99 protein-coding genes, 3 tRNA genes and 1 pseudogene (2 of these 103 running past the window's edge) are annotated in these 112035 nt (G+C 64.9%); 51 read left to right on the forward strand and 52 right to left on the reverse strand.

The window, feature by feature from the left end; translation table 11 throughout:
• Positions 1 to 728 carry the 5' portion of a dienelactone hydrolase family protein gene (locus tag ACTWJ5_RS09910; RefSeq protein ID WP_074980370.1) on the reverse strand. The gene continues 67 nt to the left of window position 1, outside the view, so only the first 728 of its 795 coding nucleotides appear in the window; it begins with the start codon at positions 726 to 728; its stop codon lies beyond the left edge, outside the window.
• A 159-nt stretch (positions 729 to 887) separates the two neighbouring features.
• On the opposite strand from ACTWJ5_RS09910, the gene ACTWJ5_RS09915 reads away from it, so the two are divergent.
• The 5 genes from ACTWJ5_RS09915 to ACTWJ5_RS09935 all read left to right on the forward strand — a co-directional run bounded on the left by ACTWJ5_RS09915 (position 888) and on the right by ACTWJ5_RS09935 (position 5786).
• Entirely contained in the window at positions 888 to 1559 is a 672-nt protein-coding gene (locus ACTWJ5_RS09915) for a polysaccharide lyase family 7 protein (protein WP_074980371.1), read from the forward strand.
• Between the two features lie 11 nt (positions 1560 to 1570).
• On the forward strand, positions 1571 to 2770 hold the full coding sequence (locus tag ACTWJ5_RS09920) for a lytic murein transglycosylase (protein ID WP_116425991.1): 1200 nt from the start codon (positions 1571 to 1573) through the stop codon (positions 2768 to 2770).
• Positions 2771 to 3112: 342 nt separating this feature from the next.
• Positions 3113 to 3718 carry an outer membrane beta-barrel protein gene (locus ACTWJ5_RS09925; RefSeq protein WP_116425993.1) on the forward strand — a complete coding sequence of 202 codons (606 nt, stop codon included), beginning with the start codon at positions 3113 to 3115 and terminating at the stop codon, positions 3716 to 3718.
• 50 nt (positions 3719 to 3768) lie between these two features.
• Positions 3769 to 4446: a response regulator gene (locus ACTWJ5_RS09930; protein WP_009621787.1), complete on the forward strand. Its 678-nt coding sequence runs from the start codon at positions 3769 to 3771 to the stop codon at positions 4444 to 4446.
• Positions 4443 to 5786, forward strand: coding sequence for an ATP-binding protein (locus ACTWJ5_RS09935; protein WP_444438372.1), 1344 nt, complete (start codon positions 4443 to 4445; stop codon positions 5784 to 5786). Before ACTWJ5_RS09930 ends, ACTWJ5_RS09935 begins: the two co-directional genes overlap by 4 nt.
• 863 nt (positions 5787 to 6649) lie before the next feature.
• Here the strand turns inward: ACTWJ5_RS09935 and ACTWJ5_RS09940 are convergent.
• Entirely contained in the window at positions 6650 to 7651 is a 1002-nt protein-coding gene (locus tag ACTWJ5_RS09940; RefSeq protein WP_074980374.1) for an AraC family transcriptional regulator, read from the reverse strand.
• Between the two features lie 352 nt (positions 7652 to 8003).
• On the opposite strand from ACTWJ5_RS09940, the gene ACTWJ5_RS09945 reads away from it, so the two are divergent.
• The gene (locus ACTWJ5_RS09945) at positions 8004 to 9296 is read left to right on the forward strand and encodes a dicarboxylate/amino acid:cation symporter (protein WP_009616960.1); all 1293 of its coding nucleotides are present in this window, start codon (positions 8004 to 8006) and stop codon (positions 9294 to 9296) included.
• 291 nt (positions 9297 to 9587) lie between these two features.
• On the opposite strand, the gene ACTWJ5_RS09950 is transcribed toward ACTWJ5_RS09945, so the two are convergent.
• The 3 genes from ACTWJ5_RS09950 to ACTWJ5_RS09960 form a co-directional block, all read right to left on the reverse strand.
• The gene (locus ACTWJ5_RS09950) at positions 9588 to 10976 is read right to left on the reverse strand and encodes an adenylate/guanylate cyclase domain-containing protein (RefSeq protein WP_074980375.1); all 1389 of its coding nucleotides are present in this window, start codon (positions 10974 to 10976) and stop codon (positions 9588 to 9590) included.
• A 130-nt stretch (positions 10977 to 11106) separates the two neighbouring features.
• Positions 11107 to 11685, reverse strand: a complete 579-nt coding sequence (locus ACTWJ5_RS09955; RefSeq protein ID WP_444438375.1) for an HD domain-containing protein — start codon at positions 11683 to 11685, stop codon at positions 11107 to 11109.
• A 163-nt stretch (positions 11686 to 11848) separates the two neighbouring features.
• Positions 11849 to 12652 carry a LuxR family transcriptional regulator gene (locus tag ACTWJ5_RS09960; RefSeq protein ID WP_043317234.1) on the reverse strand — a complete coding sequence of 268 codons (804 nt, stop codon included), beginning with the start codon at positions 12650 to 12652 and terminating at the stop codon, positions 11849 to 11851.
• 196 nt (positions 12653 to 12848) lie between these two features.
• Between ACTWJ5_RS09960 and ACTWJ5_RS09965 the strand changes: the two genes are divergently transcribed.
• Together ACTWJ5_RS09965 and ACTWJ5_RS09970 are read left to right on the forward strand one after the other, a co-directional pair.
• A complete protein-coding gene (locus ACTWJ5_RS09965; RefSeq protein WP_256514779.1) occupies positions 12849 to 14213 on the forward strand; it encodes an APC family permease in 1365 nt (454 codons plus the stop codon).
• Positions 14214 to 14230: 17 nt separating this feature from the next.
• A complete protein-coding gene (locus ACTWJ5_RS09970) occupies positions 14231 to 15331 on the forward strand; it encodes a DmpA family aminopeptidase (protein WP_074980377.1) in 1101 nt (366 codons plus the stop codon).
• Positions 15332 to 15845: 514 nt separating this feature from the next.
• On the opposite strand, the gene ACTWJ5_RS09975 is transcribed toward ACTWJ5_RS09970, so the two are convergent.
• The 9 genes from ACTWJ5_RS09975 to gcl all read right to left on the reverse strand — a co-directional run bounded on the left by ACTWJ5_RS09975 (position 15846) and on the right by gcl (position 27606).
• Entirely contained in the window at positions 15846 to 16844 is a 999-nt protein-coding gene (locus ACTWJ5_RS09975) for a sulfate ABC transporter substrate-binding protein (RefSeq protein WP_074980378.1), read from the reverse strand.
• 120 nt (positions 16845 to 16964) lie between these two features.
• A complete protein-coding gene (gene sstT, locus ACTWJ5_RS09980) occupies positions 16965 to 18212 on the reverse strand; it encodes a serine/threonine transporter SstT (protein WP_074980379.1) in 1248 nt (415 codons plus the stop codon).
• Between the two features lie 204 nt (positions 18213 to 18416).
• Positions 18417 to 19247, reverse strand: a complete 831-nt coding sequence (gene dapF / locus ACTWJ5_RS09985; protein ID WP_074980380.1) for a diaminopimelate epimerase — start codon at positions 19245 to 19247, stop codon at positions 18417 to 18419.
• 70 nt (positions 19248 to 19317) lie between these two features.
• Positions 19318 to 20208 carry an urea transporter gene (locus tag ACTWJ5_RS09990; protein ID WP_444438379.1) on the reverse strand — a complete coding sequence of 297 codons (891 nt, stop codon included), beginning with the start codon at positions 20206 to 20208 and terminating at the stop codon, positions 19318 to 19320.
• A gap of 654 nt (positions 20209 to 20862) precedes the next feature.
• Positions 20863 to 22293 (reverse strand): pyruvate kinase, encoded by a 1431-nt coding sequence (pyk, locus tag ACTWJ5_RS09995; RefSeq protein ID WP_249919328.1) that lies wholly within the window; start codon positions 22291 to 22293, stop codon positions 20863 to 20865.
• Positions 22290 to 23567 carry a glycerate kinase type-2 family protein gene (locus ACTWJ5_RS10000; protein WP_249919329.1) on the reverse strand — a complete coding sequence of 426 codons (1278 nt, stop codon included), beginning with the start codon at positions 23565 to 23567 and terminating at the stop codon, positions 22290 to 22292. Before ACTWJ5_RS10000 ends, pyk begins: the two co-directional genes overlap by 4 nt.
• Before the next feature lie 340 nt (positions 23568 to 23907).
• Complete coding sequence (locus ACTWJ5_RS10005) at positions 23908 to 24798, reverse strand: 2-hydroxy-3-oxopropionate reductase (protein WP_074980383.1); 891 nt, start codon at positions 24796 to 24798, stop codon at positions 23908 to 23910.
• A 138-nt stretch (positions 24799 to 24936) separates the two neighbouring features.
• Entirely contained in the window at positions 24937 to 25719 is a 783-nt protein-coding gene (hyi, locus tag ACTWJ5_RS10010) for a hydroxypyruvate isomerase (RefSeq protein ID WP_444438382.1), read from the reverse strand.
• A gap of 111 nt (positions 25720 to 25830) precedes the next feature.
• On the reverse strand, positions 25831 to 27606 hold the full coding sequence (gene gcl / locus ACTWJ5_RS10015) for a glyoxylate carboligase (protein ID WP_444438383.1): 1776 nt from the start codon (positions 27604 to 27606) through the stop codon (positions 25831 to 25833).
• Between the two features lie 109 nt (positions 27607 to 27715).
• On the opposite strand from gcl, the gene ACTWJ5_RS10020 reads away from it, so the two are divergent.
• Together ACTWJ5_RS10020 and ACTWJ5_RS10025 are read left to right on the forward strand one after the other, a co-directional pair.
• Positions 27716 to 28630, forward strand: coding sequence for a LysR family transcriptional regulator (locus ACTWJ5_RS10020; RefSeq protein ID WP_116426006.1), 915 nt, complete (start codon positions 27716 to 27718; stop codon positions 28628 to 28630).
• A gap of 185 nt (positions 28631 to 28815) precedes the next feature.
• Positions 28816 to 29247 (forward strand): GlcG/HbpS family heme-binding protein, encoded by a 432-nt coding sequence (locus ACTWJ5_RS10025; protein ID WP_074980387.1) that lies wholly within the window; start codon positions 28816 to 28818, stop codon positions 29245 to 29247.
• A gap of 284 nt (positions 29248 to 29531) precedes the next feature.
• On the opposite strand, the gene ACTWJ5_RS10030 is transcribed toward ACTWJ5_RS10025, so the two are convergent.
• Positions 29532 to 30185: a TetR/AcrR family transcriptional regulator gene (locus ACTWJ5_RS10030; protein WP_249919331.1), complete on the reverse strand. Its 654-nt coding sequence runs from the start codon at positions 30183 to 30185 to the stop codon at positions 29532 to 29534.
• A gap of 181 nt (positions 30186 to 30366) precedes the next feature.
• Here ACTWJ5_RS10030 and moaA point away from each other — a divergent pair, with 181 nt between their 5' ends.
• The 6 genes from moaA to ACTWJ5_RS10060 all read left to right on the forward strand — a co-directional run bounded on the left by moaA (position 30367) and on the right by ACTWJ5_RS10060 (position 35250).
• Entirely contained in the window at positions 30367 to 31362 is a 996-nt protein-coding gene (moaA, locus tag ACTWJ5_RS10035; RefSeq protein WP_253410290.1) for a GTP 3',8-cyclase MoaA, read from the forward strand.
• 38 nt (positions 31363 to 31400) lie between these two features.
• Positions 31401 to 32225, forward strand: a complete 825-nt coding sequence (locus ACTWJ5_RS10040) for a substrate-binding periplasmic protein (protein WP_253410292.1) — start codon at positions 31401 to 31403, stop codon at positions 32223 to 32225.
• Between the two features lie 64 nt (positions 32226 to 32289).
• Positions 32290 to 32808 (forward strand): hypothetical protein, encoded by a 519-nt coding sequence (locus tag ACTWJ5_RS10045; RefSeq protein WP_147310780.1) that lies wholly within the window; start codon positions 32290 to 32292, stop codon positions 32806 to 32808.
• A gap of 134 nt (positions 32809 to 32942) precedes the next feature.
• A complete protein-coding gene (locus ACTWJ5_RS10050; protein WP_074980392.1) occupies positions 32943 to 33338 on the forward strand; it encodes a PA2779 family protein in 396 nt (131 codons plus the stop codon).
• Entirely contained in the window at positions 33335 to 34291 is a 957-nt protein-coding gene (locus tag ACTWJ5_RS10055; protein ID WP_444438387.1) for a PA2778 family cysteine peptidase, read from the forward strand. The genes ACTWJ5_RS10050 and ACTWJ5_RS10055 overlap by 4 nt, the downstream gene beginning before the upstream one ends.
• A gap of 77 nt (positions 34292 to 34368) precedes the next feature.
• Complete coding sequence (locus ACTWJ5_RS10060) at positions 34369 to 35250, forward strand: formate/nitrite transporter family protein (protein WP_135499824.1); 882 nt, start codon at positions 34369 to 34371, stop codon at positions 35248 to 35250.
• Positions 35251 to 35279: 29 nt separating this feature from the next.
• On the opposite strand, the gene ACTWJ5_RS10065 is transcribed toward ACTWJ5_RS10060, so the two are convergent.
• Positions 35280 to 36563, reverse strand: a complete 1284-nt coding sequence (locus ACTWJ5_RS10065; RefSeq protein WP_074980394.1) for an NAD(P)/FAD-dependent oxidoreductase — start codon at positions 36561 to 36563, stop codon at positions 35280 to 35282.
• A 184-nt stretch (positions 36564 to 36747) separates the two neighbouring features.
• Between ACTWJ5_RS10065 and ACTWJ5_RS10070 the strand changes: the two genes are divergently transcribed.
• Positions 36748 to 36824 (forward strand) — tRNA-Val (locus ACTWJ5_RS10070).
• A 55-nt stretch (positions 36825 to 36879) separates the two neighbouring features.
• Positions 36880 to 36956, forward strand: a tRNA-Val gene (locus tag ACTWJ5_RS10075).
• Positions 36957 to 37265: 309 nt separating this feature from the next.
• On the opposite strand, the gene ACTWJ5_RS10080 is transcribed toward ACTWJ5_RS10075, so the two are convergent.
• Both ACTWJ5_RS10080 and ACTWJ5_RS10085 read right to left on the reverse strand, forming a co-directional pair.
• Complete coding sequence (locus tag ACTWJ5_RS10080) at positions 37266 to 37415, reverse strand: hypothetical protein (RefSeq protein WP_444438390.1); 150 nt, start codon at positions 37413 to 37415, stop codon at positions 37266 to 37268.
• A 120-nt stretch (positions 37416 to 37535) separates the two neighbouring features.
• Positions 37536 to 39404: a putative bifunctional diguanylate cyclase/phosphodiesterase gene (locus ACTWJ5_RS10085; protein ID WP_249919337.1), complete on the reverse strand. Its 1869-nt coding sequence runs from the start codon at positions 39402 to 39404 to the stop codon at positions 37536 to 37538.
• A 271-nt stretch (positions 39405 to 39675) separates the two neighbouring features.
• On the opposite strand from ACTWJ5_RS10085, the gene ACTWJ5_RS10090 reads away from it, so the two are divergent.
• The gene (locus ACTWJ5_RS10090) at positions 39676 to 40101 is read left to right on the forward strand and encodes a DUF4946 domain-containing protein (protein ID WP_444438392.1); all 426 of its coding nucleotides are present in this window, start codon (positions 39676 to 39678) and stop codon (positions 40099 to 40101) included.
• A 54-nt stretch (positions 40102 to 40155) separates the two neighbouring features.
• Here ACTWJ5_RS10090 and ACTWJ5_RS10095 read toward each other — a convergent pair whose 3' ends face one another.
• Together ACTWJ5_RS10095 and ACTWJ5_RS10100 are read right to left on the reverse strand one after the other, a co-directional pair.
• On the reverse strand, positions 40156 to 40380 hold the full coding sequence (locus ACTWJ5_RS10095; protein ID WP_074980397.1) for a hypothetical protein: 225 nt from the start codon (positions 40378 to 40380) through the stop codon (positions 40156 to 40158).
• Positions 40381 to 40813: 433 nt separating this feature from the next.
• Positions 40814 to 41182 carry a histone-like nucleoid-structuring protein, MvaT/MvaU family gene (locus ACTWJ5_RS10100; protein ID WP_074980398.1) on the reverse strand — a complete coding sequence of 123 codons (369 nt, stop codon included), beginning with the start codon at positions 41180 to 41182 and terminating at the stop codon, positions 40814 to 40816.
• A gap of 287 nt (positions 41183 to 41469) precedes the next feature.
• Here ACTWJ5_RS10100 and ACTWJ5_RS10105 point away from each other — a divergent pair, with 287 nt between their 5' ends.
• The 12 genes from ACTWJ5_RS10105 to ACTWJ5_RS10160 all read left to right on the forward strand — a co-directional run bounded on the left by ACTWJ5_RS10105 (position 41470) and on the right by ACTWJ5_RS10160 (position 52033).
• The gene (locus ACTWJ5_RS10105; RefSeq protein WP_444438394.1) at positions 41470 to 42303 is read left to right on the forward strand and encodes an alpha/beta fold hydrolase; all 834 of its coding nucleotides are present in this window, start codon (positions 41470 to 41472) and stop codon (positions 42301 to 42303) included.
• Between the two features lie 223 nt (positions 42304 to 42526).
• Positions 42527 to 44449, forward strand: coding sequence for a threonine--tRNA ligase (thrS, locus tag ACTWJ5_RS10110; protein WP_074980400.1), 1923 nt, complete (start codon positions 42527 to 42529; stop codon positions 44447 to 44449).
• On the forward strand, positions 44449 to 45000 hold the full coding sequence (gene infC / locus ACTWJ5_RS10115; protein ID WP_174672460.1) for a translation initiation factor IF-3: 552 nt from the start codon (positions 44449 to 44451) through the stop codon (positions 44998 to 45000). Before thrS ends, infC begins: the two co-directional genes overlap by 1 nt.
• A 60-nt stretch (positions 45001 to 45060) precedes the next feature.
• Complete coding sequence (gene rpmI / locus ACTWJ5_RS10120; protein ID WP_009617012.1) at positions 45061 to 45255, forward strand: 50S ribosomal protein L35; 195 nt, start codon at positions 45061 to 45063, stop codon at positions 45253 to 45255.
• Positions 45256 to 45276: 21 nt separating this feature from the next.
• Positions 45277 to 45633 (forward strand): 50S ribosomal protein L20, encoded by a 357-nt coding sequence (rplT, locus tag ACTWJ5_RS10125; protein WP_003099086.1) that lies wholly within the window; start codon positions 45277 to 45279, stop codon positions 45631 to 45633.
• Between the two features lie 98 nt (positions 45634 to 45731).
• Positions 45732 to 46748, forward strand: a complete 1017-nt coding sequence (pheS, locus tag ACTWJ5_RS10130) for a phenylalanine--tRNA ligase subunit alpha (RefSeq protein ID WP_444438396.1) — start codon at positions 45732 to 45734, stop codon at positions 46746 to 46748.
• Positions 46749 to 46785: 37 nt separating this feature from the next.
• Positions 46786 to 49176 carry a phenylalanine--tRNA ligase subunit beta gene (gene pheT, locus ACTWJ5_RS10135; RefSeq protein ID WP_444438398.1) on the forward strand — a complete coding sequence of 797 codons (2391 nt, stop codon included), beginning with the start codon at positions 46786 to 46788 and terminating at the stop codon, positions 49174 to 49176.
• Positions 49177 to 49179: 3 nt separating this feature from the next.
• On the forward strand, positions 49180 to 49482 hold the full coding sequence (gene ihfA, locus ACTWJ5_RS10140) for an integration host factor subunit alpha (protein WP_003090661.1): 303 nt from the start codon (positions 49180 to 49182) through the stop codon (positions 49480 to 49482).
• Complete coding sequence (locus ACTWJ5_RS10145) at positions 49463 to 49819, forward strand: MerR family transcriptional regulator (protein ID WP_009617038.1); 357 nt, start codon at positions 49463 to 49465, stop codon at positions 49817 to 49819. Before ihfA ends, ACTWJ5_RS10145 begins: the two co-directional genes overlap by 20 nt.
• 85 nt (positions 49820 to 49904) lie before the next feature.
• Positions 49905 to 49981, forward strand: a tRNA-Pro gene (locus tag ACTWJ5_RS10150).
• 667 nt (positions 49982 to 50648) lie between these two features.
• Positions 50649 to 50984 carry a hypothetical protein gene (locus ACTWJ5_RS10155; RefSeq protein ID WP_043317260.1) on the forward strand — a complete coding sequence of 112 codons (336 nt, stop codon included), beginning with the start codon at positions 50649 to 50651 and terminating at the stop codon, positions 50982 to 50984.
• Between the two features lie 455 nt (positions 50985 to 51439).
• Positions 51440 to 52033, forward strand: a complete 594-nt coding sequence (locus ACTWJ5_RS10160; RefSeq protein WP_082033871.1) for an SDR family oxidoreductase — start codon at positions 51440 to 51442, stop codon at positions 52031 to 52033.
• Positions 52034 to 52083: 50 nt separating this feature from the next.
• Here ACTWJ5_RS10160 and ACTWJ5_RS10165 read toward each other — a convergent pair whose 3' ends face one another.
• A complete protein-coding gene (locus ACTWJ5_RS10165; RefSeq protein WP_043317265.1) occupies positions 52084 to 53061 on the reverse strand; it encodes an alpha/beta fold hydrolase in 978 nt (325 codons plus the stop codon).
• Between the two features lie 593 nt (positions 53062 to 53654).
• Positions 53655 to 53849 (reverse strand): hypothetical protein, encoded by a 195-nt coding sequence (locus ACTWJ5_RS10170; protein ID WP_135499831.1) that lies wholly within the window; start codon positions 53847 to 53849, stop codon positions 53655 to 53657.
• 661 nt (positions 53850 to 54510) lie between these two features.
• Here ACTWJ5_RS10170 and ACTWJ5_RS10175 point away from each other — a divergent pair.
• Entirely contained in the window at positions 54511 to 62859 is an 8349-nt protein-coding gene (locus ACTWJ5_RS10175; RefSeq protein ID WP_444438401.1) for a GH36-type glycosyl hydrolase domain-containing protein, read from the forward strand.
• Here ACTWJ5_RS10175 and ACTWJ5_RS10180 read toward each other — a convergent pair.
• The gene (locus tag ACTWJ5_RS10180) at positions 62842 to 63786 is read right to left on the reverse strand and encodes a slipin family protein (protein WP_082033872.1); all 945 of its coding nucleotides are present in this window, start codon (positions 63784 to 63786) and stop codon (positions 62842 to 62844) included. The genes ACTWJ5_RS10175 and ACTWJ5_RS10180 overlap by 18 nt on opposite strands.
• 72 nt (positions 63787 to 63858) lie before the next feature.
• Positions 63859 to 65766 (reverse strand): class I SAM-dependent methyltransferase, encoded by a 1908-nt coding sequence (locus ACTWJ5_RS10185; protein ID WP_236695220.1) that lies wholly within the window; start codon positions 65764 to 65766, stop codon positions 63859 to 63861.
• Positions 65767 to 66008: 242 nt separating this feature from the next.
• On the opposite strand from ACTWJ5_RS10185, the gene ACTWJ5_RS10190 reads away from it, so the two are divergent.
• The 5 genes from ACTWJ5_RS10190 (at position 66009) to ACTWJ5_RS10210 (ending at position 68970) form a co-directional block, all read left to right on the forward strand.
• Positions 66009 to 66155: a hypothetical protein gene (locus tag ACTWJ5_RS10190; protein WP_159458830.1), complete on the forward strand. Its 147-nt coding sequence runs from the start codon at positions 66009 to 66011 to the stop codon at positions 66153 to 66155.
• Between the two features lie 175 nt (positions 66156 to 66330).
• The gene (locus ACTWJ5_RS10195) at positions 66331 to 67167 is read left to right on the forward strand and encodes a BON domain-containing protein (RefSeq protein WP_043317268.1); all 837 of its coding nucleotides are present in this window, start codon (positions 66331 to 66333) and stop codon (positions 67165 to 67167) included.
• Positions 67168 to 67234: 67 nt separating this feature from the next.
• The gene (locus ACTWJ5_RS10200; protein ID WP_043317270.1) at positions 67235 to 67447 is read left to right on the forward strand and encodes a hypothetical protein; all 213 of its coding nucleotides are present in this window, start codon (positions 67235 to 67237) and stop codon (positions 67445 to 67447) included.
• A 93-nt stretch (positions 67448 to 67540) separates the two neighbouring features.
• A complete protein-coding gene (locus tag ACTWJ5_RS10205) occupies positions 67541 to 67687 on the forward strand; it encodes a lmo0937 family membrane protein (protein ID WP_135499832.1) in 147 nt (48 codons plus the stop codon).
• A gap of 77 nt (positions 67688 to 67764) precedes the next feature.
• The gene (locus tag ACTWJ5_RS10210; RefSeq protein ID WP_052267813.1) at positions 67765 to 68970 is read left to right on the forward strand and encodes a DesA family fatty acid desaturase; all 1206 of its coding nucleotides are present in this window, start codon (positions 67765 to 67767) and stop codon (positions 68968 to 68970) included.
• On the opposite strand, the gene ACTWJ5_RS10215 is transcribed toward ACTWJ5_RS10210, so the two are convergent.
• Positions 68916 to 69671, reverse strand: a complete 756-nt coding sequence (locus tag ACTWJ5_RS10215; protein ID WP_043317272.1) for a Crp/Fnr family transcriptional regulator — start codon at positions 69669 to 69671, stop codon at positions 68916 to 68918. The genes ACTWJ5_RS10210 and ACTWJ5_RS10215 overlap by 55 nt on opposite strands.
• 167 nt (positions 69672 to 69838) lie before the next feature.
• Here ACTWJ5_RS10215 and ACTWJ5_RS10220 point away from each other — a divergent pair, with 167 nt between their 5' ends.
• From ACTWJ5_RS10220 to gnd, 4 genes are read left to right on the forward strand one after another with little or no spacing between them, the layout of a single operon-like run.
• A complete protein-coding gene (locus tag ACTWJ5_RS10220) occupies positions 69839 to 69985 on the forward strand; it encodes a lmo0937 family membrane protein (protein ID WP_135499833.1) in 147 nt (48 codons plus the stop codon).
• Between the two features lie 8 nt (positions 69986 to 69993).
• Positions 69994 to 71328 carry a glucoamylase family protein gene (locus ACTWJ5_RS10225; RefSeq protein ID WP_052267814.1) on the forward strand — a complete coding sequence of 445 codons (1335 nt, stop codon included), beginning with the start codon at positions 69994 to 69996 and terminating at the stop codon, positions 71326 to 71328.
• Positions 71328 to 72839, forward strand: a complete 1512-nt coding sequence (locus ACTWJ5_RS10230) for a mercuric reductase (RefSeq protein ID WP_043317274.1) — start codon at positions 71328 to 71330, stop codon at positions 72837 to 72839. Before ACTWJ5_RS10225 ends, ACTWJ5_RS10230 begins: the two co-directional genes overlap by 1 nt.
• 33 nt (positions 72840 to 72872) lie before the next feature.
• Positions 72873 to 73778, forward strand: a complete 906-nt coding sequence (gene gnd / locus ACTWJ5_RS10235) for a phosphogluconate dehydrogenase (NAD(+)-dependent, decarboxylating) (RefSeq protein WP_043317276.1) — start codon at positions 72873 to 72875, stop codon at positions 73776 to 73778.
• Here the strand turns inward: gnd and tkt are convergent.
• The 4 genes from tkt to zwf form a co-directional block, all read right to left on the reverse strand.
• Positions 73765 to 75837 (reverse strand): transketolase, encoded by a 2073-nt coding sequence (tkt, locus tag ACTWJ5_RS10240; RefSeq protein ID WP_043317278.1) that lies wholly within the window; start codon positions 75835 to 75837, stop codon positions 73765 to 73767. The genes gnd and tkt overlap by 14 nt on opposite strands.
• A 21-nt stretch (positions 75838 to 75858) precedes the next feature.
• Positions 75859 to 77511, reverse strand: a complete 1653-nt coding sequence (pgm, locus tag ACTWJ5_RS10245) for a phosphoglucomutase (alpha-D-glucose-1,6-bisphosphate-dependent) (RefSeq protein WP_043317280.1) — start codon at positions 77509 to 77511, stop codon at positions 75859 to 75861.
• A gap of 106 nt (positions 77512 to 77617) precedes the next feature.
• Positions 77618 to 78328: an HAD family hydrolase gene (locus tag ACTWJ5_RS10250; RefSeq protein WP_043317282.1), complete on the reverse strand. Its 711-nt coding sequence runs from the start codon at positions 78326 to 78328 to the stop codon at positions 77618 to 77620.
• Positions 78322 to 79713 (reverse strand): glucose-6-phosphate dehydrogenase, encoded by a 1392-nt coding sequence (gene zwf, locus ACTWJ5_RS10255; RefSeq protein ID WP_043317284.1) that lies wholly within the window; start codon positions 79711 to 79713, stop codon positions 78322 to 78324. Before zwf ends, ACTWJ5_RS10250 begins: the two co-directional genes overlap by 7 nt.
• A 264-nt stretch (positions 79714 to 79977) precedes the next feature.
• On the opposite strand from zwf, the gene ACTWJ5_RS10260 reads away from it, so the two are divergent.
• Positions 79978 to 80265 (forward strand): hypothetical protein, encoded by a 288-nt coding sequence (locus ACTWJ5_RS10260; protein ID WP_135499834.1) that lies wholly within the window; start codon positions 79978 to 79980, stop codon positions 80263 to 80265.
• Between the two features lie 279 nt (positions 80266 to 80544).
• Here ACTWJ5_RS10260 and ACTWJ5_RS10265 read toward each other — a convergent pair whose 3' ends face one another.
• From ACTWJ5_RS10265 to ACTWJ5_RS10275, 3 genes are all read right to left on the reverse strand, one after another.
• On the reverse strand, positions 80545 to 80883 hold the full coding sequence (locus ACTWJ5_RS10265) for a hypothetical protein (protein WP_043317285.1): 339 nt from the start codon (positions 80881 to 80883) through the stop codon (positions 80545 to 80547).
• Positions 80880 to 81182 carry a hypothetical protein gene (locus ACTWJ5_RS10270; protein ID WP_052267815.1) on the reverse strand — a complete coding sequence of 101 codons (303 nt, stop codon included), beginning with the start codon at positions 81180 to 81182 and terminating at the stop codon, positions 80880 to 80882. Before ACTWJ5_RS10270 ends, ACTWJ5_RS10265 begins: the two co-directional genes overlap by 4 nt.
• A 439-nt stretch (positions 81183 to 81621) precedes the next feature.
• A complete protein-coding gene (locus ACTWJ5_RS10275) occupies positions 81622 to 81834 on the reverse strand; it encodes a hypothetical protein (RefSeq protein WP_043317287.1) in 213 nt (70 codons plus the stop codon).
• Between the two features lie 148 nt (positions 81835 to 81982).
• Here ACTWJ5_RS10275 and ACTWJ5_RS10280 point away from each other — a divergent pair, with 148 nt between their 5' ends.
• Together ACTWJ5_RS10280 and ACTWJ5_RS10285 are read left to right on the forward strand one after the other, a co-directional pair.
• The gene (locus ACTWJ5_RS10280) at positions 81983 to 82246 is read left to right on the forward strand and encodes a hypothetical protein (protein ID WP_043317289.1); all 264 of its coding nucleotides are present in this window, start codon (positions 81983 to 81985) and stop codon (positions 82244 to 82246) included.
• Positions 82247 to 82468: 222 nt separating this feature from the next.
• Complete coding sequence (locus ACTWJ5_RS10285; protein ID WP_043317291.1) at positions 82469 to 83029, forward strand: lipid-binding SYLF domain-containing protein; 561 nt, start codon at positions 82469 to 82471, stop codon at positions 83027 to 83029.
• Between the two features lie 176 nt (positions 83030 to 83205).
• On the opposite strand, the gene ACTWJ5_RS10290 is transcribed toward ACTWJ5_RS10285, so the two are convergent.
• From ACTWJ5_RS10290 to ACTWJ5_RS10305, 4 genes are all read right to left on the reverse strand, one after another.
• On the reverse strand, positions 83206 to 83490 hold the full coding sequence (locus ACTWJ5_RS10290) for a hypothetical protein (protein ID WP_043317293.1): 285 nt from the start codon (positions 83488 to 83490) through the stop codon (positions 83206 to 83208).
• 130 nt (positions 83491 to 83620) lie between these two features.
• Positions 83621 to 83797, reverse strand: coding sequence for a CsbD family protein (locus ACTWJ5_RS10295; RefSeq protein WP_074980468.1), 177 nt, complete (start codon positions 83795 to 83797; stop codon positions 83621 to 83623).
• 147 nt (positions 83798 to 83944) lie between these two features.
• Positions 83945 to 85042: a transaldolase gene (gene tal / locus ACTWJ5_RS10300; protein ID WP_043317294.1), complete on the reverse strand. Its 1098-nt coding sequence runs from the start codon at positions 85040 to 85042 to the stop codon at positions 83945 to 83947.
• 135 nt (positions 85043 to 85177) lie between these two features.
• A complete protein-coding gene (locus ACTWJ5_RS10305) occupies positions 85178 to 85681 on the reverse strand; it encodes a hypothetical protein (RefSeq protein WP_043317296.1) in 504 nt (167 codons plus the stop codon).
• 192 nt (positions 85682 to 85873) lie between these two features.
• Between ACTWJ5_RS10305 and ACTWJ5_RS10310 the strand changes: the two genes are divergently transcribed.
• Positions 85874 to 86614 (forward strand): BON domain-containing protein, encoded by a 741-nt coding sequence (locus ACTWJ5_RS10310; protein ID WP_052267816.1) that lies wholly within the window; start codon positions 85874 to 85876, stop codon positions 86612 to 86614.
• A gap of 12 nt (positions 86615 to 86626) precedes the next feature.
• Here the strand turns inward: ACTWJ5_RS10310 and ACTWJ5_RS10315 are convergent, their stop codons facing one another.
• From ACTWJ5_RS10315 to ACTWJ5_RS10325, 3 genes and pseudogenes are all read right to left on the reverse strand, one after another.
• Positions 86627 to 86773 carry a lmo0937 family membrane protein gene (locus ACTWJ5_RS10315; RefSeq protein WP_135499835.1) on the reverse strand — a complete coding sequence of 49 codons (147 nt, stop codon included), beginning with the start codon at positions 86771 to 86773 and terminating at the stop codon, positions 86627 to 86629.
• A gap of 266 nt (positions 86774 to 87039) precedes the next feature.
• A pseudogene (locus ACTWJ5_RS10320) lies at positions 87040 to 87606 on the reverse strand (ATP-binding protein); the annotation flags it as partial.
• Positions 87607 to 87628: 22 nt separating this feature from the next.
• Positions 87629 to 87991 (reverse strand): nucleotide pyrophosphohydrolase, encoded by a 363-nt coding sequence (locus ACTWJ5_RS10325; RefSeq protein WP_043317300.1) that lies wholly within the window; start codon positions 87989 to 87991, stop codon positions 87629 to 87631.
• A gap of 656 nt (positions 87992 to 88647) precedes the next feature.
• Between ACTWJ5_RS10325 and ACTWJ5_RS10330 the strand changes: the two genes are divergently transcribed.
• Positions 88648 to 89979 carry an IS4 family transposase gene (locus ACTWJ5_RS10330; RefSeq protein ID WP_109932575.1) on the forward strand — a complete coding sequence of 444 codons (1332 nt, stop codon included), beginning with the start codon at positions 88648 to 88650 and terminating at the stop codon, positions 89977 to 89979.
• A 717-nt stretch (positions 89980 to 90696) separates the two neighbouring features.
• On the opposite strand, the gene ACTWJ5_RS10335 is transcribed toward ACTWJ5_RS10330, so the two are convergent.
• On the reverse strand, positions 90697 to 91515 hold the full coding sequence (locus tag ACTWJ5_RS10335) for a hypothetical protein (RefSeq protein WP_177331074.1): 819 nt from the start codon (positions 91513 to 91515) through the stop codon (positions 90697 to 90699).
• Between the two features lie 102 nt (positions 91516 to 91617).
• Between ACTWJ5_RS10335 and ACTWJ5_RS10340 the strand changes: the two genes are divergently transcribed.
• From ACTWJ5_RS10340 to ACTWJ5_RS10355, 4 genes are all read left to right on the forward strand, one after another.
• Entirely contained in the window at positions 91618 to 92859 is a 1242-nt protein-coding gene (locus tag ACTWJ5_RS10340; RefSeq protein ID WP_169720934.1) for a hypothetical protein, read from the forward strand.
• 55 nt (positions 92860 to 92914) lie between these two features.
• A complete protein-coding gene (locus ACTWJ5_RS10345; protein ID WP_024128445.1) occupies positions 92915 to 93121 on the forward strand; it encodes a helix-turn-helix transcriptional regulator in 207 nt (68 codons plus the stop codon).
• Between the two features lie 392 nt (positions 93122 to 93513).
• The gene (locus tag ACTWJ5_RS10350) at positions 93514 to 94467 is read left to right on the forward strand and encodes a YagK/YfjJ domain-containing protein (protein ID WP_043317302.1); all 954 of its coding nucleotides are present in this window, start codon (positions 93514 to 93516) and stop codon (positions 94465 to 94467) included.
• 636 nt (positions 94468 to 95103) lie between these two features.
• Positions 95104 to 97257 (forward strand): NERD domain-containing protein, encoded by a 2154-nt coding sequence (locus tag ACTWJ5_RS10355; protein WP_245322952.1) that lies wholly within the window; start codon positions 95104 to 95106, stop codon positions 97255 to 97257.
• Positions 97258 to 97390: 133 nt separating this feature from the next.
• On the opposite strand, the gene ACTWJ5_RS10360 is transcribed toward ACTWJ5_RS10355, so the two are convergent.
• The 6 genes from ACTWJ5_RS10360 to ACTWJ5_RS10385 all read right to left on the reverse strand — a co-directional run bounded on the left by ACTWJ5_RS10360 (position 97391) and on the right by ACTWJ5_RS10385 (position 107834).
• Entirely contained in the window at positions 97391 to 100594 is a 3204-nt protein-coding gene (locus ACTWJ5_RS10360; RefSeq protein WP_043317305.1) for a hypothetical protein, read from the reverse strand.
• Positions 100595 to 100606: 12 nt separating this feature from the next.
• Positions 100607 to 102022 carry a hypothetical protein gene (locus ACTWJ5_RS10365; RefSeq protein WP_023082725.1) on the reverse strand — a complete coding sequence of 472 codons (1416 nt, stop codon included), beginning with the start codon at positions 102020 to 102022 and terminating at the stop codon, positions 100607 to 100609.
• 42 nt (positions 102023 to 102064) lie between these two features.
• The gene (locus tag ACTWJ5_RS10370) at positions 102065 to 103093 is read right to left on the reverse strand and encodes a helix-turn-helix transcriptional regulator (RefSeq protein WP_043317308.1); all 1029 of its coding nucleotides are present in this window, start codon (positions 103091 to 103093) and stop codon (positions 102065 to 102067) included.
• A 639-nt stretch (positions 103094 to 103732) separates the two neighbouring features.
• Positions 103733 to 104629, reverse strand: a complete 897-nt coding sequence (locus ACTWJ5_RS10375; RefSeq protein ID WP_074980471.1) for an alpha/beta hydrolase — start codon at positions 104627 to 104629, stop codon at positions 103733 to 103735.
• The gene (locus ACTWJ5_RS10380) at positions 104629 to 107190 is read right to left on the reverse strand and encodes an autotransporter family protein (RefSeq protein ID WP_043317310.1); all 2562 of its coding nucleotides are present in this window, start codon (positions 107188 to 107190) and stop codon (positions 104629 to 104631) included. The genes ACTWJ5_RS10375 and ACTWJ5_RS10380 overlap by 1 nt, the downstream gene beginning before the upstream one ends.
• A 197-nt stretch (positions 107191 to 107387) precedes the next feature.
• A complete protein-coding gene (locus ACTWJ5_RS10385; RefSeq protein ID WP_043317312.1) occupies positions 107388 to 107834 on the reverse strand; it encodes a hypothetical protein in 447 nt (148 codons plus the stop codon).
• A gap of 138 nt (positions 107835 to 107972) precedes the next feature.
• Here ACTWJ5_RS10385 and ACTWJ5_RS10390 point away from each other — a divergent pair, with 138 nt between their 5' ends.
• The gene (locus ACTWJ5_RS10390; RefSeq protein WP_034040888.1) at positions 107973 to 108320 is read left to right on the forward strand and encodes a helix-turn-helix domain-containing protein; all 348 of its coding nucleotides are present in this window, start codon (positions 107973 to 107975) and stop codon (positions 108318 to 108320) included.
• Positions 108321 to 108349: 29 nt separating this feature from the next.
• Here the strand turns inward: ACTWJ5_RS10390 and ACTWJ5_RS10395 are convergent, their stop codons facing one another.
• The 6 genes from ACTWJ5_RS10395 to ACTWJ5_RS10420 all read right to left on the reverse strand — a co-directional run.
• The gene (locus ACTWJ5_RS10395; protein WP_043317315.1) at positions 108350 to 108685 is read right to left on the reverse strand and encodes a hypothetical protein; all 336 of its coding nucleotides are present in this window, start codon (positions 108683 to 108685) and stop codon (positions 108350 to 108352) included.
• Between the two features lie 84 nt (positions 108686 to 108769).
• Positions 108770 to 108952, reverse strand: coding sequence for a hypothetical protein (locus ACTWJ5_RS10400; RefSeq protein WP_043317317.1), 183 nt, complete (start codon positions 108950 to 108952; stop codon positions 108770 to 108772).
• Between the two features lie 46 nt (positions 108953 to 108998).
• A complete protein-coding gene (locus ACTWJ5_RS10405) occupies positions 108999 to 109919 on the reverse strand; it encodes a recombination directionality factor (protein ID WP_043317319.1) in 921 nt (306 codons plus the stop codon).
• 79 nt (positions 109920 to 109998) lie between these two features.
• Positions 109999 to 111003, reverse strand: coding sequence for a YqaJ viral recombinase family nuclease (locus ACTWJ5_RS10410; protein WP_043317321.1), 1005 nt, complete (start codon positions 111001 to 111003; stop codon positions 109999 to 110001).
• Positions 111004 to 111129: 126 nt separating this feature from the next.
• Positions 111130 to 111531 carry a hypothetical protein gene (locus ACTWJ5_RS10415; RefSeq protein WP_074980472.1) on the reverse strand — a complete coding sequence of 134 codons (402 nt, stop codon included), beginning with the start codon at positions 111529 to 111531 and terminating at the stop codon, positions 111130 to 111132.
• A 155-nt stretch (positions 111532 to 111686) separates the two neighbouring features.
• A protein-coding gene (locus ACTWJ5_RS10420; RefSeq protein ID WP_043317323.1) for a DUF932 domain-containing protein crosses the window boundary here: on the reverse strand, positions 111687 to 112035 show its 3' portion. 620 nt of this gene lie beyond the right edge of the window; the window shows 349 of its 969 coding nt (coding positions 621-969); the start codon falls outside the window, past its right edge — the gene reads right to left on this strand; the stop codon is at positions 111687 to 111689.

The raw sequence follows: 112035 nt of genomic DNA on the forward strand, positions 1-112035 counted from the left end.
GCGGTCTTGTCGTAGCCCACGTCCAGGCCGTGGCCCTTGTGCTTGTCGGCGTCGGGGTTGGTGAAGCTGTGCTTGGCGTTGGGCTGGACGACGAACCTGTAGTCCACTTTGGCGGCGTCCATCTCCTGCTTGAAGGCGGCCACGCTGTCGGCCGGCACCAGGGTGTCGGCGCCGCCGTGCTCGACCAGCACCTTGGCGCTGACCGCGCCCGGCTGCGCCGGGGTGGCGGTGGCCAGCACCCCGTGGAAGCTGGCCACGCCCAGCAGCGGCAGGCCCTGGCGGGCCATGTCCAGCACCACCTTGCCGCCGAAGCAGTAGCCGATGGCGGCGATCTTCGCCGGGTCGGTCTGCGGCTGTTTCTTCAGCAGGTCCAGGCCGGCCTGGAAGCGCGCCTTGGCGGCGTCGGCATTCTTCAATGCTTCCTGCATGAAGGCCTGGGCCTGCTCGGGGTGCTCGGTGGCCTTGCCCTCGCCGTACATGTCGATGGACAGCGCCGCGTAGCCCAGCGCGGCGAGGTCGCGGGCGCGGCGCTTGGCGTAGTCGTTCAGGCCCCACCATTCGTGGACCACGATGATCCCCGGGCGGATGCCGGCCTGGGCGTCGTCGTAGGCGAAGTAGCCGACCAGCTTGGTGCCGTCGGTGGCCTGGTAGGGGATTTCCTGGGTCTTGACCTCCGCCTGGGCGGCGAAGCCCAGGCCGAGCAGCAGCAGGGTGGCGAGCAGGCGCATGGGCGTTTTCTCCAGAGGGTGGACTGAAAAAGATAGCCGGTTGTGCGGCGGCGGTCGGATTTCCCCCGCGCAACCGCTCAAGCCCGCGGCATGGCGTGAAAGCCGCGGCGCCATCGGCTACCCTTGCCGGGCCAGTCAGCCGTGCGGGACCCACAACGGATGTTCGACCTCAGTACCTGGAACCTCACCCTTCCCGAAGGCCGCCCGGCCAGGACCATTTCCACCCCGGCGCTGCAGCGCGACTACCAGAGCCCGTATTTCCACCGCAGCGCCGACGGCGTGGAGTTCTGGGTGCCGGTGAACGGCAGCCACACGCGCAACAGCGAGTTCCCGCGCACCGAACTGCGCGAGACGCGCAGCGACGGCTCGCCCTACACCTGGCGCTATCCCAACGTCGACAGCCTGCTGCGCGCCACCCTGCACGTGGACGCGGTGCCCTCCATGCGGCGCATGGTGATCGGCCAGATCCACAGCGATGGCGCCGGCAGCGGCGATGCCGCGCCGCTGCTGAAGCTGGTCTACCAGCTGCGCCTGGACCAGGGCCGGGTGCTGGCGCAGATCCGCGAGCGCCCGGGCGACGCCACCGCCATCACCTACACGGTGCTGGACGGCATCCCCCTGGGGCGCAGCTTCGACTACCGCATCGGCGTGTCGCGCTCGGGCGTGCTGAGCATCGAGGTCAACGACCAGCGCCTGGTCCGCCAACTCGACCCGCAGTGGGCGCGCCAGGGCCTGTACTTCAAGGCGGGGCTGTACCTGCAGGATAATCGCGGCCCCGCCAGCGAAGGCGGGCGGGCGACCTTCAGCGCCCTGTCGATCATGCACCGTTGAGGAACTGCCCCATGCTGCCTTCCCGAATCCTCCCGGCCCTGCTGCTCGCCGCCGGCCTGTCCCAGGCCCCGGGCGCCGTGGCCGACGAGTTCTCCGCCTGCCTCGCGCGCCTGCAGCCGCAGGCCGCCGCCAAGGGCGTGAGCGCCGCGGCCTACCAGCGCTACACCGGCGGCCTTGCGGCCGACCTCAGCGTGCTCGACCTGCTCAACGCCCAGCCGGAATTCGTCACCCCGCTGTGGGACTACCTGGCCGGGCTGGTGGACGAACAGCGCGTCGCCGACGGCAAGGCCATGCTGGCGCAGCATGCCGAGCTGTTCGAGCGCGTCGCCCGCCAGTACCGGGTGGACAAGTACACGGTGGCGGCAGTGTGGGGCGTGGAGAGCGACTTCGGCCGCATCACCGGCAAGCGTCCGCTGCTGGTCTCGCTGGGCACGCTGTCGTGCTACGGGCGGCGCCAGGCGTTCTTCCAGGGCGAGTTCTTCGCCACCCTCAAGCTGCTGCAGCAGGGCGACCTGCGCGATCCGGCCATCACCGGTTCCTGGGCCGGCGCCTTCGGCCAGACGCAGTTCATGCCCAGCACCTACGCGCGCATCGCCGAGGACTTCGATGGCGACGGCCACCGCGACCTGGTGGGCAGCGTGCCCGATGCCCTGGCCTCCACCGCCAACTACCTGCGCAAGGCCGGCTGGGTGCCGGGCGCGGCCTGGGGCTACGAGGTGAAGCTGCCGGCGAACTTCGCCGAGTCCCAGGCCGGGCGCACCAAGCGGCGTACAGTGGCGGACTGGCAGGCCCTGGGCGTGAAGCGCATCGACGGCGGGCCGCTGCCGGCCGGCGACGCCCGCGCCGCCATCCTGCTGCCCACCGGCAAGGCCGGCCCGGCCTTCCTGGTGCTGCGCAACTACGACGCGATCTATTCGTACAACGCGGCGGAAAGCTACGCGCTGGCCATCGCCCTGCTGTCCGACCGCCTGCGCGGCGAGCCGGGCCTGCGCACCCCCTGGCCGACCGACGACCCCGGCCTGAGCCGCGCCCAGCGCAAGGAGTTGCAGCGACTGCTGCTGGCCCGCGGCCACGCCATCGGCGAGCCGGACGGGCTGATCGGCGACAACACCCGCCGCGCCATCCAGGCCGAGCAGCAGCGCCTGGGCCTGCAGCCGGCGGATGGCCGTGCCGGGCAGAAGATCCTCAAGGCCCTGCAAGCCGCGCACTGAAGCGCTGTCGTAGGAACAACGGTCTATTTGGGTTCCCGCGTTCGCGGGAATGACGGGGGGAGAGTGGTGTTTTCCGACGTCATTCCCGCGAACGCGGGAACCCAGAAAACAGCCCCGTAGGATGGGTTGAGCGAAGCGATACCCATCACCACGGCAGCATGGGTTTCGCTTCGCTCAACCCATCCTACGAAGAGCGCTTCGGCACAGCCGGCAAGACGGGATCGAGGCACCGCGGGCCTTCCGTTCAGGCCAGGTTCAGCGGCGCGTCAGGCTGCGTTCAGTGGCCGCCCCTTAACCTGCACTCCGTCAACCACTTACCCACATCCTTGACGGAGAAACACCATGAACCTGCTGCAGAAGCTCACCCTCGCCACCGCCATCCTCGGCGCCTCCGCAGGTATCGCCCAGGCCTCGGAAAACTTCGCCGGCCTGACCTGGGGCGAAACCAGCAACAACATCCAGAAGTCCGACGCGCTGAACCGCAACCTCAACGATCCCAAGCTCGACAGCGTGATCAACAACAGCAGCACCTGGGGCGTGCGCGCCGGCCAGCAGAATGAGCAGGGCCGCTACTACGCCACCTACGAGAACACCTCCGACACCTACCGCGGCCTGAAGCTGCGCCAGCAGAACCTGCTCGGCAGCTACGACGCCTTCCTGCCGCTCAACGACCAGGGCACCAAGCTGTTCGGCGGCGGCACCCTGGGCCTGACCAAGCTGGAACAGGACTCCCGCGGCTACAGCCGTGACAGCGACATCGGCTACGCCATCGGCGCCCAGGCCGGTATCCTCCAGGACATCGGCCGGAACGCCTCGCTGGAAGGCGGCTATCGTTACCTGCGTACCAATGCCAGCACGGAGATGAGCCCGCACGGCGGCGACAAGGTCGGCTCGCTGGACCTGCACAGCAGCGCGCAGCTCTACCTGGGCGCCAACTACCGGTTCTGACTGGCAGGGGGCCGGGCTCGCGGCCCGGCCCCGCATAAGGAGGAAGTCCCATGAAACTACTGGTGGTGGAGGACGAGGCGCTGTTGCGTCATCACCTGTACACCCGCCTCGGCGAACAGGGCCACGTGGTCGACGCCGTGGGCAACGCCGAAGAGGCCCTGTACCGGGCCCACGAATACCATCACGACCTGGCGATCATCGACCTCGGCCTGCCGGGCATGAGCGGCCTGGACCTGATCCGCGAGTTCCGCAGCCAGGGCAAGGCCTTCCCGATCCTCATCCTCACCGCCCGCGGCAACTGGCAGGACAAGGTCGAAGGCCTCGCCGCCGGCGCCGACGACTACGTGGTCAAGCCGTTCCAGTTCGAGGAGCTGGAAGCGCGCCTGAACGCCCTGCTGCGCCGCTCCAGCGGCTTCGTCCAGGCCACCATCGAGGCCGGCCCGCTGCTGCTCGACCTGAACCGCAAGCAGGCCACGGTGGCCGGCGAGACCCTGGGCCTGACCGCCTTCGAGTACCGCATCCTCGAATACCTCATGCGCCACCACCAGCAGGTGGTGAGCAAGGAGCGGCTGATCGAGCAGCTCTACCCGGACGACGACGAGCGCGACCCCAACGTCATCGAGGTGCTGGTCGGCCGCCTGCGGCGCAAGCTGGAGTCGCACGAGGGCTTCCGCCCGATCGACACCGTGCGCGGCCAGGGCTACCTGTTCACCGAGCGTTGCCGTTGATGCGCTCGTTGCGCCTGCGCCTGATGCTGGGGGCCGCGGCCCTGGCGATCCTGTTCATGCTGGCCCTGCTGCCGGCGCTGCAGCGGGCGTTCAGCATCGCCCTGGTGAACGCCATCCAGCAGCGCCTGGCCTCGGACGTCGCCACCCTGGTGTCGTCCGCGCGCATCGACGGCGACCGCCTGAACATGCCCGAGCACCTGGCGGTGGAGGACTTCAACCTGCCGGAGTCCAAGCTGCTGGGCTACATCTACGACCGCGAGGGGCGGATGGTCTGGCGCTCCACCTCGACCCAGGACGAGAGCGTGCAGTACGTGCCGCTCTACGACGGCGAGCCCGACGTGTTCACCCGCGCCCGCGACGACCACGGCAACGAATTCTTCGTCTACGACGTGGAGATCGACCTGGTGGGCGGCAAGCAGGCCGCCTACAGCATCGTCACCATGCAGCCGGTGAGCGCCTTTCGCGAGCTGGTGCACGGCTTCCGCGAGCAGTTGTACATCTGGCTCGGCGGCGCGCTGCTGCTGTTGCTCGGGCTGCTCTGGCTCGGCCTGGGCTGGGGCTTCCGCTCCATGCGCGGCATACGCGAGGAGCTGGACCAGATCGAGGCTGGCGAGCGCGAACGCCTGAGCGGCGAACACCCCAGCGAGATGCTGCGCCTGACCGACTCGCTGAACCGCCTGCTGGACGGCGAGCGCAGCCAGCGCGAGCGCTACCGCAACTCCCTGGCGGACCTCGCGCACAGCCTGAAGACGCCGCTGGCAGTGCTGCAGGGGGTGAGCGAAAACCTCGCCGACGAGCCGCGCAACCGCGAGCAGGTGCAGGTGCTGCAGAGCCAGATCGAGCGCATGAGCCAGCAGATCGGCTACCAGCTGCAGCGCGCCAGCCTGCGCAAGAGCGGCCTGGTGCGCCACCGCGTGCAGCTCGGCCCGCTGCTGGACACCCTGGCCGGCGCGCTGGACAAGGTCTACCGCGACAAGCGGGTGATCCTCGAACGCGACTTTCCCGGCCACCTGAGCCTGCCGCTGGAACAGGGCGCGCTGCTGGAGCTGCTCGGCAACCTGCTGGAGAACGCCTACCGCCTGTGCCTGGCCCGGGTGCGCATCAGCGCCCGCCAGCAGGACGGCGGCTACGAACTGCGGGTGGAAGACGACGGCCCGGGCATCCCCCCGGACCAGCGCCAGCGCATCCTCCAGCGCGGCGAGCGGCTGGACACCCAGCACCCGGGGCAGGGCATAGGTACGGCGGTGGTGATGGACATCCTCGACAGCTACGGCGGCAGCCTGGCGCTGGATGACTCCGAGCTGGGCGGCGCCTGTTTCCGCATCCGTTTGCCGGGGTAGGTGCGTCGGAGCGCTCCTACGAGAAGCCGTGCCTGCCCGTACCGTAGGAGCGGATCTTATCCGCGAACCGCGCCTGGACCTCCGGCTATCGCGGACAAGGTCCGCTCCGGGGGAGGAATACCGTGTTTCCCGGCAACCTGTAGGAGCGGGCCCTGCCCGCGAAATCGCGCGCAGGGCGCGCTCCTACATGGGAATGGTGTGGGTGGGGCGGCGTAGGAGCGGATCTCATCCGCGAATCGCGCCTGGACCTCCGGCTATCGCGGACAAGGTCCGCTCCTACGGGGGAGGAATACCGTGTTTCCCGGCAACCTGTAGGAGCGGGCCCTGCCCGCGAAATCGCGCGCAGGGCGCGCTCCTACAGGGGAATGGTGTGGGTGGGGCAGCGTAGGAGCGGATCTCATCCGCGAATCGCGCCGGGATGTCCGGCTATCGCGGACAAGGTCCGCTCCTACGGGGGAGGAATACCGTGTTTCCCGGCAACCTGTAGGAGCGGGCCCTGCCCGCGATTTCGCGCGCAGGGCGCGCTCCTACATGGGAATGGCGTAGGTGGGGCCGCGTAGGAGCGGATCTCATCCGCGAACCGCGCCTGGACCTCCGGCTATCGCGGACAAGGTCCGCTCCTACGGGGGAGGAATACCGTGTTTCCCGGCAACCTGTAGGAGCGGGCCCTGCCCGCGAAATCGCGCGCAGGGCGCGCTCCTACATGGGAATGGCGTAGGTGGGGCAGCATAGGAGCGGATCTTATCCGCGAACCGCGCCTGGACGGCCGGCTATCGCGGACAAGGTCCGCTCCTACGGGGGTAGGAAAAACGCTGTCGTAGGATGGCGTTGAGCGCAGCGATACCCATCGCCCGCAAAGCCCGTCACTCCCCCTGCTGCGCCCGGTACGCCCCCGGCGTCAGCCCGGTCCACTTCTTGAACGCGCGGTGGAACGCCGAGGGCTCGGAGAAGCCGAGCTGGTCGGCGATGTCCTGGATCGACAATTCGTCGCGGCCCAGGTGGTAGATGGCCAGGTCGCGGCGCAGCTGGTCCTTGAGTTCCTGGAAGTTCGGGCCTTCCTCGCGCAGGTGGCGGCGCAGCGTCTGCGGGCTCATGTGCAGCTGCTGCGCCACGCTTTCCAGGTCCGGCCAGCGCCGGCAGTCGCGGCCGAGCAGGCGGCGGATCTGGCTGGTCAGGCTGTCGCCGCCGTCCGGGCGGGCCAGCAGGTCGGCCGGGGAGTCCTTGAGGAAGTGCTTGAGGCTGCGCTCGTCCTGCAGCAGCGGCATGTCCAGGTATCGCGCGTGGAAGCTCAGCCCGGTGCTGTCGGCGGCGAAGCGCCGCGGGCAGGGGAACAGCAGGTCGTACTCGGCGGCGTGGGCCGGCTCGGGGTAGGCGAAGCGGGCCTCTTCCAGGCGGATGCGCTGGCCGATCAGCCAACTGCCCAGGCGGTGCCAGATCACCAGCAGGCTCTCGGTGAGGAAGTGTTCCGGGTCCTGCAGCGCGCTGTGGTCGATGACCAGTTCGGCGCGCTCGCCGTCGCGGCGCAGCTCGATGCGCGGCGCGGCGGGGAACAGGTCGTAGAAGAGCGCGCCGCGGCCCAGGGCCTTCTCCAGGGTGCGGCACTGGATGATGGCGTGGCACATCATGGCGAAGGTGCCGCGCTTGCTGCGCACCTCGCCGAAGCCCATGTACTCGTCGTCGAGGTCTTCCCAGACCAGTTGGATCAGCCGGCCGAACTGCTCGGGCGAGACCCGCGCCCGCGGCTCTTCGAGCAAGGCCGGCTGGATGCCGGCGGCGCGCAGCAGGGGCAGGGGGTCGTGGCCCTGCTGGCGGGCGCCGCGCAGGGCGGCGCGGACGAAATGGCTGGCGATGGTGCGTTCACGCATGGGTTTTCCTTGTTCTGCTGCGTGTGTGCCGGGCGCCGGTTCGCGGCGGCCGTGGGGCAAATCTAAGGCACCCGGGGCCCTGGCGGATACCCGCCAAGTGGCGGGAAACCCGCCGCGGGCTTGGCGGGTTTCCGCCATCGATCAGCCCGCATGTTGCTTTAGTGATTTATTAAGCTGTTGAAATTAAAGTGAAAATTAAAGGATGGCGATTTGGCACAGGGCTTGCCAATAGGGTTCAAGGCCTGCCGACGGGCAGGACGAAAACAAATTCTCCCACTGAAGGGAGATAACGCTTCGGGCAACGCGCCGCCGCCAGGAAGGCGGGCCGCCAGCTCAAGAGGACCCTGCCGCAATGACCAAGCAACCCTTCTACAAGAGCCTGTACGTGCAGGTGCTGATCGCCATCGCCATCGGCATCGCCCTGGGCCACTACTATCCGCAGACCGCCGTGCTGATGAAGCCCCTGGGCGACGGCTTCGTCAAACTGATCAAGATGGCCATCGCGCCGATCATCTTCTGCACCGTGGTCACCGGCATCGCCGGCATGCAGAGCATGAAGGCTGTAGGCAAGACCGGCGGCATGGCCCTGCTGTATTTCGAGATCGTCTCGACCATCGCGCTGATCATCGGCCTGGTGGTGGTCAACGTGGTCCAGCCCGGCGCCGGCATGCACGTCGACCCGGCCAGCCTGGACACCAGCAAGATCGCCGCCTACGCGGCCGCCGGCGCGAAGCAGAGCACCGTCGACTTCCTGATGAACATCATCCCCAACACCGTGGTCGGCGCCTTCGCCAACGGTGACATCCTGCAGGTGCTGTTCTTCTCCGTGCTGTTCGGCTACGCCCTGCACCGCCTGGGCAGCTACGGCCAGCCGATCTTCCAGTTCATCGAGCGCTTCACCCAGGTGATGTTCAACATCATCAACGTGATCATGAAGGTCGCTCCCATCGGTGCCTTCGGCGCCATGGCCTTCACCATCGGCGCCTACGGCGTGGGCTCGCTGGTGCAGCTGGGCCAGCTGATGGCCTGCTTCTACATCACCTGCCTGCTGTTCGTGCTCATCGTCCTGGGCGGCATCGCCCGCGCCCACGGCTTCAACATCCTGAAGTTCATCAAGTACATCCGCGAGGAGCTGCTGATCGTCCTCGGCACCTCGTCCTCGGAATCGGCGCTGCCGCGCATGATCGCCAAGATGGAGAAGCTGGGCTGCGACAAGAGCGTGGTCGGCCTGGTGATCCCCACCGGCTACTCGTTCAACCTCGACGGCACCTCGATCTACCTGACCATGGCCGCGGTATTCATCGCCCAGGCCACCGACACCCCGATGGACATCACCCACCAGCTGACCCTGCTGCTGGTGCTGCTGATCGCCTCCAAGGGCGCGGCGGGCGTCACCGGTTCGGGCTTCATCGTCCTGGCCGCCACCCTGTCCGCCGTGGGCCACCTGCCGGTCGCCGGCCTGGCGCTGATCCTCGGCATCGACCGCTTCATGTCCGAGGCCCGCGCGCTGACCAACCTGGTGGGCAACGGCGTGGCTACCGTGGTGGTCGCCAAGTGGTGCAAGCAGCTGGACTCCGCGCAACTGGAGCGCGAACTGGCCGCCGGCCCGTCGGCGCTGGAAGCCAAGGAGGCCCAGGCCGCCTGATACCTCCCGGTTCTCCGGTTGGGCGTGGCGACGTGAAGCGCCGCGCCTCCTTCAAGCCCGCCCCCGCAGCGGGCTTTTTTATGGGCGGTCCGGCGCGAACGGCGAGCCCAATCGCGGACGAAGTCCGCTCCTACAGTTCCAGGAAGCACGGCTTTTCGTAGGATGGCGTTGAGCGAAGCGATACCCATCACCATGGCCGATGGGTATCGCAGGCTCAACCCATCCTACGAAAAGCCCCCCGGTGCGCTGGGCACGACCGCTGCTCCTACGAAGGCAGCCAGCGGCACAAGCTCAAAGAATGATCTTGTCCTTGAGCTTCTCCACCGCCTGCTGCAGCGCCTGGATCACCCGGTCCTTGTCGAAGTTCTGCACGTTGTTGGTGTCCAGGTACATGGAGAACCCCGGCAACTCGTGCTCGATGAAGCTGGGGTTGGCGCCCAGGTCGCGGCGGAAGTCCACCGCCTGGTAGATCTGCACCGGCTTGCTGAAGCCCTTGACGCTGATCTGGCCCTTGTCGCGGCACATGATCACGTCCTTCACCAGCGAGTAGCTCTCATGGCTGAGGAGGATCTCGCCGGCCTCGGCGGCGCTTTCCAGGCGGCTGGCGAGGTTCACCTCGCGGCCGATGATGGTGTAGTCCATGCGCGTGTCGGCGCCGAAGTTGCCCACCGTGCAGTAGCCGGTGTTGATGCCCATGCGCACCTCCAGCGGCTTGGTGATGCCCTGGGCGCGCCACTGCTGGCGCATCACTTTCATGTGCTTGCGCATGGCCACGGCCATGGACACCGCGGCCACGGCGTCCTTCTTCGCGCCCTGGGTGGCGGGGTCGCCGAAGAACACCATCACGCAGTCGCCGACGAACTTGTCGATGGTGCCGCCGTACTTGAGGGCGATCTTCGACATTTCGTTGAGGTAGTTGTTGAGCATGTCGGTCAGGGTTTCGGCCTCCAGCTCCTCGGACAGCTCGGTGAAGCCCTTGATGTCGGAGAAGAACACCGTGAGCTTCTTGCGCTGGGTCTCCAGGCGCACGCTGCGCCTGCCGCTGAAGATGGATTCCCAGACCTGCGGCGACAGGTACTTGGCCAGGTTGTGCGCCAGCCTCGCGGCCTTTTCCTGCTCGCGGGCGATCTCGCCGCGCACCTGGGCCAGGCGCAGGCCCTGCTGGTGGGTGAAGTAGGCGGTGACGCAGATGTAGAAGGCGCAGAACAGCACGCTGACCAGGTTCACCAGCAGCGGCGCGTTGCCCTTGAAGCCCGGGCCGGCCAGCGCGCCGGTGAGCACCGCGGCGCTCAGCGCCATCAGCAGGGCCAGGCCGAGGGTGCGCAGGCCGCCGACGACCAGCGAGGAGAAGGCCAGGATCAGCACCAGCATCAGCGCCGGCACCACCGAGAAGCCCAGCAGGGCGGCGCCGGCGCCGGTGTGCAGGGCGTCCAGGGCCTGCAGGACCAGGCGTGTCTGCTGCGGGTGGCTGTGCTTGTAGCGGCGGCTCAGGTTCTGCGCCAGGTGCGGGTAGAGCAGGGCGTAGGGGACCATCCAGAGCGCGTCGTAGCCGAAGTACTGGCTGAAGGTGCCGGCGCTGACGGTGGCGGCCACGGCGAGGTAGGCCAGGACGCGCGAATGGTACTCGCGCAGAGGGGCGGCGCCAGGTCGGGACGGCGTTTCGGAACGGTTGGGCTTCATGCGCTCGGATTATCCCTGATCGGTGATGGCGCATTCTGACGTGCGCCTTCCACAAGTACGACCTGGGGATCTTAACCAAGCGCCCATCCGCCGGCCAGTGACGATTCATCGCCCCGGCCGGCGGCCGGTTTCAGTCGGCGTCCCGCGCCATGTAGATGGACTGCCGCGGCTTGGCGAAGACGCGCCGCAGCATCGGCTCGAAGAACTCCAGCGGCAGCGTCTCGCCCTCGGGGTCGAAGGCCGCGGCGTCGTAGCGCGCGCAGAACTCGATGGTCTGCTCGAACTGCGGGTGGTCCTTGAACTGCTCGCGCAGGTGGCGGTCCAGGCCCAGGTGGTGGAAGAAGTAGTAGCCCTGGAAGATCGCGTGCTTCTCGATCATCCAGAGGTTCTCCGGGCTGACGAAGGGCTTGAGGATGGCGGCGGCGATGTCGGCGTGGTTGTAGGAACCGAGGGTGTCGCCGATGTCGTGGAGCAGGGCGCAGACCACGTATTCCTCGTCGCGGCCGTCGCGGTGGGCCAGGGTGGCGGTCTGCAGCGAGTGGCTCAGGCGGTCCACCGGGAAGCCGCCGAAGTCGCCGTCGAGCAGGCGCAGGTGGGTGAGGATGCGGTCGGGCAACTGGGTGGCGTAGGCGGCGAAATCCTGGGCGATGATCGACCAGTCCTCGACGCTGCCGTCTTCCATGTGGGTGAACTTGGCGCGGGCATTCATCGGGCTGTCCTCTTGTGATTGTCGTTTGGACGGCCTTCAGTCTAGGGGCCCGGCCGTAGCCGGCCAGTGGCCGCGGCGGACAGGCTGCTGTCTCTCCGGACACGCCCATTCAGGCCGCGAAGCTCCCCGCTCGGGCGCATTCGCCGGGTCGATGGAGCCTGCCTCAGGGGTTCTCCGGGTCGTGTCCGAGGGACTGCAGGAACAGTGAGAACAGCTCCGGCTGCGAGGAGATGTCCAGCTTGGCGTAGAGGTGCCGGCGGTGCACCTTGATGGTCTCCGGGGAGATGGCCAGGCGCTCGGCCATGGCCTTGGAGGAGTAGCCGCGCAGGATCAGCCGGGCGATCTCCAGCTCGCGCTCGGAGAGCACCCCGGCGCCGAAGTGGCTGAGGGCGTCGCGCACCTGGGTGGCCACGCCCTCCGGGTTCGCCGGCAGCAGGCGCTGGCTGCGCTGCTGCCAGTGCTGCTGCATCAGCGCCAGCACCCAGGGGCAGAGCATCGCCAGCAGGCCGCACTGTGCGGCGTCGAACGGCTTGCGCATGCCCAGGGACAGCGACAGCGCGCCCTGGCCGGGCAACTGCAGGATGAACTGCACCTCGTCTTCCAGCACGTTGTCGTGGAAGTAGTTGAGGAAGTACTCGCTCTGGCGGAACTGGTCCGGGGCGACTTCCTCCAGGCGGTACAGGCCGCTGGGCAGGCCTTCGCGGCAGGCCTGGTAGAAGGGGTCGAGCTGGTACAGGCCGCTGAGGTAGGCGGGCATGGCCGCCGAGACGGCCTGTGGATCGGCGTCGTATTCCTCCAGCGCCACCGGGATGGCGTTGGCGGGGTAGAAGGCCGCCAGGGCGTTGTCGAACGGCAGCCACTGGTGCAGCAGCAGGATCAACTGCTTCCAGAAGCGCGGCTGGCCGATCTGCTCGATGGCGCGGCCGAGGTTGGCGTGCATGCCGACTTCGCGAAACAGGTTGTGCATCCCCGGGGCTCCGGCGCGAAAGGTCACCCGGTTTCCTCTTTTTCAGGCCCCGCCGTCAAGGGGCGTAACCCCAAATGGTGATTGGCCGCCAGGGCCCGGCCGCCCAGACTGCGGGCCATGCAGCGCCCCGCGCAGAGGGCGCCACAAGGGTTTTCGTTCCTGCCTCAACCGCCAATAACAATTCGAGGAAAACGACATGAGCTCTCCCGCAGCGCCGGACGGCGCGCTCAAGCCCAGCCTGGGCGTGTTCGACGTGGTCGCCATCACCGTCTCGGCGGTCACCCCCGCCAGCAGCGTATTCGTCATCGCTCCCTTCGCCATCCAGCAGGCCGGCAGCGGCGCCTTCCTGGCCTTCGTCATGGCCGCGGCGCTGGCGCTGATGTTCGCCTGGTGCTACGCCGAGCTGGGCCGCGCGCACAGCTCGGCCGGCGGCGAGTACGTCTACGCCAAGCGGGTGTTCGGCGGCATGGCCGGCTACGCCACCTTCCTCGCCGTGCTGGTCTCGCTGCTGTTCATCCCGCCGGTGCTGGCCACGGGCGCGGCCACCTACCTCAACGGCGCGCTGGGCACGCAGTTCGACACCCAGACCGTGGCCCTGGTCATAGTCGCCGCCAGCTACGTGCTGGGCATCCTCAACATCCGCGTCAACGCCTGGGTCACCGGGGTCTTCCTGCTCTGCGAAGTGGCCGCGCTGCTGGTGATAGTGGTGCTCGGCTTCGGCCACGCCAGCCAGCCGCTGAGCGTGCTGCTGCAGCCGCAGACGCTGAGCGGCGGCGTGCTGGCGGCGGCGCCCTGGGCGCTGGTGATAGGCGCGGTGGGCACAGCGGTGTTCTCCTACAACGGCTTCGGCGGCGCGGTGCTCCTGGCCGAGGACATGAAGGACGGCGGCCGCAGCGTGCACCGCGCGGTGCTCTGGTCGCTGGTGCTGGTGGTGGTGATCGAACTGGTGCCGCTGACCGCGCTGCTGATCGGCGCGCCCTCGCTCAAGGACATGCTCGCCAGCCCCGACCCCATCGGCTACCTGCTCACTGCCCACGGCAACGCCACGCTGTCGCGGCTGGTCAGCGCCGGCATCTTCCTCTCGGTGTTCAACGCCATAGTCGCGATCGTCATCCAGGTCGGCCGGGTGATCTTCAGCAGCGGCCGCGACGCCCTCTGGACGCCAACGCTGAACCGCGCCTTCACCCGCATCCACCCGCGCTGGGAGTCGCCCTGGCTGGCCACGCTGTTCCTCGGCGTGCCCTCGGCGGCGCTGAGCTTCAGCTCCAACCTGGAGGAACTGACCTCCTTCACCGTGTTGCTGCTGGTGCTGATCTACCTGGTGGTGGCCCTGTGCGCGCTGTTCAGCCGCGTGCTGCGCCGCGACCGCGAGCACCCCTACCGCATGCCGCTGTGGCCGCTGCCGGCGCTGCTGGCGGTGGTCGGCGCCGGCTATCTGCTGCTCAACCTGCTGCTGGACGCCTCGGCGCGGGATGTGATGACCATTATCGGGATACTGGCCGTGTCGGTGATTCTCTACGGCACCTACGGCAAGTTGAGCCCGGCTTTCCAGAAACTCTGAAGACCACAGGAGTCCCCATGCGCGCTCGTCAACTCGGCATCACCCTGGGCCTGGGCACGCCCGGCGCATTCAATGCCATCACCGATGTCCCCGGCGTCCGCGTCGGCCACAGCACGCTGATCGCCGAGCGCGATGGCAAGCAGGTGTGCACCGGCGTCACCATTGTCCAGCCCCGCGCCGGCGAGGCCCGCCTGCAACCCTGCTTCGCCGGCGTCCATGTGCTCAACGGCAACGGCGATGCCACGGGCCTGGAGTGGATCCGCGAGGCCGGCCTGCTGACCACGCCGATCGCCATCACCAACACCCACAGCGTCGGCGTGGTGCGCGACGCCCTGGTGGCCGCCGAGCGCGACGCCCTGGGCGACCCGGCAGTGTACTGGTGCATGCCGGTGGTGATGGAGACCTACGACGGCCTGCTCAACGACATCTGGGGTCAGCACGTCGGCCCCGAGCAGGTGCGCCAGGCCCTGGCCGGCGCCGAGTCCGGGCCCGTGGCCGAAGGCCCGGTGGGCGGCGGCACCGGGATGATCTGCCACGAGTTCAAGGGCGGCATCGGCAGCGCCTCGCGCAAGCTGCCGGCGGAGCAGGGCGGCTGGACTGTCGGTGTGCTGGTCCAGGCCAACCACGGCCAGCGCCGCGAACTGCGCGTCGACGGCTACCCGGTGGGCCGGGTGCTGGGCGACATTCCCTCGCCCTTCGCGGAAAAGGGCGAGCCGGGCATGGGCTCGATCGTGGTCATCATCGCCACCGACGCGCCGCTGCTGCCGCACCAGTGCCAGCGCCTGGCGCAGCGCGCCTCCATCGGCATCGCCCGCACCGGCGGCGGCACCGAGGACAGCAGCGGCGACATCTTCCTGGCCTTCGCCACCGGCAACCGGGACCTGCCGCCGGCCGACTACGGTCGCAAGGGCCTGCCGCAGAGCACGCCGCTGCAGATGCTCAACAACGAGCACATCTCGCCGCTGTTCGCCGCGGCGGCGGAAGCGGTGGAGGAAGCCATCGTCAACGCCATCCTGGCCGGCCGCGAGATGAGCACGGCGGACGGCACGCTGGTGCCGGCATTGGGCGGGGAGCGCCTGCTGGAGGCGTTGCGCGAGGTGGGGTGGCGGCAGCGCTGAGGAGGCGGGGGTTCCGTCCGCGATTCATGCGTAGGTCGCGCTCCTACCTGGGAATGACATCGGCGCGCGGGTTTTCCCTCACCCCAGCCCTCTCTCGGAGGGAGAGGGGGCTGGTCCGTGCCGAGAGGCGGCCTGGTTTCAGCCGGCAATCCCTGTGCTGGCCGGCTAACGCCGAAATACCAACGCACTCCGAACGGTCCCCTCTCCCTCTGGGAGAGGGTTAGGGTGAGGGGGCCGCAGGCCTGCCCAGGCCATGAGGCACGGCATTTCCCCTGCCCGCGAATCGCGCGCAGGGCGCGCTCCTACAGGGGAATGGAGTGGTGGGGCCGCGTAGGAGCGGATCTCATCCGCGAATCGCGCCGGGACGTCCGGCCATCGCGGACAAGGTCCGCTCCTACGGTACGGGCAGGCCCGGCTTCTCGTAGGAGCGAGCTTGCTCGCGAACAAACGCTGTGCCATGCGGTTCGCGAGCAAGCTCGCTCCTACGAAGAGCGCCTCGGCGCAGCGGGCGCTATCAGTTACCGCTGTAGATCTGGTCGAACACCCCGCCATCGGCGAAGTGGGTCTTCTGCACCGTGCGCCAGTCGCCGAAGGTCTTCTCCACCGAGAAGAAGTCCACCTTCGGGAAGCGGTCCGAGTATTTCGCCAGGATCGCCGGGTTGCGCGGGCGCAGGTAGTTGTCGGCGGCGATGGTCTGGCCCTCGTCGGACCACAGGTACTTCAGGTAGGCCTCGGCCTGTTCGCGGGTGCCTTTCTTCTCGACCACCTTGTCGACCACCGCCACCGGCGGCTCGGCCTCGGCGGAGACGCTCGGGTAGACCACCTCGAAGCCGCCGCGGCCGAATTCGCGGGCGATCATCTCGGCCTCGTTCTCGAAGGTCACCAGCACGTCGCCGATCTGGTTCTGCATGAAGGTGGTGGTCGCCGCGCGGCCGCCGGTGTCCAGCACCGGCACGTGCTTGAACAGCTGGCCGACGAATTCCTTGGCCTTGGCTTCATCGCCGCCGTGCTTGAGCGAGTAGCCCCAGGCGGAAAGGTAGGTGTAGCGGCCGTTGCCCGAGGTCTTCGGGTTGGGCACCACCACCTGCACGCCGTCCTTGAGCAGGTCCGGCCAGTCGTGCAGGCCCTTGGGGTTGCCCTTGCGCACGATGAACACGGTGGCCGAGGTGAAGGGCGCGCTGTTGTTCGGCAGGCGGGTGGCCCAGTCCTTCGGCACCAGGCCGCCGTTGTCGGCCAGGGCGTCGATGTCGGTGGCCTGGTTCATGGTGATGACGTCGGCCGGCAGGCCGTCGATCACCGAGCGCGCCTGCTTGCTGGAGCCGCCGTGGGACATCTGGATGGTGATCTTCTCGCCTTTCTCCGCTTCCCAGTGCTTCTGGAAGGCGGGGTTGTACTCCTTGTAGAAGTCGCGCATCACGTCGTAGGAGACGTTGAGCAGCGGCGGCGCGGCCTGGGCGGCGCCGGCCAGGGCCATTCCGGCGGCCAGCAGGGAGGCGGCGAAGAGTCGTTTCACGGGCGGTTCCTTCTCGGCAGTGTTGGATCGCCCGATTATGCCCATGGGTTATATGGCGCTTAAATACCCAAAGGCTATTTGCTTATGCAGGGACGCGCCCCGCGGGGCGCGTCGCCTGGCTCAGCGCTTCTCGCCCAGGCCCGCCTCGCCGGCTGCCGGCTCCTCGGCCAGGCAGGCCGCGGCGGTGAAGATCACGTCGGTGGAGGAGTTCAGCGCGGTTTCCGCCGAGTCCTGCAGGATGCTGATGACGAAGCCCACCGCCACCACCTGCATGGCCACCTCGCCGGAGATGCCGAACAGCCCGCAGGCCAGCGGGATCATCAGCAGCGAGCCGCCGGCCACGCCGGAGGCGCCGCAGGCGCACACCGCCGAGACCACGCACAGCAGCAGGGCGCTGGGCAGGTCGATGGCGATGCCCAGGGTGTGGGCCGCGGCCAGGCTCAACACGCTGATGGTCACGGCGGCGCCGGCCATGTTGATGGTGGCGCCCAGCGGGATCGACACCGAGTAGGTGTCCTCGTGCAGGCCCAGGCGTTCGCACAACTGCAGGTTGACCGGGATGTTGGCCGCCGAGCTGCGGGTGAAGAAGGCGGTCACGCCGCTCTCGCGCAGGCAGGTGAAGACCAGCGGGTAGGGGTTGCGGCGCAGCTTCCAGAACACGATCGCCGGGTTCACCACCAGCGCCACGAAGAGCATGCAGCCCAGCAGCACGGCGAGCAGCTGCAGGTAGCCGAGCAGGGCATCGAGGCCGGATTCGGCGAAGGTGCTGGCCACCAGGCCGAAGATGCCCAGCGGGGCGAAGGCGATCACCACGCGGACGATCAGCGTCACCCCGCCGGCCAGGTCGTCGAGCAGGTCGCGGGTGCTCTGCCGGGCATGGCGCAGGGCCAGGCCGAGGCCCACGGCCCAGGCCAGGATGCCGATGAAGTTGGCCTCCAGCAGCGCCTTCACCGGGTTGCTGGCGACGCTGAACAGCAGGCCATTGAGCACGTCGCCGATGCCGCCGGGCGGAGCGTTGCCGCTGGCCGGGGCGTCGAGCACCAGGGTGGAGGGGAAGGCGAAGCTGGCCGCCACCGCCACCACCGCGGCGGCGAAGGTGCCCAGCAGGTACAGCGCCAGGATCGGTCGGATGTGGGTGCGCTGCCCGGCCTTGTGGTTGGCGATGGAGGCGCACACCAGGACCAGGACCAGCACCGGCGCCACGGCCTTGAGCGCCGCGATGAACAGTTTGCCGAGCAGGCCGACGGCCAGGGCGGCGTCGGGGGCGACCAGCGCCAGGGCGATGCCGGCCAGCATGCCGACGAAGATGCGCATCACCAGGCTGCTGCGCTGGATGCGTTGGAACAGGGTGGGGGAGGGAAGCGTCATGACCTTACCGCTGCTTGCAAATGGAAACGCGAACCCGGCGGGCCGCGGAAGGGCGCGGATTATGCCGTCACGGGCGGGAAAATGCGCGGCGGTCGTCGGAAACCAGGCCCACGCCTCGCCAGCATGGCGGCGTGGAGCCGGGCCGGCCTTGACCTATGCCGGCCTGGATGGGATTGCCATGTGACATGGCGTCACGGTTGGCGGTCAGCGCAGGCATTCCGCGTGCAGGCGCATCTCGCCGATGCGTTGCACGGCGCCGCGCATGTGCACGCGGAAGTCGTCCTCGACACGGATGCGCAGCTGGCCGCCGGCCAGGTGCACGCGAACCTCGCCGTCGCAGTAGCCCTTGCGCCGTGCCATGGCGGCGGCCGCGCAGCTGCTGGTGCCCGAGGCCAGGGTGTAGCCGGCGCCGCGCTCCCAGATTTCCACGCGCAGGTCGTTGCGCCCGAGCACCTCGACGAATTGCACGTTGCTGCGGTTGGGGAACAGGGGGTGGCGTTCCAGCAACGGGCCGAAGGTCTTCGCCAGTTCCGCCGAGGTGCGTTCGACGAACACCACGCAGTGCGGATTACCCATGGAGACCGCGTTGAGCCGGAAGGCCTGGCCTTCCAGCTCGACGGGCAGGTCCAGGGCCTCTGGCGTGGCGACCTGCACGGGAATGCGGGCGCTGGCGAATTCGGCGTGCCCCATGTCCACTTCGACTTCGCGGCCCTGGTCGAATACCTGGCTGACTACTGGCCCTGCGACTGTGACGATGCGGAAGGGGGCGTCGCCCACCAGGGCCTGGTCCCACAGGTAGCGCGAGAAGATGCGCAGGCCGTTGCCGCTGCGTTCGGCCAGGGAGCCGTCGGGGTTGAGGATGCGCAGGCCGAAGCCATCGTCGCCGTGCCCGTCGGGCACCAGGATGCCATCGGAGCCGAGGCCACGATGGCGGTCGCAGATGCGCACCACGGCCGCGTCGTCGAAGGGGAAGGGCGTGGTGTCGGCGTAGACCAGGTAGTCGTTGCCCAGGGCGTGGTACTTGTGGAAGCGCATCGCGGGTCGGGTTCCAGACGGCGGGGGCCTTGCACTATAGCCAGCCCCGCGCGCGCCTGGCCAATCCGCCTCAGCTACCGGCCAGCGGTGCGCGGCGCGAGGCCGGGCGCAGCAGGCGTTCGCCCAGCAGCACTAGCAGGCAGGCGAAGATGAAGGGCGCGGTCATGAAGGGGATGCCCAGGGCGACCATGGCCTGTCGCAGGATGAGCGCCAGCACGGCGCCGGCCAGCGGGGCGAAGGGGCCGGGGCCGCGCAGGGCCAGGGCGAGGGCGGCGAGGGCGCTGTTCATGCCGAGCAGGCCGCTGTGCACGTCGCCCTGGGGAATGCCGGCGAACACCGCCACCGGCAGCACCATCACTGCGCCGAACAGCGCCCAGGTGGCGGCGCGCGGCGCGCCCAGCAGCAGGCCGAGGAAGATCAGCGCGCCGGCCAGCGGGGCATCGAGGAAGATCACCTGGCCGAAGGCGCGGGACGTGGCTTCGAGCAGCGTCGGCAGCGGCAGCTCGACCAGCCCGGCCAGGGGCGCGGCAGTTGGCAGCGACAGCAGCGTGCCCAGCGCCGGCAGCGTCCAGCCGAGCAGGACGAAGGCCAGGGTGTAGGGCGGCAGGCCGTGGCGCTGGCGCGAGGCGCGCAGCAGCAGGCGCTGCAGCAACACGCTGGCGAGGCTGGCGAACAGCGCGAGCGCCACCAGCATGGGCGACCAGGCGAACTTCAGCGGCAGCAGCAGGCCGATCAGCACAGCATTGTAGCCGTACAGGCCGGCGTCTATGTCGCCCTGGCGGCAGCGCAGCAGGTGGGCGAAGGCCGGGCCGGCAGCGGCGCCGATCACGGCGCCGGGGAGCAGGCCGGGGGCGCAGGCGCCGATCAGGGCCAGGCAGAGCAGGCCGAACAGCGGCGAGGGTTGCAGGAACACCTGGCTGAAGCCGCGCAGCCAGAGGCTCAGTAACGGTAGTGGGCGCATCGAGGGTCTGGGCAGTTGAAGGGGATGTCCGGGGCGTCTCCGGTTCCGCATCGGCGGCCGTGCCCTCCATCGGGGGAGGGCATCGCGGGAAGCTCCGTGGGCTGTGTCAGCGGGCGCATTCTGCCATGGCACCATTTTGGGGCGTGAATAAAAAAGAGGCCGGTCCCCGGGATCGCCGGAGGGTGGCCTCGAATGTCCATAGCCTGCGTGGGAGGGTGCGAGGGTGGCTATGGCCGACAGAACTGCTGGCCGTTCAAGGCCAATCCCGGACGGACGGGGTCGCGGCCCCGTTTTCCCGGCCCCGTCCGTCCGGGAGTGACGCGGTGTGGAACCAGGCTTTGGCAGGGTTCCGGAACTCTGTTTTTTCTCTCTCCAGGTTTTTCCTGAAGAGGGGGGAGGGGGCCAGGCCTGGCTCCGGTGTTGGCGGTGGGCCTGGTTCCCTCACCCTAGCCCTCTCCCGGAGGGAGAGGGGACTTGCGTGGCAGAAGGTGGGGCGCCGGAGTTACCGGTGGCGCCTGGTTCCCTCACCCCAGCCCTCTCCCGGAGGGAGAGGGGGCAGTCCGGCGTGGCCGGTGACTCCGGCGTTACGCCTTCTGCCGTTCAGCTCCCTCTCCCGCTTGCGGGAGAGGGTTGGGGAGAGGGGCTCTTTGCTCTTCAGGCCGACAACGCCGGCGCCACCGTCTCGATCCTCAACATATTGGTACTCCCCGGCTGCCCGAACGGCAGCCCCGCCGTCACCACCACGGTATCGCCACGCTGGGCCATGCGTTGGGCCAGGGCGATCTCCAGGGCGGTGGCGCAGATCTCGTCGACGTGGGCCAGTTGCTCGTTGACCACCGAGTACACGCCCCAGGCCACGCTCAGCCGCCGTGCCGCCTTGAGGTTGGGCGTCAGGCTGAGGATCGGCGCCTTCGGCCGTTCCCGCGAGGCGCGCAGGGTGGAGCTGCCGGACTCGGTGTAGTTGACCAGCACCGCCACCGGCAGGATGCGGCTGATGCGGCGGATGGCGCAGCTGATGGCGTCGGACACGGTGGCGTCCGGCTCCGGGCGGTTCAGTTCCAGTTGGCCCTGGTAGTCCGGTTCGGCTTCCACCTGGCGGATGATCTTGGCCATCATTTCCACCGCTTCCACCGGGTACTGGCCGGAGGCGGTCTCGGCGCTGAGCATCACGCAGTCGGCGCCCTCGCTGACCGCGGTGGCCACGTCGGTGACCTCGGCGCGCGTCGGCGCCGGAGAGAAGCGCATGGATTCGAGCATCTGCGTGGCCACCACCACCGGCCGGCCGAGCTGGCGGCAGACCTGGATGATGCGCTTCTGGATGCCCGGCACGTTCTGCGCCGGCACTTCCACGCCGAGGTCGCCGCGGGCGACCATGATGGCGTCGGCCAGGCGGGCGATCTCTTCGATGCACTGCACCGCCGAGGGCTTCTCGATCTTGGCCATGATGAAGGCCTTGTCGCCGATCAGCGCGCGGGCTTCCTCTATATCTTCCGGGCGCTGCACGAAGGACAGCGCCACCCAGTCCACGCCCAGCTCCAGGCCGAATTCCAGGTCGCGGCGGTCCTTGGCGGTCAGTGGGCTGAGCTTGAGCACCGCCTCGGGCACGTTGACGCCCTTGCGGTCGGACAGCTCGCCGCTGTTGAGCACGCGGGTCTCGATGGCGTCGCCGTGGTTGTTCAGCACCTGCAGGCGGATGCGCCCGTCGTCCAGCAGCAGGCTCATGCCCGGCTCCAGGGCCTGGATGATCTCCGGGTGCGGCAGCGTCACGCGGCGCTCGTCGCCGGCGGCGTCCATCAGGTCGAGGGTGAAGCTCTGGCCTTTCTGCAGCATCACCGCGCCGTTCTCGAAACGCCCGACGCGCAGCTTCGGCCCCTGCAGGTCCATGAGGATGCCGATGGGCGTGCCCAGCTCGGCCTCCACTTCACGCACCCACTGGTAGCGCTGGGAGTGGTCGGCGTACTCGCCGTGGCTGAAGTTCAGGCGGAACAGGTTGGCGCCGGCGTCCACCAGGGCGCGGATGTCCTCGCGGCCCTTGATGGCCGGGCCGAGGGTGGCGAGGATCTTGACCTTCTTGTCGCTGTTCATTGCTCGTCACTCTCGAGGATCAGGATGGCGCGGAAGTCGTTGACGTTGGTGCGGGTCGGCCCGGTGACCACCAGGTCGTCCAGTTCGGCGAAGAAGCCGTAGCCATTGTTGTCGTCCAGTTCGTGCAGCGGGTTCAGCCCGGCGGCCAGCGCGCGCCGGTAGCTGCATGGGCTCATCAGCGCGCCGGCGTTGTTCTCCATGCCGTCGATGCCGTCGGTGTCGCCGGCCAGCGCCCAGATGCCCGGCTCGCCCTTGAGCGCGGCGCTGAGGCTGAGCAGGAACTCGGCGTTGCGCCCGCCGCGGCCCTTGCCGCGCACGGTGACGGTGGTCTCGCCGCCGGAGAGCAGCAGGCAGGGCGCGGCCAGCGGCTGGCCGTGCTTGCGCACCTGGCGGGCGATGCCGGCGTGGACCTTGGCCACGTCGCGGGATTCGCCTTCCAGGTCGCCGAGGATCAGCACCTCCAGGCCGGCGGCGCGGGCCTTGGCGGCGGCCGCGTCGAGGGCCTGCTGCGGCGTGGCGATGAGGGTGAAATAGCTGCGCGACAGGCAGTCGTCGCCGGGCTTGACGGTCTCCGAGCGCGGGTCTTCCAGCCAGGCGCGGATGTGCGCCGGGGTGTCGATGGCGTAGCGCTTGAGAATGGCCAGGGCGTCGGTGGAGGTGGTCGGGTCGCCCACGGTGGGGCCGGAGGCGATCACCGTGGCCTCGTCGCCGGGCACGTCGGAAATCGCGTAGGTGTACACGCTGGCCGGCCAGCAGGCGCGGGCCAGGCGACCGCCCTTGATGGCCGAGAGGTGCTTGCGCACGCAGTTCATTTCGTCGATGGCGGCGCCGGACTTGAGCAGCGCCTTGTTCAGCGCGCGCTTGTCATCCAGGGAGATGCCTTCGGCGGGCAGGGCGAGCAGGGCCGAGCCGCCGCCGGAGAGCAGGAAGATCACCCGGTCGTCTTCGCTCAGGTCGCTGACCAGCTCCAGCACGCGGCGGGCCACGCGTTCGCCGGCGTCGTCCGGCACCGGGTGCGCGGCTTCCACCACTTCGATGCGTTGGCAATTGGCGCCGTAGCCGTAGGGGGCGACCACCAGGCCGTCCACCTGCTCGTCCTTCCAGTGCGCCTCGACCACCTCGGCCATGGCCCCAGCGGCCTTGCCGGCGCCGATGACGATGGTGCGCCCGCCATGCACCCGCGGCAGGTGGCGGGCCAGCGTCTGCGCCGGGTGGGCGGCGGCGATGGCGGTGTCGAACAGCTCGCGCAGCAGGGCGCGTGGGTCGAGGCTCATCTGGGGCTCCTCAGGTGCTTGTCGTTGTTCTTTATTGCGGCATTGCGCAGGCGCCTGGGGGCAAGCGCCTGGGCAATGCCTTCGATACGCCCGGCCGGCGAAGCCGTGTTCACGCCGGCCGGGGTTCGAAAGCGAGTCGCTGGGCCCCGCGTTCGCGGGGGTGACGTTCATGCTTCAACTCTGCTTCATCACTCCCATAACGAAGCCGAGTGTGTTCCCGTCATTCCCGCGAACGCGGGAAACCAGTGACTGGCCCGTAGGATGGGTTGAGCTTGCGAAACCCATGCTGCATGAATCGATGGGTATCGCTGCGCTCAACACCATCCTACGGTCCGCTTTCTCAGTCCTTGCGGATCGAGAAGTTGGCCATGTGCTCCAGGCCCTTGATCAGCCCTGAGTGGTCCCAGTTGCTGCCGCCCAGCGCCGCGCAGGTGCTGAACACCTGTTGGGCGTTGGCGGTGTTGGGCAGGTTCAGGCCCAGTTCGCGGGCGCCGGCCAGGGCCAGGTTGAGGTCCTTCTGGTGCAGGCTGATACGGAAGCCCGGGTCGAAGGTGCCCTTGACCATGCGCTCGCCGTGCACCTCGAGGATGCGCGAGGAGGCGAAGCCGCCCATCAGCGCCTCGCGCACCTTGGCCGGGTCGGCGCCGTTGCGCGCGGCGAACAGCAGGGCCTCGGCCACCGCCTGGATGTTCAGCGCGACTATGATCTGGTTGGCCACCTTGGCGGTCTGGCCGTCGCCGTTGCCGCCGACGCGGGTGATGTTCTTGCCCATGGCCTGGAACAGCGGCAGGGCGCGTTCGAAGGTGTTCGGGCAGCCGCCGACCATGATGCTCAGGCTGCCGGCCTTGGCGCCGACCTCGCCGCCGGAGACCGGGGCGTCCAGGTACTGCGCGCCGGTGGCCTTGATCTTCTCGGCGAAGGCCTTGGTGGCGGTGGGCGAGATGGAGCTCATGTCGATCACCACCTTGTTCGGGCCGACGCCCTCGGCGATGCCGTCCTGGCGGAACAGCACGTCCTCGACCTGCGGGGTGTCCGGGACCATGACGATGATGAACTCGGCTTCCTGGGCCACTTCCTTGGGGTTGGCCAGGGCCACGGCGCCGGCTTCGACCAGCGCGGCCGGGGCCTTGTCGTGGTGGGCGGAGAGGAACAGCTGGTGGCCGGCTTTCTGCAGGTTCTGCGCCATGGGCAGGCCCATGATGCCGGTGCCGATGAATCCGATCTTGGCCATGAGGGTGTCTCCTGGTGTTCTGTATTGGGTTGGGGAGTCGCTGGGTTCCCGCGTTCGCGGGAATGACGTTGGAAAGCTTCGATCTCCCCGTCACCCCCGCGAACGCGGGGGCCCAGCGCCTTCGGACTCGTGTCCGGTTCAGATCGCGTTATGGCTCTTCAGCCAGCCCAGCCCCGCCTCGGTGGTGGTGGCCGGCTTGTATTCGCAGCCGATCCAGCCCTGGTAGCCGATGCGGTCCAGGTGACCGAACAGGAAGCGGTAGTTGATCTCGCCGGTGCCCGGTTCGTGGCGGCCGGGGTTGTCGGCCAGCTGGATGTGGTTGATGGCCGCCAGGTTCTTCTCCATGGTCCGGGCCAGGTCACCTTCCATGATCTGCATGTGGTAGATGTCGTACTGCAGGAACAGGTTGGGGCTGCCGACCTTCTCGCGCACGTCCAGCGCCTGCTGGGTGGTCTGCAGGTAGAAGCCGGGGATGTCGATCGTGTTGATCATCTCCATGACCAGCTTGATGCCCGCGGCCTCGAGCTTCTCGGCGGCGTACTCCAGGTTGTTCAGGAAGGTGTTCTCGATAGTGGCGCAGTCGTAGCCCTGCGGGCGGATGCCGGCCAGGCAGTTGACCTGCTTGTTGCCCAGCACCTTGGCGTAGGCGATGGCCTTGTCGACGCCGGCGCGGAATTCCTCGACGCGGTCGGGGTGGCAGGCGATGCCGCGCTCGCCCTTGCCCCAGTCGCCGGCGGGCAGGTTGAACAGCACCTGCTCCAGGCCGTTCTCCTGCAGCTTGGTCTTGATGACCTCGGCTTCGAAGTCATAGGGGAAGAGGTATTCGACGCCGCTGAAACCGGCCTTGGCGGCGGCTTCGAAGCGGTCGAGGAAGTCCACCTCGGTGAAGAGCATGGACAGGTTGGCGCAGAAACGGGGCATGTCGGGGCCTCCTGGTGATGAAACACGTATTTCCGTAAGGGTGGGCCCCGCCGCGCGCAGGTTGTGGTTTTCCCTGCCACGGCTCCCACGCACGCGGGGCCCGGTACTTCGTCAGTCGAGCAGGGAGATGGCCGTGGGCGCGTCGTCGCGGCTCTGGGCCAGCTCCTCGAACTCGTTGATGGCGTTGATCTCGGTGCCCATGGCGATGTTGGTCACGCGCTCCAGGATCACTTCCACCACTACCGGCACGCGGTGCTGCCGCATCAGTTCGCGGGCCTGGGCGAAGGCCGCGCCGATCTGGTTCGGATCGAACACGCGGATCGCCTTGCAACCGAGGCCTTCCACCACGGCGACGTGGTCCACGCCGTAGCCGTTGAGTTCCGGTGCGTTGACGTTGTCGAACGCCAGCTGCACGCAGTAGTCGATCTCGAAGCCGCGCTGGGCCTGGCGGATCAGCCCCAGGTAGGAGTTGTTCACCAGCACGTGGATGTACGGCAGGTTGAACTGCGCGCCGGCGGCCAGTTCCTCGATCATGAACTGGAAGTCGTAGTCGCCGGACAGCGCCACCACCTGGCGGCTGGGGTCGGCCTTGACCACACCGAGGGCGGCGGGGATGGTCCAGCCCAGCGGGCCGGCCTGGCCGCAGTTGATCCAGTGGCGCGGCTTGTAGACGTGGAGGAACTGCGCGCCGGCGATCTGCGACAGGCCGATGGTGCTGACGTAGCAGGTGTCCTTGCCGAAGAACTCGTTCATCTCCTCGTACACGCGCTGCGGCTTGACCGGCACGTTGTCGAAGTGGGTCTTGCGCTGCAGGGTGCGCTTGCGCTCGCGGCAGGCTTCGACCCAGGTGCTGCGGTCCTTGAGCTTGCCGGCGGCTTTCCACTCGCGGGCCACTTCGAGGAAGGCGTCCAGCGCGGCGCCGGCGTCGGAAACGATGCCCAGGTCCGGGGTGAACACGCGGCCGATCTGCGTGGGCTCGATGTCCACGTGGATGAACTTGCGGCCGGCGGTGTAGACGTCCACGGAACCGGTGTGGCGGTTGGCCCAGCGGTTGCCGATGCCGAACACCAGGTCGGATTCCAGCAGGGTGGCGTTGCCGTAGCGGTGCGAGGTCTGCAGGCCGCACATGCCGGCCATCAGCGGGTGGTCGTCGGGGATGGTGCCCCAGCCCATCAGGGTCGGGATCACCGGCACGCCGAGCAGTTCGGCGAACTCCACCAGCCTGGCCGAGGCATCGGCGTTGATGATGCCGCCGCCGGCGACCAGCAGCGGGCGCTCGGCGTCGTTGAGCAGGGCCAGGGCCTTCTCGGCCTGGGCGCGGGTGGCGCTCGGGCGGTGCACCGGCAGCGGCTCGTAGGCGTCGATGTCGAACTCGATCTCGGCCATCTGCACGTCGAACGGCAGGTCGATCAGCACCGGGCCGGGGCGGCCGCTGCGCATTTCGAAGAAGGCCTTCTGGAAGGCGTAGGGCACCTGGCCCGGCTCCAGCACGGTGGTGGCCCACTTGGTCACCGGCTTGACGATGCTGGTGATGTCCACGGCCTGGAAGTCTTCCTTGTGCATCCGCGCACACGGCGCCTGGCCGGTGATGCAGAGGATCGGGATGGAGTCGGCGGAGGCCGAGTACAGGCCGGTGACCATGTCGGTGCCTGCCGGGCCGGAGGTGCCGATGCACACGCCGATGTTGCCGGCGCTGGTGCGGGTGTAGCCTTCGGCCATGTGCGAGGCGCCCTCGACGTGGCGGGCCAGCACGTGGTCGATGCCGCCGAGCTTCTTCATCGCCGCGTACATGGGGTTGATGGCGGCGCCCGGCACGCCGAAGGCGGTGTCCACGCCTTCGCGGCGCATGACCAGGACGGCCGCCTCGATCGCTCTCATTTTGGCCATGACCTTTCCTCTTGAGTCGGTGGTTTTCTTGTTGGGGGCAAGGATGCCGGCTGTGCCAAAGCGACGGAATTGATGGATACTTCAGTTCTGTCGATATCTGGAGTATCGAATGGACCGCTATACCCTCATCCGCAGTTTCGTCCTGGTAGCGGACAACGGCAGCTTCGCCTCGGCGGCGCTGAGTGAAGGCGTGACCCCGGTGGTCATGGGCCGGCGCCTCGATGCGCTGGAGCAGCACCTGGGCGTGAAGCTGATGCACCGCTCGACCCGCGGCCTGCAGCTGACCGACCTCGGCGAGCAGTACCTGGAGCGCGCGCGCAGCCTGCTCAAGGACTTCGACGAGGCCGACGCCAGCGTCGCCCGCGGCGGCAACTCGGTGCGCGGGCACCTGGTGGTGTCGGCCCCGGCGGCCTTCGGCCGGCGCCACATCGCGCCCCACGCGCCGGCCTTCCTGGAGCGCTTCCCGGACCTGAAGCTGTCGTTCAACTTCACCGACAGCCTGGTGGACCTGGTGCGCCAGGGCTACGACATGGGCATCCGCATCGGCGAGGTCACCGACCCCAACTACGTGGCGGTGAAGCTGTTCCCCAACCGCCGGGTGGTCTGCGGCGCGCCCTCGTACTTCGAGCTGCACGGCGTGCCGCGGGTGCTGGAAGACCTGGCGCGGCACAACTGCCTGGCCTTCAACCTGCAGGGCGGCCAGCAGCGCGGCTGGACCTTCCTGCGCGACGGCCGGCAGGTGGCGGTGCGGGTGTCCGGCAACCTCGACTGCAACGACGGCGAGCTGCTCTACGACTGGGTCAAGCAGGGCCTGGGCATCGGCTGGCGCTCCACCTGGGAAATCCAGGCCGAGCTCAAGGCCGGCGAGCTGGTGACGGTGCTCGACGAGTACGAGATCCCGGCCTACGACATCCAGGCGGTGTACCCGCAGCAGCGCTACCTGCCGGCCAAGGTGCGTTTTTTCATCGATTACCTGAAGGCCATCTACAACACCCCGGGGTACTGGGAAACCCGGCATCCTTGAGCGGCTGATTCGATACTGGCGTTGTATTTTATTGGTTTTATTGTTGTGTACAAAATGTCGCAGGATTGTATTTAATCGTTGCGTCCGGGGTTGCCTTCGGCTATTCCATCAAGGGCTTTGCAACGCCGCGCCGTTTTTCGAAAAAGGCGCGGGCGAACGTCTCATCCCTTTGCGAGGAACCCCTCATGAGCGAAATCAACCTGGACACCGCCCTGGCCATCACCCGCAGCGCCCTGGCCGCCGGCCGCGAACTTTCCACCGCGCCGCTGACCGTGGCGGTGCTCGACGCCGGCGGCCACCTGGTGGCCCTGCAACGCGAGGACGGCGCCAGCCTGCTGCGCCCGCAGGTGGCCATCGGCAAGGCCTGGGGCGCGGTGGCCCTGGGCAAGTCCTCGCGCGCGCTGGCCGCCGACGCCCAGCAGCGCCCGTCGTTCATCGCCGCGGTGAACACCCTGGCCCAGGGCAACGTGGTGCCGGCGCCGGGCGGCGTGCTGATCCGCGACAAGAGCAACCGGGTAATCGGCGCCATCGGCATCAGCGGCGACGCCTCGGACATCGACGAGCAATGCGCCATCCGCGGCATCCAGGCCGCCGGCCTGGTGGCCGACGCGGGGTAATTACCTGTAGGAGCAGGGCGGAGAAGTGCTCTTGTAGGAGCGAGCTTGCTCGCGAACGGCTCCGCTGCGGGGTTGGTTCGCGAGCAAGCTTGCTCCTACGAAAAGCAGCCGGGTAGGGCGTATAACCGTTCGCGGTTATACGCCGCTACGCCAATGCCATCGCAAATGCCATGGCCAACCTTGGCGAACATTTCTCACGCCCAGGTCGACCCCGAGCGGGCAGGTAGCCAAGGTCAAGCGGCGTATAACGCGGAGCGTTATACGCCCTACGCAGCAGAGATGATTTAGAGCGGCAACGGCCGCATGCGGCCGCTGGTCTTGGCCGGCTCGCCGGCGTCCGGCGCGGTGCCGCGCAGCACCAGGCGGGTGATGGTCTCGGCGGCGGCCTCGAAGTCGGCGTCGCTGAGGCTGTCCTTGCCGGTGACCATGGAGATCTGCCAGTCGAAGTCGGCGTAGGTCTGGGTCGCCGCCCAGATGGTGAACAGCAGGTGGTGCGGGTCCACCGGGGCCAGCAGGCCGCGGTCGATCCAGCTCTGCAGGCAGGCGATGTTGCGCTGGGCCTGGGCGTTCAGCTCGTCCAGGTATTCCCTGGGCAGGTGCGGCGCGCCGTGCATCAGCTCGCTGGCGAACACCTTGGAGGCGTGCGGCAGCTCCTGGGAAATGCGGATCTTCGAACGGATGTAGGCGCGCAGCGCCTCGGCCGGCTCGTCGTCCTCGCGGAACGGCGCGGAAGCCTGCAGCAGCGGCTCCACCACGCTTTCCAGCACGCTGCGGTAGAGGTTTTCCTTGGACTGGAAGTAGTAGTAGACGTTGGGCTTGGGCAGCCCGGCGCGCGCCGCTATGTCGCTGGTCTTGGTGGCGGCGAAGCCCTTTTCGGCGAACTCTTCGCTGGCGGCGCGGAGGATCAGGCGTCGGTTGCGTTCGCGAATGCTGGTCATGGTCTGCTGGGTCTTCTTGTGCGCGGGTAGCCCATGGCTGGGCCGGCGATGGTAGCACCGGCTCCGCGGGCCTCTCAAGCAAGGGCCCGGCGGCTGAAGTTGACCCGCGGTTCAGGTTTTCTGTAGAGTCTGCCGGACCCCGGCGCCGCCACGGCGCCCGGCCTTCCAAGAGCTCGCCGCCATGTCCGACAGCCAACTGGTCGACCCCTTCGGCCGCCGCATCACCTACCTGCGCCTGTCGGTGACCGACCGTTGCGACTTCCGCTGCACCTACTGCATGAGCGAAGACATGCAGTTCCTGCCGCGCGACCAGGTGCTGAGCCTGGAAGAACTCTACGCGGTGGCCGATGCCTTCATCGCCCTGGGCGTGCGGCGCATCCGCATCACCGGCGGCGAGCCGCTGGTGCGCAAGGGCCTGACCTCGCTGCTGGCGCGGCTTGGCGCGCGTCCCGAACTGGAAGACCTGGCGATCACCAGCAACGGCTCGCAACTGGCCGGCCGCGCGGCTGAGCTGCGCGCCGCTGGCGTGCGCCGGCTGAACATCAGCCTGGATTCGCTGCGCCGCGAACGCTTTGCCGCCTTCACCCGCAGCGACCGCCTGCCTCAGGTGCTGGCGGGGATAGAGGCGGCGCGGGCGGCGGGTTTCGAGCGCATCAAGCTCAACTGCGTGGTGCAGAAGGGGCGCAACGACGACGAAGTCTGCGAACTGGTCGAATACGCGCTGGCCCGCGGGCTGGATATCAGCTTCATCGAGGAGATGCCGCTGGGCAGCATCAGCAGCCACGACCGCGCGCAGACCCTGTGCAGCAGCGACGAGGTGCGCGCCCGCCTGGCCGAACACTGGCAACTGACGCCCAGCCTGGAGCGCAGCGGCGGCCCCTCGCGCTACTACCGCGTCGACGGGCTGCCCAGCCGCATCGGCTTCATCTCGCCGCACAGCCACAACTTCTGCGGCGACTGCAACCGTGTGCGCGTCACCGCCGAGGGCAAGCTGGTGCTCTGCCTCGGCCACGAAGGCGCGCTGGACCTGCGCCAACTGCTGCGCAGCCATCCCGGCGACGGCGCGCGCCTGCGCGCGGCGCTGGTCGAGGCGCTGCAGCTCAAGCCGCAGCGCCATCACTTCGACGTCGCCGAGCAGGTCCAGGTGCTGCGCTTCATGAGCATGACCGGCGGCTGAGCCGCACCCGGGAACAACAAAACCAACAAGGAGAGCCCATGAAGCTCGCGGTCCTCGGCTGGGCGCTCGGCGCCGCCGTTTCCTCCCAGGCCATGGCGCAGACCTACGTGGTCGGCGTCGAAGACCTGCAATTCCTGCCGCACTACAGCACCGATGCCCAGGGGCGCTACCAGGGGTTCGCCCGCGAGCTGCTCGACCGCTTCGCCGGCAGTTGTGGCGTGCAGCTGGAGTACCGCCCGCTGCCGGTGGAGCGCCTGCTGCCGGCCCTGCTGGAAGGACGCGTCGACCTCAAGTACCCGGACAACCCGGCCTGGGCCGAGACGCAGAAGGCCGGGCACGCTCTGGTCTACAGCCAGCCGGTGGTGCAATACGTCGACGGCGTGCTGGTCGCTCCCGAACGCGTCGGCCAGGGCCTGCCGGCGCTCAAGCGCCTGGCCGTGGTGGACGGCTGGACGCCGCGCGGCTACCAGCAGGCCATCGAGCAGGGCCAACTGGCGCGGCTGCCCAGCGCCGATTTGCGGCAGATGATCCACCAGGCCCTGAAGAAGGAGGCCGACGGCGCCTACTTCAACGTGGTGGTCGCCACCTATTACCTGGACAACCTCCGCGCCCGGCCCGGCGCGCTGGTCTTCGACCCGGGCCTGCCGCACACCCGCAGCGACTTCCGGCTGTCCAGCGAGCGGCATCCCGAGCTGGTCGGCTGCTTCGACCGCTTCCTCGTCGAGCAGGCGGCGCAAGTGGCCGCGTTGAAAGCCCGCCATGGCGTGGAGGCCAGCCTCGATCCGGCGCACCTGGGCGTCGAGCAGTGGAAGCTGGACTACCTGGAGCGGCAGAAAGCCCGGCAGCAGGGCGGAACGCCCTGACGGGGCTTTCCGTAGGCCACGGGCTTTCCCTAGAATCACGCGGCCGATGTGCTGCGAGGCTGATGTGAGCGAGAGTCAACTGCGAATTCCACTGGGCGACTGCTGCCTGGTCTGCGAGGGTTTCCGCCAGCGGGTGGCGGGGCGGCCGTCGCTGGAAGTCGACGGCGATCTGCTCTGGGCCTTGGAGCACAGCAGTTGGCAGCCGCTGGTGGTGACGCTGGAACCGCTGGCCGACGGCGCCCGGGTCCGCCCGCTGCCGCTGGAGCGCCAGTCTGCCTTCGATGCGCAGCGGGTGCTGGACTGGCGTGACGACGAAGTGCGGATCGCCTGCCTGCCCGCCGTGCGCGATGCCCGGGCGCTGCTCGACTGGTGCCGGGCGCGTTGGCCGGGGGCGGCCTTCGGCGCGCAGGCGATCGATGCCCAGGCCTATGCCTGGGGCCGCCTGCTGCGCCTGGACTGCCGGCGCGCCGGGCTGGCCGTGGCCGGCCACGAGCACTTCCTGCTGCCCCATGCCTACCCTTGCGTGTACCTCGGCCACCTGGCCCTGGACTGGCGACGCTTGCGCTTCGAACCAAACGCCTGACGCCGTGATCTGAACAGAAGGTGCCTCGTTCGGCGACGGCGCCCGGGCTTTGCTTGTGCAACCGTGCTTGGCGGCGCGGAACCTCCGGCTTTACCCGGCGGTCTGCTAGCGCGTCAAAGTAGAGGAGACCCAGAATGACAATCACAAAACGGGTGAAGCGCCTGGCGGCCGTGCTGGTGCTGGCGCAGTTGGGCGTGGTGGCCGAGGTGCCTTTGGCGCAGGCGGCGATGGTGGGTACCGGCGAGGTGTTGCAGGCGCAACAGCAGCACGTCGACCGCGAGCAGTTGCTGCGCATGCTCGATGACCAGGGCGTGCAGAAGAAGCTGCAATCCATGGGCGTGGAGCGCAGCCAGGTCGAGCAGCGCATCAAGAGCCTGTCCAACGAGGAACTGGCTCAGTTCAACCAGCAGCTGGACCAGGCGCCGGCCGGTGGCATCATCGGCATCATCATCCTGTTCCTGCTGATCTTCATCATCACCGACATGCTCTGCATCACGCATATCTTCACCTTCGTGCGGTGCCAGCGTTGAGGCACGCCGCCGCTGCCGTGGCCCTGGCCGCGCTGCTGCTCGGCGGCTGCGCCACGGCGCCGCGGTTGCCGGCGGAGGTCGACGCGCTGCCACGGCGCGTCGAGCTTTCCCAAGTGCAGTTCTTCCCGCAGCAGGAATACCAGTGCGGCCCGGCGGCGCTTGCCACCGTGCTCAACCAGCGCGGCGTGCGGGTGACGCCGAACCAGTTGAAGGCACGGGTGTTCCTGCCGCAGCGCCAGGGCAGCCTGCAGGTCGAGCTGGTGGCCGCGGCGCGCGAGCGGGGCCTGCTGGTCTACCCGCTGCGCCCGCGCCTGGAGGACGTGCTCAAGGAAGTGGCCGCCGGCAACCCGGTGCTGGTGCTGCAGAACAACGGCCTGGACTGGTTGCCGATGTGGCACTACGCGGTGGTGGTCGGCTACGACCGCGACCGCCACGAACTGCTGCTGCGCTCCGGCATCACCCAGCGCCTGGTGATCGACTTCACTGCCTTCGACGTCACCTGGCGGCGCAGCGGCCGTTGGGCGGTGCTGACGCTGCCGGCCGACCGGCTGCCGGCCAGCGTCGAACCGACACGCTGGCTGCGCGCGGCCCACGACCTGGAGGAAACCGGGCAACAGGCCCTGGCCGACCAGGCCTACCGCACCGCCACCCGGGCCTGGCCGCAGGAGCCGCTGGGCTGGTTCGCCCTGGCCAACGCCCGCTACGCCGCCGGCGACCTGGGCGAGGCCGAAACGGCGCTGCGCCACAGCGTGGCCGCCCGGCCGGACTTCGCCGCCGCCTGGTACAACCTGGCCAACGTCATGGCCGAGCGCGGCTGCGCCGAGCAGGCCCGCGCCCCGGCGAGTTGCGCGCACCAGCTGGCGCCGACGGATGCGCGTTTCCTCCAGGCGCCCCAGGCGGCACCGGTGGCTGCCGGGCAATGCAGCGCCGCGCCGGCCTGCCCCGTGCGCTGAGGCGCAGCGGGGCATTTTCTTTGAACCGCTGCGCTTGATCGCCGGCCTAAGTTGCATCCCTTGATGAGGTGCAACCCATGGCCAGCGACAAGCAGCAGCCGGCACGCGATGTCGCCGGCAAGGGCGATACCGCGGACGATCTTTCCGCCGAGGAGCGCCGCAAGGTCGAGAAGGCCCAGCCACCCCGGGCGCTGGTGCTGCATGAGGTGATCCGCCTGCAGGGCAACCACGAGCTGGAGCGCACCCTGGCGGCGCTCTGGTGGTCGGCCCTGGCCGCCGGGCTGACCATCGGCCTGTCGCTGATGGCCATGGGGCTGTTCCGCGCCAGGCTGCCGGAGCACGACAGCGCGGCCATCGTCACCAGCCTGGGCTACCCGGTGGGCTTCCTCGCCATCATCCTCGCCCGCCAGCAGCTGTTCACCGAGAACACCCTCACCGCGGTGCTGCCGCTGATGAGCGAGCCGACCCTGCACAAGGCCGGGCAACTGCTGCGCCTGTGGGGCGTGGTGCTGCTGGGCAACGTCGCCGGCGCGTTGCTGTTCGCCTACGCCATGCTGCACCTGCCGATCTTCGATGCGAAGACCGACCAGGCCTTCCTCGAGATCGGCCGCGAAGTCATGGAGAACGACGGCCGGCAGATGTTCTCCCGCGGCATCGTCTCCGGCTGGATGATCGCCACCATGGTCTGGCTGGTGCCGGCGGCGGAGAGCGCCAAGGTGTGGATCATCATCCTGGTCACCTACCTGATGTCGCTGGGCAGCTTCAGCCACATCGTGGTCGGCACCTGCGAGGTCGGCTACCTGATGTGGGCCGGCGAGCTGGGCTGGAAGGCCTTCCTGCTGGACTTCGCGCTGCCGACGCTGGCCGGCAACATCGTCGGCGGTAGCCTGATCTTCGCCCTGATCAGCCACGCGCAGATCCGCAGCGACAGCGGCGCGCCAACGAAAACGGCGCCCTAGGGCGCCGTCGTCGTCGTTCGCAGGGCGGGTTACACGCCCAGCTTGTCGCGCAGGTTGTAGTACCAGGCGCCGATCGCGGAGAACGGCACCTGGAACATGCGCCCGCCCGGGAAGGGGTAGTGCGGCAGGTCGGCGAAGGCGTCGAAACGCTCGGCCTGGCCGCGCAGGGCCTCGGCCAGCACCTTGCCGGCCAGGTGCGTGTAGGTGACGCCGTGGCCGCTGCAACCCTGGGAGTAGTAGATGTTGTCGCCGATCCGGCCGACCTGCGGCAGGCGCGAGAGGGTCAGCAGGAAGTTGCCGGTCCAGGCGAAGTCGATCTTCACGTCCTTCAGCTGCGGGAAGACCTTGAGCATCTTCGGACGGATGATCGCCTCGATGTTCGACGGATCGCGGGCACCGTAGACCACGCCGCCGCCGAAGATCAGGCGCTTGTCGCTGGTCAGGCGGTAGTAGTCGAGCAGGTAGTTGCAGTCCTCGACGCAGTAGTCCTGGGGCAGCAGGGTCTTGGCCAGCTCGTCGCCCAGCGGCTCGGTGGTGATCACCTGGGTGCCGCAGGGCATGGACTTGGAGGCCAGCTCCGGGACCAGGCCGCCGAGGTAGGCGTTGCCGGCGACTACCACGAACTTGGCCTTCACCCGGCCTTGCGGGGTGTGCACCACCGGGTTGGCGCCACGCTCGATCTTCACCGCCGGGGATTGCTCGTGGATCACGCCGCCAAGGGATTCCACCGCCGCTGCTTCGCCCAGGGCGAGGTTCAGCGGGTGGATGTGGCCGCCGCTCATGTCGAGCATGCCGCCGACGTAGCTGTCGGTGTTCACCACTTCGCGGATGCGCTTGGCGTCCATCAGCTCCAGCTGGGTGTGGCCGAAGCGCTCCCAGAGCTTCTTCTGCGACTCCAGGTGGCCCATCTGCTTGGCGCTGAGGGCGGCGAATACGCCACCGTCCTTCAGGTCGCACTGGATGTCGTACTTGGCGATGCGCTCGCGAATGATGCGGCCGCCCTCGAAGGCCATCTGGCCGAGCAGTTGCGCCTGCTTCGGGCCGACGGTGCGTTCGATGACGTCGATGTCGCGGCTGTAGCTGTTGACGATCTGGCCACCGTTGCGGCCGGACGCGCCGAAGCCGACCTTGGCGGCCTCCAGCACGGTCACCTTGAAGCCGTTCTCCAGCAGGAAGAGGGCGGTGGACAGGCCGGTGTAGCCCGCGCCGATGATGCACACGTCGGTTTCGGTCTCGCCCTTGAGTTCGGGGCGCGCAGGGACCGGATTGGCCGAGGCTGCATAGTAGGAAGTGGGATAAGAAGTGTGCGGCATATTGCACCTGTGTTTGTTATTTTTTACGAGATGGGCTGATGCTACCCGAGTCGAAATCACTCGGCTAGTGGCCGTGCAAAATTTTTTACGCAAGGACGAACATAAAAAAATTCCCTTTTTCAGGGGGTTAGCGAAAAAATGCTTGACGGTTCAACGCCTTCGCGTAGAATGCGCCCCCATCGCTAGGCACATAGCTCAGTTGGTTAGAGCACCACCTTGACATGGTGGGGGTCGTTGGTTCGAGTCCAATTGTGCCTACCAAATTCCCGCTTCGGCGGTAGCGAGAGGGCGATCTTAAGCGGTCGCCCTTTTCTTTAGGCACATAGCTCAGCTGGTTAGAGCACCACCTTGACATGGTGGGGGTCGTTGGTTCGAGTCCAATTGTGCCTACCAATTCACCGCTTCGGCGGTAGCAGAAAGGGCGATCCGAGAGGATCGCCCTTTTTGTTTGCGCGCGATTTGGGGTGATCGCGGACGGAGTCCGCTCCTACGCTTCCAGGGACACATGGCTTTTCGTAGGAGCGAGCTTGCTCGCGAATGGGTCCTGCAGCGGAGCTTGTTCGCGAGCAAGCTCGCTCCTACCAAGGGCGCCTCGGCGCAGCCGGAAAGACGGTTGCTCCTACGATTCCGGGAAAGCGCGGGCGTAGGAGCGGACTCCGTCCGCGATTGGATTCACCGGTCGCGCCGGGTGCCCCTGCGTGCTTAACGGCGCTCGAAGCCGCGCCCGCCGCCATGGCCGCCACCGCCGTGTCCGCCACCTCCCGGCCCACCGAAGGGCGGGAAGAACGGCCAGCAGCCGGAGAGCGAGACGAGGGCGAGCAGCAGGGCGACTTTGGTCAATCTGGAAAGCATGGCGACACCAGGGTTGGAAAAATGGGCGCAAAGTAGACACGCCCGCGGCGCGGGTGTCCCGAGAAACTTGGTATCGGCAGGGTAAGGTTTGTATCGGCGCCGATGCGTTCGTCCGGCGGCTCAGGCGGCGCTGGCGCTGTGCCTGAGGCCGGGGATCAGGGCGCGCAGTGCATGGCAGGGCAGCGGGCGGCCGGTGAAGTAGCCCTGCACCAGGCGGCAGCCGTTGTCGTGCAGCCAGGCGAGCTGGCCGGCGGTTTCCACGCCTTCGGCGACTATGGGGATGCCCAGGGAGTCGCCGATGCCGATGATGGCGCGGACGATGGTCTGGCAATCATGGCGCTCGAGCACGCCGCTGACGAAGGAGCGGTCGACCTTCATCTTGTCGAAGGGGAAGCGCAGCAGGTAGTTGAGCGAGGCGAAGCCGGTGCCGAAGTCGTCGAGCACTATCTGCACGCCCAGGCTGCGCAGTTCCTCGAGTATCGCCACGTTCTCCGGCGAGGCTTCCAGGACGGTGCTTTCGGTCACTTCCAGCATCAGCCGGCCGGCGGGCAGGCGGAATTCGGCCAGGGTCTGCGCCACCAGGGGCGGCAGCGCCCGGTTGATCTGCGCCGGCGAGACGTTCACCGAGATGCTGATGTTGCCGGGCCAGGACGCGGCCTCCCGGCAGGCCTCGCGCAGCACCCAGGTGCCGATGGGGATGATCATGCCGTTCTTCTCTGCCAGCGGAATGAACTCCGAGGGCGGCACCTGGCCCAGTTGCGGGTGGTTCCAGCGCAGCAGCGTCTCGGCGGCGACCAGGCGCCGCTCCGGGGTGGCGACGATCGGCTGGTAGGCCAGGGTCAGTTCGCCGAATTGCAGCGCGCGGCGCAGGTTCAGCTGAGGCGCCGGGTTCAGCGGCGGCAGGCTGGACTCCAGTTCCGGGGTGTATTGCCGCCACTTGTCCAGCGGCTGCGCATGGGCGTCGCGCTTGGCCAGGATGGCGTTGCGCAGCAGGCGGTCGGCGCTGAGCTGTTCGTCGGAGGTGGAGGCGAGGCCGGCGGTGACGGTCAGCGAGAGGCTGCGTTCATCGAGGATGAAGGGCTCGCCCAGTTGCTCGATGGCGTTGCCCAGCAGTTGCGTCAGCGCTTGTTCGTCCAGGCGCTGCGGAAGCAGGGCGGCGAATTCGTCGGCGCCGAGGTGGGCGAGCAGTTCGGCCTGCGGGAAGCAGTCTTCCAGCCGCCCGGCGAAGGCTCGCAGCAGGGCGTCGGTCTCGCGTGGGTCGAGGCCGTTGCGCAGCTGTTCGAAATCCTCGATGTCGAGGGTGATCAGCGTGGGGAAGTCGTCGTCGAGGTGGTAGTGGCCCAGCTTGTCGGCGAGCACCCGCAGCAATGCCTGGCGGTTGGGCAGGCCGCTGACCGGGTCGCGATCGGTTTCCTGGGAGATTTTCTGGTCGCGCTGGATCAGGGCGGAAATGCAGTCGGCCAGGTCGCGCAGGTGGCCGAGTTCCTCCTCGCTGGCGCTGCGCGGCTGGGTGTCCACCACGCAGAGCACGCCCAGGGCGCGGCCGCTGGCGTCCTTGACGGCCACTCCGGCATAGAAGCGAAAGCCGAGCGGGCCGGTGACCAGGGGGTTGTCGGCGAATTCGGGGTGGAGCGAGGCGTCCTCGACGATCATCACGCCGCCGGGCTTGAGGCTGCAGCGCGCGCAGAAGGAGTCTTCGCGCGGCGTGTTCAGGCCGTGGGGCAGGCCGTGTGCGGAGAGCAGCCAGGCGCGCTTGGCGGCGATCAGCGAGATGGCCGAGATGGGGGCCCCGTAGAGATGCGCGGCCAGGCGGGTGAAGGAGTCGAACTGCGGGTTGGCCGGCGCGTCGAGATAACCGGTGGCGTAGAGTGAGCGCAGCCGTTCCTGCTCGTCGCTGGCGACCGGGAACAGCGGGGGCGCTTCCGGCGTCTCGTCGGGTGTCGGGGTGGCGAAGGGTTGCCTGGCGTCCTTGGATTTTTCGCTGCGCATCACGTATTCCCTCGTGGGCGTTGCCGGTCTCTGGCGTGGCGGGTGCATCGAGCGACGAATTGCCGGCCGGGGCTCAACAGCCAATCGACGGCAATCAGTGTAGTTTGTCTGGCAAAAGTGCAGTGGCGTTTCGCGACTACTGCTGGTCGGGAAGTGTGGGAGGCGTGGCATGAGTGGTGGGTGGGGCCGAGGGCTCGGGGTGTTTCTGCTGTGCGCGGCGAGTGGGTTGGCAACGGCTGCTGGGCTGGCGGAATGGCCGGAGGGCTGGCAGGTGACGCGTTCGCCCGAGGCGCCGGACGACGCTGCGGCGCTGCGTCGCGAGCGCGGCGTCAGGCTGGCGACGGATGGCTCCCAGGCGCTGGTGGTGGAAATCACCCGCAGCCGCCTGGCCGAGGTGAAGGGTGTGGACCTGCAGCGGGTGATCCTGCAGATGCGCAAGTCGCTGCAGGTCGATTTCCTGCGCCAGGGCTTCCAGGCGGCCTGCAGCAAGCCGCGGCAGGCATCCCTTGGGGGATTGGACGGCCTGGAGCTGGTCTGCTCGATCAGCCAGAACGGCAGCGAGGCCATGAAGCAGGGTGTGCAGGTCGCGCTGGGCAAGGAGGCGGCCTATTCGCTGACCTATGTCGCGCCGGCGGCTGATTACCCGCAGCGACTTGCCGAGGTGGCGGCGCTCAAGGCTGGTCTGCGCCTGGAGTGAGCGGGCCGGAAATGAAAAAGCCCCGCATTCGCGGGGCTTTTCGTCGGGTGCCGATCAGGCGGCCAGGGTGCTCTGCACGCGGGCGATGACGGCCTGCAGCGGCTCTGCGGCCTGGTATTGCTGCGGATAGAGTCGCTCGCTATGGCAGGCGATGCCGTGTTCGTCCACCAGGGCGAAGCTGAAGCTGTCTTTGCGCGGTGCCAGGATGATGCAGTTGAGCGGGGCGAAAGCTGCCTTGAGGGTGCGGATCGCCTCCTGGATCTGAGTGCTTTTTTTCATATTGTCTTTCTTCCAAATAGTCACGGTCCTATGACCGCGTGAAACGTAAAAAACTCCGGTCGAACGCAGAATGCGTGATATCCATGACCGGAATGTGGCAGCGAATGAAAACTCGAAGAGGTCTTTCGAGGGCGCCATGGCGGGAGAATACGCCAGCCCCCGAAGTTCGGGCTTGCCAAATATGTAAGGACGATTTACTGCACCTCAAGGGGTGCTCTGGATACGCCTGCCAGTGACTGGCTGCTGGCCGTGGCCCTGTGTATCCCGGCTGCGGCGCCCTGGTTGGGGTGGGCGGCGTCGGGAGGGGCGACCTGAAGTTCATGACTCGCGGGCGGCATTATCCGGATGCCGGGCGGGTCTTTCAAGTGCGGGTCGTCAGCGGATGTTTCCGCGAAGGTTCCCGCGGCGGCATCGGCCGCCGCGGGACGGGGCATTACTTCTGCAGCCAGGACTCCACGGTCTCGGCGCCGTATTGCTGTTTCCAGGCCTTCAGCGTCTTGTGGTTGCCACCCTTGGTTTCCACCACTTCGCCGTTGTTCGGGTTCTTGTACACCTTCAGTTGGCGGCTGCGGCGCGGGGCGCTGGCAGCCGGCGCGGCGGCGGTGTTGTTGGCGGTGCCCTGCGGGTCGAGGATATCGATGACGTTGCGCAGGTTCATGCCGTATTCATCCATCAGCGCCTGCAGCTGATCCTTGAATTCCAGTTCCTTCTTCAGGGAGCTGTCGTTCTTCAGTTTTTCCAGCAGGGCCAGTTGTTCTTTGAGCAGGCGTTCGGCTTCACGGAATTCCGCGAGTTTGGACATGTTTGCACTCCAGGGCAGGTCATTCCGAAACGGATATCGGTGCGCAGCTATTCGGCGACCATTGTGTTCGGAAAGTTATGTGGGCGGCGAATTATTAATTTAAATAAGCGGGCGATGCAATAATTAATCTTCGACCAGGTATTTTTCGCGGCATTGCAAAGGTCCTTCCGAATGTATGGCTTTATCGCCATGGCGCGAATCACGGATAATCGCCCTCCATCAAACTAGATGGCGGTTCGCCATGGGAGCCGCCGATAACTTGCGTGCACCATGGGGTGGGGATGTAGATGCTTTCGAATATCCAGTCGTATTCGCTCAATGGGCATGAACTGGCGTACCTGGAGCAAGGGGAGGGCGTGCCGCTGGTTCTGGTGCACGGCTCGCTCTGCGATTACCGCTACTGGCAATGGCAGTTGCGCGGGCTGGGCGAACGTTATCGCCTGTTGGCGCCCAGCCTTCGGCATTATTACCCGGAGCGTTGGAATGGCGCGGGCGGGGACTTCACTACCGCCCAGCATGTCGAGGACCTGCTTGCGCTGATCGAAAGGCTGGACGAGCCGGTGCACCTGCTCGGACATTCGCGCGGCGGCAATATCTGCCTGCGCCTGGCGCTGGCGGCGCCCGGGCGCCTGCGTTCGCTGGTGCTGTGCGACCCGGGCGGGGATTTCGCCGCCGACCTGTTCCAGGCCGCCGGCGTGGCGATGCCGGCGCCGCCGGCCGAGCGCAACCGTTTCCGCGAGCAAGCGCTGCAGCTGATCCGCCAGGGCGAGGTCGAGGCGGGCCTGGAGCTGTTTGTCGACACCGTCAGCGGGTCAGGGATCTGGCGGCGTTCCTCGCGGCACTTCCGTGACATGGCCACCGATAACGCCATGACGCTGATCGGCCAGGTCGCCGATCGGCCGGAGCCGCTCGGGCGCGCGCGCCTGGCCACGCTGGCGGTGCCGGCCCTGCTGCTGCGCGGCGAACTCAGCCCCGAGCCCTTCCCGCAGGTGGTCCAGGCTCTGGCGCAGGCGCTGCCGGACGTGCGCAGCAGCGTCATCGCCGGCGCTTCCCACGGCATGAACGCCACGCGCCCGGCCGCTTTCAATCGCGCCGTGCTGGAGTTCATCGACGCGCACTGATGCCGCTCGTCAGTTGCCTCGACATGCAGTACCATGGCGACCTGCCCCGCTCGCCGGGGCTTCGTTCGTTTTTCTTCCAGTGATCTCCGTCCGCGCGCGCAAGCGCAGGGTGCCGAAAAGGCGCCTGCCACTGTGAGGCAGGCCTGCCCGGCGGGCGACGCTTACTGGCACATCCCAACCCATGTGGCCTTTCGTAGGGGTCACCACTAGGAGAGGAGGCGCCATGCCCATCATTACTCTTCCCGACGGTAGTCAGCGGTCCTTCGATCACCCGGTCAGCGTGGCCGAGGTGGCGCAATCCATTGGCGCGGGCCTGGCCAAGGCCACCGTGGCCGGCAAGGTCAACGGCAAGCTGGTCGATGCTTGCGATCCGATCGAGCACGACGCGACCCTGCAGATCATCACCCCGAAGGACGAGGAAGGGCTGGAAATCATCCGCCACTCCTGCGCGCACCTGGTCGGCCATGCGGTCAAGCAGCTGTACCCGAGCGCGAAGATGGTCATCGGCCCGGTGATCGACGAAGGCTTCTATTACGACATCTCCTTCGAGCGCCCCTTCACTCCCGAGGACATGGCGGCGATCGAGAAGCGCATGGCCGAGCTGATCGACAAGGACTACGACGTCATCAAGAAGATGACCCCGCGTGCCGAAGTCATCGAGGTGTTCAAGTCCCGCGGCGAGGACTACAAGCTGCGCCTGGTCGAGGACATGCCCGACGAGAAGGCGATGGGCCTGTACTACCACGAAGAGTACGTGGACATGTGCCGCGGCCCGCACGTGCCCAACACCCGCTTCCTCAAGGCCTTCAAGCTGACCAAGATTTCCGGCGCCTACTGGCGCGGCGACTCGAAGAACGAGCAGCTGCAGCGCATCTACGGCACCGCCTGGGCCGACAAGAAGCAGCTGGCCGCCTACGTCCAGCGCATCGAAGAGGCCGAGAAGCGCGACCACCGCCGCATCGGCAAGCAGTTGGACCTGTTCCACCTGCAGGAAGAAGCGCCGGGCATGGTGTTCTGGCACCCCAACGGCTGGACCGTCTATCAGGTGCTCGAGCAATACATGCGCAAGGTGCAGCGCGACCACGGCTACGTCGAGGTGCGTACCCCGCAGGTCGTCGACCGCATCCTCTGGGAGCGTTCGGGCCACTGGTCGAACTACGCCGAGAACATGTTCACCACTTCGTCGGAAAGTCGCGACTTCGCGGTCAAGCCGATGAACTGCCCGTGCCACGTGCAGATCTTCAACCAGGGCCTGAAGTCCTACCGCGACCTGCCGCTGCGCCTGGCCGAGTTCGGCGCCTGCCACCGCAACGAGCCGTCGGGCGCGCTGCACGGCATCATGCGCGTGCGCGGCTTCACCCAGGACGACGCGCACATCTTCTGCACCGAGGACCAGGTGAAGAAGGAAGCGGCCGACTTCATCAAGCTGACCCTGCAGGTCTACGCCGACTTCGGCTTCTCCGACATCTCCATGAAGCTGTCCACCCGTCCGGCCAAGCGCGTGGGCTCCGAAGAACTGTGGGATCGTGCCGAAGGCGCGCTGGCGGACGCTCTGAACGAATCCGGCCTGGAATGGGAATACCAGCCGGGCGAGGGCGCCTTCTACGGCCCGAAGATCGAGTTCACCCTGAAGGACTGCCTGGGCCGTAACTGGCAGTGCGGCACCCTGCAGTACGACCCGAACCTGCCGGAGCGCCTGGACGCCAGCTACATCGCCGAAGACAACAACCGCAAGCGCCCGGTCATGCTGCACCGCGCCATCCTCGGCTCCTTCGAACGCTTCATCGGCATGCTGATCGAGCACTATGCCGGCCTGTTCCCGGCCTGGCTGGCGCCGACCCAGGCGGTGGTGATGAACATCACCGACAAGCAGGCCGATTTCGCCGAGGAAGTGGTCCGAGCGCTCGAGGAAAGCGGATTCCGTGCCAAGTCCGACTTGAGAAACGAGAAAATCGGCTTTAAAATCCGCGAGCATACTTTGCTCAAGGTTCCCTATCTCCTGGTTATTGGAGACAGGGAGGTTGAATCGAAGGCCGTCGCAGTACGCACGCGCGAAGGGGAAGACCTCGGCTCGATGCCGCTTTCCCAGTTCGTCGAGCTGTTGACTCGGGCGGTTTCCCGGCGTGGTCGCCAAGACTCGGAGTAATCATTATTAAGCGTGAAATGAGGCAGGATAAGCGGGCTCTCCCGAAACCACCGATCAACGAGAACATCACCGCACGCGAAGTGCGTCTGATCGGTGCCGACGGTCAGCAGATCGGCGTAGTGACCCTTGATGAGGCGCTGCGCCACGCCGACGAGGCCAAGCTGGACCTGGTTGAAATCTCTGCCGATGCGGTGCCTCCTGTCTGCCGCATCATGGATTACGGCAAGCACCTGTTCGAGAAGAAGAAGCAGGCGGCTGCGGCTAAGAAAAACCAGCACCAGCAACAGATCAAAGAAATCAAGTTTCGTCCAGGGACGGAAGAAGGGGATTACCAGGTAAAACTACGCAACCTGGTACGTTTCCTTAGTGAAGGGGACAAGGCCAAGGTATCCCTGCGATTCCGTGGTCGTGAGATGGCCCACCAGGAGCTGGGCATGGAGCTGTTGAAGCGGGTCGAGACCGACCTCGCCGAATACGGCACCGTGGAACAGCATCCTAAGCTGGAAGGACGCCAGCTGATGATGGTCATCGCTCCCAAGAAGCGTAAATAACCTCCCGGGCACTGGCAGGCCTGATGGTTATCAGTTGTTAACGAATGCGGAGTACCAAACATGCCAAAGATGAAAACCAAGAGTGGCGCCAAGAAGCGCTTCAAAGTGACTGCTGGTGGCATCAAGCACAAGCACGCTTTCAAGAGCCACATCCTGACCAAAATGACCACCAAGCGTAAGCGTCAGCTGCGCGGCACCTCGATGCTCGCTGCTTCCGACGTTCGCCGTGTAGAACGCTCCCTGCGTCTGCGTTGATTTCTGGTAGAGGATAGATAAATGGCTCGTGTTAAGCGTGGCGTGATCGCCCGTCGTCGTCACAAGAAGATTCTGAAACTCGCCAAAGGCTACTACGGCGCGCGTTCCCGCGTGTTCCGCGTTGCCAAGCAGGCGGTGATCAAGGCTGGCCAATACGCCTACCGTGACCGTCGTCAGCGTAAGCGTCAGTTCCGCGCTCTGTGGATCGCCCGTATCAACGCTGGTGCTCGTCAGAACGGTCTGTCCTACAGCCGTCTGATCGCCGGCCTGAAAAAGGCGGCCATCGAGATCGACCGTAAGGTCCTGGCCGATCTGGCTGTGAACGAAAAAGCGGCGTTTACCGCGATTGTCGAAAAAGCGAAGGCGAGCTTGGCTTAAGCCCTAAGACAATCACCGGATTCTTATCCGGGACGTAACGTCACCGATAGGGGAAGAGCCTAACCGCTCTTCCCCTATTTCGTATCTGGAGTTGGTACATGGAAAACCTGGACGCGCTGGTCTCCCAAGCCCTGGAGGCTGTGCGACATACCGAAGACGTCAATGCCCTGGAACAGATCCGGGTCCACTATCTTGGCAAGAAAGGCGAGCTGACCCAGGTGATGAAGACCTTGGGCGACCTGCCGGCCGAGGAGCGCCCCAAGGTGGGTGCGCTGATCAACGTTGCCAAGGAAAAGGTCCAGGAGGCGCTCAACGTCCGCAAGACCGACCTGGAAGGCGCCGCGCTGGCGGCGAAGCTTGCGGCCGAGCGCGTCGATGTGACCCTGCCGGGCCGCGGCCAGACCTCCGGCGGCCTGCACCCGGTGACCCGTACCAAGGAACGCATCGAGCAATGCTTCACCCGCATCGGCTATGAAGTGGCCGAGGGCCCGGAAGTCGAAGACGACTACCACAACTTCGCAGCGCTCAACATCCCCGGCCACCACCCGGCGCGGGCGATGCACGACACCTTCTACTTCAACGCGAACATGCTGCTGCGTACCCACACCTCGCCGGTACAGGTGCGCACCATGGAGAGCCAGCGCCCGCCGATCCGCATCGTCTGCCCCGGCCGCGTGTACCGCTGCGACTCCGACCTGACCCACTCGCCGATGTTCCACCAGGTCGAAGGCCTGCTGATCGATGAAGACGTCAGCTTCGCCGACCTCAAGGGCACCATCGAGGAGTTCCTGCGCGCCTTCTTCGAGAAGGAATTCTCGGTGCGCTTCCGCCCGTCGTTCTTCCCCTTCACCGAGCCTTCGGCGGAAGTCGACATCCAGTGCGTGCTGTGCAGCGGCAAGGGCTGCCGCGTATGCAAGCAGACCGGCTGGCTGGAAGTCATGGGCTGCGGCATGGTGCACCCCAACGTGCTGCGCATGTCCGGCATCGACCCGGAGAAATACCAGGGCTTCGCCTTCGGCATGGGCATCGAGCGCCTGGCCATGCTGCGCTACGGCGTCAACGACTTGCGCCTGTTCTTCGACAACGACCTGCGCTTCCTCGGGCAATTCCGCTAGGCCGCGTACGACGTCAACGAATTCTTAGGAGAACAGGATGAAATTCAGTGAACAATGGCTGCGGAGCTGGGTGAATCCGCAGGTTTCCCGCGACGAGCTGGTGGCTCGTCTGTCCATGGCCGGCCTCGAGGTCGATGCCGTGATCCCCGTCGCCGGCGCCTTCAGCGGCGTGGTGGTGGGCGAGGTGCTGAGCACCGAGCAACACCCGGACGCCGACAAGCTGCGCGTCTGCCAGGTCAGCAACGGCAGCGAGACCTTCCAGGTCGTCTGCGGCGCGCCCAACGTGCGCCCAGGCCTGAAGATCCCCTTCGCCATGATCGGCGCCGAACTGCCGGGCGACTTCAAGATCAAGAAGGCCAAGCTGCGTGGCGTGGAGTCCAACGGCATGCTGTGCTCGGCCAAAGAGCTGGAAATCAGCGACGACAACGCCGGCCTGATGGAACTGGCTGCCGACGCCCCGGTGGGCGCGAGCATCCGCGACTACCTGGAGCTGGACGACGCCTCCATCGAAATCGGCCTGACCCCCAATCGTGGCGATTGCCTGTCCCTGACCGGCCTGGCCCGCGAAGTGGGCGCGCTGTACTCGGCGCCGGTCACTTTCGTCGATATGCAGCCGGTTGCTCCCAGCATCGATGAAGTCCGCTCCATCGAACTGCTGGCGCCGAACGCCTGCCCGCGCTACCTGGGCCGCGTCATCCGCAACGTCGACCTGAACAAGCCGACGCCGCTGTGGATGGTCGAGCGCCTGCGCCGCTCCGACATCCGCAGCATCGACGCCGCAGTGGACATCACCAACTACGTGATGCTGGAGCTGGGCCAGCCGATGCATGCCTTCGACCTCGACGAGATCAAGGGCGGCATCCGCGTGCGCATGGCCGAAGAGGGCGAGAAGCTGGTGCTGCTGGACGGCCAGGAAGTCGCCCTGCGTACCGACACCCTGGTCATCGCCGACCACGAACGCGCCCTGGCCATGGCCGGCGTGATGGGGGGCGAGCACAGCGGCGTCAGCGCCAAGACCCGTGACCTGTTCCTGGAAAGTGCCTTCTTCGACAACATCGCTGTTGCCGGCAAGGCCCGTTCCTACGGCCTGCACACCGACGCCTCGCACCGCTACGAGCGTGGCGTGGACTTCCAACTGGCCCGCCGCGCCATGGAGCGCGCCACCGAGCTGCTACTGCAGATCGTCGGCGGCGAAGCCGGTCCTGTGGTCGAGCAGGTCAGCCAGGCCCACCTGCCCAAGGTCGAGCCGGTGGTGCTGCGCATCGAGCGCGTCACCCAGATGCTCGGCATGGAAATGGATGCTGCGGAAATCGAGCGTCTGCTCACCGCGCTGGAGTTCCAGGTGCAAGCCGATGGGGAAGGGCGCTGGAAGGTCGGTGTACCGAGCCACCGCTTCGACGTTTCCCTGGAAGTCGACCTGATCGAGGAACTGGGCCGCCTGTACGGCTACAACCGCCTGCCGGTGCGCTACCCGCAGGCGCGCCTGGCACCCAACACCAAGTCGGAAACCCAGGCCGAGCTGCCGGCGCTGCGCCGCCTGCTGGTCGCCCGCGACTACCAGGAAGCCATCACCTACAGCTTCATCGATCCCAAGCTGTTCGAACTGTTCAGCCCGGGCGTGCAGCCGCTGATGTTGGCCAACCCGATCTCCGCCGACATGGCCGCCATGCGCGCCTCGTTGTGGCCGGGCCTGGTCAAGGCGCTGCAGCACAACCTGAACCGGCAGCAGACCCGCGTGCGCCTGTTCGAGAGCGGCCTGCGCTTCGTCGGCCAGCTCGAGGGCCTGCAGCAGGAAAACATGCTGGCCGGCGTCATCTGCGGTAGCCGCGAGCCGGAAGGCTGGAGCAACGTGCGCGAAGGCGTCGACTTCTTCGACATCAAGGCCGACGTCGAAGCCCTGCTGGCTAGCGCCAGCGCCGCCGATGCCTTCGCCTTCGTCCCCGGCGAACACCCGGCGCTGCACCCGGCGCTGCACCCGGGCCAGACCGCCCGCGTCGAGCGCGATGGCGAACTGGTCGGCTACGTCGGCGCCCTGCACCCTGAACTGGCCAAGGCTCTGGACCTGGATCGCCCGGTCTACCTGTTCGAACTGGTGCTGGGCGAACTGGTCCGCGGTCGCCTGCCGAAGTTCAGCGAACTGTCGCGTTTCCCCGAGGTGCGCCGCGACCTGGCGCTGGTGGTCAACCGCGATATTCCAGCCGAATCCGTCCTGTCGACCATCCGCGAAGAGGCCGGCGAATTCCTGACCGACCTCAGGCTGTTTGATGTCTATCAGGGTAAAGGTATTGATCCGCTTGGAAAAAGCTTGGCCGTCGGCTTGACCTGGCAGCATCCATCACGCACTCTTAACGATGACGAGGTGAACGCGACCACGCAGAAAATCGTCGCCTCGCTGGAGCAAAGGTTCAACGCCACGTTAAGGAAGTAGCGTATGGGGGCTCTGACGAAAGCTGAGATTGCCGAACGTCTGTATGAAGAGCTGGGCCTGAACAAACGGGAAGCCAAGGAACTGGTGGAACTCTTCTTCGAAGAGATCCGCCAGGCGCTGGAGCACAACGAACAGGTGAAACTGTCCGGTTTCGGCAATTTCGACCTGCGCGACAAACGCCAGCGCCCGGGGCGCAACCCGAAGACGGGAGAGGAAATCCCGATCACGGCCCGCCGCGTCGTCACCTTTCGTCCAGGCCAGAAACTGAAAGCCAGGGTTGAGGCTTATGCTGGAACCAAGTCATAACGACGAACTGCCCCCCATTCCGGGCAAGCGCTACTTCACCATCGGTGAAGTGAGTGACTTGTGCGCAGTGAAACCGCACGTGCTGCGGTATTGGGAACAGGAGTTCCCGCAGCTCAACCCGGTCAAGCGCCGCGGCAACCGCCGGTACTATCAGCGCCAGGACGTGCTGATGATCCGCCAGATCCGCGCGCTCCTGTACGACCAGGGCTTCACCATCGGCGGGGCGCGCCAGCGCCTCTCCGGCGACGAAGCCCGCGAAGATATCACCCAGTACAAGCAACTCATCCGCCAGATGATCGCGGAACTGGAAGACGTTCTTCACGTGCTGCGCAAGTAGCTGAAAAAAATGAAAAAAGTGCTTTGCCGAAAGAAAACCTTACGGTATAGTGCGATCCGCCAACCGGGCAACCGGAAGGCAACGTCGGGGCGTAGCGCAGCCTGGTAGCGCACTTGCATGGGGTGCAAGGGGTCGAGTGTTCGAATCACTCCGTCCCGACCAAAAATCCCTAGAAAATCCAGTCACTTAGCGGTGACTGGATTTTTTTATGCCCGGCGGTTTTGTGGGGCTCGGGAATTTTGCCCCACTTTTTGCCCCACCGGAAAATACAGAGATTCCTGCGCCTTCTTTCAGTCATGGAGAAGGGGAGGTGGCGCATCCTCTGGATACAGGCTTAGGTTGGGCATCCAAGGCCTAGTGGTAATGCTTGGGAGGGGCTGGTTGCGTCCAGCAGCAGGCTAGGCGAGCAAGGTGCATAGCGCCATCGCGCAGGTTGCAGGCCCGCATGCAGGAGCTGCCCCCCGTTCCGTCGTCATTTGCACCCCGTTCTGCTGTGAGCTGCACCCCGTGGCATCCACGGGGTGCATCAGGTTCACCCCGTTCATTTTGACGGGGTGCAGGGGACTCACCCCGCTCCATGACGAGGTCGTAGCAGACTGGAACATGGTCCCGGCGGGTGATGTAGGCAGCGGCAATCGCCTAGTTGCCCGGCACGATGATGCCCAGGTCCTCCAACAGGCGGAGCTTGGTCTGTACGGTGCGCTCGGACAGAGCGTGCCGCGCGCCTCTGCGATGCGGCCCTGCACCTTGCTCGACACGCTAGGGCCTTTCTATTCACGCAGTGCCAGGGCTGGCGAAGCCTGGGGACATTCGTATGAGGAATCAAATCATGACTGAGCCGGCCTCGACTGCAGTTGGCGGGATCGCGCTCTACAAGCTCGGCGTCCTTGGTTTCTTCGCTTTCCTGGCCGTCATCCTAGTGATGGCAATGGCCCTGCCGAAGACGGTGCGGGAGTACGACACCATGCTCACCGGCATGGGCGCGCGGCGTCACCGGCTCCCCCCAGGTATCAGTTTCGGAGTCCTTCCGCCTCACGTAGATCTTATGGCTCAGTTGGCCATCGAACGGGATCGATATCACTTGTTCGTGGTCGTCAACCGGTGCTGCAGTGCCGGAGATTTTTTCTCCTTGGTACGATTCCAGATGTCAGTTATATCTTTCTGATCCATGTGACCTCCTTGGTCATGCGTCGCGCCAGGACGGCGCTGGAACCCCTGGCTGATGGTGTAGGAGCCTGGCCAGGGTTTCCGGAGGATAAGGGAGGATGTCGTGATGATGGCGATATGATTTCGCCCAATTGGATGTGATGTCATGGTGACATTAGATTCGAGCCGGGATCAGTCTGAAAAAGGAGATGTCATGAGCGGATCTGGGAAGCAATGGTTCACTGCGAAGTATCGGCGCCAGAAACCCGGGCAGGCTTCTGCCTACACTGGAGCGAAGCAGTTCTTTGTCTACTCGCAACAAGAGGCCAATACAGCGCTTAAGGCCGAGCTAACAGCACAGTATCCCGGTGACGTGATTACGGTGTCGGCACGCTGAAAAGCCGACTGCCTAGTGATTCCGAGATCGAAAGCCTAGCCATGCTGGGCTTTTTCGTTTCAGAGGCATCTTGAAAATTGCAGAGCGCTTCCCGTCAGTTGTGGTGCCAGTCTCGGCGGCCGGCAGCTCGCTCGGTTCCGCCGGCAGAAGCCAGTACTCGTCCGCTAGGTCGAGTACTGGCGCGGCCAGTTGCAGCTGACGCTCGGGTTGACCAAGTCGATGAAAGCCAGTTCGACGAACAGTTCGACATCAATGTCAAAGGCGTCTTCTACACCATCCAGAAAGCGCTGCCGCTGCTGCGTGATGGCGGTTCCATCGTGCTGGTGTTGTCCATCGCCCACCTGAAGGCACTGGAGGCCCACGTGTTCTATGCGGCGACCAACGCGGCGGCGCGCTCATTCGCTCGCCGTTGGGTGGCTGAACTCAAGGGCTGGAACATCCGCGTCAACTGCCTGAGCCCCGGCCCGCTGCTGACGCCGATCATCGGCAAGATGGGGATTGGCGAGGCGCAGTTCGGCGCGTTCGAAAAACGGCTGGCTGGGCTGATTCCGCTCGGCCGTCTCGGCCACCCGGAAGAGTTGGCGAACGCAGCGCTGTTCCTTGTATCGGGCGACAGCAGCTTCACCACCGGCGTCGACCTGTGCATCGATGGCGGGCTGTCGCAGCTCTGAACGGAAAAGGGCCAGGAGCTTTACGCGCCGGGCCTTGTGTTCTACCGGTTTCAGCTTTTGATGAAGGCCAGCAGGTCAGCGTTGATGGTGTCTGTGTGGGTCGTGCACATGCCGTGGGGCAGGCCAGGGTAGGTCTTCAGGATGCCGTGCCGCAGCAACTTGATGGACAGGCGCGCGGAGTCGTCGATGGGAACGATCTGGTCGTCTTCCCCGTGCAGCACCAGAGTCGGCACGTCGATCTGTTTCAGGTCCTCGGTGAAGTCGGTTTCCGAGAAGGCCGTGATGCAGTCGTAATGGGCCTTGGCACCGCCGTTCATGCCCTGGCGCCACCAGTTGTCGATCACCACTTCGGAGACCTTGGCGCCCGGCCGGTTGAAGCCGTAGAAGGGCCCCGCCGCCACCTCGCGGTAGAAGTTCGAACGGCTGGCGGCGAGCGCCTCGCGGAAGCCATCGAACACCTTCAGTGGCAGACCGCCGGGGTTTTTCTTGGTGCGCAGCATGATCGGAGGCACGGCGCTGATCAGCACTGCCTTGGCGACGCGCCCGGCACCATGGCGTGCGACATAGCGCGCGACCTCGCCACCGCCGGTGGAGTGACCGATGTGCACGGCGTTCTTCAGGTCCAGGTGCGCTACCAGTTCTGCCAGGTCGGCGGCGTAGGTGTCCATGTCGTTGCCCTGCGCTGTCTGCGAGGAGCGCCCATGGCCACGACGGTCATGGGAGATCACGCGGTAGCCCTTGGCGAGGAAGAACAGCATCTGGCTGTCCCAGTCATCCCCTGAGAGCGGCCAGCCGTGATGGAACACGATGGGTTGCCCGCTGCCCCAATCCTTGTAGAACAACTGGGTGCCGTCGCGCAGGGTGAGGTAGCCCGATCCTTGCTCCTTGCGGCGCGCACCCGTTACGGTCGGGGCCTGGGCAGCGCTCGCCTGGCCCGCAAGCATGGGGACGGCAACCGCCAGTGTCGCGGCTGCTACGCCGGCGCTCATCAGGGCGCGGCGGGTGGTTCCTTGGATCTCGTCGGTCATGGTGAAAGCTCTCGTCAGGGTACCGCTCGCGCGGCGAATGGGGGCCGGCCCGCTCCGGGCTCGAAGCGACCTTGCGGTCGCTAGGAAGGTCGGATTTCCGGTAGGCAAACCCTATTCGCTGGCCGGGGACTCTCTCCATCGTCCATGGGTATCGCATCACCACACCTAAGTTTCGCGGAGAGCCGGGGGCGTTCGATTCCTACCGAGATAGCTTCGACCTGTTCCAGCGCACCCGCTCCAGCCAGAAGCCCCTGCAAGTCGTGGAGGGCGCGACCCATTACGACCTGTACGGCCCCAGGCCCGGTCGCCGCTGCCCTGGAGCAGTTGGTGCCTTTCTTTAAGGCGCACCTGTGACGGGGCATCCGTCGCAGACTGCTGGCGAGTGAAGCTTCCACTGCTGGTGCGTCTACTGCAGTTGGTAGCGCACGGACTGTTGGCACTACACCGGTACCATGGGCTGTTAGCCCTTGAAGGTGAGGCAGGGTTTTCTTTTGTGTGCGCTGGATGGGGTTGCGGGGGGAGGAGGAAGGGAGGATGGTAGGAATGCCAATACGCCCGAGCCCTGGCGGAATTCTTCTTCCATTGTTCGGTCGTCAGCCGAGGACGGTATGGACGACGAACGCTTCACCCGTGGGCTGAATATTGCAACGTGCTGCCTGAGCATGGCGGTTGATGATCTGTTGGCGGAAGAGTTCCAGTGTGATTCCGTCAGTGTCACGCACCGCCTGAGCGAGATTCGTCGCAGCGTCGAAAGCTGCGCGATGATCCTGCGGGCGTTGCAGGCGCATCGCAAGAGTTCTCCCTGCTTCGGGAAACTATCCAGCCCAGCGCTTGCTTCGGGGCGGTTCATCCAACTTGGCCCCCGGGGGTACGGTTCCAGCCTTGTCTGGCCTGCTTTCCCACGCATACGTCGATCCCATGCCTAGGCCGGCATGATGCGGGGTACCTGCCGAATTCGGATGGCCGTGGCGATGACGTAAGTGCGCCAGCGCACCGACATTGCCAGGCAAGGCCGCCACCCTGGCGAATGGACTGGCCATTCAGCCTTCGATTCACTGCCGCCTGTGTGCGGCGTTACCCCGGACTGGCAGCGACTCGTTCCAGTGCCTAGCTGAAGCCGACCTGCTCGCCGAATGGCGGACGCCGCCGTCGCTTTGCTTCCTATCGCCCGCTCACCCGAGTCGAGGCCCCGGCATCTGCATCGTCACCGTTGACTCTGCCTTTTGCTAAAGGGCCAAGGCTTTTGCCACGGATTCCGGAGCCTTGCCTATGAAATCGTTTTTCCGCCGGGCCTTTGCCCGCAGCCGTTCATTCCCTCCCTGGGACAGCCTGACCCCTGTACGCGAAGAGCTGTTCGGCGTCGAGCGGCTCGAACAGCATGCACAAAGCCTGGCCCTTGCCCAGCAGGTGACGGAGCGTCCGCCGTCGGTGTTGCCCCTGCATGTTCGCATGAACGATAACGCAGCTGCCCTGCTGACGGCCTACCGGGCCAGTGCCGCCGAGCTGGAGGGCGGCCATGCGGTGGTACCCGCCGCCGAATGGCTGCTGGACAATTACCACATCGTCGAAGAGCAGATCCGCGAGATCCGCGATGACCTGCCGCCGGGCTACTATCGGCAGCTCCCCAAGCTCGCCGAGGGGCCGTTCGCCGGTTACCCGAGAGTCTTCGGGCTGGCGTGGGCCTTCGTCGCACATACCGACAGCCACCTGGACGTGGACCTGCTGCGGCGCTTCATCAGCGCCTACCAGCACATCCAGCCGCTGACCATCGGCGAGCTGTGGGCGGTGGCGATCACCTTGCGCATCGTGCTGATCGAGAACCTGCGCCGGCTCGCCGAACAGATCGGCAGCGGCCGGGCGGCCCGGGCCGACGCCGATGCGCTGGCCGACCGCCTGCTGGTGGCCGGGTGCGCCCGTTCGGCGCTGGATGCTGACATCGCCCAGCGCCCGCGGGGACCGCTGTCCGAGCTGTTCGCCGCGCAACTGGCCAAGCGCCTGCGCGACCAGGACCCGCGTACAACCCCCACGCTCGGCTGGCTGGAGGAGCGCCTGCGCGAGCAGGGCACCACGGTCGAGGAGGTGGTGCAACACGCGCAGCAACGCCAGGGCGCCTCGAACGTCACGGTACGCAACGTGATCACCAGCATGCGGCTGATTTCCGACACCGACTGGGCCCGACTGTTCGAGAGCGTCAGCCTGGTGGACGCGCATCTGCGTGCCGGCAGCGCCTTCGCCGCCATGGATTTCCCAACCCGCAACCTCTATCGCAACGCCATCGAGCAATTGGCGCGCGGCTCCAGGCTCAGCGAACTGCAAGTGGTCGACCAGGTACTGGCGGCCACCCGCCAGACCGCCCGTGACGGTCTGGCGGGTGTCGAGGCCTGCCGCGCGGCCGATCCGGGCTTCCACCTGATCGCCGAAGGACGTCCGGCGCTGGAGCGCGCCATCGCGTTCCGCGCGCCGTTGCGCCTGTGCCTGAGCCGCTTCAACGTACGCCTGGGCATAGGTGGCTACATCGGCGCCATCCTGCTGCTCAGCGCCCTGTTGCTGGTGCTGGCGGCGCAGCTCCTGCACCGCCCGGCACTGCCCTGGGGCTGGATGCTGGCGTTCCTGCTGTGCCTGTGCGTGCCGGTGACCGAGGCGGCAACCGCCCTGGTCAACCGCCTGGTCACCTGGAGCTTCGGCGCCATCACCCTGCCGGCGCTGGAGCTGCTGGACGGCGTACCGCAGGCCCTGCGCACGCTGGTCGCCGTACCGACGCTGCTGACCAGCGAGGCCGACCTGCTGGAGCAGATCGAGCGCCTGGAGGTGCACCATCTGGCAGGCATCGGCGGAGACCTGGCGTTCGTCCTGCTGCTGGACGGGGTCGATGCGCAAGAGGAGGTGCTGGACAGCGATGGGCCTTTGCTCGCGGTGGCGGCCGAGGCGATCGGGCGCCTGAACCAGCGTTATGGCCCCGGCCCCGGCGGCCAGCGCTTCTTCCTGCTCTACCGGCGCCGGCGCTTCAATGCCGCCGAGGGCTGCTGGATGGGCTGGGAGCGCAAGCGCGGCAAGCTGCACGAGCTGAACCGCCTGCTGCGTGGCGCAACCGACACCAGCTTCCTGCCGCTCGCCGGGGAGCCGCCACGGGGCCCGGCCGAAGTGCAACTGGTCATCACCCTCGATGCCGATACCCGCCTGCCACGGGAAGCGGCGCTGCGCCTGATCGGCAAGATGGCCCACCCGCTGAACCAGCCGCGCTTCGACGCGGCGTTGCAACGCGTGGTCAACGGTCATGCGGTGCTCCAGCCGCGGGTGACGCCATCGCTGCCGATGGGCGGCGAGGGCTCGCTGTACCAGCGGGTGTTCTCCGGCCCCGCCGGCATGGACCCTTACGCGGCGGCCGTATCGGACGTCTACCAGGACCTGTTCGGCGAGGGTTCCTATACCGGCAAGGGTATCTACGACGTGGATGCCTTCGAGGCCTCGCTGGCCGGCCGGGTAGGGGATAGCCGCCTGCTCAGCCACGATCTGTTCGAGGGCATCTTCGCCCGCGCGGGGCTGGCCTCGGACGTCGAGGTGGTCGAGGAGTCGCCGTCGCGCTTCGACGTGGCCAGCAAGCGCATGCACCGCTGGACCCGCGGCGACTGGCAACTGCTGCCATGGATGCTCGGGCACTGGACGGGACCGCATGCGGTCCCGCTGATCGGCCGCTGCAAGATGCTCGACAACCTGCGCCGCTCGCTGGTCGCCCCCTTCGCCCTGGCCGGCCTGCTGCTTTGCTGGTGGCTGCCGCTGCCGCTGCCCCTGGCGCTGCTCGCCACGCTGCTGGTGCTGGTTATCCAGGCGATCCCAGCTTTGCTACCGATCGCCTGCGCACTGCTGCCGGCGCGCAGGGGCATCCGCCTGCGCACTCACTTCGCCATGCTCGGAGCCGACCTGCGGCGTACCGCGCTGCAGATGCTTCTGTCGCTGGCCTTCCTGCCCAGCCAGGCATGGAGCATGGGCGATGCCATTGTCCGTACCCTGTGGCGGACGTATGTCAGCCAACGGCACCTGCTGGAGTGGACCACGGCCGCGCAGTCGTCGAGCCGGCCACTGCCCGGCTGGCCCGGCAGCTACCGGCAGATGGCGGCGGGGACCACGCTGGCATTGCTGGCCGGGCTCGCCGGGCTGGCCCTGGCGCCGGCGAACTGGCCGCTGGTTCTACCGCTGACGCTGCTCTGGCTGGGCGCACCGGTTCTCGCCTGGCACAGCAGCCGGCCAACCCGCGTGGCCCGGCGGCTGAGCCTGTCGCTGGAGGACGCCGAGGCCCTGCGCCTGACCGCCCGGCGTACCTGGCGTTTCTTCGAGACCTTCGTCACCCCGGCGGACAACCTGCTGCCGCCGGACAATTTCCAGGAGCAGCCCAAGCCGGTGCTGGCGCACCGCACCTCGCCGACCAACATCGGCCTCTACCTGCTCTCGACGGTGGCCGCGCGCGATTTCGGCTGGGCCGGCGCCCACGAGACGCTGGCGCGCCTGGAAGGTACCCTGGCGGTGCTGGAGAAACTGCCGCGCAGCCACGGCCATTTCTTCAACTGGTACGGCACCCGCGACCTGCGTATCCTCGACCCGATGTACCTGTCCTCGGTGGACAGCGGCAACCTCGCCGGGCACCTGATCGTGCTCACCAACGCCTGCGAGCAATGGTGCGACCAGCCGACGGTGGCCCAGGCGCGCCAGGGCCTGCTGGATGACCTGCAACTGGCGCTGCAGGTCACCGATGGCATCGCCGGGCCGTCGCTGGCCGGTGGCGAGCCGTTGCGGCAATTGCAGGCCGAACTGGAAGAGATCCACGTCGCCCTGAGCGGCCCGCAGGCGCTGGATGCGCTGCTGCCGAGCCTCGGGCGCCTGGCCGAGAAGGCCGCCAAGGCGGCCGGCTGCCTGGTGCCGGCCGGCGAGGATGGCGCCGTGGGCGACCTGCTGTACTGGATCCAGGCCCTGCGCAAGGCCCTGGCCGAGCACAGCCGCGACCGTCTGCCGGTCTATCGGGACGGGTTGGCCGGGCGCCTGCAGGCCGCGGCCGACACTGCCCGGCGGCTGGCGCTGGAGATGGACTTCGGCTTCCTGCTCAACCCGGAACGCAAGCTGCTGTCGATCGGCTATTCCGTGGACGACAACCGCCTCGACCCGAGCTGCTACGACCTGCTGGCCTCCGAGGCGCGCCTTGCCAGCCTGTTCGCCATCGCCAAGGGCGACCTGCCGACCCGCCACTGGTTCCGCCTGGGCCGTACCGCGACGCCGGTGGTCGGCGGTTCGGCGTTGATCTCCTGGTCCGGCTCGATGTTTGAGTACCTGATGCCGTCGCTGGTCATGCGCGCACCGGCCGGCAGCCTGCTGGAGCGGAGCAATGGCCGGGTGGTGGCGCAGCAGCAGGCCTACGGCGCCGCCCTGGGCATCCCCTGGGGCATTTCGGAGTCGGCCTACAACGCCCGCGACCTGGAATTCACCTACCAGTATTCGAATTTCGGCGTGCCGGGGCTCGGCCTCAAGCGTGGGTTGGCCGAGAACGTGGTGGTCGCGCCCTATGCCACCGCGCTGGCGGCGATGGTCGACCCGCAGGCGGCACAGCGCAATTTCGAACGCCTGGCGGACATAGGCGCGCTCGGCCGCTACGGCTACTACGAGGCGCTGGATTTCACCCGTTCGCGGCTGCAGGACGAGGAAAACGTGGCGATCGTGCGCAGCTTCATGGCCCACCACCAGGGCATGAGCATCGTCGCCATCGCCAATACCCTGCAGGACGGGTGCATGCGCAGCCGCCTGCACCGCGAGCCGATGATCCAGGCCAGCGAGCTGCTGCTGCAGGAGCGCGTGCCGCGCGACGTGGCGCTGGCCCATCCGCGCGCCGAGGAGGTCACGGTGTCGGCCAGCGAGGGCCGTGGCGAGGCGTCGACGCTGCGCCGCGTCGAGGCCGCGCTCGGCGGACCGCCCATCACCCATCTGCTCTCCAACGGCCGCTACGCGCTGATGCTCACCGCCACCGGCGGCGGCTACAGCCGTTGGGGTGATATCGCCGTGACCCGCTGGCGCGAGGATGCCACCCGCGACGACTGGGGCAGCTTCATCTTCCTGCGCGACACGCAGAGCGGGGCGCTGTGGTCGCCGACCGTGCAGCCCAGCGGGCAGGCGGTGGAGAACGGCGAGGTGCTGTTCGACGAGGACCACGCCGAGTTCATCCAGCGCGACGCCTCGCTGGTGACCACCCTCGACGTGCTGGTGTCCGGCGAGGACGACGGCGAGGTGCGACGGGTTTCGCTGACCAACCACGGTCGCCGCCCGCGGGAAATCGAGCTGACTTCCTATGCCGAGGTGGTGCTCGCGCCCCCGGCCGCCGATGCCGCCCACCCGGTGTTCTCGCGGATGTTCGTGCAGACCGAGTACCTCGCCGAGTTCGGCGCGCTGGTGGCCACCCGTCGCCCGCGCTCGCCCGGTGATACGCCAGTGTGGGCGGCGCATTTCACCGTGGTTGAGGGCGAGCTGAGCGCCGAGCCGCAGTACGAATCCGACCGCGCCCGCTTCCTCGGCAGGGGCCGCAGCCTGCGCGAGGCGCAGGCGATCCACGCGCACCGGCCGCTGTCGAACAGTCAGGGCAGTGTCCTCGACCCGATCTTCTCGCTGCGCCAGCGCTTGCAGGTGGCACCCGGCAAGGTCGCGCGGGTGGCGTTCTGGACCCTGGTGGCGAGCTCCCGCGAGGCGCTGCTGGACCTGATCGACAAGCACCACGAGCGCAGCGCCTTCGAGCGCGCCAAGACCCTGGCCTGGACCCAGGCCCAGGTGGAGCTGCGCGACCTGGGCATCGACGTCGAGGAGGCCGCGGACTTCCAGCGCCTGGCCGCGCCTATCCTGTACGCCGACCGGCGTTTCCGCGCGCCGCCCGAGGCGCTCCGGCGCGGCGCCGGGCGCCAGTCGGGGCTGTGGCCGCTGGCGATTTCCGGCGACCTGCCGATCGTCCTGTTGCGCATCGACGAGATCGAAGACCTGGCACTGGTGCGGCAATTGCTGCGCGCCCGCGAATACTGGCGTATGAAGGGCCTGGACATCGACCTGGCGATCGTCAACGAACGCGCCTCGTCCTATGTGCAGGACCTGCAGGTGGCCATCGAGACCGCCGTGCGCAGCAGCCCGTCGCGCCCGCGTGCCGACGGCCAGGCCCTGCGCGGCGGCGTGTATACCCTGCGTGCCGACCTGATGACGCTGGAGGCTCGGGAGCTACTGCAATCGGTGGCGCGGGTCAGCCTGCCGGCCCGCCGCGGCTTGATCGCGGCGCAGCTCAGCCACCTGCCGCCGGCCGAGCTGCGCGTGCCACCGACCCGGCACGCCCAGGCAGCCGCCCCGGTCTTGCCGGCGGCCGCCGGCGAAAACGGCGAGCGGCCGGAGTTCTTCAACGGCCTGGGTGGTTTCGACCGCGATGGCCGGGAGTACCGCATCGATCTGGACGGCGAGCGCACCACCCCGGTGCCGTGGATCAACGTGATCGCCAACCCGGCTTTCGGCTTCCAGGTCTCGGCCGAGGGCAGCGGTTACACCTGGGCCGGCAACAGCCGGGACAACCAGCTCAGCCCCTGGTCCAACGACCCGGTCGTCGATCCGCCGGGCGAGGCCTTCTACATCCGTGACGAGGAGAGCCGGGCGCTGTGGAGCGTCACCGCGCAGCCGATCCGCGACGGCGGGGCCTACCATTGCGTGCACGGCTTCGGTTACAGCCGCTTCAGCCATTGCGCCCACGGCATCGAGGCGGAACTGCTGCAGTACGTGCCGCTGGACGATCCGCTGAAAATCTCCCGGCTGACCCTGCGCAACACCTCCGGACGCACGCGCCGGCTCTCGGTCACGGCCTACGTGGAGTGGGTGCTGGGGACCGCGCGCGGGGCGTCGGCGCCGTTCATCCAGACCGAGGTGGATGCCGCCAGCGGCGCGCTGCTGGCGCGCAACCCCTGGAGCATCGCCTTTGCCGACCCGCTGGCCTTCGCCGACCTCGGCGGCCGGCAGAGCGCCTGGAGCGCCGACCGCAGCGAGTTCATCGGCTATACCGGCAGCCTGGCGGCGCCACAGGCGCTGCTGGGCACTGCGCCATTGTCCGGGGCCTGCGGCGCCGGGCTCGATCCCTGCGCGGTCCTGCAGTGCGTGGTCGAGCTGGCCGCCGGCGAGTCTGTCGAGGTGCTGGGCCTGCTCGGCCAGGCCGGTTCGGCCGGCGAGGCGCGCGAGCTGCTCCAGCGTTACCGCGCGGCCGACCTGGATGCGCTGCTCGCGTCGGTGACCGCGCACTGGGAAGGGCTGCTCGGCGCGGTCCGGGTGCGTACGCCGGATCGCGCCATGGACCTCATGCTCAATGGCTGGCTGCTGTACCAGACCCTGGCCTGCCGCATCCATGCGCGCTCGGCGTTCTACCAGGCCAGCGGCGCCTATGGCTTCCGCGACCAGTTGCAGGACTGCCTGGCGCTGTCGTTCGCCTGCCCGGCGGAAACCCGCCGCCACCTGCTGCGCGTCGCCGGCCGGCAATTCGTCGAGGGCGACGTGCAGCACTGGTGGCTGCCGCAGACGGGGCAGGGCGTGCGTACGCGGATCTCCGACGACCGGGTCTGGCTGGCCTATGCCTGCGCCAGCTACATCGAGGCCTCGGGCGACGGCGCTGTGCTGGATGAGTCGGTGGCCTTCCTCGAAGGGCCGCAACTGCGCCCCGGCGAGAGCGATGCGTTCTTCCAGCCGCTGCCGGCGGAGGAGAGCGCCTCGCTGTTCGAGCACTGCGCCCGCGCCCTCGACCAGTGCCTGGAACTGACCGGCGCCCACGGCCTGCCGCTGATCGGCGGCGGCGACTGGAACGACGGCATGAACCGTGTCGGTGCCGCTGGCCAGGGTGAAAGCGTCTGGCTGGGCTGGCTGCTTCTGCATACCCTGGGGCGCTTCGCCGCCCTGGCCGATGGCCGTGACGACGAACGTGCCGCGCACTGGCGCGAACATGCGGGGCTGCTGCAGCATGCCCTGGAGCGCGACGCCTGGGATGGCCAGTGGTATCGCCGGGCGACCTTCGACGACGGCACCTGGCTGGGTTCGGCGGCCGGCGAAGAATGCCGGATCGACGCCATCGCCCAGTCCTGGGCGGTGGTCTCCGGCGGCGCCGACCCGGTGCGCGCGGCCATTGCCATGGACGCCCTGGAGCGCTGGCTGATCCGCCAGGAAGACGGCCTGGCCCTGCTGTTCACTCCGCCCTTCGACCACACGCAGCGCGACCCCGGCTACATCAAGGGCTATCCACCGGGCATGCGCGAGAACGGCGGGCAATACACCCACGCGGCGATGTGGAACATCCTCGCGCTGGCGCGCCTGGGGGAGGGCGACAAGGCCGCCGGGCTGTTCGCGCTGCTAAACCCCATCAACCATGCGCTTACGCCGGATGCGGTGCAGCGCTACAAGGTCGAACCCTATGTGGTCGCCGCCGATGTCTATTCGGTCGCCCCGCACGTTGGCCGGGGTGGCTGGAGCTGGTACACCGGCTCCGCCGCCTGGATGTACCGGGCCGGCGTGGAGGGCATTCTCGGTTTGCGCCGGGAGGGCGCGAACCTGGTCGTGGACCCGTGCATCCCGAGGGATTGGCCGGGCTTCGAAGCCAGTGTCTCGCTGGAAGGCTGCCGCTACGGGATCAGCCTGGTGTCCGCCGGGCTGCGCTGCCGCGGCATACAGCGGGCGCTGCTCGACGACAGGCCGTTGTCTTGCGATGAGGGCGCGATACGCGTCCGACTGCAGGCGGGCGAGCACCGTCTACAGCTGTTCCTTTGACAGCGCCTCGTCGAGGCGGGCTGCCTGGCGTCTTTCCTCGAGCACCTGGCCATTGCCGTGGGGCCGCTCGTGCGCCGTACCGGCGTATACCACGCCGGGCTGTGCCGCCAGGGACGCGGCGACGGCGGCCGGGTTCATGCTGTCGACCATCGCGCTGGGAATCAGGATGGTCGTGCCGCGTTCCTTGGTGGTCTCGTAGATGATGTTCATCGCCCGTAACTGCAGGGCCGAGGGCTGGCTGGCGTAGACCTTGGCGGCCTCGACGAAGCGCCCGGCGATTTCCGCCTCGGCCGAGCCGAGGATGATCCGCGCCTGCTTCTCGCGTTCGGCCTGGGCCTGGCGCGACATGGCGTCCTGCAAGGCTTCCGGGATGGCCACGTCACGGATTTCCACGGAGGTGACGGTTACGCCCCATTCCAGTGTCTTTTCGCCGATCTCGCGGCACAGCTGCCGGTCGGAGCTGCGGCGGTCGGAGAGCAGCGCGGCGAGCATCGACGAGCCGATCATCTCGCGCAGCGAGGTCTGCGCCACGCGGTCGATGGCCTGGCGGTAGTCGGTGATCGCCAGCGCGGCTTTGCGGGCGTCATGCACGTGCCAGAAGATGATGGCGTCGACGTTCACCGGCACGGTGTCGCGGGTCAGCGCCTGTTCGGCGTTGAAGGCGGTGGTCTGGATGCGTTCGTCGATCACCGCGACCACGCTGTCCAGCACCGGGACGATGGCGAACAGGCCCGGGCCGTGGACACCCTGCAGCCTGCCGGCGCGCAGCACCACGAATTTCTGCCAGGTGTTGGCCATCTTCAGTGCCTGTGCGACCACCAGGGCGCAGGCCAGCAGGGCGATGCCGGCCGCCAGGTGGTCGCTGTAGAAGAGCACGGCGCCGATGGCCGTGAGCACGGTGACGATGAACAGGGTGATGGGGTTCATGGTGGGACCTCCGGTGGTGCGATGATGGGTTCTCCCTTGACGCTGCGCGTGGGGCGTTCGCTCGTCTGTGCGCTATGACACCCTTGGCGTTGTCGCGGCGCGGTACAGGTGCCGCCGGGTCAGCGGCAGCGGGCTGGTGGCGCCGTCGGCGCGGCGGTTGGCGAGAATCTGGTAGACGCTGAGGCCGCCGGCTTCGAATTCCAGCGCGCTGGCCGCCATGTACAGGCGCCAGGTGCGGTAGATCGGCTCGGTGACGTGCTGCAAGGCCTCCGCGTGCTGCTGTTCCAGGCGCGCGACCCAGTGCCTGAGTGTCAGCGCGTAATGACGGCGCAGGGCCTCGACGTCGGTGATCTCGAAGTCCGCGCGCTCCATGGCGCGTTGGATGTTGCCGACGCTGTCCAGTTGCCCGTCGGGGAAGATGTAGCGGTTGATGAAGCGGGTGCCGGTGGTGGTTTTCCAGCCCTCGCGGGTGTTGGTGATCCCGTGGTTGAGGAACAGCCCGCCGGGCTTGAGCAGGCGCTGCACGGTGGCGAAGTACAGCGGCAGGTTGGCCAGCCCGACGTGCTCGAACATGCCGACGCTGGCGATCTTGTCGTAGCGGGCGGCGCCTTCGAGGTCGCGGTAGTCGCACAGCTCCACCGTCACCCGGTCTTCCAGGCCGGCCCGGGCGATGCGTTCGCGGGCCAGCTCCAGCTGTTTGCGGCTGAGCGTGATGCCATGGGCGCGCACGCCGTGATAGCGGGCGGCATGGATGATCAGCGCACCCCAGCCGCAGCCGATGTCCAGCAGTTGTTCGCTGGGTTGCAACAGCAGCTTGCGGCAGATGTGTTCGAGCTTGGCGTGCTGGGCCTGCTCCAGGTTGTCGCCGGGTTGTTCGAAGTAGGCACAGGAATAGACCATGCCGGCGTCCAGCCAGAGGCCGTAGAAGGCATTGGAGACGTCGTAGTGAAAGGCGATGGCGTCGCGGTTCTCCTGTTTCGTATGGCTTCTCACCGGGCGCCGGTAGCCTCCGGGGAGGGTTTCGCCGCTGCCGGCACAAGGCAGCAGCAAGGCCTCCAGGCCGATGCGCAGGCGCTGGTGCCAGGGCAGCGGGTTGTCCTGCAGCAGGTCCTTCATGCCGATGGCGGCGAACAGGTCGCCTTCGACGTCGATGTCGTCGCGCAAGTAGGACTCGACCAGGCGCAGTGGGTCGTGCCCCAGCACCAGCGCCTGGACCGCCGCGGGAGTACGGCAGACCAGGGTGAAGCGCGGTGCCCCGGCGTTGCCGAAATGCAGCTCGCCGCCGTCCCACAGGCGGATGGTGAAGTCCGCGTCGGTACCGCGCAGCAGGCGTTGCAACAACCGGCCCGCGGCTTCGGCGGCCGGCGAGCGTGGTGGCGCCAATCCGGCCGCCTTCGCTGTGCCCGGTGTGGGGCGGCCGCGCACCAGCGCCTGGCGGTCGCTGCCCAGCAGGCGGTCCCAAAAGCCGCTGGTCACCCCGTAGTGGCCAGGCTGCGCCAGCGTGCCATGGTGCCGGGCGTGGTAGCGCCGGCGCCCTGACAGCCAGCGATTGTCCATGCCGTGCCAGTGGTGCAGGGCGTGATGGGTGATCGAGTAGAGCAGGTAGCCGACGAGCACGCCGAGGGTGAGCGCCCCGGCGCGCCAGACATCGAGTAGCAGCAGGGCCGGCAGGAACACCAGCAGCGCCATCAGCGGGGCGCTGAGCAGCACGGGTATGCCGATCAGCGCGGTGGGGCGTCGGTGATGCTGCAGGTGCCAGTCGCGAAATGGCTGCAGGCCATGCAGCACGAAGCGGTGCAGCAGGTATTCGAGCAGCGTCCAGCCGAACAGGCCGAGCAGCGCGAGGAGCAGGCTCTGCAGACGCAGCACGGGTGGGCAGAAAGCTGCGAGCAGGCCCGCGAGGGCCAGGCTGGCCAGGCCATAGAGAATGAAGTCGGCGAGGTAGGCCGCCGGGCTGTGCTCCAACTTGAGCAGCTTCATGCTGGTCCCCGATCGGTGAGGGCGAAGGCTCGGGAATGGGCCTTCGGACTGAGCTTCCAGCATCCGTAATGGCGGCATCGGTGGTCTGTCTGCTAGCGCACGCAGGGCGGGGCGCTGAGCGCTATTGCGGTCTTTTGCTACGGATAAGTGCGTCGGCGCACCGACGCCTAGGGGGCATGCCTGTCACTGTCTCACTCCCGGTCTCCTCGCAGTTTCGCGAATCCCGGCACACAGAGGTCAGCATGAACAGAACGAACAAGCACAATCCCGGTAGCGGTTCTCCCAAGGCCGCTGAAAAAGCTCGTCCGCAATCACCGACCGATACCCGCACGGAACGCACGCAGGAAACCAGGCCCGGCATGAAAAAGGCCGAGCCCAAGGAAGCCTGACGGCCACAGCCCTCTCCGACGCGCCATTGTGGCGTGTCCCCGGAACGGCACCTTGCGCCGACCCTAGGTGCGAACCTGCCGCCCTGCTGCTGCCATGCAGGCAGCAGTGGGCTGCAGGTCCCAGGGATGGGCCGCCCAGGGGCGGACGCAACGCTATCCCTGGTGGAGAAACAGCATGCACAGTTATTTCCGCAAACTGCGGTTGGCGTCCTGCATCGCCATGGCGCTGGCGGCGGGCGGCCCGGCCTTCGCCGCAAGCCCGACCTCGCAGGAGGTCATGGACGCGCGGCAGGAATCGCAGATCGCCACGACTTACTCCCTGAGCCCGTACCTGCGTGACAACGGCCTCGAGGTCTCGGTGCTCGACGGCAAGGCCACCGTGCGCGGCACCGTGGAGGAAAGCACCAGCAAGGACCTGGCGACGCAGATCGCCATGGGGGTGAAGGGGATCAAGTCGGTGGACAACCAGATACTGGTCAAGCCCGACTACCTGCCGCCGAAGCAGGATGGCGTCCGTGGTTTCGGCCAGACGATCGACGATGCGAGCATTACCACCGCGGTCAAGTCGAAGCTGCTGTGGAGCAAATACACCGATGGCCTGTCGACCAACGTCGAAACCACCGCCGGCAAGGTGACCTTGCGTGGCACCGCCACGAGTTCCGCTGCACGTACCGCGGCCGGCCGCCTGGCTTCGACCACCCAGGGCGTCGTTGCGGTGGACAACGGCATCCAGGTCAGGGCCGAACAGCCGAACACCGCGCTGGCCACTGGCAAGAGCACGGCGAATGCCGCCGGGCAGGGCATCTCCGACAGCTGGATCACCACCAAGGTGAAATCGACCCTGCTGTACTCGCGCAACGTCAGCAGTTCGGATATCACCGTGAGCACCCACAACGGCATTGTCACCCTCAGCGGTGGGCTGGGCAGCCGAGCGGAACGGAGCCTGGCCATCGAGCTGGCGTCGAACGTGCGGGGCGTCAGGGAGGTGCAGGCGAAGGGACTGCGGTACTGACCCGCTAACCTCGGGCCGGAGCCGCGCCCCTGCGGCGCTGGCCAGATTCCATTTTCCCGAGGCTCCCATGAAAAAGACCATCGAAACGACTGGCAAATCGACGCCGACACCCAACGAAGGCGGCGAGCAGATGCCCGGCGGGGAGTACGGCTCGCCCGCTGAGCGCTACTCCTTCCGCGATCGCGCCAGGCGGCCGGCGCCACCAGCGTCTGCGCAGGACCACGACGCCGACCCGGCGCCGCTCCTGCAGGAAGAGCGCGCGCCGCCCCCTGATGAATGACTCCGGCCTCGACGCTTTTTCTGCGTGCGTTGACGAACAGACGCGCAGGCCAAGGCTGCCCAGACTGAGGCTGTCGATAGCGGAGGTGCCAAAATGCTCGAAACCATTGCAGTTCTATTGATCGTCCTGTGGGTGCTCGGGTTGGTCACGTCGTACACCCTGGGTGGTTTCATTCACATCCTGCTGATCCTGGCACTCATGGCCGTGGTATTCCGGGTGCTACAGGGCCGGCGGCTCTGATCCCGGGAGCCGAGCCCAGTGCCCTGCGGGTGGCTCCATGAAGGGGCCGCCCGCACTCACCATGAGGCAACGCCGCCATGTGGTATTCCGGCCTTCTCGATCTGTCGGTGTGGCAACTGATTGCCGTCACGCTGCTGCTCACCCACTTCACCACGCTCAGCGTCACCCTCTATCTGCATCGGTACTCGGCGCACCGTTCGCTGGAATTGCATGCCGCGCTGAAGCATGTGTTCCGTTTCTGGCTATGGTTGAGCACCGGGATGATCACCCGCGAGTGGACCGCCATCCACCGCAAGCACCACGCCCGCTGCGAAACCGCCGACGACCCGCATAGCCCACGCTACAAGGGGCTGTACCGGGTTCTCTGGCAAGGCGCGGAGCTGTATCGCGAAGAGGCAAGGAACCCGGAGACGCTGCGCCTGTACGGCAAGAACTGCCCGGATGACTGGCTGGAGCGGCACCTGTATACCCGCTTCCCCAACGGCGGGGTGACGCTGATGGCGCTGCTCGACCTGGCCCTGTTCGGTGTAGCCGGGCTGACCGTATGGGCCGTACAGATGATGTGGATCGCCTTCTGGGCCGCCGGCGTGGTCAATGGCCTCGGCCATGCCGTCGGCTACCGCAACTTCGAATGCCGCGGCGCCGCCACCAACCTGGTGCCCTGGGGCCTGGTGGTGGCCGGCGAGGAGCTGCACAACAACCATCACACCTACCCCAACTCGGCCAAGCTGTCGGTGAAGCCCTGGGAGTTCGACCTGGGCTGGGCGTGGATCCGACTGTTCAGCGGCCTGGGACTGGCCCGGGCGGTCAGGGTGGCGCCTGTCGCCTACCGGCTGCAGGGCAAGCGCAGCCTGGATGCGGACACCGCCATGGCCATCTTCAACGATCGCTTCCAGGTCATGGCGCAGTACCGCAAGCGGGTCATGGCGCCGCTGGCGGCGCAGGAGCTGGCCAATGCCGACGCCTCGCTGCGTCGCTTGATCCGGCGCGCCCGGCGACTACTGGGGCGCGAGCCGAGCTTGCTGGACGAACGCCAGCAGGCGCTCGTCAACGCTACGCTGCAGGTGAGCCAGGTACTGGGCCTCGCCTACGAACGACGCATGGCCCTGCAGCGGATCTGGGCCAGGGCCGCCGGGCCGGGGCTGGGCGAGGCCATCGTGCAGTGGGTGAGCGAGGCGGAAGCCAGCCAGTTACAGGCGTTGCACGAGTTTGCCGGGTTGTTGCGGACCTACTCCTTATGTCGTTGCCCCCCGGAAGGGGCGGCTGGCCGGGTGGGGACATAGGGCAGCAGGCGGTCGGTTTCCTTTTTCACCACCGCGTAGCACTCGCAGCTCAACTCCTCCAGCCTGGCCCGGTCGAGCACGGTGATGCGCCCCCGGCTGTACTCGATCACCCCTTGCTTCTGCAGCTTGCCGGCGGCCTCGGTGACGCCTTCGCGGCGTACGCCGAGCATGTTGGCGATCAGCTCCTGGGTCATGGTCAGTTGGTTGCTCGGCAGGCGGTCGAGGGACAGCAGCAGCCAGCGGCAGAGCTGCTGGTCGATGGAGTGGTGGCGGTTGCACACCGCGGTCTGGGCCATCTGGGTGATCAGCGCCTGGGTGTAGCGGAGCATCAGCTGGAGCATCTCGCCGTGGCGGTTGAACTCGTCCTTGATGCGTCGCCCGGACAGCCGGTAGACGCTGCCGGCGCTCTGCACGATGGCCCTGCTCGGGGTGCTTTCGCCGCCCATGAACACCGCGACGCCGATCAGGCCCTCGTTGCCGACCACCGAGATTTCCGCCGAGGCGCCGTTCTCCATCACGTACAGCAGCGAGATGATGGCGTCGGTGGGGAAGAACACGTGGCGCATGGCGTCCCCGGATTCGTAGAGAACCTTGCCGAGGGGCAGGTGCTGCAGTTCCAGGTGGGGGAACAGGCGCTCCTGCACGGTGCCCGGCAATGCGGCCAGCAAATGGTTCTGCAGGGGGGAGGGGGTCTCTTGCATAACAGCATCCTTCTTCAGGGAGAAAGCCTTTCCTCCGCTCTTTAGCATACACCTGGCTCTGCCGTTGGCCAGCCGCCCTGGGTACGCTGGCGCACAGACCGGCACGGTTGCAGGCGCCCACGCTGGGGTGTCATGCAATTCCTGCCGATGGCAGGGGGAGAACCGGCATGCTCGAAGGCATAGTGGTCGTCCTGGCCGCCCTGTGGTCGCTGGGGATGATGACCTCGCACACGCTGGGCGGCTTTATCCACCTCCTGCTGGCCCTGGCGCTGCTTGCCCTGGTGCTGCTGATCGAGCGGGCACCCCGGTCGTAGCCGGCGAAATGGACCTGTGCATCCCGTATTCGCCGACACAACTTTCCACGCTACCCGCCGGGAGGCTGCTGGAGCGGTTGCAGTGCGCGGCCTTCACCTATTTCCGGGAAAACCTGAACCCGCGCAACGGGCTGCTGGCTGACACTTCGCGCCCCGGTTCTCCGGTCAGCATCGCGGTGGTCGGTTTCGCCCTGAGCACCTACCCGCTGGCGGTGCGGCACGGCTGGTTGACGCGTGCCCAAGCGCTGCGCTCCAGTCTTGCGGCGTTGCGATTCTTCGCCACCAGTGAGCAGAGCGACAAACCCATGGCCAGCGGCTACAAGGGCTTCTACTACCACTTCCTGGATTTCCATAGCGGCACGCGGGCCTGGCGTTCGGAGCTGTCGATGATCGACAGCGCGCTGCTGATCGCCGGGATGCTCGCCGCCGGCGAATTCTTTAGCGGTGCCGACGCTGCAGAACGCGAACTGCGAGGCCTGGTCGAGCGGCTCTACCGGCGTGTCGACTGGTGCTGGGCGCAGGGCGGCGAAGCGACCATCCGCCAGGGCTGGAAGCCCGAGTGTGGCTTCCTGCACTACGGCTGGGAGGGCTACAGCGAGGCCATCCTCCTGTATGCGCTGGCTCTTGGCTCGCCCAGCCAGCCGATAGCTGCCGACGGCTACCGCGCCTGGACCGCCACCTACCAGTGGGAGAACCTCTACGACCACGACTACCTGTATGCCGGGCCGCTGTTCATCCACCAGTTCTCCCATGCTTGGATCGATTTCCGCGGCATTCGCGACCCGTTCATGGGCGAGAAGCGCTCGGATTACTTCGAGAACAGCCGGCGTGCCGCCTACATCCAGCGCGAATACGCACGGCGCAACCCACATGGGTTCGCCGGCTACTCGGAAAACTGCTGGGGCCTGTCGGCTTGCGACGGGCCGAGCGACGAACGGCCCGACCTGACCAACGAACGCCGCCGGCTGTTCGGCTATGCCGCCCGCGGCGTACCCTACGGCCCCGATGACGGTTCACTGTCGGCACCGGCACTGCTGGCGTCGTTGCCCTTCGCCGCGGAAATCGTCCTGCCAGCGCTGCGGCACATGCTCGCGTACTACCCAGAAATGTGCCGCGAAGGGCGCCTGGCCAGTAGCTTTAACCCGGGTCTGGCCGGCGCCGACGGGCGCGCCTGGGTGTCTGCCGGGCACTTTGGGCTGGACCAGGGCATCGTCCTGCTGATGATCGAGAACCACTGCAACCAGGGGCTCTGGCAACTGATGCGGCGCTCGCCCTACCTGCGCACCGGCCTGCGCCGCGCCGGGTTCCAGGGTGGCTGGCTGGATGCACGGGGAGCGAGCTGATGGCTGACGATGACCGGCCTGCGCAAGCTACCGCCGAGGCGGGCCTGGTGGCCAACGTACCCCCGCCGCAGTGGCGCAACCCCCGTGCCAGCGGGCGCTACCACTTGGTGATCGTGGGTGCCGGCCCGGCCGGCCTGGCCGCGGCGAAAACCGCGCTGGCGCTGGGGGCTCGGGTGGCCCTGGTGGAGCGCCGGCTGATCGGCGGCGATTGCCTGAACGATGGCTGCGTGCCCTCGAAGACCTTGATCCGTACTGCCCGTCTGTACGCCGAGATGCGCGATGCACAGCGCTGTGGCGCGCGGGTGCCAGGAGATATCCAGGTCGATTTCGCCGCGGCGATGGCACGCGTGCGGCATATCCGCAGCCACCTGAGCGTGGCGGAGTCGGCGCTGCGCTTGCGTGCGCTGGGCGTCGAACTGTTTTTCGGCGAGGCGTGTTTCGTCGGCCCCGACACCCTGGCGGTCGACGGGCAACTGCTGCGCTTCCGCAAGGCCCTGGTCGCCACTGGTGCCCGGCCGAGCGTGCCACTGATTCCCGGTCTGGCAGAGGCCGGCTACCTGACCAACGAGAACGTCTTCGACCTCCTCGACCTGCCACGGCGGCTGCTGGTGATCGGCGGTGGACCACTGGGTTGCGAACTGGCCCAGGCATTCTGCCGCCTCGGCGCGCGGACCAGCATAGTGCAGGATCTGCCGCTGTTCCTCGGCAACGAGGAGCGTGACGCCGCGCAGTTGTTGTCCGACGCCTTCGCCCGTGACGGCATCGAGGTACGCCTGAACACCCGGGTGCTGGGCGTGTGCTCGGTGGCCGGAGAAAAGCGCGTCGAGTTGCTCAGCGACGATTACCGGCACACGCTTGCCGTCGACACCATCCTCACCGGAATCGGCCACTCGCCGAACGTGCAGGGGCTGGGTCTGGAAGTCGCCGGCATCGACCACGGCGCCGTCGATGGCATCCGCGTTGACGATTTCCTTTGCACCAGCAACCCGAATGTCTACGCCGCCGGCGATGTCTGCCTGGAACACAAGTACACCCATACGGCGGCGGCCTCGGCGCACATCGCCGTGCACAATGCGCTGTTCCGCGGCCGTCGGCGGATGAGCGCGCTGGTCGTGCCCTGGTGCACCTTCACCGACCCGGAGATCGCCCATGTCGGGCTCTACGTGCGCGAGGCCAACGAGCGGGGCATCCCCGTGAAGACCTTCACCATCCCGATGCACGAGGTCGACCGTGCGGTGACCGACGGCGAAACCGACGGTTTCGTGAAAATCCACGTCGGCGAAGGCAGCGACCGGATTCTCGGAGCGACCATAGTCGCCCGGCATGCCGGCGACATGATCAACGAGGTCACCCTGGCCATGGTTGCGGGCATCGGCCTGCGCAGCCTGTCCAGGGTGATGCATGCTTACCCGACCCAGGCCGAGGCGATCCGCATGGCGGCCGACGCCTACACTCGGACTCGCTTGCCGGCCCGGATCAGGGCGCGCCTGACGCGCTGGCTGGAGCGTTGAACGGTTACCCACGGCCCTCAAGGAGGACTTCCCATGAAACTCGGCATGATCGGACTGGGGCGCATGGGCGCCAACATGGCCCAGCGTCTGCTGCACGGCGGCCACCCGGTGGTCGGCTTCGACCCCAGGATCGAGGCCCGCGTGGCCCTCCAGGGGCAGGGCGCGGAAACCGTGGACTCCCTGGTCGCTCTGGTGGCGAAGCTGCCGCCGCCGCGGGCGCTCTGGCTGATGGTCCCCGCTGGCGAGGTCACCGACGCCATCCTGGATGGCCTGCGGCCACTGCTGCAGGCCGGCGATACCCTGGTCGACGGCGGCAACTCCCGCTACCAGGACAGCCAGCGTCGGGCCGCGAGCTTCGCCGGGCAGGGTATCGGTTACGTGGATTGCGGCACCAGCGGCGGCGTCTGGGGCCTGGCCGAGGGCTACAGCCTGATGATCGGCGGCGACGAGGCGGTGGTGGAGCGCCTGTCCCCGCTGTTCGAATGCCTGGCGCCGGCGCCCGGTCGCGGCTGGGGACGCGTTGGCCCTGCTGGGGCAGGGCACTTCGCCAAGATGGTGCACAACGGCATCGAATACGGCTTGATGCAGGCCTACGCCGAAGGCTTTTCGATCCTGCGCCAAAAGCACGATTTCGACCTCGACCTGCAGCAACTGGCGGACATCTGGAGCCATGGCAGCGTGGTGCGTTCCTGGCTGCTGGAGCTGACCGCAAAGGCCCTGGCAGAACACCCGAGCCTGCACGACATCACGCCCTACGTCGCCGACTCCGGCGAGGGCCGCTGGACGGTGGACGAGGCCATCGCCCTGGGCGTGCCTGCGCCGGTCATCACCCAGGCTTTGATCGCCCGCCTGCGTTCGCGCGATGCCGAGTCCTTCGCCGACCGCCTGCTGGCGGCGCTGCGCAACCAGTTCGGCGGCCACGAGGTCAGAAAGGAGTAGATCCTGCCCGGCAGCGGGTGAGCACGGCCTCGGCGCGAGCGCAGACGTTGTCCACGCTGAAGCCGTATTCGCGTAGCAACACCCTGGCCGGTGCCGAGGCACCGAAACGCTCGACGCTGAGCATCTCGCCGTAGGCGCCGATGTATCGCTCCCAGCCCTGGCGCACGCCCAACTCGACTGCCAGCCGTGCCGTTACCTGAGGCGGCAGCACAGCCTCGCGTTCGGCCTGCGATAGCGCTTCAAACAGTTCCCAGCAGGGCATCGACACGCAGCGCACGGCGATGCCTTTGCCCTCCAGGCGCCCGGCGGCGGCGAGGATCAGCGTTACCTCCGAGCCACTGGCCAGGAGGATCAGCTCGGGCGGGGCGGCCACCGGATCGCTGAGCACGTAGGCGCCTCGCCGCAGCCCCTCGGCGGCGGCGTAGCGCATGCGGTCGAGGGTCGGCAGCGCCTGCCTGCTGAGCACCAGCAGCACCGGGCGGTCGCGGGTCTCCACGGCGACCCGCCAGGCCACCGCGGTTTCGTTGGCGTCGGCGGGGCGGATCAGCAGCAGGCCGGGGATCGCCCGCAGGCTGGCCAAGTGCTCCACCGGTTGGTGGGTCGGGCCGTCCTCGCCAAGGGCCAGGCTGTCGTGGCTGAACACGTGGACCAGGTGAAGGCCCATCAGTGCCGCCAGACGCAGCGCCGGACGCAGGTAGTCGGAGAACACCAGGAAGGTGGCCCCGTAGGCGATGAAGCCGCCGTGGGCAGCCAGGCCGTTGAGCATGGCGCCCATGGCATGTTCGCGCACGCCAAAGTGCAGGTTGCGCCCTGTGCGGCTCCAGCCGGCGCTATCGGAGCCCTGCAGGTCTTCACCCGCCGCCGGTGCCGTGTTGAAGTCGCCCAGCCCCTTGAGGGCGGTCCGGGTCGAGGGATCGAGGTCGGCGGAACCGCCGACCAGTGCCGGTAGCCGCGCAGCGATGGCGTTCATGACCTGGCCGGAGGCATCGCGGCTGGGCAAGCCCCTGGCATCGGCGGGAAACACCGGGATGTCGGCGTCCCAGTCGGCCGGCAGTTGCGCATCGAGGCGTTGCGCCAGCTCCTTGGCCAGCACCGGAAACGCCTGCGCGTAGGCTGCCATGCGTTGGTGCCAGACCGCCTCGTCGCCGGCACCGCGTTGCAGGGCCTGGTGGAAGTGCGCGAGGACCGTGTCCGGTATGAGAAACGCCGGTTGTGCAGGCCAGCCCAGCCTGGCTTTGGTCAGGCGCACACCCTCGACGCCCAGCGGTGTGCCGTGGGCCTTGAAACTGTCCTGCTCGGGCGAGCCATAGCCGATGTGCGTGCGCACCAGGATCAGCGAGGGGCGGGAATCCTGCGCCTGGGCGGCGCGCAGGGCCGCCTCTAGCTCGTCGAGGTCGTTGCCGTCCTCGACCGCCTGGGTGTGCCAGCCGTATGCGGCGAAACGCTGCGCGCGATCCTCGCTGAAGGCGATGGCGGTGCCGGCGGACAGAGTCACGCTGTTGTCGTCGTAGAGGCAGGTGAGCTTACCCAGGGCGAGATGACCGGCCAGAGAAGCGGCTTCGCTGGCCACGCCCTCCATCAGGTCGCCGTCGCTGACCAGGGCGAAGGTGCGATGGTCGATCACGCTGTGCCCGGGGCGGTTATAGCTCGTGGCTAGTTGCTCCTCGGCCACGGCCATGCCCACCGCGTTGGCCAAGCCCTGGCCGAGAGGCCCGGTGCTGATTTCGACGCCGGCGGTATGCCCGCGCTCGGGGTGGCCAGGGGTCTGGCTGCGCCATTGGCGGAAGCGCTGCAACTGCTCCAGAGGCAGGTCATAGCCGCTAAGGTGCAGCAAGGCGTAGAGCAGCGCCGAGCCGTGCCCGGCGGAGAGGACGAAACGGTCGCGGTCGGGCCAGTTAGGGTTGCTTGGGTTGGTTTTCAGCCAGCGGGTCCACAGCACGTAGGCCATGGGAGCGGCGCCCAGGGGGAGGCCGGGATGGCCGCTGTTGGCCCGTTGCACCATGTCCACCGCGAGGAAACGCAGGGTATCGATGCATTGCCGATCGAGGACGCTGGACATGATGGCCTCCGCAGCCGGGGTTCAAGGGCTCGTGAGCGCGTTGTCGACCATGGCCTGCGCCTGTTGCAGGATGGCCTGCAGGTGAGCAGGATCCTTGAAGCTCTCGGCGTAGATCTTGTAGATCGCTTCGGTGCCGGATGGCCGCGCGGCGAACCAGCCGCTGGCGGCGCAGACCTTGATGCCGCCGATCGGCGCCTGGTTGCCCGGCGCGCGGTCGAGCACCTGGGTGATCTTCTCGCCGGCCAGTTCGCCGGCGTTCAGCCGGGCCGCCGAGAGCTTCGCCAGCCGTGCCTTCTGCTCGGCGCTGGCCGGCGCCTCGACACGGTCGGCCAGGGGGGCGCCCAGCGCGTCGGCGATCTCGCGGTAGCGCTGGCCGGGGTCGCGGCCGCTGCACGCGGTGAGTTCCGCAGCCAGCAGGGCCGCGATCATACCGTCCTTGTCGGTGGTCCAGACCCTGCCATCCTGGCGCAGGAAGGAGGCCCCTGCGCTTTCCTCGCCGGCGAAGCCGAGGGCGCCGTCGAGCAGGCCGTCGACGAACCATTTGAAGCCCACCGGCACCTCGTACAGGCGCCGCCCGAGGTGGGCCGCCAGACGGTCGATCAGCGCGCTGCTGACCAGTGTCTTGCCGACGGCCGCCGCGGGGCCCCACTGCGGGCGGTGGCGGAACAGGTAGTCGATCATCACCACCAGGTAATGGTTCGCCGGCAGCAACCCGCTGCCGCGGGTGACGATGCCGTGGCGGTCGTGGTCGGTGTCGCAGGCGAAGGCCAGGTCGTAGCGGTCCTTGAGGGCCAGCAGGCGCTGCATGGCGTAGGGCGAGGAGGGGTCCATGCGGATCCTGCCGTCCCAGTCAAGCGGCATGAAGCCGAAGGTCGGGTCGACGGTTTCGCTGACCACGTCGAGGTCCAGGCGGTAGCGCTCGGCGATGGCCCGCCAGTAATGCACGCCGGCGCCGCCGAGCGGGTCCACGCCCAGGTGCGGGCCGGCGGCGCGGATCGCGGCGAAGTCGATGACCTGGGCCAGATCGTTGACGTAGGCGTGAAGGAAGTCGTGGCCATGGGTGTTGGCGGCGAGGCGGGCGCTGCCGAAGGGCATCCGCCGCACGCCCTGCAGGCCACCGGCGAGCAGGGCGTTGGCGCGGGCCTCGATCCAGCCGGTGACCTCGCCGGCGGCCGGGCCGCCGTCGGGCGGGTTGTACTTGAAGCCGCCATTGTCCGGCGGGTTGTGCGACGGAGTGATGAGGATGCCGTCGGCCAGAGCGCCGCCGCGCCCGCGGTTGTAGGCCAGGATGGCATGGGACACGGCGGGCGTCGGGGTGAACTCGCCGCCCTTGGCGATCATGCTTTCCACGCCATTGGCAGCGAGCACTTCCAGCGCGCTCTCGAATGCCGGCTGCGAGAGCGCGTGGGTGTCCGCGCCGAGGTACAGCGGGCCGTCGATACCCTGCAGCCTGCGGTAGTCGCAGATGGCCTGGCTGATCGCCAGCACGTGCCACTCGTTGAAGCTGCGCTCGAACGGGATGCCGCGGTGCCCGGAGGTGCCGAAGGCGACCCGCTGCGCCGGTTCCGCCGGGTCGGGGCGCAGGTCGGCGTAGGCGGCGAGCAGGGCGGCGACGTCGACCAGCGACGCGGCGGGGGCCGGCTGTCCGGCCAGGGGGCTGATGCCGTTGCTCATGGGAGGAGCTCCTGTGACTGGCCAGCGTGCCAGGGCAGGCTGCCGGCCGAGACCTTGTCCGGTTCGGCGTCCCGCCGGTCGAGGTCGTGCAGTTGCTGGGCCGGTATCATGGCATGTCCTCGTTGGCCGCCAGGTCGGTCGCTGCGGCGATGCTCAGGTCCGACATGTTCAGTGCGCAGAGGTCGCCGATGCGCTCGACGCTGATGTCCGCCGCTGGCGAGATGCGGCGGTTGATGGCTTCGGCAGCATAGTGGCCCTGGCGGACGAACAGAATGGTCAGGCGTGAACCCATGGCGCGTTTCATCGCAGCCAGCAGCAGTGGCTTGTCGTCGATCATCACATAGTGGCGGGCTGGGAAGCGGCGCTGCATGGCCGCGAGCATGCGTTCCTTATGAACGTAGATCAGGACTTGGCCACCGACTGCCTCCCACAGCCCGGAGCATTGGATCTTCCGTGGCTGGAAGACCATGTCGCCATCGGACAGCAACGCCGTCTGGCCCAGCTTGCGCAGGTGCGCGAGCAGGGCCATGGCGCCGGGATACAGCCGCGCGCGGAACGGATAGTCGAGCAGGAAGCTGGACATCCGCAGCAACTCCTCCTCGTTGTCGCAACCGTTGCGCAGGTGCTGCACGGCGCCCAGGTAATCGGCATAGCCGAGTTGGCTGCGCAACTCGTCGAAGGCCCTCCAGTAGCGCCTGCTCTGCTCACTGCCGAAGGCCTGGACGAGGTGCGCCGAGAGGTCGTCGATGAAGCGGTCGTTGTCGAGCAGGGTGTTGTCGACGTCGACGAGGAAGACCAGCGGGACCGGTTTCAGCATGGCGAAAGGGCCTCCGCTTGCGGGTCGTACCAGTCGTCGCCACTGTCCAGCACGCTGGCCGCGGCCGCAGGTCCCCAACTGCCGGTGGCGTAGGTGTGCAGCACGCCTGGCTGGCACAGCATAGGCTCGACCACGCGCCAGGCCGCCTCGACGCACTCGTCTCCGCTGAACAGGGTGGCATCGCCGCGCAGGGCGTCGCCGAGCAGGCGTTGATAGGGTAGCTCCTCATTGCCTGGGGCATGGTGCGCCACTAGTTCCACGGTCTGCCCTCGCATCGCCTCGCCAGGGCGTTTGACGTAGGCGCCGGTAGCGAGAGTGACCTGCGGGCCGAGGCGGAAGCGGAAATAGTTCGGGCGGGCCTCCGGGCGCGCGTCGAACACTGCCAACGGTGGGCGCTTGAGCGTCACCAGGACTTCGCAGACAGTCAGTGGCAGGCACTTGCCTGCACGGATGTAGAAGGGGACGCCGGCCCAGCGCCAAGTATCGATGTACAGGCGTAGGGCGGCGAAGGTCTCCACCTGGGAGTGCGCCGCGACGCCCGGCTCGTCCCGGTAGCCGTGGAACTGGCCGCGTACCGCCTGCGCCGTGTCGATCGGGCGCATGGCCTGCAGCAGCCGCAGCTTCTCGGTGCGCATCGAGCGGATGTCGGTGCCCTGCGGCGCATCCATGGCCAGCAGGGCGATGACCTGCAGCAGGTGGCTCTGCACCACGTCGCGAATCGCTCCGACTTCTTCGTAGAAATGGCCGCGGCCTGGCACGCCGAAGCGCTCAGCCAGGGTGATCTGTACGTTGTCGATGTAGCTGCGGTTCCACACCGGTTCGAGGAAGGCATTGGCGAAGCGGAAGTACAGCAGGTTCAGCAGCGCCTCCTTGCCCAGGTAATGGTCGATGCGGAAGATCGCCGGCTCGGGGAAGACTTCGCGCAGCGAGCGGTTCAGCGCCTGGGCGGAGCGCAGGTCGTGGCCGAAGGGTTTCTCCAGGACCACCCGGGCGTTGCCGGCGCAGCCGGATTCAGCCAGGGCCTGGGCCACGCTGTCGAACAGGCTCGGCGGGATGCCCAGGTAGTACAGCGGCCGGACCGCGTCGCCCAAGGCTTGCCTGAGCCGGACATAGGTTTGCGCATCGTCGTAGTCGCCATCGATGTAGCGCAGGTGGCTGCATAGTCGGACGAAGGCGTCGCGATCGATTCCACCGTGTTCTTCGAGACTGGTGCGCACCCATTCCTGCAACTGCCCCGAAGTCCAGCCCGCGCGGGCGATGCAGATGACCGGCATGTCCAGTTCGCCGGCACGGGTGAGAGCCTGTAGGGCCGGGAAGATTTTCTTGTGCGCCAGGTCGCCCCGCACGCCGAAGAAGACAAAAGCATCCGAATGGTCGGTCGGCATCAGAGCACTCCTTCTTCGAGGCTGGAAAGCGCAACTTTTTCATCCCTGTCTTTTAGTTCTGGAGATGGGGTCACCGGGCGATCTGTCGCGTATCTACCCTGCAAGTTCGGACTCCGAACTGTCTGTTCGGTAGCGCACCCAGTGGTCTGGGCCGGCCACTCGGTTGTGGAGCGGGCCCCGGGGTATGCGTGCTAACGCACCGACACGCTGCTCGCGGGTCGCCATTGTCTGTACCCCGACACCTCGCAATGCTGCGAGAGCGGGATGAGCCAAGAGGTCATCATGGACAAGCCAGGCAAGCAAGGCCCGAACAACGAGTCCAGTCGCCCGAAGGGGCAATCCCACCCACAAGGTCCTCGCAACGAAGCACCACGGCTGTCCCGCGCGGAAAGCTACTCCAACCCGAAGACCCGTGCCGACGAAGCCCTTCATCAGGCCGCGGATGCCGAGTCGACTCGTCCGTCGAAGGCATCGAAGAGTGCCCCTGCGGTGAAGCGGCACGCCGCCCGTGGCGATGATGACCTGATGAGCCAGGAGCCACCGGCATCATGAAACGCTCCGTTGCGGCAGCTCTCAAGCGGCAATGGAAGCATGCCCTGGTGCTCTGCCGGCGGGCCTGGCGCAGAGTGAGCGGAAGTAGTCCCAGGAAACCGCCCCAGGAACCACCAAGGGCGGACAACAAGGCCGCGCGTACCGAAAACGCGCGCAAATGGTCGGAAAACTAGCTCGCTGCAAAAGTCTTCCGGGGCACCGCCATAGCGTCTGCTGGATCGAGCCGGTACCGTTGCTGTTACCGGCTCGAGCGCGCTGGTCATGCATGGTGGGCTGTCGCTAGATCAACTGATCGATCAGCACCGCGTTGCTATAGATGAGGCTGCCGTCGCTGGCCTGGTGCCCGACCAGGTGGAACTGGCCGCGCTGGGTCGAGTCCAGGTAGACGCGCATCCCGCAGTCGGACAAGGGGCCATAGCCTGGCGGCAGGCGCAGTTCCAGCGTGGCCAGGTTGACGTCGACCATGACGTCCGGCTCATGGGTTCTTTGCAGGCGTTCCTGCGCCTGCTCCAGCAGCAGGTGGTCGTTGCCATTCAGGCAGAAGTGGATGCCTTCCAGCGCGACGGCCTTCTGTTCGTTGCCGGTCTTGCACCAGCCTTCGATGGTAAAGGTGCTCATGCTGCCTCCAGTGAATGTTCAGGGGGCCGTTCGTTCGCGTCGTGCTCCAGATCGTCAACAAACAAATGGCCGCAATTCCAGGTGTCCGCTTCTAGGCGCAACTCGCCGATGAGTCGTGCGATGGCGACTTCGCTCTGCCATTGCTCAGGTCCGATGGCGGTGACGAAGGTCTCGACGGCCCCCGTACCCGGGTTCCTGAAAAGCAGGCTCAACGAACCGTCCCAGCTCTTGGAAGGGGTACAGATGAAGGGCGCGAAGGCGGACGTGAGCCGTTGTTTCGCATCTTGGAATGTCAGCATTGCCTTTGATTCCTTACCTCCCGCCGGAAGTGGGCCATGACCTCCTGGCCCTGGCTCCCCAAGGGGATGCGCTTGCGTGGCTGTCAGCCCTTCTGATCGCTGGCCCGCAACGGTTTTCTCCCCCGATTCGAGGGTTCCGTCGTGGTGGCTGGCACAGGACTGCTCTCCCGAGGCTTGCCGTCCGAATGGCGTTCGATCCTGTGGGCCAGGGGAGAGTCGGGCTCGGAGCGGCGCTGTTGCTCCGGTGCTTTCTCGATCGCACCGTGCTCTGTGGACGTGAACCTGTTCATGGCGACCTCACTGTTGTCTTGTGCCCCTCGTCATCGAAGGGCTGCGGGGAATCAAGACTTGCAGCATCGGTAGGGCCAGTCGGTACGCTATCGAACATTTGCCCAGCGGTTGCCGGCAAGTGGCTGCGATCAGGCCTACGGCCTGCCGTTCAATGCAGCGTTTCCCAGACATCGGCGTTGCTCAGGTCTTCGCCCGTTACGTGCCTGGTCCGTCCGTAGGCGGGCGTGAGCGCATAGGTATCGTCGATCTCGAGGATGGCCAGGTAGCGGACACCGCTCAGTTTCTGCAGATAGAGGCGTTGCGGCGCACAGGGGGTTGCGTCGGGCGGAAACTGCCGGGTGTTCAGGGGGAGACTGTCCATTTTTCGGCCTTCAGCGCAGCTGCGCGATGAGCATGCTTCATCCTGCAGCCGGTACCAGACCGGGTCTGTACGCCTACGCACCGACGCGGCGGCGCTTTTCGTTCATCGTTCTGTTGTTGAAGCCCCGAAACCGTACCTGGAGAGCATCATGTGCAAGCGTATCGAACCCACCCTCGAGGAGCCGTCGGCGGAAGAACGCATTCCCTTGGCGCAGCGATATGAATCGGCGGCTGAACGCTATTCCTCCCGTGGCAACTGCAAGGCAGCCGGCGGCAAACCGGCTGAGGCGCCGCCCGCGGAAGAGCCGGCGCCCGTGCCGGTGGAGCAGCCGGCGAGCTACGGTGCCAAGTGGCCGCAGCTGAAGAACATTCTTCTGCCCGACGATGACGACGAGCCGCCTGTTGAACGGTGATTCCGAATGCCGACCGCCGTGGCGTTTCCATGGGCACGGAGGGCGTACAACGCCGCGGAGCCCCAGTGCCGTGGGTGCGCTAGCGTACGGAAGGATTGTCGTTCTCCCCACATCATGATCGACGCGCCGTGACGTGAATCGGCACGATCACCCCGGGCGCCAGGGCGTTGGCCTGTACGTGCAGGTCACGCATGAGCCCCTATCCACCTGAGGAGTACGACGATGATCCGTTCACGAACCTTCGTTCCATTGTTCATGCTTGCCTTCCTCTCGCTCGTCTCGGCGGGTTTCATGACCGACGTGCGGGGGGCCACTGCCGAGGACCTGGACAGGGACTCCCGCCAGGCCCTGCAGATCCTCTACAAGGCCACCCCGTTCGCCGAGACCATTTCCCACCACGCCAAGGCCGTGCTGGTGTTCCCCAAGGTCATCAAGGCAGGCCTGGTGTTCGGCGGCAGCTATGGTGAAGGCGAGTTGCTGAAGGGCTCGAAGGTCGACGGCTACTACAATTCCGTGACCGGCTCCTGGGGCCTGCAGGCGGGCGCCCAGTCGTATGGCTACGTGGTGTTCCTGATGACCGAGAAGGCCGTCCAGTACGTCGGCAACACTCAGGGCTGGGAGATCGGCGTCGGGCCGACCGTTGTGGTGGTGGACGAGGGTGTGGCGAAGAATCTCTCGACCTCGACGCTGAAGGATGACGCCTATGCCTTCGTCTTCGACCAGCAGGGGCTGATGGCCGGCATCAGCATCGAGGGGACCAAGATCTCCAGGATCAAGCGCTGAGCGGTCGGACGCTCGGTCATGGCCATTACCCGGCAGAGGCAGACTGATGCCGGCGACGGCCGATAGTAATAGCCCCGCCAACAACGCCCCTGGCTTCGGAGACGGGGAATCGGGAACGGGGCTGACGTTGGGGGATGCCGGTACAGCGCAGCCGGGCCTGACTGCCCGGGAGATGGCTAGATGTACGGTTGGCCGCTGAAGCCTCTTGGGAGGCGCTGCAACCCGGGCATCTCGGTGAGTTTTTCCAGCCAGAATGCACGCCAGCCTTGCTTCGCATGGACTTTCAGCAACTTGCGGGCGGCTTTGCGTGCCGCATTTCTCATGTCCTTGCGGGCGTTCTGGAACGCCTCGGTACCTCTGCAGTTGCGGCACTTCACGCGGCTAGGTTCGCCGGTGGAAAGGAGGTTGCTGCCATGGTGGCCGCAGGCCAGGTGTCCGTCGACTTTGAAGTGAGTGATCATGGGGGATCTTCCTGGTCGCTCGGAGGTGGCATTGCTGTGTATCACCAGGTGACCGCGACAGAGTGTTTGACGATTTCCGCCTCACAACGATCATCGGGCGAGAGGCGGAGCCTTTACCATACGGCCAAGGCTAGATTCCCTTCTTGATATCCTCCTTGATGTCGCCAACGCTTTCCTGGACCTTTCCGATCGCCTTTTGCACCTTGCCCTTGTTCTCCAGCGACTTGTTGCCGACCACCTTCCCGGTGGTTTCCTTGACCTGGCCGGAAACCTGTTTGACTTTGCCTTTCACTTGATCTTCGTTCACGGGGCACGCTCTAACGGTAGCGCAAGGGGAGGGCCGCTGGATGGCGGAGCCGGTACATACCGTGCTCGTGGCGGCCGGAGTTAGTACTTTGTCAGCGATGGGGGGCGGCCGTCAGTGCGTTAGCGCACCCTGGCGGCCCGATGGCGATCATTTCACCCAGCGTCGGCGCGGGGCGAAGCCCGCGCTCTTCTCGTCGATGCGATGCAGCAACTGCCGCCAGGACGTGACGAACGCCTCCAGGCCTTCCTTCTGCAGCCGTTCCGCCAGCGCGCCGATATCCACCCCGGCCTGTGCGAAGCGCGCGAGCAGCGCTTCGGCTTCAGCGCCGTCCTCGGCCATGGTCTGCGTCAGCGAGCCGTGTTCGGAAAACGCCCGCAGGGTCTTCTCCGGGAGGGTGTCGATCGTGTCTGCCGCGGCCAGGGCCTCGACGTAGAAAGTGTCGGCGATCGTGGGGGACTTGCTGCCGGTGCTGGCCCAGAGTAGCCGCTGAGGTTGCGCACCGGCCGCGGCGAGGCGGCGCCAGCGCGGCGAAGCAAGCAGTTGGCGATAGGCACTGTAGGTCCTCCCGGCGATGGCCAGGCCCAGCCGATCATGCAGTTCGGCCGGCACCTGGTCGTTCACCGCCACGTCCCAGCGGCTGACGAACAGTGAAGCAACCGAACCGACCCGCGGATCGAGGCCGGCGGCTATGCGTCGCTCGATGCCGCGCAGGTAGGCGTCGGCGGCAGCCAGGTAGTGTTCTCGGGAGAACAGCAGGGTGACGTTGACCGGCACGCCGGCGAAGATCGCGTTCTCGATCGCCGGGATGCCGTGGCGGGTGCCGGGGATCTTCACCAGTAGGTTGGGCCGCGCGGCGCGGCTCTGGATGTGCCGCGCCGCCTTGAGGCTGGCGGCGCTGTCGTCGGCCAGGTTCGGCGAGATTTCCATCGACACCCAGCCGTCGAGCCGGTGGCTCGCCTCGAATTGCGGACGCAGCAGGTCTGCCGCACGACGCAGGTCTTCCAGGGCCAGTTCGATGAACAGCGCCTCGCCTGAGAGTCCATCCTGGGCTTTTTCGCGGATGCCGGCGTCATAGGCACTGCCGTTGCCGATGGCGGCGTCGAAGATGCTCGGGTTGGAGGTCAGGCCGCTGATCGAGAGCTCGTCGATGTAGCGGCGCAGGGTGCCGCTGTCTAGCAGCTCGCGGGTGATGTTGTCCAGCCACAGGCTCTGGCCGAGGTCGTGCAATTGACGGGGTGGTCTCACGGGAAATCCTCGTTGGCTGCCAGCCGCGATACGCTACCCGGGGAATCCTGGGGAGTACCGACTGGTCGGTGATGAAGGGGGCTCCGTCGCAAGGGGGCGCCCGTTGGCCAGGCCCCGGCCTGGTCTTGCGCAGGTTCAGACCAGGCTGATGTCCATGTGCGTGCCGACACCCAGGGAGGCTTCGATGATGTCGCGGGCGAGCAGCGTCTCGCGTTCCGAAAGGGTCTCCGCCAGCAGGACTACGTCGCCATGGGCGATGGCATAGCGGAAGGTCCTGTCAACCTGGCCGGCGTTCGCCGAAGTTCCAACCATGCCTCCGAGCAGGGCGCCCAGGGCGCTTCCCCAGCCCACAAGAACCAGCGGGGGGCCGCTGAACAGCCCGGCGTTGGTGCGGGTCAGGGCGATGGCGGTCAGCGTACTCACCGCCAAGCCAAGCAGGGTCCCGACCGCACCACTTGCCAGCATTTGACTGAGCGTACGCTTCACCTGGCTGGATCCGTTGGCAGGAGGCAGGTCCTTGGCGCCGAGTATCCGCATCTGCCGGTCGTGTATTCCTCGCTCGCTCAGCAGGACACGTGCGCTTTCGGCCTGTGCACGGTGAGCGAACACACCCGATACCTGATGGCGATAGCCGGCCATGGCGATTCTCCTGGAAAAAGGCCGCCTCTTTGCGACCTGGCTCCAGCCTACGCATGTGCACCCCCTGCATCTGTGCGCAAGCGTACAGAGAGCTATCGCAGGAGCACCGAGGCGAGCTCCAGGGTACGCCAGCGCACCGATGCTGGAACTCGCCGGTGGCAAGATTTGAATATCAGTCCAGGAGCAAGCGCCATGGGATGCAGGCTTTTCAGGCCGGGTATGATCGTGCGTGGGTTTTTCGCAGGGCTCTTGCTGGCCGCGGGCGTGGCGCCCATCGCCGCCGGACAGGGGGCGCAGGACGCTGCCGACATACGCCTGGAGATATCGATTCTCACGGAGTATGCGCAACGCCCCGAGTTGCGTACCAGCAACCTGGAAGCCTTCGTGCAGGCACGCCGTGCCATCTTGAGCGGGCGCGTCGACGACGAGGGTTCCAGGCGGTTGGCTGCGAGTATCGCCATGGGCGTTGCGGGGATCATCTCGGTGGACAACCGGATCACCGGGGCACAATCGTTACCGCAGGTGCCGATCATTCGAGCGAAGGTGGAAGCCGAGTCGAAGAACCCGTGGCAGGCGCCGGTGAATGACGGACGTTGCAGGGCCTTCGCCACGGAGTTCGGGCTGGCTGCCGACGATATCTGGATAACCACCAAAGTGATGCTGGCCTTGGTGCCGGTGGGGGATGTCAGCGGCTCGGCCATTGCTGTGAGTACCTGCGATGGCGTGGTCACTCTTCGCGGGACCTTGCATAACGATGCCGAGCGTGCGCGGGCCGTGATGCTCGCCCGGGGCGTACCCGGCGCCAGGGCAGTTCGCGCGCAGGCGCTCAATTCGGAAATCTGCGGAGGGATGCATGGCCGTGCTTCGACGCAATGGCCTTGGGTTGCCATCGTCTGCCTGCCGACGGCCCGCAACGGTGCGAGCGCAGGATGAGCCTGGGCTTGATTACGGTAGCGGTCTTCGCCTGAATCGATACACTACCAGCCCGATCGCCACGAGCAGCAGAATGTGAATCAGCCCCCCCATGTAGTACGAGGTGATCAATCCCACTGCCCATAGGGCCAGTAGCGTTAGTACGAGAGCTTCGAACATTTGGTGCCTCCTTCCACTGCATGGCAATGGCCTGTCTTTGTGCAGGTTGCAGCCGGCCAGGAGGGTGGTCTGTACGGCACCGCACCGAGAGCCCGCCGACCAGAATGGCCCGGCGAGAAAAGGGTGACTGAGAGGCAGCGCTAACGTTCCCTAACGTACAGACCGCCGCCTACTTTGCGAGCCGCTCGCTCATGTCCAGGGGCTCTGCGCCGCCTCCAAGCCGGAAAGGCGTTTGGGGAGGGGCAGATCCCCTAATGCAGGATGGATTCCTCTTTCCCTTTGAGGAAGAGGGGAGCCTTGTCGATGTAGGGCTGGTAGTGAGGCGCATCAATGACGCCGTCACGGACATAGTTGTGCAGGTAGGCGCATGGGCGAAGCGCGATGCTCCGTTCATAGACGGCTTCGTTGAAGCCCTCGAGCAGCGAGGCGTGTGACCAGGCTTGGTAGGACGGATGAACTGTCTCGTTCAACCCCTTGCCGAGCGCGGTGACGACGATTGCATCCTTCTCCGACAGCTTCGAGGAACTCCACTGCTTGAGTTCAACGAGGACGGCATTCTTCTCGCCTGCTTCACCATGGCCGGTCAGCGTGAAATCGATTCGCTTGGACGACTGCGGGAGGTGCAGCTCGATCGCGAGGCCGGTGTCATTCGGCACTGCCTCATCACGTAGGACCTTGGCCATGTACCCCAGCGAGCCTTTCCAGGAAGCAACTTCGGAGCGGCCGACTCCCTTGCCCGTTTTCGCCGTGTAGTGGGCGAGAATCACATCTTCGATGTCGTCGTTGTCGCTGTCGTGGAGGAATTGCTGCTTGGTGGCTTCGTAGACGATCACGCTCTCTTCCCTGAACCTGTTTTCAAAGCTGGTCGTATTTCTTGCTAGTGCCATGGGCCTTGTTGATGGGGTATTTCTCCCCGTTGAGTTTCAGCTTTTGCTCGACAGCCACGTTGAGGTCCACACCCAGCACGTCCGCCAGCCTGACCAGGTACATCAAGACGTCTGCCAGCTCTTCTCTGATGGCTTGACCATGCTGTGGGTGGCTGGCGGCTGATCGCGAATCCTCTTCGCTCATCCACTGAAATATCTCCGTCAGCTCGCCGGCCTCGCCAGTCAGGGCCATGACGAGGTTCTTCGGGGAGTGGAACTGATGCCAGTTCCGAGCGCTTGCGAACTCTTCAAGCGCCTTGGCAAGAGAGGACACATCGACGAGAGGTTCCAAGAATGCAAAGCCTCCAGATGGGGTTGGCGATCAGCTTGTCTGCCTGAAATGACTGATCGAATGTTCTGAAAGACAGATTGTAAGGGTTTCCATCGTGGACGCGGCAATGCTCCGCGTCTTGAAACCAGTCTTAGGCCTGTTGCAGGATCTATTTTCCTACAACGGATGTGGTCACCAATGACATTGCTTACGCAACTAACAGGCCGCGCTGTAGTACAAAAAAAGCCATTGACGAGTTCGTAGCCTTGGGCAGGACGGTCTCCCCACTCGTTATGGATTCGATAAGTCACGTAACTACCGGAGGCGGGATCCTCGGACAGGTGCGGGCTGCGACTTCAAGGCGATTGCCGGCGTTGCGTCCGGCAAGCAGTACCCAGGCGAGGGGCCTTTATCCTCAGAGCGGTTCTCAGGTGGCGAAGCAACGGTAGTCCCTGCCCTCACTGCGCTTGGCTGCAGCAGCATCCACATAGGCGAAGACTGGACTGAAGACGAAGTGGTCGCGACGAATGTGGATTACTTTGAGATGCTCTGCACAGAGTCGCAGTGGGGGCTTACAACAAGTTCGCATATAGGCGTAATGCTGTTCACTTAAGCATTTGAGCCACGGCAGGTGTTCCCCAAGAATCCGGTGCCAGACTTCTGGCATCGGATTTTTTATGTCTTTCCAACAGCACCTGCTCGATCTGGGCGACCTGTTCAACTTCTCCGACCTGAGCACCTTCACCCAGAACATTCCAATCGAGTGGGTGGAGTCGGCACTGCATCTTTCCTCACAGGCCAGCATTCGGCGGCGGCGTCTGCCTACCGATCAGGTGCTCTGGCTGGTACTGGGCATGGCGTTGTTCCGCGATGAGCCCGTCCATGAAGTGGCCAGGCGCCTGAATATCTGCGCTCAGGGCCTGGCTTCCGACCACCTGCTGGCGAGAAGTGGTATCAGCCAAGCCCGTAAGCGGCTCGGCGCCGATCCGGTCGAGTGGTTGTTCCGCAAAACCGGCAAGCAGTGGGGATGCGAACGCTATGACGGAGACAACTGGCAGGATCTGCGGGTCCTGGCGGTGGATGGCGCACTCCTGCGCACCCCGGACAGCACTGAACTGCGCAAGCATTTCGGTTCCGGCAACACCGCCACCGACCGCCAGACGCCGTTTCCCATGATGCGCCTGGTTGCGTTGATGAACGTACGCTCGCACGTGATCCTGGATGCCCAGTTGAGCCCCTACCGGCGCAGTGAAATGCGTTTGGCCGACGAGTTTCTTCAGCAAATCCCCGATCACTCGGTAACCCTGTTCGACAAGGGCTTCTGGAGTGCCGATTTGCTGTTGGGCGTCGCCACGACGGGGGCGAACCGCCACTGGTTGATCCCGGCTCGCAAGGGCCTGGTCGGTGAAGAACTGGTCCGTTACGGCAAGCGTGATCGCCTGCTGCGCATGAAGGTGTCGGCACAGGCTCGAAAGCGTAACCCGGCGCTGCCGGCCTACTGGGAGGTACGTGAAGTCAGCTACGAACGTCAGGGCAAGCTGAAAACCGTGCTGACCTCTCTGCCAGCCGAGCGCTACAGCGCCAAGGCCGTTGCCGATCTGTACCAGGAGCGCTGGGAGATCGAACTGGGCTTCCGAGATATCAAGAGTTCCCTGCAACAGAACGCGGTCACCCTGCGCAGCAAGAAGGTTGAGCTGATCTATCAGGAAGTCTGGGGGTTGCTGCTGAGCTACAACGTCATTCGCCGTGAGGCGAGCCAGGCGGCGGTAGCGTTCGGCCGTTCCGCATCCGAGATACGCTTCAAGCCGGTGGCTCATTACATCGCCGTTCAACTGATCGTGATGGCAGCAGCCAATCCGATTTCCGCCACTGGAAGGCGCCTGGCGGAGTTGCGGGCCGGGATCGGCGGGCTATTCCTGGATCGCCGCCCAAGGCCGGCAAGACCAAGGGCGGTGAAGATTTCGAAGACCCGCTATCCGGTGAACCGCAATGCTGCTCCGCTTAAGTGAACAGCATTACGCATATAGGCGGGCTTGCACAAGCAGGATGCAGACCCAAGACAGCTTTGACTCTGACGAACCTTCAGCTTGTCGTAGTACGGAGAATGATGATATCAGCTCCGTATGGAGCAAGCGTGTCACGCTGATGGTCATGTCACGGGTAGTGCGTATCGCCTGATCGGGGATTGGCTGCGTCCAAGGCTTCGGTGGCCACGACGAACGCTCCTGTTGCCGAAATTATCTACCTCGTTTCACAGTACTTCGTGAATTAGGAGGTAGATCTTCCAGTCAACGGGTGGCCTATCTCTGGCGCCAGCTCTGCGTCCCAGCACGTACAGCGCCCTGCCAAAGTTTTTGAAGATCAGTCGCTGAGTGAAATTTGCTATCTGTAATTGTGAGTTTGCGCGCTATATATAGCCGGATATGGCAATCTATGAAGGAGGATTGCTAAGGCGTTCTAGTTGGTTCGCATGAAAAAGAGAGAGTTGATCTGATATGAAAAGTTATCTGTATTGCCATCTGGTGAACTGCGTGAATGCTAGACTCTGTACAGTTGGGTTGACTTTCGATCAGTTGCGGACTGTTAGTCTGTGATAAATGGGGGATATGCTTGACAATGGTTATTGGTCCGTTGGCGTAAGTTTTGTAGGAAAGTTATTTAATCATATTTATTTAGTTTGCGGATATGCTCTTGGGGGCTGTTGCGGTGTTTTTGTCTGGTTTGAATTAATCCGTGAATGGCTTTGTTTGATTCTCTATAATTTTAAATATTTTTGTTAGTGTTTTCTTTTGAGGGCTATTTTGAGTTTCTGTAGTTTCTGTAGTTTCTGTAGTTTCTGTAGTTTCTGTAGTTTCTGTAGTTTCTGTAGTTTCTGTAGTTTCTGTAGTTTCTGTAGCTTTGGCTGTTGGCCATGTTTTGTATCTGTTCATATCTGAGTCTCTTATGGTGCGCTTTTGAGGAGGGAGTGGGTCTAGAATGTTTAGTGTGTCTATAAGTAGTTCTTTGATCTCTTCATTGTCCTGTATGATTTTTTCTATTTCTGAGTTTTTTAGGGGGCTTTCCCGAAAGCTATTCAGTGTTTTTGCTGCTTTTTTTGATTTATTGAGGGATTTTTGTGTGATTTTTTTAGATTTTGATATTCTCTCTTTTAATTCTTTTATCTGGTTCTCTGAATGTTTTAGTTTTGCTTTAAGCGCTTCTTCGTATTTTAATACTTCGTCAGCTAGGTTTATTAGTGTCTTGTAGTTCCTGTTTTGAGAGGAGAGGTTCTGCTCTGCGGGGTTGATGTCTCCTGTGCTTGATCTTTCCTCCGTACTCCTGCTTTTTCTTGTCCTATAGGCAGCCTTTAACTGGCTAAGGGTATTTCTTCCTGAGTCGGTTTTCTCTAGTTTTACTCCTGCTTTAAGAAGTCGATCTAAATCTACAGGCCCATGGAGAGATATTTCCCCTTTTCCATGCAGGTAGTTTTGTGCCCAGGCGATATCGGATTCCGTTAGGAGTTTTTTTGATATCCATAATGAGAATGATTCATACTCTCTAGCCATGCCTTCCATCCAATTTTGTTGCGTTACGGTAACGTTACGCTATGGATTTTTGGGGTTCAAGTGCGGTATAGGGGGTAAAAGCTCGAAAAAGGGGGGTATGGCATGGGGGAGGTGCTGCTGACTGCACCGATAGCTGGCGTTGGGGCTGAGGCGAAGTATTTCCTCATCGCGTTCATCTATCGTTTTGATGCTACCCAATGGAAGGAAATGTCCGTGAAGGAATTGGCTCGATCCTTGGAGGTGACCCCTGGAGTGGCATCCAGGGCCCGCGAGGCATTGATTGAACATCAATGCTTTGACTGCCGCAAGGCTGCTACGGCAGGAAGACCCACACTCGGGCTGAAGGTGAGCCAGGGGCTGGCCTGCAAACTCGGCGACCTCAGCACTTCGACATCCCATCATGGGCCCGTTCTGCGTCACCTTTTCAGTGGTGTGATCTATCGTGATTATGAGGCCAACCGGACGCCGGCATCATCGAATGAGCTTCTGAGACCGCAACTCCGCCTATTACTCGCCACGCTATTCGCCCATGCCAATGAACTGGGACTGGTAGATGGCCTCGGGCTCGCTCAACTCCGACAGTTATTGGGGGAGGGGGAGGAGAAGGTCGACAGGTGGCTGAAGGAACTCCTACAGCTTGGCTTCATTCGCCGAAAGATAGCGGGGCTCTCGGACTCGCTCTATGCCGATACGAAAGTGACCAGCAGCTATATCCTGAACCTGAACCATCCAGGGCTTGCTTCGGCGGACTGCAGCAGCCCAGTTGTAGCTTTTTATGGTGAGGCAATGCGCTCTGAGGAGAGCCGCCATGGTTTTGCGGAGCGATTTGCGCGGGTGCAAGGGGCGTTTCAGGGCCTAGGCCGCACTTATGAAATGCTTGTCTGGAGGATCTATCAAGGCGTAAGCCTGCTTCTTTCGAATCACTGGAGCGTCTTGGGCGACTCTGTCCGTCTCCCCCAAATTGATGGCCTAGAGAAAATCATGACTGAAAGCCTCCACGCGTCGGGTAAAGATGATTCCTCGCTTGAGGTCATGGTTGCTGACATGTGCTGGTGGGCTTTCCATTTGGCTTCGCGGGTTAAGAATCGAATAGCGGGGGATAGAGCTTTTGCGAGCTTGGTAGGGCGGAGGGTGCTTGCGTTCCCTGCCAAAAATAGAGACACGGATGATTCGATGACCTTGGTCTTTGCTCAAGAGCCCTGGGGAGATGGCCCTGAATGTATAGTTTCTTTAAGCAGCACCAAGGGGCACGCCGAGATCTGGACGAAAGAGTCTGACCTTTCTCGAGAGCAGCTTTCCAAGCATGGCTTGGTCTCTTTTGAGATGGAGAGTACTACCGGTTAAATTTTATGAACGTTGCCCATCCTCTGGACCAATACTAGGAGCACCGTCCATGTCCATGAGGATCATCAGTTTGAAAGAGGTCATGGACCTCACCAGCCTTGCTCGCTCGACCATCTATAAGTACATCGCTCTCGGCACGTTCCCACTTCCCTTATCTGTGGGGGAGCGTTGCGTTCGTTGGTTGGAGAGCGAAGTACATGAGTGGATCCTTGAACGGATTGCTGAGCGTGATGAGAAACTCCAGGCTGTAGGTAAGCATTAATGGCGATAGAGCTACCCGATGGCCAGGGGCTTCCTGGCCATCGGGTAGCTCTGCCGTCTGCTTAGGCTAATGCTATTTCTCAGATAACTCCCAGTTACCTGCTCTGTGAATTATCCCGGTTAGGCCTGGAGTTCTTCGTCTGGATGCTCGATGGCGCTTGTTATTTGGCGAGCAGGGCAGTGTGGTTTATTGATATAGCTACTAACTATCTCTATCAACCTATCCAATCCATTCACCTATTCCACTGCTAACTATCCCCCAACAACCTACCTCTAATCCACTCAGCTCTCTCCACTCATGGCTAGCTACCACAGGAACCTAGCTACCCACCTCTCCAGTTTAAAAATACCCACTCCGTACTTGGTATGCCCTAAACCAACCAGGTACACACCATGACCAATCAAGCAGCGAAACACCTCTCCCAATCCGACATCGCTATTCAAATCGAACGACTCGTGAACGCAGTGATCCGTCACGATGGCCCTGCATTCCGGATCAGCTACGACGCACAGGGAGATGAAGTCATCAAGAGAACCAGGCTCTCTCGGTACTTCGATCACATTCGGCAGATGTATCACTTGGTGCATGACGAGACGTACTTCCTGAGTGAACACCTGATCGCGTTCAAGGAAGCGTGCTACGACATCGGCATCGAGTTCGGGATGTTCGGGATGACGTGCATGGACGAGAGCGAGGGAAGGCTCCTGTCAGAGGCTGAGACCTACAACTGGCTCGTGGAGAGGATCCGGGAGCACGTACAGACTAGGTGGTTCAAGCGTGGGAAGCATGACCGTGTATGCCGGGAGAAACGCAATCGGCAAGCCGTCACTGAATACGTAGAGCGGGTGATGGCTAGCCGTTCACGTACCGTAGTCGTGAGAGTGAATCTGTACTACCGGGAAGCAGCGCGTGCTCGCCTGAAGGTGGAGGACGTCTTCGAGGACCTGGACAGGCTGATCCGGGCTCGGGAATACGATCCGGTCTTCCAACACGAGACAGGCTACATCTGCGCTGTGGAGCAAGGCGAGGACATGGGCTACCACATCCATGCTGCCTTCTTCTTCGATGGCCGGAAGGTGCTCATGGACATCGTCAAGGCTAAAGCTATTGGCAAGCTGTGGGAGAGGATCACGGATGGCTGGGGGTATTTCCACAGCTGCAACCATGAGAAGGCGCGCTACGAGGAGCGGTGCGGGGTAGGGATGTTCAAGCATCGCGACGATACAGGTAAGCAGAACGTCATCAATGCCTGCCACTACCTGATCGAGGATGGCCAGTCGTTGCGGGTGAGGCCTGTAGGGGCCAGGTGTCTTCGCTTGGGGCGATCGCGCCGGTTGATTGGGTGAGCAAGGCGAGGTTGGATCAGGTTGTGCTGGCTGTGTCAGTTTGACATTATCGGGCTGCCATCATTGCGGCTGACCAGTCTGAACCCCATCTCCTGCTGAGCATCCACAATGATGGATTTTCCCTTTAAGGACCCGGCCTCGGCCGGTTTTCTTTTTCGTATTGGACCAGTTGCTTAACGAGTCTATAGCTGGCGTTCTGGCGACCAGGCGCCGCGGCCGATCAGCAACGGGAACAGGCCGCCCCAGGACAGGTGCGTTGCCCAGGCGTCGGGGTAGAAACACCTCGATCACCGTGGTCATGCCCAGCAGCTCCAGGACCGCGATCACCTGGGAAATACCACTGCCTTTGGCTTCGACGAGCCGGCGCTGGGCCACCGAGGCCAGCAGAGCGGAGCCTGCCAGGGTAACCGGCAGCGGCAGATTCTGAGCAGGCGCTTGAACGCTAGTAGGTCTGGTCCGCCAGCCACGCGAAACCGTGCAATGCTGCGAAACGTCAGGCTTCAATCCGACCAAGCTCGCGCTGTTGATCCGATGGGTTGCCAGCGTGCCGGATGCTCGCACGGTGCCTATGGAGTCCCGGCCAGTCGGTGGTTTAGGCTCTGGCCAGGAACCTAAGGATGGTGTGAGTGCTGTGGGATGACCGAGAAAGGGGAGCGATGCCGGCAGCATTATCAGTCGGTTTATGAAAGGAATCGGCCTGAATTCGATGCAGGGCGTGCTCTTGACGAATGCCTGCATCATTTCCTGGACCAACGGCCTGCAGGTAAAAAGCTCTCTGCGATTGATCGCGCGATAGGCTTGGCATCAGCTGGTTTTTGGCTTGATACGGATGCGGTTGCTCGATCCGAACTGGCAAGCCTTGCGCTCAGTCGAGTGTTGCACTTCGACACTGCAATTAGTGTCGAGCAACTGCTGAAGTTGGCAAGCCTTGCCCCAGACACCCTCAGATGGGCGATTCGCTACTCGAAGCTGTTTGAGCGTACTGCTTCGCCGCTCTGGCTAGCGCTTCGTGCGGAGCTCGCGGGGGAAGAGTGGCAAGTATTCTTCGGTGTTTGCGACCGTTTGCTTGATCAGCTCAAGCCCTTTGATGAGCTAATTGCCAACGCTGAGAAACAGCTTGAGCACTTATCTCTGCTGGAGTTTTTTTCCTACCTCAGCGTGCTGGCTTATCAGGCGTTTTCCGATGACGCTTCCGATGACCGTTCCGGTCAGCAGTGGACGGTATACAACCGCATTATCTTGAGGAAACTCCGGGCCTGCCCGGAAGAGGATTTTCGCCTGAACGAGTCACGGCTCGAGCAGTCGCTGAAGCGTCATCTTTCACCGATTATTTTCCCCGCATCGCCCACAGCTGATTCAGCCAGATGTCGTGAAAATCTCGAATGGCTAGCCGTTCTGATTGCTGCCACCCAAGAGCGGATCGACTACGAGGGTTCGATTGACTGGTTTTGCTTCGATCCTGAGTGCCATTATCAGCTGAAACCTGGCGAGTCGGTTATCTATAACCAGTCGGAGGCGGGAGCTGTGCGGTGGCAGCGAACCGGGCGTAAGAGCGACCTGCTTTGGCACTACTGGATGAACCGCGTGGTGCAGGCATTCGTTGGCTCCGGCATGGCTGGGCAAATCATCGGTTCGCCTGAGAACCATGAACTGAATCAGTTGGCCTATATCAAGGCGTGTCGCAGCGAGCTGCAATTGCAGCAGATCTATGGCCTGGGTGATTGGCTCTCGCTCGAGGATGGTACTCAGGTTCAGCTTCACCACGTGTTGCTGGCGAGCGAGCTGACTTCGGTTTTCTTTCAGAGCCAGTTCATCCAGCCATTCCAGGACTATCTTCGCGAGTCGGGCGTGCTTGCGCATGCCCTTGGCCGTTTGGCTATGGATGGCCTGCTGTCAGGGGAGAACAGGTTCCCCATGACTTGGTCTGAAGAAGAAGAAAAGATCCGCAGGATCAAAGGCTGGACGGTCAGCGAGGAGCATCCGCTAGGCAGCGCCGATTCAGCCAAGGCAATTCTCAAGTTCTGGACCAGTGATCTCAAGGCGCTATCTCAGCAACTGAAGCAGCAGCCGGGTATGCCTACACCGCGCTTGTACGAACAACCCTTCTACAAAGTTGGCCGCTACAGCTTTCAGTTTCCCTGGGTCGGCGCGCAACAAAACAACCTGACGGCAGCGATCAATAACCTGCGCCGTGTGAATGCCCGTAGAGCCGATGCACAGGTAGAAACCCGGCGTGTGGAGCTGGCCCTAGCCGAGAGCCTTCGGCAACGGGGCTTTGCCGTTGAAGTGGGGTATCTGCCGCCTATTGCAGAAGAGGGCGACGCCGGCGAGGTGGATTTGATCTGCCAGCGGGATGGTGTGCTGCTACTTATGGAGGTCAAGTCTGGGTATATCCGCTCGACCAAACATGAGGTCTGGCTGCATCGCACTAATACTTTGCGTAAGGCTGCCTGGCAGCTGCGTCGCAAGCGTGTCGCTGTGGCAAAGGCGTTGGCGGCTGATCATGATTTGCGCTTCAGGTTGGGCTACCAGGGTCAGCATCCCGAGTCGGATTTGCGAGCCTGGATCGTCGATACCTCCATTGAGCTCGATGGGCAATCAGTCGATGGGTTCAGAGTGGTATCTCGTGAGGCACTGGAGGTAATTCTGCGGGACGAGAAGCAACTCCTCCGGTCGGTGGATCAGTTTGATGAGGAGGAGGGGCGGGGCTCATTGTTCCCTGACGGATTTACTGCTGGCCGATTCATAGCTGTTGTCGAGTCTGATGAGCTGTGGCGAGGTATCTGCTAGTGCTTGAATAGCAATAGCTTATGCGGCGGGGGCGTTGGCATCGGCCGCATCCTAGGGGGCGACCATAGCCTGCAAAGACGATGCTTTGCAGGCTATGACCTACACTCTGCCCACTTCTGGCACCAGATCCGCTTTACGCTTTCGGCTGGCAGATGTAGTTGCCACTTCGCAGGAAGGTTTCATGCTTGTTCGGCGAGTAGACACTCAGGGTGCCTTGCTCGTTAGCGGCGATGTGTTTCCAGGTACCTTCTTCGAGCACCAACTCCGCAAAGGATTCCCCTGTCTGGCTTACGTAGAGCGTTTCGCGGCCCCAGCGTGTCGAAAATAGGCTCATATCCTGCAAATGGGCGCAGGTATTGATGCGGATGTCCTTGGATTGAAGCTTCCACTCGTAGCCATTTTTTTCTGACGTCATGACGTGGTCCGAGTAGAAGCACAACAGCTTTAGGCCCATACGTGTGATGAGCGGTGCATCGTAGTTATCGTCTTCGCTGGCCCAAGTGCAGGTTCGCCAGCCTTTTCCGGCAATAAAGTAGCTGACGAAGGAGGATGCGTTGTTCTTCTTTTTCCACGTTTTGTAGAGCCAATCGTACTTACAGAACGCGAGCAGCGTGTTTCCGTTCGGTAATGACTGGAGGCTCTCCACCACGACGCCTTCCGGAAGGCTCGGTGTGTCTTCCCAGCGCTGCCACTGATTGTCGAGGTTCGCAGTGCAGAAGACGGCTATCTTGTCGTAGTTGCCGGTCTTGGTCGAATCGAAGATCAGGCCCTTTTCAGTGTAGGAGTATTCCTTGCTCTCCTTGAAGCGCCAGAGCCAGAGGCCGTTGAAGTAGCAGACTTCTTCGGTGCGGGTGAATTCGTAGCCAGGCACGTCCGGGAAGTGGCTCTGTTTCCAGTTTTGCGCATCGTGGGAGTAATAAAAGCCTTCGCTATAGCCCGCCATGGCGATCCACATGCCGCTCACAATATCCAATTTGCTGATGCGCGGTGAGTCTTCGGAAGCTCTGAGACGCACAGTGTGCCAGTGCTCACGGTCGAGGCTCCGATAGAGCCGGTCGTCGTTGTCAACTATCAGCCATGTGGTGCCATCGGTCTTGATGTGCTGAATCTTCTCGGGATCACAGGGCGGGTGCTCTACCTGGCGCCACTCAATACTGAACAGATGATCATGGCCGTCCTTTTCGATAACGACCGACTGTTTGGCCAATTTTTCCTGCTGTTGCTGGTCGAGCCGTTCGGCGCGCTGTTTTTCTTTGCGTTCAACCACTGACTCGTCGAATCGACCTTCCGCGAACAGGTCGAGCTGGTTGGCAACATCGGTGCAGGCTTCGGAGAAGGAAGTGAGTGTGTCGTCCAACTGGCGTTCGAAGTGACTGAACTGGTCGTACCAATCCTCGTTCGTGGCGGAATTATCCAGCTCGAAATCGGCATAGCCGGACTCGTCCTTGAACGTAATTGAGGGCAGGCCCCATCGCGTCAGCACGCGATTGCCCTGATTCAGCGTGCTTGAATGCCCAGAGATGAGTTCACTGATCTTCTTGCGCATCTCGTTAAGCGAGGAGAGGCAGGAGCTGCGGCCAATCGTATACGCCGTGCCGCCCACTTTACTGCTGACCTTGCTCAGGAACGAGTCATCCCAAGCTTCCATAAAGTACGAATAATCCGAGGCTTTCATGGTCGCCTTTGTCAGATCGAGCGAAAGATGCACGGCTTCAAAGCTGATCTTGCCCAATTGGGTACTCATATCGGCGAACGCTTTTTCGAAGCGCAACTCGCGATAGCGCACGATGTTCTTCCAGCCGTGAGTTTGCTGCTGCAACTTCTCGGCTGCAGCGAGTACGTTTTCCTCGTCCTGCTCGGTGAGCACCGCCAGCACGCGGGGGAACTGCTCCTTGAACTGTGTGGGCTTCAGCGCGTTCAGTATGCGCAGCACATGCGGCCCTTCGATGGCTTTCTGGCATAGCGTCAGCAGGTAGAACGCGTCGAGCAACCAAGTGTAGGTTTCGTCATCGCTCTTGAGCAGATCCTGCAAGATCGGAAGGTAGTCCTGCGCCTTGCGAGGATTGTCCGCCAGCGTTGCGATTTCACCCGGCACCTGCGGGCATTCAGCCTTGTGCGCCAGCAGCTCGAGAAACTCTCGGCCCTGCCTGTTTAATAACCCTGAGTTCTCGATGCACAGGGCGAACAGCAACAGATAATTGTGTCGGGCTTCGCGGTCATCCGTGGTGTCGAAGAAGGAGTGGGCATTGATGTCCGGCAGCGACGACACCAGCGCCACCGTTTCGGCGTGGGCGTCTTCTATGGCCTCGTCGGGCAGCGCGTTCAGGCCGTGCTGATCCTTGTATATTTCCAGAGTCAGCAGGCTGCCGCCGATGATCTCCTCAATCAGGTCGCGCATCCTGTACTGGGTGTAAAGACCGGAAAACGCCTTGCCAAAGAATCTGGAAATAATTCGTTCGCGTTTTTCGTCACTATCACAGACTTCACCGTCCGAGATCATGTCGATGATGCGGTCATACTCGTCGGAGAGGTAATACAGCGAGTTGAATGCCAAGCCTGAGATGTTTTTCTGGATGAAGTAGGAGTCGGCGACATGCTCCTCGAACGACAGCTCGATGACGGCGCGATAGCGTTCGATGCTGGTGGCTTCGATTTGGTCGATCAAGTCAATGATGAAGCTCAGCAGCTCGACTTCTTCGTCGCAGTCCACGTCCAGCTTTTCCAGCGTGACGATGAGGTGGTTGATGTCTTGCGCAGTCAGCGCGACACCGGGATGGCTGCGCATGAAGTCATACGCGAGGTTGAGCACCAGTAGCGCCTTGGGCATCGACTTGAAGCGGCGCTTGTTCGCTTCGATATTCAACGACCATTGGTGAAAACTGGTGTTGTTCTCGACCCGGATCAGACGACGGTTGATCTTGTCGACCGCCTGGAAGAGGAATTCGCGGGTTTCGATGATGTATTCGTTCATCGTGCCCAGGTTGTTGCGGATCACCGCAATACTCTGGGCGTTGATCAGGTTCTGCTGTTGCAGTTGTTTGAGGTAGTGCCAGGCGAATTTCTGCATGTGCAGCGCGTCGACCTGGTTCTGCAACTGGTTCTGACGACTCTTGCCAGTAAACGCACTGGCAAACCGCTTGAAGAATCCGCTTTCGGCTTGTTGCTTCAGGCGCTCTTCGCTGCAGGTGATCAGCCGCGAGGCATCCACCGCCAGTTGCTGGGTCTGCGCGGCGTTGTTCCGGTGCTGGGCGACGAGGGCCTCAACCGCCTCCTGCTCCGAGGCATCCAGCGGCTGTTGGAAGATTTCCTGGGGTGCTGCTTCGACCGTTTCGCTCATTGAAAATACGCCTTAAAGATTATCGATCAGGTTCTTCAACTGTGTGCTTTGGGCTGCCATGGTCTTGACCTGGCCGGCGAAATGTCGCTCGGACAGATACAGCCCCTTGTGGAACTCGGCATAGAAAGACTGCGACATCTGCAGGTATTCCAGCGAGTCGTGCATGATCATGGCGTTACTCGCCACGTGTTCGGTGGCTTCCAGCGTCAGACGGAAGCTTTTCTCAATGTGATTGTCGATGGCGATGCTCATGGCCATCGTGGTAATTAGGCCGCCGATGATGCCGCCGACCAGCGCGCCGATGGGACCACCAAGAGCACCCACCGCGGCGCCCACTGAGCTGCCGACGACGGCGGCGCCGGATTGCAGCAGATTGTGACCGGCCCGGGTTTCTAGTTCTTCGCGGGTGATCTTGCCCGCCGCGAACAGCACCACGTTCTGGACCACATCCACCGCGCACACTGCCGCCGCCGCCACGCCGCTGTTGGCGAAGGTGCGCTTGAAGGCAGAGCCTGCGAACAGCGTCGGCAGGTTACGTGCCGTGATGCTGACCGTCGCCGTGGCGACACCCGCTTTCAGCGCACTGTCGCCGGCGGCGATGGCGGTGTTTTGCAAAATCAGCAAGGTTGCTTGTTCTGCCGTGATCTCGCCGTCCCGTACACGTTTGATCGACTGGAAAGTGTTGATGCTGCCCGCGATGACGGTGGTGATCACCGCCGCCGAGCCCGCCGCGCGCAGGCTCTGCTGGACAGTCGCCTTGTTCAGGTAACCGTTCTGCATGTTTTCATGCAGTTCCTTGCCGGTCTTGCTGCCACTGCCCAGGTGTTCGGCGTCCCGCTTGCTCAGCGGTGTCGACTGGGCGCCCTCGACGTCGAGATTAGCCGTAGTCTTCTCACGTACCTTTTCTGCGGCATTGGCCACCTCTGGACGGGTTTGCTGGTTGCGCAGCATGTCGCGTTTCGCGGCATCTTTGATCTGCTCGATCTGATCTGCGGGACCGATAAAGGCATCGCTGTCCCGGTACTGGTGAATGCCATCCTTAGTGGACCTGAAGGCCTTTTGGGTGGCATCGCCATTCTTGAAATATTTCAGTTGCGCGCCGAGCAACTGCTCATCGCCTTTCATCACGACGATGTCATGGGTTGTATGGTTCTTGGCGAGCGGGGTATTGGTAAAGTTATCGGTGAAGGCCCGGACGTCCTTGTCCTTGAGGATGGCGTCCAGGTTGAACGATTCGGCGTGCCAGGTCTCGGCCGCGAACCCGCCTTTGATCGCGCTGTTCTGTGCCGTTCCGGCAATCTTGTCGATGATGACGTTTGCGTGGCTGATCTCGGTCAGCATGTGGCCAATCTTTTCCGATGCCTGCGTAGGCCAGATCGGACAGAGGCTGACTGAGTTGTTCAGTGCCCTTTTACGTTCGTTGTCCATGGAGCTTCCTTCATCAAAATATGGAGGTCCACCACCGCGTTATCACGCGTGAGGCGAGTAGTCAGGCCCTGAATAAAAGGTGCGCAAGTTGCCTAGCTTCTGTTGGATTTCATCGACCCAGACCTGCGGCGCGTGGACCCGGATGTTGTCGTTGAGCCCGAAGATCCACCATAGGGTGTCCCGGTCCAGCGCAACCTGGGCATGCAACCTCTTCCAGGCCTGATTGGGCAGATCGCTCAGACTCTGCACGGTGCTCAGTGGCGTCTCGCTGAGCAGGGCGGCAATCTGTGGATGTACGTCGGCGATCAGTTCGACCTGCGTTTCGGCCTGTCGATGGCTGAAAATCCCGGTGTCGATGTAGTCATCGACGTCGAATGTGGCGTGCGACTCTGCCGCTTCATCCAGCACTCGAACCTCGCGGATGCGATGCAGGGCAAACTGGCGCAGGTCGCTATATCCATCGACAGACGCCAGCAGATAGCTGACGGCGTGTCGTGACACGAGGCCTGTTGGATGTAGGCGCAGCCGCTTGAGCTCACCTTTGCTTCGGCTTTGGTATGCAACATCCAGCTGCTTGCGCTCCAGGAGGGCGGTGGAAACCTGATCCCATACCGTCGGAGCAATCACTGCGGGTAGCAGGGTTTTCCCGTAGGGAATTGCCCGAACACGCCTAGCCCAATCCGCCAGGCCATTATTGCCCAGGCTGCCAAGGAAGTTTCGGGCCCGCCGGAACTGCGGACTCAGTTGATCCAGCACCGTCTGGGGCAACAAGGTGTTCAGATGGCTTTCCGACAGGTACAAGGCAAGCGCGGTGGGAGCATCCATGTCTTCCAACTTCAGTGGTGCGTCTCGTGTGAAACTCCAGCGGAATGGGGTTTCGCTATCGTCACACTGTAAGGAGAAGGGAACAGACAGCCGGTTCAGGTCGCGCTGGATGGAGCGCAGAGTTACGGAAAAGCCTTTATCGCGGAGCTTTTCGAGAAGGGTTGGTGTTGCGATGCGCCGAGGCTCGGTGGGTATCAGTCGCAATAATGCGAATAGCCTGAGCAGCGTATCCTTCGCTTGGGACATGAAGACTACCTTGTGCTGAAATGCGACTTATCGCCAACGTTCTGGCGTCAAGTCAGTGCCGATGCTAGCGGCTTGAGTGGCATTGTGCCAGCTCTTGCCTGTGAAATCAGACCGGGTCCCACTCAGCGGGGCGTTATAGCTTTATGCCGGCTGTGGGAGGACTGAAGATGCTCATTCACATGGAAGGAGACTGACGAGCCTCTTTCTCACGTTTCAGTTCGTTGTATTCGCAGTACAGCTCGTACCCTTTCTTCAGCACTACAATGAGGCCGATTGCGGCAAGCAGATTTTTCATTGGAAGCTCCTTTGGTGGATCCTCGATAGATTTGCTTGAAGGGGCGACAAGTTGTGTCGCTTGCTCTTGGGCAGGATCACTGCTTATTGATACTGAGGAATTGCTCCAAGCGCGTCCTGAGAATTTCCTTATGATTAGCGCCGCGACGTTCAAGCGAAGGGCTATGGCAGTTGGGGCAGGTGATGAACCAATCGCGTTCCAGTACCAGCACATCGCTCTGGGGAAAAATGGTCTTTTTCCAAGAGCAGCACGCGCAGGTGAGGGTGAAGGGTGCGGGTGGGATTGGCATAGCAGTCATCCCGTGACTATTGGATGACGCCAGACTGCCAGCAGGTCGCGACAGATCATGTCGCTTCACTTGATCTGAGTCTTGGCTGAACACAAGGCGAAGGTTGTCGTGCTGGAGTGAGGGGCTGTACCCAACGCTTCCATGCGACTTCCCAGCCGGTATCGTGGCTTGCTCCCGGTATATGGATACATTCGATATGAGAGGGGGAGCCGAGGGCTCGCCGGTAAAGGTCTAGCAAGCGACTTGGAATAGCGGTGTCTCGCTGTCCAACTAAATGCCGCTGAGGCAACGACACGAGTTGACTACGATAGTCGAGCGGATCTAGCGAACCGTCGAGGGGCGAGAGCCCTTTCATTTGTGCCCAAAGCCGTGGACTGAGGTTGCCGGCCAGAGTCTGGACCTGAGCAACATCCTCCCGTTGGGCTGCCAGCAGCAGTGCCAATGCTGCACCTCCGGAATATCCCACCAGCTCGAATTCCCGATTGCCATAACGCTGCTTCAGTTGGTCTAGTGCCTGACTGAGGCTGGTGACGATTTCCTGGGAAAACCGCCGATTGGTCCAGAGCGAGGGTTCACAGGCCGGTGCGGCGACGAGCTGGCAAGGCCGCGCCAAGTAGGCATTCGGCGTTGGATCGTCCACTGCTAGCCGTGCTACCAGAAGGTTGTGTGGACTCGGATCCAGGCTGGGTTGTGTCGCCGTGGCCCAGGCATGGCCATCGCCTTCCAAGTAAACGCGCAGGCGAGCTGTTTTCGCTGTGCCCTGCGGTACCAGTATGGCGAGCGGGAACGGTTGCCCCGGCAGGATCTCTAGTTTCCGCCCATGCTCATCAGCCAACTGCTGCAGCGCTTCGCGAGGCGACTGGCAGCCGGCGAGGAGGGCGCCGACCAGCAGCGCCGTCAGGACTCGAAGAAAACCGGCCCACGTGCGTGGGCCGGAAAGGTAGTGGCTCATCAGAAGTCGTAACGAACCTTGGCGGTGAAAGTATCGGCGTTGAAGTCGGTCTTGCCGGTGTAGTCGTAGCTGACCCCGACCGTGACCGCACCCAGATGGTAGTCCGCACCGACACCGGCTTCGTAGCTGTTGCGGACTGCCTTGGCACCTTGGCTCACGAAGGGCGTGCCACCCAGTGTGAAGGTCGAGGTGCTCTGGGCTTCGTCCGCGGCGAAGTCATGGTAGGCCATCAGCTTGGCTTGCGGCTGCAGGTTGCCATTGCCGACCAGGAAGTCGCCCGCCACACGAACACCAGCACCCAGCTCCGCCACTTCGTAGCGTTGGCTATCTACCTTGAGCGCCGCCGACGACCCTTTCTCGTGGTAGCCGTCGATGTCGACGCGCGCATAGCGAGCGGCCAGCCGCGGCTCGATCAGGACCTGCTCGTTCAGGTGGTAGGTGTAGCCACCGACGACGTTGGCCCCCAGGACCTGGCTGTCGTAGTCACCCTTGGCTGTGGTGCCGGCGATACGGCGCTTGCTCTCGTTGTCGTTGAGGCCATAGCTCAGGTTGGCATCGACGAAGTAGTTGCCCTGTTCGAAACCGCTGTAGAGGGTCAGCGCATTGCCATCGACGTCGGTGGTGTTGCCGTTGTCGCTGTTCACACTGGTGTGCAGGAAGCTGTAGGCCACGCCCAGGGTCAACCGGTCGGTGAGCTTGCCGTCGGCGCCGATGGCGATGCCACGGCTGTAGGCGTTGAAGCCGGCGACGCCATCACGCAGATCCTGGTTGGCGTCGCTGTACAGCGCCTGGGCCCAGATGCCGGTGTTCTGCAGCACATCGCCCGAGGACTCACCGCGCAGGCTACTGGTGCGATTGCCGGTGACGTTGCTCATCAGCGTCTGCCCACTGGTGGCCGCCTGGGTCGCACCACCGTTCACCTCAGGAGCGAGCTGCTCCGTCAGCTTCTTCAGCGCTGCCGGATCCTGCGAGGCATTCACGTAAGCCTGGAACACCGGATCGTTGGGATTGCTCTGCGCCAGTCCAGTAATCACCTGGCTGAAGGCCGCGCCTGCACGTTGGGCGTTGGCTGAACCGCCAATCTGACCGATCACCTCTCCGACTTCGTCCTGGCCCTTGGTGCTGACCTTGGCCAGGATCTGGTTGTCACCACTGCTGACGGTGTCGACGTTCAGCAGGGCCGAGCGGCTGGTTACGCTGACGCCGTCATTCAGCAGGGTGCCGGCTTGGACCAGGGTATAGGTCGTGCCCTGGGCCTTGAAGTCGCTGCCCTGGGCTGCCAACTGGATCTGCGAGCCCTTGGCGAATTCCGCCGTGCCGGAGACGGCGACCACGGCCTTGCTCGGATCCGTGGCCGTGCTCAGGTTGAGCCCCAGCGAGGAGTTGCCCGCCACATCCAGGTTGCCCTGAATCGTGGTGTGCGGCTGAGCGAATTCCAAGTGTGCCGGCGTGTTGCCGGTATCGCTGCCGACATCCAGCCAACCGGCGTCCTTCAAGCGGATGTTCGCGCCATCGGTGCTGGCGTCGGTACCGCTGAAGGTCACGTCGCCGTTCACTTCGATATTGGATAGGTCGATCAGGTTGCCGGTAATGCTGCCGGCGTTCCAGACCAGGTGCACGCCACCACTGGCCTGGGAGGCATCGATGGCTTCGTCCTGGGAAATCAGGTTGCCGCTGTTCTGGATGACCAACGTGTTGCCGGCATTCGCACCGTCGATGTCGAAGGCCCCCACCTCGATGGCGGCATCGTCAGCCTGGATGGTGCCGGTGTTGAGCACCTGTACCGGCGCACTGGTAAAGCTCACGCCGTCGAGACGCAACGCGGTTGCATCGTCGCCGTGGGCCACGATGCTGCCATGGTTCTCGATCCCGCCGAGGTCCACCCGATCCGGACCACCGTTGTCATCATCATAGGTGGCGAGAACACCCGTCGAGCCGGCGCCGCTGACCTGGATCAGACCATCGTTGATCAGCTTGCCAGCGATGGTGCCGCCCTTGAGCTGGATGCCGGTGGCCTCTTCGCCATCGGCGAGGATCTTGCCGCTGGCGGCGTTGACCAGGTCGCCCTGCAACACCGACTGGCCGGCGAACTTGAGGCCACGGATACCATCGCCCTCGAGGACACCGCCGGCCACCTGCAGGGTGCCTTCATTGACCAGGTTGCCGTGGATGATGGCCGGATCGATCAGCAGGCCGGTGACGCCCGCGCCGTTCACCGTGATGTTGCCCTTGTTCTGCAGGTTGCCGAACACCTCGGTCGGCGCGCCGATGGGCGAGGGAGTGTCATCATCGCCGGCGTAGGACAGGTCGACGCCGTTGAGGTCATCGCCCGTGGCCTGCACCTGGGCGTTGAGCACCAAGTCGTGATTGAAAGTGTCGCTGTAGAAACGAAGTGGCTGGTCGCTGCCAGTGAAGCTGCCGGTGACTTCGGTGCTGTCGGTGTAGGTGTTGCCTTCGCTGTCCAGCCCGCTGTTGGTCAACGTCAGGGCGTGTGCGGCGAGGGGTAGGGCACTGGCGGAAATCGCCAGGGCGAGCAGTGTCTTGCGATATTTTGGAGTCATGAGTGCTTTATCCCTAAACAGTATTTGGCGATTTGTTTTTTTATTATTTGTTTTGCGGAGACCTCTTTTCGAAAATAAAAAGTTGGGTGGTGAATGCGCAGCCAAACTTGGCTGCGCAGTTGGTGGAGTGATTGGTTTGGTTTGATGAGGATCTTTCTTATTCTTTAACTGCGATGCGACAACTTGCGTCGTTCTGCCTACCAAGCAGAGCGACAGAGGTTTTTCTTGCTGGTCAGGGGTTGGAGAACCTGGGGAAGGTTCTGGGTCGGGAGCCTCACCGTCTGGCCGCCGGCGCTGAGTTGCAGGGTGCGGGCCTTGCGCAGCGCGGCCCAGAAGCCCGGGAAGCTGGAGCTGCAGGCTTCGCAGTCGGTGTAGAGGGGGTTGCTGAAGGTGGTGCCGTCGACGATGACGTCGAAGCCATCGCGTTCGGATGAGTACTGTTTTCCGGCGATGGTGGCGTAAGCGGAGACCGCGCTTTCTCCATCGTCTGGGCAGGTGATGTTCAACTGGTTGCCGTTACCGTCGTCGATCAGGTGTTCTTCGACACCTTGGGTGTAGCTGGAAGTCCATTCAGAGGTGCCGGCAAAAGCGGTGCTGGTGGCCAGCCAGCCGAGGAGAGAAGCCAGAAGCAGTTGCTTGTGCATGGGGACAATCCCTGTATCGAGTGAAGAAAGATCACCAATAAAGTCGAAAATCAACCTTTTGGGGTGATTTTCGACCTGTGGTGTTCTTCATGTCAATGAGGCGGTGCTCAACCATTCAGGTTGAATGGGAGAGGCATCATGTCTGGTACGGATCAGAAAGCACTGGCTGAAGCGGTAGGACGGGCTATTGCTAAGCAGCGCATGCGCTGTGGGATGACGCAGGACGAAGTGGCGGAGATCCTGGGCGTGGGGAATGAGGCGGTGTCACGCATCGAGCGCGGAATCGTCATGCCCAACATTGCCCGGCTGTTCGAGTTTGCGACGATCTTCAACTGCAATGCGATGGAACTGCTGAGCGAGGCCAGCTTGCGCCCGGATGACCAGGCCTCGCGGATCAGCGGATTACTGAATGCCCTGGAGGAGAGCGACCGTCAGTTGGTCGTAGAGATGGTCGAACGGTTAAGTGAGCGACTTAGTCGCGGGTGAGGGGTGCCACTTCAGCCAGCAGAATTGAGTTAGCGGCGTGGTAGGGGTTCTTCGTTGTACTTCGCTCCGCAGCGGAGGCAGAGGCAGTCGTATTCCATGAACTGAAAGCGGCGTACATCGCGAATGAAATCGCCGGTACTGTTCCAGTTCGCCGCCGCGCCGCATATACCATCGAGCATCAGGTTGAACGCGCGCTCCAGCGGACTCTCGCAATGCAGGTCCGAGGTGATCGGCTGCTGCCGGGCAGATGACTGCTGGATGCCGCGCAAGAAACCGTCCAGCGTGCCCATCAGCCGAGCCAGTGCTTTGGCGGCATCCTTGGACAGCACCACGGATGAGTTACAGATCAGACACCGTGTGATCATGGTGAGTGCTCCTGTTAGGCGGAAAGTTGGGATGAGAGTCGGCGAGTAGGAGCCCTGATGGCTCCTGCTTATGCCGCCAGGGGACTAGAGGGAAATGTGGAGCCCGACCCGCTGGAGGAGTCGGTGGAACAGGATCAGTGCCAGTACGATGGCCAGTGCCAGCGGCCAAAAGCGCAGCATGAGCACCAGCAGCGCAACGGCCATCGCGCAACTGGCCAGCACGCCGATGAACACGAACAGCAAACCAATGAAGCGCACCAGGTTCATGGCGCAATCCTCCTCGTAGATTGAGTGATGGGTGATGCCGCGGACATCAGTCCGCGGCGTGTTGGGCCCGGGCTTCGGCACGGGCTTTCAGCAGCGTCGACAGGGTGGGTTTCGGCGTGGTGAGCGGTTCCGCTACTAGCGCGGTCGAAGGCGGCGATTCAGGAGCCGGCTCCGGGAAGAACTCTTCGGTGATGGCCCCCGTTTCCTCGTCACTGTCTTCGAAAGCGCCATTGGCAAAGCCCAGCCGCGCAGTGGCATCCAGCGCCACCTGGTCGAAGCCGGAGGCCTGGCGCGCTTCATCGAGTTCCCGGGCTTGCAGCAAGGCTTCCTCCATCGAAAGGCCACTGCGCACCGTGATATCGACGTAGAAGATCGGCGAGCCATGGCTTTGCCGGGTGGACTTGCCGCGCAGACGTAGCTCCAGCGGCAAGCACGCCAAGCGGTTGCCGGAGATCGCCTGCAGGTACTGCAGCCGCGCCACCAGGGTACGAATGCTGTTGAAGCCGGTGGTGCGGAACACGAAGCTGCCCAGCGGATCCTCATCGCCAATGGCGACGTTGAGGCGACCGTAGGGCTTGCACGCACCGCCCTTGGCCAGCGGACAACCATCCGGCGACGGGCAGGGCAGCGAAGCGATGCAGTCCTGGCCACGGCGCCTGCAGGTCTCGCCATTGCCGACACACAGCGGCCGTCCGGACTGCCGATCGAACAGGCAGTACTCGGCGCGGAAGTTCAGCTCCGGCGCGTTGAACAGCAGACGGATCGGAATGCTGCGGATCTTGCCGCCCTGCGCTTTGCGCAACTCCTCGTCCAGCGGATGGGGCAGCCAGCCATCGCGGAGTTGGACCTGCGACGTGAGGGTGAATTGATCGTCCTTCTCCGGCAGGCGCTTGCCGTTCTTCTCGACGACCTTGCCGATGGAAATCCGCCCGAGCACCGGCGGGGTAATGGCCAAGCCTTTGAGCATGGTGGTTCTCCAGTGGATGAATAAAAAGGACCACCCCGGCGCAGGGGAGACGCCAGGGTGGTCAAGGGGGGAAGCGAAATCAGGTGATCAGGAAGCGCCGGCTGCCGACCTTGGTGGTGGGGTAGCGCGCCAGCAGGTAGGGCTTTTCCTTGAGCAGCCGCGACACATCGAGCACTACGCTGTCCTTGGCCTTGCGCCAGGACACCGCGCCGTTGGCGAACAGCGCCCGGCTGGCATCGCCCATGGCCTGCTGCAGTTGCTGCTTCAGCTCGGCCTCGCGCTTGCCCTGGAGCTCCAGGCTGGCGCGCACCATCTGCAGTTCATCGAAGGCAGCCGACAGCAGCGGATCCTGGGTGAAGTCCAGGGTGTGCCCCTGGTCCTCTGGATACAGGCAGCGCAGGGCCTGCTCCGCCGACTCGGAGCCATCCGCCGGCGGTGGCGTATCGCGTTGCACGTAGTTCCAGAAATCGCGCTCCAGCTCGATCAAGCGGGCGATCAGCTCCTCGTCGCGCTCGATGCGATGGATCTCCAGGTGCTGGCCGCCGAGCAACACGGCCACATCGGCCGCCTGCTTGCCAGTGACCGCCAACTGGTGCATCACCTGCAACTGCACGTAGACCGGCACACCGTCCTTCCACAGACGCGCACCGTTGATGCCGGCGGTCTTGCATTCGAGGATCTGTACGTCGCTGGCGCCGATCACCTCGCGGTCGATGTTGGCCAGCATCCAGTCCAGTTTCGGATCGGGATGCTGCAGCACGGCATTGATCCGCCGTACCCGGTTGCCGGTACGCCGGGTATAGTGGTTGGCGACGATGGGCTCGAGGATGTTGCCCCAGTAGGTCGGGCTGTCCTCGTCGTTCGGATCGCTCTTGGGCAGCCCGGCATCGCGACCGGTCTTCTCCAGCCACAGCTCCAGCTGCGACTTGTAAGGGTTGAGGCCGACTGCGGCTGCAGCATCCGAGCTGCCGATGCCGTGCTTGCGTACGGCCAGCCAGTCGTCACGGGACAGATCCTTGGTGCCGACCAGGCGCAGGGCAGGGCGTTGCCGTGTTCTGTTGGATGTGGAATGGGCGTGAGTCATGAGGATTTTTCTCCGGACATAAAAATGCCCGACCGGCGGAACCGGTCGGGCATCGAGTGAGGGAGTTGGGGTCGTCAGGCCATCAACGGGAGGACTGCATCCAAGCAGTGCTGCAATCCCTCCCTCTTAACGGGCTGCACCACCGGCCATGGCGGTCACCGGCTGCCGTCGCCGTGCGTGATGGGCACGAACCTTCTCGCGCCAAGTGGGCGAGAGTTCCTTGGCCATGTCGAGATAGCGCAGCGGGCAACTGTAGTAGTACGGCGCCATGGACTCATCCATGACTTTGTAGCCCCACTCACCGCCACTGCGTTGCAGCAGATCACAGCGGATGTAGCGCATGGACTCGCCAGGTGAGAGGTCTGGGTGGACACCTGTAGTTTTCGCCGTCACTTCGGTGACCGACCACAGCACATTGCCGCGCAAGGTATGCACAAGCACACGAACACTGGCTCGTGCCGTGTCTTCGGGGCGGATCAGATCTTGGACGAGTTCTGACCGGGTTCGGGATGAGAACAGCCAGCCCATGAGAGAGGCCTCCAATGAAACACCGAGGCCCAACTCCACGGGAGCGGAACCCCGGCAGGTGGAAGGGAACGCCCAACGTCGTGGTACCTGCGAGCGACTGCTGTCATCGCAGAACCGGTTGGGCGAAGAGAGATAACGGAAGGAGGGAGCGGCCGTCAGGCCACCAACTGCAGGGCCGCATCCAGGGCACGTTGCTTGATTACCGCCCCCTGGCCGAACCAGGCCGAGTCCATGCGGTACTCGTTGCTACGGGCACGGCGCTCGTGGTCGACATACTCGGTGACGGCATTGAGCAGACCCCAGGCAGTGCCGTTGGCGGCTTCCAATTGCGAGCCGCGACCACGGCCTTCGTACAGGCTTTGCACCCGACGCAGCGCGCGTTCGTTCGGCAAGGCATCCGGCAATGGGTTGTTGGGCTGGGCATCACAGAGCACCTGCATGAAGTAGCCCATCGCCTCGTGCCACTGCACCTTGCGCTCGGCCAGATGGCGCATGCGGTACATG

This window comes from Pseudomonas sp. A6, from assembly GCF_052367875.1.
Classification (GTDB): domain Bacteria; phylum Pseudomonadota; class Gammaproteobacteria; order Pseudomonadales; family Pseudomonadaceae; genus Pseudomonas; species Pseudomonas citronellolis.

What these genes read in the sequence shown, in the direction of transcription:
- ACTWJ5_RS10350 (WP_043317302.1), top strand. Translation starts at nt 93,514, where the DNA reads ATGACCAATCAAGCAGCGAAACACCTCTCCCAATCCGACATCGCTATT.
- hyi (WP_444438382.1), bottom strand. Translation starts at nt 25,719, where the DNA reads ATGCCCCGTTTCTGCGCCAACCTGTCCATGCTCTTCACCGAGGTGGAC.
- ACTWJ5_RS10360 (WP_043317305.1), bottom strand. Translation starts at nt 100,594, where the DNA reads ATGAGCGAAACGGTCGAAGCAGCACCCCAGGAAATCTTCCAACAGCCG.
- ACTWJ5_RS09990 (WP_444438379.1), bottom strand. Translation starts at nt 20,208, where the DNA reads ATGCGCCCACTACCGTTACTGAGCCTCTGGCTGCGCGGCTTCAGCCAG.
- ACTWJ5_RS10095 (WP_074980397.1), bottom strand. Translation starts at nt 40,380, where the DNA reads ATGAAAAAAAGCACTCAGATCCAGGAGGCGATCCGCACCCTCAAGGCA.
- ACTWJ5_RS10280 (WP_043317289.1), top strand. Translation starts at nt 81,983, where the DNA reads ATGTGCAAGCGTATCGAACCCACCCTCGAGGAGCCGTCGGCGGAAGAA.
- ACTWJ5_RS09945 (WP_009616960.1), top strand. Translation starts at nt 8,004, where the DNA reads ATGACCAAGCAACCCTTCTACAAGAGCCTGTACGTGCAGGTGCTGATC.
- ACTWJ5_RS09960 (WP_043317234.1), bottom strand. Translation starts at nt 12,652, where the DNA reads ATGCACAACCTGTTTCGCGAAGTCGGCATGCACGCCAACCTCGGCCGC.
- ACTWJ5_RS10210 (WP_052267813.1), top strand. Translation starts at nt 67,765, where the DNA reads ATGTGGTATTCCGGCCTTCTCGATCTGTCGGTGTGGCAACTGATTGCC.
- ACTWJ5_RS10100 (WP_074980398.1), bottom strand. Translation starts at nt 41,182, where the DNA reads ATGTCCAAACTCGCGGAATTCCGTGAAGCCGAACGCCTGCTCAAAGAA.
- ACTWJ5_RS10310 (WP_052267816.1), top strand. Translation starts at nt 85,874, where the DNA reads ATGGGATGCAGGCTTTTCAGGCCGGGTATGATCGTGCGTGGGTTTTTC.
- ACTWJ5_RS10200 (WP_043317270.1), top strand. Translation starts at nt 67,235, where the DNA reads ATGAAAAAGACCATCGAAACGACTGGCAAATCGACGCCGACACCCAAC.
- ACTWJ5_RS10415 (WP_074980472.1), bottom strand. Translation starts at nt 111,531, where the DNA reads ATGGGCTGGCTGTTCTCATCCCGAACCCGGTCAGAACTCGTCCAAGAT.
- ACTWJ5_RS10340 (WP_169720934.1), top strand. Translation starts at nt 91,618, where the DNA reads ATGGGGGAGGTGCTGCTGACTGCACCGATAGCTGGCGTTGGGGCTGAG.
- ACTWJ5_RS10290 (WP_043317293.1), bottom strand. Translation starts at nt 83,490, where the DNA reads ATGATCACTCACTTCAAAGTCGACGGACACCTGGCCTGCGGCCACCAT.
- ACTWJ5_RS10345 (WP_024128445.1), top strand. Translation starts at nt 92,915, where the DNA reads ATGAGGATCATCAGTTTGAAAGAGGTCATGGACCTCACCAGCCTTGCT.
- pyk (WP_249919328.1), bottom strand. Translation starts at nt 22,293, where the DNA reads ATGAACAGCGACAAGAAGGTCAAGATCCTCGCCACCCTCGGCCCGGCC.
- ACTWJ5_RS10085 (WP_249919337.1), bottom strand. Translation starts at nt 39,404, where the DNA reads ATGCGCAGCGAAAAATCCAAGGACGCCAGGCAACCCTTCGCCACCCCG.
- dapF (WP_074980380.1), bottom strand. Translation starts at nt 19,247, where the DNA reads ATGCGCTTCCACAAGTACCACGCCCTGGGCAACGACTACCTGGTCTAC.
- rplT (WP_003099086.1), top strand. Translation starts at nt 45,277, where the DNA reads ATGGCTCGTGTTAAGCGTGGCGTGATCGCCCGTCGTCGTCACAAGAAG.
- ACTWJ5_RS10005 (WP_074980383.1), bottom strand. Translation starts at nt 24,798, where the DNA reads ATGGCCAAGATCGGATTCATCGGCACCGGCATCATGGGCCTGCCCATG.
- ACTWJ5_RS10020 (WP_116426006.1), top strand. Translation starts at nt 27,716, where the DNA reads ATGGACCGCTATACCCTCATCCGCAGTTTCGTCCTGGTAGCGGACAAC.
- ACTWJ5_RS10230 (WP_043317274.1), top strand. Translation starts at nt 71,328, where the DNA reads ATGGCTGACGATGACCGGCCTGCGCAAGCTACCGCCGAGGCGGGCCTG.
- ACTWJ5_RS10410 (WP_043317321.1), bottom strand. Translation starts at nt 111,003, where the DNA reads ATGACTCACGCCCATTCCACATCCAACAGAACACGGCAACGCCCTGCC.
- pheS (WP_444438396.1), top strand. Translation starts at nt 45,732, where the DNA reads ATGGAAAACCTGGACGCGCTGGTCTCCCAAGCCCTGGAGGCTGTGCGA.
- ACTWJ5_RS10220 (WP_135499833.1), top strand. Translation starts at nt 69,839, where the DNA reads ATGCTCGAAGGCATAGTGGTCGTCCTGGCCGCCCTGTGGTCGCTGGGG.
- ACTWJ5_RS10365 (WP_023082725.1), bottom strand. Translation starts at nt 102,022, where the DNA reads ATGGACAACGAACGTAAAAGGGCACTGAACAACTCAGTCAGCCTCTGT.
- ACTWJ5_RS10330 (WP_109932575.1), top strand. Translation starts at nt 88,648, where the DNA reads ATGTCTTTCCAACAGCACCTGCTCGATCTGGGCGACCTGTTCAACTTC.
- rpmI (WP_009617012.1), top strand. Translation starts at nt 45,061, where the DNA reads ATGCCAAAGATGAAAACCAAGAGTGGCGCCAAGAAGCGCTTCAAAGTG.
- ACTWJ5_RS10175 (WP_444438401.1), top strand. Translation starts at nt 54,511, where the DNA reads ATGAACGATAACGCAGCTGCCCTGCTGACGGCCTACCGGGCCAGTGCC.
- pgm (WP_043317280.1), bottom strand. Translation starts at nt 77,511, where the DNA reads ATGAGCAACGGCATCAGCCCCCTGGCCGGACAGCCGGCCCCCGCCGCG.
- ACTWJ5_RS10305 (WP_043317296.1), bottom strand. Translation starts at nt 85,681, where the DNA reads ATGGCCGGCTATCGCCATCAGGTATCGGGTGTGTTCGCTCACCGTGCA.
- ACTWJ5_RS10395 (WP_043317315.1), bottom strand. Translation starts at nt 108,685, where the DNA reads ATGATCACACGGTGTCTGATCTGTAACTCATCCGTGGTGCTGTCCAAG.
- ACTWJ5_RS09915 (WP_074980371.1), top strand. Translation starts at nt 888, where the DNA reads ATGTTCGACCTCAGTACCTGGAACCTCACCCTTCCCGAAGGCCGCCCG.
- ACTWJ5_RS10390 (WP_034040888.1), top strand. Translation starts at nt 107,973, where the DNA reads ATGTCTGGTACGGATCAGAAAGCACTGGCTGAAGCGGTAGGACGGGCT.
- ACTWJ5_RS10025 (WP_074980387.1), top strand. Translation starts at nt 28,816, where the DNA reads ATGAGCGAAATCAACCTGGACACCGCCCTGGCCATCACCCGCAGCGCC.
- ACTWJ5_RS10355 (WP_245322952.1), top strand. Translation starts at nt 95,104, where the DNA reads ATGACCGAGAAAGGGGAGCGATGCCGGCAGCATTATCAGTCGGTTTAT.
- ACTWJ5_RS10185 (WP_236695220.1), bottom strand. Translation starts at nt 65,766, where the DNA reads ATGAAGCTGCTCAAGTTGGAGCACAGCCCGGCGGCCTACCTCGCCGAC.
- ACTWJ5_RS10205 (WP_135499832.1), top strand. Translation starts at nt 67,541, where the DNA reads ATGCTCGAAACCATTGCAGTTCTATTGATCGTCCTGTGGGTGCTCGGG.
- ACTWJ5_RS10060 (WP_135499824.1), top strand. Translation starts at nt 34,369, where the DNA reads ATGGCCAGCGACAAGCAGCAGCCGGCACGCGATGTCGCCGGCAAGGGC.
- ACTWJ5_RS10250 (WP_043317282.1), bottom strand. Translation starts at nt 78,328, where the DNA reads ATGCTGAAACCGGTCCCGCTGGTCTTCCTCGTCGACGTCGACAACACC.
- ACTWJ5_RS09970 (WP_074980377.1), top strand. Translation starts at nt 14,231, where the DNA reads ATGCGCGCTCGTCAACTCGGCATCACCCTGGGCCTGGGCACGCCCGGC.
- moaA (WP_253410290.1), top strand. Translation starts at nt 30,367, where the DNA reads ATGTCCGACAGCCAACTGGTCGACCCCTTCGGCCGCCGCATCACCTAC.
- ACTWJ5_RS10400 (WP_043317317.1), bottom strand. Translation starts at nt 108,952, where the DNA reads ATGAACCTGGTGCGCTTCATTGGTTTGCTGTTCGTGTTCATCGGCGTG.
- gcl (WP_444438383.1), bottom strand. Translation starts at nt 27,606, where the DNA reads ATGGCCAAAATGAGAGCGATCGAGGCGGCCGTCCTGGTCATGCGCCGC.
- ACTWJ5_RS10080 (WP_444438390.1), bottom strand. Translation starts at nt 37,415, where the DNA reads ATGCTTTCCAGATTGACCAAAGTCGCCCTGCTGCTCGCCCTCGTCTCG.
- ACTWJ5_RS10260 (WP_135499834.1), top strand. Translation starts at nt 79,978, where the DNA reads ATGAGCCAAGAGGTCATCATGGACAAGCCAGGCAAGCAAGGCCCGAAC.
- ACTWJ5_RS10370 (WP_043317308.1), bottom strand. Translation starts at nt 103,093, where the DNA reads ATGTCCCAAGCGAAGGATACGCTGCTCAGGCTATTCGCATTATTGCGA.
- ACTWJ5_RS10375 (WP_074980471.1), bottom strand. Translation starts at nt 104,629, where the DNA reads ATGAGCCACTACCTTTCCGGCCCACGCACGTGGGCCGGTTTTCTTCGA.
- ACTWJ5_RS10190 (WP_159458830.1), top strand. Translation starts at nt 66,009, where the DNA reads ATGAACAGAACGAACAAGCACAATCCCGGTAGCGGTTCTCCCAAGGCC.
- ACTWJ5_RS10380 (WP_043317310.1), bottom strand. Translation starts at nt 107,190, where the DNA reads ATGACTCCAAAATATCGCAAGACACTGCTCGCCCTGGCGATTTCCGCC.
- ACTWJ5_RS10155 (WP_043317260.1), top strand. Translation starts at nt 50,649, where the DNA reads ATGACTGAGCCGGCCTCGACTGCAGTTGGCGGGATCGCGCTCTACAAG.
- ACTWJ5_RS10105 (WP_444438394.1), top strand. Translation starts at nt 41,470, where the DNA reads ATGCTTTCGAATATCCAGTCGTATTCGCTCAATGGGCATGAACTGGCG.
- ACTWJ5_RS10195 (WP_043317268.1), top strand. Translation starts at nt 66,331, where the DNA reads ATGCACAGTTATTTCCGCAAACTGCGGTTGGCGTCCTGCATCGCCATG.
- tkt (WP_043317278.1), bottom strand. Translation starts at nt 75,837, where the DNA reads ATGTCCAGCGTCCTCGATCGGCAATGCATCGATACCCTGCGTTTCCTC.
- pheT (WP_444438398.1), top strand. Translation starts at nt 46,786, where the DNA reads ATGAAATTCAGTGAACAATGGCTGCGGAGCTGGGTGAATCCGCAGGTT.
- ACTWJ5_RS09955 (WP_444438375.1), bottom strand. Translation starts at nt 11,685, where the DNA reads ATGAATGCCCGCGCCAAGTTCACCCACATGGAAGACGGCAGCGTCGAG.
- ihfA (WP_003090661.1), top strand. Translation starts at nt 49,180, where the DNA reads ATGGGGGCTCTGACGAAAGCTGAGATTGCCGAACGTCTGTATGAAGAG.
- ACTWJ5_RS09965 (WP_256514779.1), top strand. Translation starts at nt 12,849, where the DNA reads ATGAGCTCTCCCGCAGCGCCGGACGGCGCGCTCAAGCCCAGCCTGGGC.
- ACTWJ5_RS09950 (WP_074980375.1), bottom strand. Translation starts at nt 10,976, where the DNA reads ATGAAGCCCAACCGTTCCGAAACGCCGTCCCGACCTGGCGCCGCCCCT.
- ACTWJ5_RS09920 (WP_116425991.1), top strand. Translation starts at nt 1,571, where the DNA reads ATGCTGCCTTCCCGAATCCTCCCGGCCCTGCTGCTCGCCGCCGGCCTG.
- ACTWJ5_RS10275 (WP_043317287.1), bottom strand. Translation starts at nt 81,834, where the DNA reads ATGGACAGTCTCCCCCTGAACACCCGGCAGTTTCCGCCCGACGCAACC.
- zwf (WP_043317284.1), bottom strand. Translation starts at nt 79,713, where the DNA reads ATGCCGACCGACCATTCGGATGCTTTTGTCTTCTTCGGCGTGCGGGGC.
- ACTWJ5_RS10385 (WP_043317312.1), bottom strand. Translation starts at nt 107,834, where the DNA reads ATGCACAAGCAACTGCTTCTGGCTTCTCTCCTCGGCTGGCTGGCCACC.
- ACTWJ5_RS10315 (WP_135499835.1), bottom strand. Translation starts at nt 86,773, where the DNA reads ATGTTCGAAGCTCTCGTACTAACGCTACTGGCCCTATGGGCAGTGGGA.
- ACTWJ5_RS10265 (WP_043317285.1), bottom strand. Translation starts at nt 80,883, where the DNA reads ATGAGCACCTTTACCATCGAAGGCTGGTGCAAGACCGGCAACGAACAG.
- ACTWJ5_RS10040 (WP_253410292.1), top strand. Translation starts at nt 31,401, where the DNA reads ATGAAGCTCGCGGTCCTCGGCTGGGCGCTCGGCGCCGCCGTTTCCTCC.
- ACTWJ5_RS09940 (WP_074980374.1), bottom strand. Translation starts at nt 7,651, where the DNA reads ATGCGTGAACGCACCATCGCCAGCCATTTCGTCCGCGCCGCCCTGCGC.
- ACTWJ5_RS10170 (WP_135499831.1), bottom strand. Translation starts at nt 53,849, where the DNA reads ATGCGCCTGCAACGCCCGCAGGATCATCGCGCAGCTTTCGACGCTGCG.
- ACTWJ5_RS10335 (WP_177331074.1), bottom strand. Translation starts at nt 91,515, where the DNA reads ATGGCTAGAGAGTATGAATCATTCTCATTATGGATATCAAAAAAACTC.
- ACTWJ5_RS10065 (WP_074980394.1), bottom strand. Translation starts at nt 36,563, where the DNA reads ATGCCGCACACTTCTTATCCCACTTCCTACTATGCAGCCTCGGCCAAT.
- ACTWJ5_RS10165 (WP_043317265.1), bottom strand. Translation starts at nt 53,061, where the DNA reads ATGACCGACGAGATCCAAGGAACCACCCGCCGCGCCCTGATGAGCGCC.
- ACTWJ5_RS10225 (WP_052267814.1), top strand. Translation starts at nt 69,994, where the DNA reads ATGGACCTGTGCATCCCGTATTCGCCGACACAACTTTCCACGCTACCC.
- ACTWJ5_RS10405 (WP_043317319.1), bottom strand. Translation starts at nt 109,919, where the DNA reads ATGCTCAAAGGCTTGGCCATTACCCCGCCGGTGCTCGGGCGGATTTCC.
- ACTWJ5_RS10180 (WP_082033872.1), bottom strand. Translation starts at nt 63,786, where the DNA reads ATGAACCCCATCACCCTGTTCATCGTCACCGTGCTCACGGCCATCGGC.
- ACTWJ5_RS10050 (WP_074980392.1), top strand. Translation starts at nt 32,943, where the DNA reads ATGACAATCACAAAACGGGTGAAGCGCCTGGCGGCCGTGCTGGTGCTG.
- ACTWJ5_RS10285 (WP_043317291.1), top strand. Translation starts at nt 82,469, where the DNA reads ATGATCCGTTCACGAACCTTCGTTCCATTGTTCATGCTTGCCTTCCTC.
- ACTWJ5_RS10215 (WP_043317272.1), bottom strand. Translation starts at nt 69,671, where the DNA reads ATGCAAGAGACCCCCTCCCCCCTGCAGAACCATTTGCTGGCCGCATTG.
- sstT (WP_074980379.1), bottom strand. Translation starts at nt 18,212, where the DNA reads ATGACGCTTCCCTCCCCCACCCTGTTCCAACGCATCCAGCGCAGCAGC.
- gnd (WP_043317276.1), top strand. Translation starts at nt 72,873, where the DNA reads ATGAAACTCGGCATGATCGGACTGGGGCGCATGGGCGCCAACATGGCC.
- ACTWJ5_RS10030 (WP_249919331.1), bottom strand. Translation starts at nt 30,185, where the DNA reads ATGACCAGCATTCGCGAACGCAACCGACGCCTGATCCTCCGCGCCGCC.
- ACTWJ5_RS10000 (WP_249919329.1), bottom strand. Translation starts at nt 23,567, where the DNA reads ATGAGCCTCGACCCACGCGCCCTGCTGCGCGAGCTGTTCGACACCGCC.
- ACTWJ5_RS09925 (WP_116425993.1), top strand. Translation starts at nt 3,113, where the DNA reads ATGAACCTGCTGCAGAAGCTCACCCTCGCCACCGCCATCCTCGGCGCC.
- ACTWJ5_RS10145 (WP_009617038.1), top strand. Translation starts at nt 49,463, where the DNA reads ATGCTGGAACCAAGTCATAACGACGAACTGCCCCCCATTCCGGGCAAG.
- thrS (WP_074980400.1), top strand. Translation starts at nt 42,527, where the DNA reads ATGCCCATCATTACTCTTCCCGACGGTAGTCAGCGGTCCTTCGATCAC.
- ACTWJ5_RS09930 (WP_009621787.1), top strand. Translation starts at nt 3,769, where the DNA reads ATGAAACTACTGGTGGTGGAGGACGAGGCGCTGTTGCGTCATCACCTG.
- ACTWJ5_RS10270 (WP_052267815.1), bottom strand. Translation starts at nt 81,182, where the DNA reads ATGCTGACATTCCAAGATGCGAAACAACGGCTCACGTCCGCCTTCGCG.